Here is a 115,343-nt window from a genome sequence, read left to right as displayed (position 1 = left end):
TTTCTTTTAGAATGATTTTTATGCTTTTTCTTTTTTCTTTTTTTCTTGTTTTGACTAGCTATTTTTTGCTGCTTATCAAAACTAATTTTTTGAAGTAACAAGCTAATAAGGTGAACAATAAAAAAAGTCAGACAATAAGCACTTGCTAAAGATAAAAAAGGTTTTGGAAATAGAAAATAGGTAAACAAAAAACTTAAAATTAACACAATGCTACTACTTAATAGGTAATGAAAAAAAGAGAGTCTATTCTTTTTCTTCACATTTCCTCTTTTTTTAAGAAAGAATTTTTTTATTATTCGTAATACTCCTAAAGAAGCTAAAGCTGAAAAGAAATAGGTTAAACTAAAAAAAATTAAGTAATCTGTTGATTTTGCTGAACCTTTCATGGTTGCTAAAATAAACAACAGTATCCTATTGGTTGTAACTGTTAAAAAAATAATATTTTCTGCTACAATTGCAGAAGTCATTGTAAATAAAGTTAATATTTTTTTATTTTTCTTATCTCTTTTGTCTAACCAAAATATAATAACAGCCAAAACAACTATGAATTGAAGAACTCCTAAACCAAGTAATAAGTTCATTGTTTTCATCATACTTGTCATTATCGGCCTTGTAAGGACAGTTTCATTTAACAAATTATTCATCATTATTTCTTCTCTCAATTCTCTAAATATTTTCCTTTCTTAAGATTACCTTAATTAATAACTTGCTTCAATACAAATCTAGTATAAGAAAAAAGTTTGACTCAAAAAGTCAAACTTTCTCTATCTTTCTATACATGTTTCATTTGATTATTTTCTACATCAAATACTTTTTCAACTAAACCATCATAGAATTCTGGCTCATGGGATACTACTATTAAAGTACCTTCATAATCTTTCAAAGCACGTTTCAAGCCATCTTTTGTTCCCTGATCTAAATGGTTAGTCGGCTCATCTAAAATAAGGAAATTGCTTTTTTTGAGCGTTAAACCACAAAGTTTAACTTTAGTTTGCTCTCCCCCACTTAGTTGATCTAAAGCTTTAGTTACATTATCATCTACTATCCCACTTCTTGAAAGATAACGTCTGACTTCTTTATTGTTTAATTTAGGATACAGTTCTTTAATCCAATCAAATGCTGATTGATGTGGATTTGACCAATGTAAATCTTGAGAGAAATAGCTAATTTTAGCTTCTTTAGATAATTCAATCTCTCCATTTATCGCTGGTATTTCGTGGATTAATGTTTTTAGTAAAGTTGATTTACCGATTCCATTAAACCCATTAATAGCAATTTTTTCACCGTTTTGAACAAGTAAGTTAATCGGTGGTAATAAAGCTTTCTTGCCATAACCAATTTCTAATCGTTTTGTTTCTACTACTAAATTACCGTGAGAAGCTGTATACGGAAAATGAAAATGACCTGGTTTAGGTGAAACAAGAGGCGTTAAACGCTCCATTCTATTTAATTGTTTTTCACGACTTTTGGCCATCGTAGAACGACTTCCTGCTTTATATTTACGAATATAATTTTCTAGTTTATCAATTTCTTTTTGTTGCTTTTCGTACTCTCGATGTAAATGTTCTTGTTGAGCTTCTTTTTGTTTCATTGCTGCTTCAAAATTACCACTATATTTAGTTAATGTTTGAAATTCAATATCACAAATACAATTTGTTACTCGATTCAAAAAATCACGGTCATGGGAAATAACAATATAGCTGTCTTCTAGTTGATTTAAGTAATCAGATAACCATGTTATATGTTCAACATCCAAATAGTTAGTCGGCTCATCTAAAAGAAAAACATCTGCTTTTTCAAGTAATAGTTTAGCTAGTGAAACTTTAGAACGTTGACCACCACTTAAAGCTTCAACTTCTCTATCTAATCCTAAAGCACTAATGCCAAGTCCTGTTGCTACTCTTTCAATTTCAGTTTCAATGTTATAGAAATCATTATTTTCTAATGCTTCTTGATACTGTCCAATTTCTTCCAAAAGAGCATCATCATAGTTTTCTGCATAAGTGATGTAAAGTTCTTGGATTTTATCATTCATCTCATATAAATGACTAAAGGCTTTCTTTAGATAATCAAAGATAGTGTCTCCTTCATTATAAGTTAATTGCTGCTCTAGATAAGAGATTCTTAGGTTATTTTGCCAAACAATCTGACCTTCATCAGGGAGAATTTCACCTTGAATCATCTTAAGTAACGTTGATTTGCCGGCTCCATTTTTCCCAGTCAACCCAAGATGTTCTCCTTTGTTTAATCTTAAAGAACTATCCTTATATAGTACTTTATCTGGTAATTCATAATTTAAATCTGTAATTGTTAATATACTCATTCTTTTTTCCTTCTTTCTACAAATCAAAAGAGGTCAACCGTTATTGTGGCTAACCTCTCTACTTCTATCCTAGACAAAAATAGAGAAGACGACTGAAACATGTCCCTCAATCGTCCTCTCCACAATCACTACTAGAATAGAAGCATCACAAAATAAGACTAATCATTTAGTCTATTTTTCCACTGCTTATTCTAAAATAGTGATGAAGAAATTTCTCTTTAAGCTCTGAACGTATGCTTCACCTATTTCATATGTCCAGAGCAAATTCGTCTAATCAAGACCATTATACTCACCCTTAATATTGTTAAAAGAAATATAACATACTAGAAAAAAAACGTCAAACCATGTATATGCTACATTTCTTTACCATCGTTATCAGTTTGAATATATTCCTCTAAAATAATTGAACTTTTGATTTTCCCTATTTTTTTCCATTTTCCTAGAATTACTTTCATTTCATCTATATTAGGTGCAACAGCTTTAACAAAATATTCTACTGTTCCACTTAGAATATAAAATTCAAGTACACTTGGTTCACCTTTAAAATAATTCAATGCTTCTTCTGCAGAAAAACGACAATCACTTATTTCAGTGAAAAAACAAATTTTTTCTTCTCTAAATTTTTTCCCTAATTTAATTGTAAATTGATCAATCACACCGTTTTCAACTAAGCGCTCAATTCTTTCTTTCACACTAGGCCGACTCATATTAACTTCCTTTGAAATTGCAACAATTGACATTCTAGCATCCTTTTTCAAAAGACTTAAAATCTCATTATCCACTTCATCCATTTTAATCAATTGCTTTTGCCTCCTAAATCAACTTATATACATTTCATTTTATTTCTTCTCTTTATTCTAAAGTATTTTAGTTGCAAAATGAAGGTTTTTGCTTAAATATCTTTACTTTTGTTAATTATACGGATGAGATATCTTTTTTTAGTTCTTCTTTTTTCATTCATTTTTTCTTAAAATATATATATATACTTTTATTTTAATACTTTGCTCTTAAATGATTTTATGTTTGTCACTTTAGTCAACGTTGTCGTGATAGGGGGTTATTAAATTGAAAGCGGATTCAAACAAAAAATTTTTTTTACTTTATATTGGAGGTGTATTAGTTACTTTAAGTCAGTTGAAGGTTGTTCCGATAATGACTGATTTATCTGATTATCTATCTAAACCTATTTCAAGTTTATCCTGGATTATGTCTATTTTTACTATTTCAGGTATTTTCTTAGCTATTCCTGGTGGGATGATTATTAGTAAAATTGGATCAAAAAAACTCATTGTCTCATTAATGGGCTGCTTATTTTTAGGAAATATTCTAGGCTTTTTTACTTCAAGCTATTTTATTTTATTAATTACAAGAGCCATTGAAGGTATTTCATTTTCAATGATTGTTATGACAGGTATTGTTCTTATCAATCGATGGTACGATGAGGATAGTCGAGGTGTTCCAACCGGTCTTTGGGGAACTTTCTCAGCTTTCGGATCAATGGTTGCTATGAATGCTTTTGAACCATTAGTTAACAAATTTGGTATCAAATCCCCATGGCTTTTCTTAGCGATTCTCTCTTTAGTTATGATGCTTATTTATCAATTTGCTTTTGAAGATGATAGTAAGTTTATAGAGAATGAACCAACCATTCAAAAAACAGAAACAGATGTTACTTTAAAAGAAGTAACAAAAAACCCATTAATTTGGCCATTAGCAATCGCCCAAGGTTGTATGGCATTTGTTCTATTTACTCTCATTACCTTGTATCCTCTCATTTTTAAACAACATTATGAGTTAGGTACAGGTATTTCTAATTTCTATACTAGCTTATTCGGTATATTTGGTGTTCCATTTGGAGTTGTTGCAGGTTACTTAATTGATAAAACTAAAAAAGATAATTTAGTTCTAATTTGCTCATTTATTTTTATGACTATTTCTACAATTGGTCTAAATTTTATGGGTAATAATATCGCAAGTATCTTACAACTCTTCTTCATGTCAGCATCAGTAATGGTAGCTTCATCATCAGTTATGATTATTGCTCCAAAAATTGTTAAAAATAGTCGAATGATTGGTTTAAGTATATCTTTTATTAATCTTTTCTACTATCTTGGTGTTTTCTTTGGTACACCAATCATCACTAAAATTGTTGAAAAATTCAGTTGGCCAATGGCGTTTAACTTTTTAACTGTAGTATCAATCATTTCAATTGTATGTTCTTTTATATTTACAAAAAAATCGAAAGAGGGTAACTAAAATGGAAAGAAACTATGAATTAGGAATCGCATTTGCAAACAAAAAGGACCAACAAGATGAACTTTATTCTGTAAGAGAAAACTTCTATATTAAAGAAGATGAAATTTACATGGATGGAAATTCTCTAGGTTTAGCTTCTAAACCTGCAGAAAAAGAATTACTAAATATGATGGAAGAATGGAAAGAAAAAGCGATCGGACTTTGGGATGGCTATTTCCATTTTGGACTTGAGTTAGGTGCTTTAATGGCTCCACTTGTAAATGCAGGTGAAAATGAAATTGTCGTAACTGGAAGCACTACAAGTAATATTCATTCAGCTATTAGTACTTTTTATCATCCTACAAAAGAAAGATATAAAATTTTAGTAGATGATATTAACTTTCCAACAGACCGCTATGCAGTTGACAGTCAAGTAAGATTAAAAGGTTATGAACCTGAAGATGCTGTTAAAGTTGTTAAGAGTCGAGATGGTAGATACATTAATGAAGATGATGTCATCGAAGCAATGACTGATGATGTTTGTGTCATTCTTTTACCTACTGTTTTATACCGTAGCGCTCAAATTGTTGATATGAAAAAAATTACTAAAGCGGCTCACGAAAAAGGCATTTATATTGGATGGGATTTATGTCATGCAATTGGTGCAGTTCAATTCGATTTCCAAGATGTTGATCCAGATTTCGCTATTTGGTGTACTTATAAATATTTGAATGGTGGACCAGGTGCAGTTGCTGGACTTTATATTAATAAAAAACACTTTGACAAATTACCAGGTATTGCTGGTTGGTGGGGTAATAGAGATGACACTCAATTTGCTCTTAAACATGCTTTTGAACATCAAAAAGATGCTAGTGGATGGCAAGTAGGATCATTGAGTATGTTCTCTATGGCACCTTTAAAAGGCTCTCTTGAGTTATACCATCAAGTTGGTATGGAAAAAATAAGAGAAAAATCACTAGATTTAACAGCTTATCTAATGTTTTTAATAGATGAAAGATTAGCTAAATACGGCTTTAGTGTAGGAAATCCTAGAGAAGATGACAAGCGTGGTGGTCATGTTTGTTTAGAACATGATGAAGCCTACAGAATTTGTCAATCATTGAGACAAAATGGCGTTGTTCCTGACTTTAGAGAACCTAACGTTATTCGTTTAGCTCCTATTGCCTTCTATACTTCATTTGCAGAAGTTCATAAAGTTGTAGATATTATTGAAGATATCTACGTAACTAAAAAATATGAAGAATTTAGCAAAACAAGAGGTTTAGTTGTTTAATTAGATAATAAAAAGGATTCTCCCAAAAAGGAGAATCCTTTTCTTATTTCTTAATGTTTAAATTAAGTAAATAATGAAATACTCTCTTCAAACCATAAAATACAAATGGTGCTAAAATCATCATTGGCACATAATAAACCATTAAATGGAAACTAAAAACATTGACCAATGAAAAAATTGATTCAAAGAAAATAAAAATAAGTAAAAATACTGAAAGTAATACACCTATTAATAACCTAATCTGCCAAGTAATTGGTTTAGCTATGTAGTGTAGAGCAATGAAACAAATTAAACCTGTTAACCAAACTGTTACTGTTGATTTTTCATCATAACTCCAATGAAGCATATTACCAACTATTTCAGTCATAACAGTAAAGAATACAACACTAAACCCACTAGCAAGAGCCGGTTCAAATACATTTTTTAAAAACTTTCCCTTTATAGGAGCTGTATTAGGACGTAAAGCTAAAAAGAATGATGGGATACCAACAGTTAAAGAACTAATTGGACTTAATTGAATAGGTTGAAAGGGATAAGGGGATGATAAAAAGATAAACAGAGCTGCCAAAACCATTGAATAAACGGTTTTAGTCAGATATAAAGAAGCAACTCTCTGAATATTATTGATTACTTTTCTTCCTTCAAGAACCACTCCAACCATTGAATCAAAATTAGAATCAAGTAAAACAAAATCCGCAATTCCCTTGGCTGCATCACTACCATTTGACATTACAATACTACAATCTGATTTTTTCAAAGCCAGAATATCATTTACTCCATCGCCTGTCATTCCGACTACATGTCCATCTTTTTGAAGAGCTTCGACTAAACGTTTTTTTTGTTCAGGAGATACACGACCAAAAATTCGATATTCTTTAATTAATTCAGGAATATCTTCATCTGACACTTGGCTCATATCAATTTTTCTGTCTGGATGGGCTACTCCTGCTCTTTTAGCTATTTGGGCAACCGTTTCTGGGTGGTCTCCTGAGATAATACATATATCAACTTCTTGCTCCCTAAAATATTTCAATGTTTGAGGTGCCTCTGGTCTAATTTCATCTTCTAAATAGATAAAACCTAATAAATTTAAATCATTTGGTAAATCGTTACTTTCGATATCTGTCTGACTCTTCGCAACTGCAATAATTCTTAAGCCATGAGCCATTGCTTCTTTCATTTTAGCTATTTGTGCTTCGTTAAATGTTTCAAACAAATATTCTGGAGCTCCCATGTAGAAACTTCCCATTTCTTCAAAAGAGATAGCACTCCATTTTCTTGCTGAAGAAAACGGAATTTGCTTTAAGGGCTGTATTTTTTTTAAAGGACAATTAAAAGCACTCATCAACGCTTGACCTGTAGCATTATCTTCATCTAATCCATGAACAATAGCTCCTACAAGTTCTTCAAACTCTTCGAGACTTAGATTACCTTTTTCAAAAACTTCTTGTTCAACTACTTTTAATTGACCACTAGTTAATGTACCTGTTTTATCTAAACAAAGAACATCTACTCTTGCTAGGGTTTCAATCGAGCCCATCGTTTGAACAAGTACTTTCTTCTGACTAAGTTTAATAACCCCAACTGCTAAAGCGACAGAAGTTATTAAAACCAAGCCTTCTGGAATCATTCCTATCATGGCTGCTGTACTTCCCAAAATTGCTTTATCTAAATGAGCACCGCTTGCAATACTTGTTACCATCAAAAGAGCCCCTACTGGAATAATGATAAAGGTTAAAATTCGAATTAATTTCTTCATCATTAGGATTAATTCACTATAAATTCCTTTAGTTTCTTTTGCTTCTTGAGTTAATTTGTAGGTATAACTTTCACTACCAACTTTTGTTGCTTGCATAATGGCATTACCACTCACAACAAAACTACCTGAAAAAACTTCTGAACCTGGCATTTTTTCAACAGGATCGGATTCACCTGTTAATTGAGACTCATCACACTCAAGACCTTCTGTCTCAACAATAACACCATCTACAATAATTTGTTGACCTCGTCTAATCATAATTAAATCATCTTTAACCACTTCATCTTGAGGGATTTCTATTTTTTCGTAGTTTCTAATAACCCAAGCTTTCGCTTGATTCAAAATAGTCAATGAATCAATATTCCGTTTCGCTCTAATTTCTTGATAAACGCCAATAAAAGTGTTAGAAACTATGACACCTAAAAAAAGTAAATTTTTATAGCTGCCTGTATAAATGATAAAACCAGCAATTATTAAATTAATAAAGTTAAATAGCGTTAAACTATTTTCAGCAAAAATTTGTTTAAAATTTCTTGTTGTAGGAGGAGTTGTGATGTTAGTCTCCCCTCTTGCTTTTCTATTAGCAACTTCATTACTTGTCAGTCCAGGATATTTACTTTTATTATCCATTCACTTACCTCTATTCATTTTTATTAAGAAATGTTGTATGAATACAGATTAAAATCCGAATACAACTCTTTGAAATGACCTGTCTTTCTGACTGCTACAAAATCAAAGCCTGCACTTGGATAAAACTGATTTAAATAAGAAATATCTGCCTTACAATCTAAACGAATAGCTTTACCATTTTGAATTCTCACCCAATTGATAATTTCTTTTAAAAAAATATTTCCATATTTTTTCCCTTTAGCAGTATTTCCAATTGCTACTTTATGAAGATAATAAATGCCTTCTTGTTTATCATCATGCCACAATGATTTATCCCAAAAAATAGGTTCTTGATAAAGATATGCAAGTCCAACAACTTCACCGTTATCTTCCAGAATAATTACCTCATTTTGTTTTATACGTGACATCAACACTGGTTCTTCAACGCCTTCTAGAATATAATTCCATTGTTTTGAACCCTTCTCTTTTAATCTTTCAGCAACTTCTTTTTGAATATTATTTAATTTTTCAAAATCATTTATTTTACTTAATCGAACATTCATATCTATTCCTCGCTTCTTCTTTACTTTAATAAGGTTACCATTTTTACTCCAAATAAAACACGTACTTAAGACTGACTTAGTATAAATTTAATGAAAAAAAGGAAAGAAACCTAATCTGGTTCCTTCCCCTTTTTTATTTAATGAAATGAAATTAACTATTTTCCCATCACTAATTGAGTGATACGTTGAATACAAAAAGAAATATTATCGGTTGCTTCATCTTGTTTCTTCTCAGAAGCATCAAATTTCTCAGTATTAACAGTCAATTGATCTAATTCGATTGAATCGATCATTTCTTGACATCCTTCAACATAGACATCAAAAGCTTTTTCTAATCGTTTATGGATACCCATTACTTTAACAGGTGCTTTTAAAGCTTTAATTTCAGCTAATAAATTTTTATATTTATTAGTTCCATTCAAAAATAATTCATGTGTACTTTTTAACTGTTCTTCAGTTAATTCTGATACTTTTCCATTGTCGATTGCTTCTCTAACCACTTCATAAGATGGATTCATTTCTTCTCCGACTTCTTCAGAAGCTGTCACAATATCATTTATTTTTTGAATATAATAACCTAAATTTGGTTTCTTCAAACTTATCCCTCTTTCTAAAATTACTCTCTTATACATTTTAACTTGTTTTAGGGAAAAGGGAAAGCTTTCTTTAACAAAAAATAACTATTTCTAAAATCCTTCTTTTAGTTTATAGGCTTCATCTATGATAGAATACTCTTTTTCAATACTATTAATAACATTATATTTATCTTCTAACGGAACATTTTGCCCTTTAAAATAATTAAACATCGCTAAAAAGTAACGTCTCTCTAATGAATCAGAAAAGAAGGCTCTATCCAAATTCAAATGAACTGTTTGTCCATCCTTTAAAGTTAACCTTAACTCAAAGAGCTCTCGATTATAGAAATATTGTCTTGGACGATAAGAGACTGTTGTATTGAAACCTTGAAAACCATTATTTCCAAAATAAATTTGCATCTCTTCTATATCTTTATAAGAGACAAACTCCACTTGCCGTGAACCAAACACGCCTAAAATAATTTTAATTGGCTTAGGGATATAATATTTACTCGAATAGTAAAAGATACCTGTTTTAGTTACAGTAAAATAATTATAGTAACGTTTCAAATCAACCATCGCAGTTTCTTGAATCAAACCTCCCATAAGAAGCCCACCAATAACATAGTACCATCCTTCACCTGCATAACTTAATGCAAAGAGACCATTTACTATAAAAAATATTGGCATGAACATCCATCCAAAATAAACCCATTTTGATTTAAATGTTCCATAATCAAAAGGCAGAGGAAACTCTGATTGATTGAGCACTAAATCATCTAATGATAGATCTAGCAATTCACTTAGCCTAATTAAATTTTCAACACTAGGTAGTGCGTCTCCTCTTTCCCACTTTGAAATTGATTGCCTTGAAATATTCATCTGCTCAGCTAAATTTTCTTGAGTCATATCTTTTAGTTCACGGTATTTTTTTATGTTACTTGAAATAATCATGACTGCTCACTCCTTTATAACTAAATAGTAGCATTTACTAAAGAAAAAGTAACGAACTCTTTAGTTGCATTCCCTTTATATCAACGTTTCTATTAAAAAAATAGGATTGAACCTAAATGGTCCAATCCTACTAAATTGATTATTTATAAAGAGTTTTTCGTTGAACAAATTTAACTATTTCAACAATTGGAATAATAGAGAATGAAGCTCCAAAGACAAGTAACCATTGATAAATATCTAAGTTTTCTACTCTAAAGACATCATTGAATCCTGGAACAACAATTGTTGCAGCTAATAAAGCAAATGATAAAAGAACTGCATAGTTAAATGTTTTATTTCTAAAGGCTCCCACTTTAAATAAGGAATCATGAACTGACTTCACATTAAAGGCATGGAATAGCTGAATTAAACCAAGAGTAGCATAAGACATCGTTAACGCATCTGCATGAATCGCATCATAGCCAGAATGAACTGGATGAGAAATAGCGAATAGATAAACGCCTAACGTAATACCAGCTTCTAAAATACCTTGATAAACAATACTACTTAAAACACCACCTGAGAATAAATCAGAACTTCTTCCTCTTGGTTTTAAGTTCATAACGCCTTTTTCAGCTGGTTCTAGACCTAAAGCAATTGCTGGGAATGTATCTGTTACTACGTTAATCCATAGTAAATGAACTGGTAATAATGTATCCCATCCCATCATTGTTGCAATAAATAAAGTTAAGACTTCACCTAAATTGGCTGCAAGTAAATATTGAACTGTTTTTTGAATATTAGAGAATACCTTACGACCTTCTTCAACAGCAATAACAATCGTTGAGAAGTTATCATCTGCAAGAACCATATCACTGGCTCCTTTAGATACTTCTGTTCCTGTGATTCCCATTCCAATACCAATATCAGCTGTTTTAAGTGCTGGAGCGTCATTAACGCCATCTCCTGTCATCGCAACCACTTTACCATCTTGTTGCCAAGCTTTAACGATTCTAACTTTATGTTCTGGAGAAACACGAGCATAAACTGAATATTGTTCAATGCGATTAGCTAATTCTTCGTCACTCATCTCATTTAATTCACCACCAGTAATAACTGCATCATGTTGGCCTTCATTAATGATACCAAGACGAACCGCAATTGCTTCTGCTGTATCTCTATGGTCTCCTGTAATCATAACAGGACGAATTCCTGCACCTTTAGCAACTTTAACTGCGTCAGCTGCTTCTTTTCTTTCAGGGTCAATCATTCCGATTAAGCCAGAGAAGATTAATTCACGTTCTACTGATTCAGATTCTAACGTAACAGGCGCTGATTCTGCTACTTGATAAGCCATCGCCAATACACGTAACGCTTGTTTAGCCATGTTTGTATTATTTGATAAAATTAAATCTTGTTGTTTTTTTGTCATTGGTTTAATTTCACCATTTACATCATAGAATGAACAACGTTTTAATAACTCATCTGGAGCTCCTTTGACAGCAATTAAAAACTTACCATCCAGTTGTTTGTGGACAGTCGTCATTAATTTACGGTCAGAATCAAAAGGAATTTCAGCCACACGAGGCTCTTTTCCTAAAGCATCAGCGACGTTAAGACCATGGTCCATTCCATATTTAACTAAGGCAGTCTCTGTTGGATCCCCAATTAAAGTCCCATCATCAGAAATTTTAGTATCATTACAGAAAGTCATAATTTTTAATGTTTGATTGTCTAAAGCAATAGTCTCTTCTGCTTCAATTGTTTCATTGTTAGAGAAAACTTCCTCTACTGTCATTTGGTTTAATGTCAATGTACCAGTTTTATCAGAACAAATGATATCAGTACTACCTAACGTTTCAACAGCTGGCAACTTACGAACAAGGGCATTTCTTTTTGCCATTTTTTGAGTACCTAAAGCTAAAATAATCGTTACGATTGCTGGTAATCCTTCTGGAATAGCTGCTACTGCTAATGAGACTGATGTTAATAACATATCAATCCAACTTGTTCCACCACGTAACATACCAATACCAAACATGATGACACAGATTGCTAAAATAACAATTGATAAAACTTTACCAAGTTTATTTAAGTTTTCTTTTAGAGGCGTATTTGTTTCGTCAGCTTGAGCTAACATGTTAGCAATTTTACCAACCTCAGTGTGCATTCCTGTTCCGATAACGACACCAATACCACGACCATAAGTCACATTACTGTTCATATAGGCCATATTGATTCTGTCACCAATGCCGATATCTTCATTCGTTAAAACACTAATATCTTTTTCAACTGGTACGGATTCACCTGTTAAGGCTGCTTCTTCTATTTTTAGGGAAGCTGCTTCAATTAACCTCATATCGGCAGGGATAACGTCTCCTGCTTCAAGTAAAACAATATCACCAGGAACTAGTTCGTTACTTTTGATTACTTTAGTTGTCTTGTCCCGTTTAACATTTGCATTTGGTGTTGACATATCTTTTAATGCTTCAATTGCTTCTTCTGCTTTAGCTTCTTGAATCACACCAAAAATAGCCATAATCATGACTACGACAATAATCATAATTGCTTCCACTCTATCTCCCATAGCAAAAGATAAAACAGCAGCCACAAGTAAAATAATAATCATGAAATCTTTAAATTGATCTCCGAATTTACTTAGCCAACTTTTTTTCTTTCCTTCGTCAAGTTGATTATGTCCATAATCTTCTAAACGCTTGTTGACTTCACTTGTTGAAAGACCATCAAGTGTTGTCTCCATTTTGTCGAGTACGCTTGAAACTTCTTCTGTGTAAAAAGCGTCATTCAACTGTTGTTTCCTTTCATCTGCCATGTCGCATTCCTCCTTGATATTTGGCAATAAGGTCAATAAAAAAAGAGACCTATGCATGCCATTTCTAACATACATAAGTCTCACTATTTAAGACAATACCAGAAATATACATTTCATGATGGTGATATTGTCGCGGTTAAAAAAGTTACTTTTTACCGCAAGTTACTCCCTTATGACATGTTCCATTATAGCATTGTTTTTATACCCAAACAATTTATTTACAAATTTTTTTCAATTTTCCATTCATTTTCTTTTGTTTCTTGCTCCATCCCTTGAATAAAGCGTTGTTTAACTAGTGGATAATCAACAGATAGACCTTTAATAAGTCGCTTCATCTCTTCTCTTTTCGTTTTCTTATCAACAGGACAAGGATTAAATATAACTGGTAGTTCTTTTTTCTGACAAAAACGAATAATTGATTTTTCTTCTAAATAAATCATCGGGCGAATAATTGAAACCTCTGTTTGGGTTAAATATGTCATTGGTTCAAAACTTTCCATTCTACCGTGGAATAAAAAATTCATGAAGTATGTTTCAATTGCATCATCTAAATGATGTCCTAAAGCAACTTTTTGACAACCTAACTCTCTTGCTCTTGAGTACAAATACCCTCGTCTCATTTTGGCACATAAAGAACAAGGATTTTTCTCTTCACGAATATCAAAAACAACTTTTGCAATATCTGTTTGAACAATATCGAGTTCATATCCTTTTGATTCAACTAGTTCTTTCATTGGTGTAATATCCATATCAAATCCTAAATCGAGAGAAATTGGAACGACCTCAAACTCAAAACCAAGTCTCTTTTGCTTAGATAAAGTATCCAACATAACAAAAAGACTTGTACTGTCTTTACCACCGCTCATTCCAACAGCAACTTTCTCACCTGGTTCGATTAGATTGTAACGACCAATAGCTTTCATCATTGGATTATAATATGTTCGATTTTCTTTTTTACTAAATGACATAATGAACCTCTTATTTTTTAATTTTTAAACATTTTTTGACTGTAATTTTCTCCTGAAACAATATCATATTGAATTAATTGATACTCATCCCAAATTCTTTGTTCCTTTTTAGGTAGAGAAACATCTTTTTGCCACTTTTGATTATAATAATACATTTCTTGCTCAAAAGCTGGAAGAAATTCATGCATTTCTCTTAATAATTCAGAAAAAGCTGTCGTTTTAATTCCTTTTGTCTGAGTGACGACACTCGGAAAATAAAAAGGACTAATTATTTGATTCATTCCTGGAGTTTGATCTTGGCTATCATAAACAAAATACTCTGTTAAATGAGTCACTTCCTTCTGATTCTTCTTGATAATTGAATCTGGGTAAATAGATGGTAAGTGGTCTCCCCAAAAAACAAGTAAGACAGGTCGGTCATTTTTTTTTGTTTTTTCGATAAATTTTTCTAATGCCTTTGACGTATAGGCAATATCTTGTGCGTAATTAGAAAGATTAGTATCATCTTTAAAATCACTTATTTCATAATCTGATTTAGCATACTTGTTAGTATATGGCATATGTGTTTGCATCGTTACTAAATGAATAAACTGTGGTTTGTCCGATTCTTCTAACACATCAAGTACTTCATTAAAGGCAGATTCATCAGAGATAAATCCTTCTTTAGATAACTTATCCTGATGTTTCATTTTCTTCTCATCAATAAACGAATCAAAACCAAACGTTTTATAAACATCATTTCTTTTATACATTGATGTGTTATAAGGATGGATCGCAGTTGTTTCATAATTTTGATTTTTCAAAGTTGAAACAAGGGATGGGAAACTCTCTCTTTTTGGTAACATCATTGTGTAAGGAGTTGTCATTTGAGGATTCAAAAGAGCCATAGAAAAGCCAGTTAATGCTTCAAATTCAATGTTAGCTGTACCACCGCCGTAATTTTGTGATAACATTTGACCTCTTAATATTCCTTCACTTGCTACATGACGATATGTTTTAAGTGGATCAGGCGTTACTTCTATCCCATCTAATTTTGAAGGATCTGAAAAACTTTCTGACATCACATAAATCACATCTGGTTGCTTTTGCTCCTGCTTAACTTCATTACTTTTATCTGCTTTTATTTGATAATCATTGATAATTTTTTCAATTGTTTCTTTTGAATAGTTTTCAGGTTTTTCCATTCCATCTACCTTTAAATTAAATAGAAATCCTCCCATAAATCCAGTATTGTAATAATTCATTTTCTGACTATAGGGAATCCATAAAGCTGTTTTATCATAAGCCTTTTTCAATAAATTATTAGGTTGATTAAAATGACTAACATACACCAATAATAGAGATGTTACTAGTAACGTAAGCACTCTTAATTTTTGATGATTAACCGATAATTTAAGTGACTTGTAAAACGAATAAACTAGCCACAGAAAAAGAGAGATTAAGATAATTAAAAATAAAGCAAATAATGGTGTGCCTAAAATATCTTTCAACATTGTCCATTCCGCAACCATTTTTAAATCATCTGGATAAATAGGTTCCATTCGGTAACTCATCTTCATCGCATTTGCTATGCCAAGCATTAAGATGCCAATACCATAAAAAAGATTTCCTACAATAAAAGAACCTGATATCGACACGATGAATAGGTTCAGAACGTATAAAACAAGAGCACCTAATAAAAACTTTTCAGTATGCCATGAAAAAGCAAATTTTGTTGCTAAACGAAAAGACCATTCATTTTGTGCTAACTGTAAATAATAATTACTAACTAAAACAACGAGTAAACTAACTAAACTTCCAAACCAAGGTGTTCTTATGAATACTTTCCATTTATCTTTCATTTAAACAAACTACCTTACTTCCAAAACGTATCATCTTTAGTAATAGGTAAATGACGTTTATGTTGTGTTTTTAAATACCAACCTTCAATAGTTTTAGCTTGAGTTTCTGAAACTTCTTTTCCTTCTAGGTAATCATCAATCGCTTCATAAGTTACTCCCAGCGCCACTTCATCAGCCACCATTGGTTTATCTTCCTCTAAATCAGCAGTAGGAACTTTTAAGTAAAGTGACTCGTCCGCTCCTAAAACTTGAAGTAATTGTCTTCCTTGACGTTTGTTTAATCCAGATAAAGGAAGTATGTCAGCTGCTCCATCACCGAATTTGGTAAAGAAGCCTGTTACATTTTCAGCTGCATGATCAGTCCCTAAAACAGCTCCTTTAAATTCACCAGCAATTCCGTACTGAGTCACCATTCGTATTCTTGCTTTGATATTGCCTTTGTTGAAGTCATCAATTGTTAAATTCGAATTCTCTTTGAACTCATTTACCAAACTATCTACACTTGATTTGATGTTAACGACAAATGTTCTATCAGCTTGGATAAATTCTAATGCTTTTTTAGCATCCTCTTCATCATTTTGTTCTCCGTAAGGTAGTCGAACAGCAATGAATTGATAAGCTTCATTGCCTGTTTCTTCCCTCATCTCATTAATCGCTATTTGAGCAATTCTTCCAGCTAATGTAGAATCTTGTCCACCGCTAATTCCTAGAACGAGAGATTCAATAAAAGGATATTTTTTTAAATAGTCCTTAATAAAGTCAACTCGAGTTCTAAGCTCTTCTTTTGGCTGAATCATCGGTTGCACATTTAATTTACTTATTATTTCTTTTTGTAATTGACGCACACTATCACTCCTTAATAAAACACATTATAACATAGCTCTTTTCTTAGTCGATAACTTCACGAAAAAAAACAAACTCTATTTAATGACTAAAATTATAAATCAATTCACCCAAAATAGGAAAGACTGTGGTAAAGTATTTTATGAAGAACTTTACTCATTTAACGAAAGGCTGGTTGTATTGGAAAAAAGAAATATCAGTATCGATTTTATTAAAATAATTTCCATGTTTATGATTATTATTTTACATCTTTCTTATAAAGGTGGACTTATTAGCGGTGCAAAAATGAACAGTATTAATTACTACAGTTTTTATTTTATTCTTATTATTTGTTTCATTGCAGTTAACTTATTTGCTGCAGTCAGTGGCTATTTAATGATTCATTCTAAATGGAAACTAAAAAATTTAATTTCATTGTGGCTGACAGTTATTTTTTATTCATACCTTATACTTTTTATTGGAAAATTTATTTTAGGTTTCGATATAAATACAGCTCTGATCGTTGATTCTCTCTTCCCTATGTCACGTAATATTTATTGGTATTTCTCTGCTTACGTTGGCTTATATCTACTGATTCCTTTAATCAATTTAGGGATTAAAGGATTAACTAAACAGCAAATGAAAGTTGGACTCTTTATTATCTTTATTTTAGGGACTATTTCTACGATTTTCAAGTCAAATCCATTTGGCCTTGATCTTGGTTACAGTGCTCTTTGGTTAGCTTGTATGTATTTTGTTGGTGCTTATATTAGACTTCATATAGATACACATAACTTAAAAGTTTCATCGTTAATCATTAAGTATTTGTTTTCCATTTTTGCCCTATTTGGTGCTGTTCTTTTAACGTCTTATGCAAACGTTCATTTCTTTACACGAGCAAGAGATGTTACTTGGTTCATCAAATACGCTTCACCATTTGTCTATGTTAGCTCTATCTATTTCTTTTTATTAGCATTAAAAATTCCATTTAAAAATCCGAAAATAAATAAACTTATTTTATTTCTATCGCCCTTAACTTTTAGTGTTTATCTTTTGCATACACATCCGATTATTTTTGAAAATCTATTTGATCATATGGCTAGTAAATTTTCAAATTATCCTCTGTTCCTCGCTATTGGAATCGAACTAATGCTAGCTTTAGTTATTTACTTAAGTTGTTCCTTTATCGATTTTGGTCGAAGTAAACTTTTCAAGTTACTCAAAATAAATCTTTTATCAGAAAAAATAGCTACAGGTCTGACTAATTTAACTAAAGGTATCATCAAATAAAAAACTAGAAAGCACTTGTTGCTTTTCTAGTTTTTTTATTTAAGAAACTTTTTTATTGACTGTGTAGTAACTTCACCGTTTAAGATACCATTACAACAAAAAGAATAGAGGAAAAAAAATGAAAAAAGTATTAATTAGTATTGGAGCTACTCTAGTATTACTCGTTACAATATTTCTAATGGGAAACCATTACAATTTCAAAGAAGAACAACTAACTGTACAGACCTCTAAAAATGAATTGTCTGTATTTTTAGCAACACCAAAACAGAAAAAAATCAAAGGCACAGTCTTTTTTATTCACGGAGATGGGGGCCAAAATGCCACACAAGATGGGGGGTATAAGCCAATTATGGAAACTCTTGCAGAAAAAGGATACGCATCAGTTTCTTGGGACAAGCCTGGTGTCGGAGGTTCATCTGGTAATTGGTTAAAACAATCTATGGAAGAAAGAGCTGATGAAGCTAGCGAAGTCATTGACTGGATGAAAAAAAATAAACCCGAATTAATGAATAAGGTTGGGCTTTGGGGTGCTAGTCAAGCTGGTTGGGTAATTCCTAAAATTGATAACAATAGACAAGATATTTCTTTTTCTATGTTAGTGGCTCCAGGAGTCAACTGGCGTACTCAAAGTGAATATTTTACCGTCAATCAAGCAAAAAAAGAAGGTAAATCTAATGATGAAATAAAAAAAATCGTTAAAGATTTTAGAAAAGATAGTGATTTGATTGTCAAAAATAAAAACTATCAAACTTATCAAAAAGCTAGTGGTACATCTGAAATGACTGATGACCGTTTTGAATTCGTAAAGAAAAATATGGAGCTTGATTCATCTGATGACTTAAGAAAAATGAAAGGTCACGTTTATCTTATTTTAGGTGAAAAAGATGAAAATGTTGATTCTATTGCAACTAAAAAAGCCTATGAAGAAAATATTTCAAGTAATTTATTGCAAGTCAAAACAATAAAAAATGCAGAACATCGAATGATTAACCCAACTATTGCAAATTCAGAAGCTTTAACAACTCTAACAGCTATTATGATTCCAAAGTACTACCTTGTAAGCCCAGAATATCTAGACTATTCCGCTAACATTTTAAATGCCGAATAAATAAAAAAAGACTTCTTATCAAATTGATAAGAAGTCTTTAAAACTTTTGTTTTATCATGTTTTGAAACGCAAAAATTATTCTGCAGCGTTTGCGTCTTTGAGACCGTATTTTTTGTTGAAACGATCCACACGTCCGTCTGCTTGAGTGAATTTTTGACGTCCTGTATAGAATGGATGTGAATCTGATGTGATTTCCACACGGATTACTGGGTATGTATTACCATCTTCCCATTCAACAGTTTCTTCTGAATGTTTAGTTGATCCAGATAAGAATTTAAAGCCCGTTTGTGAGTCCATAAATACTACTGGATGATATTCTGGATGAATTCCTTGTTTCATATTCTTTTCTCTCCTTTGCCCTGAGTCATTTGCTGAAACAGAGTTATTATACAACATTGCTATTTTAACATGGTCAATTCAATTTAGCAATTACTTTTTTGTAAAAGAAACATCTTTAAATGTCTCATAAAACGATAAATTATTATCTGTTTTTTTCAATAACGTCAAGAATTGATTGGTTAATTCAATTGAATCACCTTTCATGTGACGGCGTAATTTCCAAACCTCTTCTAAATGACCTGGCGCCATAAGAAGTTCTTCTTTTCTTGTTCCTGAACGTTTAATATTAATTGCTGGGAAGACACGTCTTTCTGACAGTTCTCTCGATAAGTGTAACTCCATGTTACCTGTTCCTTTGAATTCTTCATAAATGACATCATCCATCCGACTACCTGTATCAACAAGAGCAGTCGCCAAAATAGTTAAACTTCCACCTTCTTCAATATTTCGAGCAGAACCAAAGAAACGTTTGGGTTTATAAAAAGCAGCTGGGTCAATCCCTCCACTAAGTGTTCTTCCACTTGGTGGAATCACTAAGTTATATGCTCTGGCTAATTTAGTGATACTATCCATTAAAATAACTACATCACGTTTATCTTCAACTAAACGTAAAGCTCTTTCTAAAACTAACTCTACTACTTTTGTATGGTTTTCTGGTTTTTGATCAAAGGTTGATGAAACTACTTCTCCCTTAACACTTCGTTCAATATCTGTTACCTCTTCAGGTCTTTCATCAATTAAAAGAACGATCAATTCAACATCTGGATAATTTTTGCTGATACCGTTAGCTATTTCTTTAATGACACTTGTTTTACCCGCTTTTGGTGGAGCAACAATTAATCCACGTTGGCCAAATCCAACTGGTGCAAAAATATCAATCATTCTTGTTGCTAATCGTGTTTTATGTGTTTCTAATTTAATTTGTTCATCTGGATAAAGTGCTGTCAAAGCAGGAAAATGTGGACGTTCTTTTGCTTCTTCTGGATTTTTCCCATTAACAGTCTCCACATGCATCAAACCATAATAGCGTTCTGATTCTTTTGGCGGACGTGCTTTACCAGCGACCTTATCTCCATTTCTTAAACCAAATCGTCTGATTTGTGATGTTGAAATATAAATATCTTCTTTACTAGATGTGTAATTAATCGGTCTTAAAAAACCGTATCCATCCTGAGAAACAATATCAAGAACTCCTTCCATCATGAAAAAGCCTTGTTTCTCTGCTTGCGCACGAATCACAGCTAAAGACAGTTCTTTTTTATTCATTTGGCTATAATAAGGAATTTTATATTCCTTAGCATAAGCATAAATATCTTTAAGCGTCTTATTTTCTAATTCGCCCATCGTTAAATAGTCGCGCATGTATTTACTCACTTTCTTCCATTCGGATATCTGCTCCTAGGTCAGTTAATTTACCAATTATATCATCATACCCACGAAGGATATTTTCTACGTTAGAAATTTTTGTTGTTCCTTCTGCCATAACGCCAGCAATAACTAGACAAGCCCCTGCTCTTAAATCACTTGCAGCTACTTCTGCTCCTGTTAATTTCAACTCTTGATCTCCGTTAATGACAATCATATTGCCTTCAACACTTGCTTCAGCACCCATTCTTACTAATTCAGGAATATGATTCACACGTTGTTCATAAATTGTATCTGTTACGATACTTGTTCCTTTTGTTAACATTAGTAAAGGCGTTATAGGTTGTTGTAAATCTGTCGCAAATCCTGGATAAGGTACTGTTGTTACATTAACTGCTTTTAAATTAGATGAAGGATGAACTGTAATAGAATCTTCTTCAATCGTCATCTTAACTCCCATCTCTTGTAGTTTCGCAATAAAACTATCTAAATGCTCATGAATGACATTTTGGACTTTCACACCTTCACCATATGCAGCTGCAAGAGAAAGATAAGTTCCTGCTTCAATACGGTCAGGAATGATTGAATGTCGACATCCGTGTAACTCTTCCACACCATCAATACGAATTTCATTTGTACCTGCTCCACGGATTTTAGCACCCATATTATTCAATAATGTCGCAACATCAATAATTTCAGGTTCTCTTGCTGCATTTTCAATAACTGTACGTCCTTTAGCTTTAACAGCTGCTAACATAATATTAATAGTTGCACCAATTGAAACCATATCAAGATAAATTCTAGCTCCAGTTAATCCGTCTTCAGCTTTTAAATAAGTCGCACCGTGTTCACTTGTCACTGTTGCTCCTAAAGATTCAAATCCTTTTTCATGTAAATCAATTGGACGAGGACCTAAATAACAGCCTCCTGGTAATCCAACAACGGCTTCATTAAACTTACCTAATAATGCTCCCATGAAATAATAAGAAGCTCTTAGACTTTGTATTTTACCACTTGGCATTGGAGTTGATTTCATATTAGTTGGATCAATTTTCATTCGATTATTTTCAAAACTTACAGTAACACCCATTAATTCTAAAATTTCTTTTAATGAATGGACATCTTTTATGTCAGGAACACCTTCTAAAATAACTGGTGAGTCTGCTAAAATTGCTGCTGGAATTAAAGCAACTGCACTATTTTTAGCTCCACTGATCTTGACTTCACCTTTTAGTTTTTTACCACCATTAATTATCATTTTTCTCATTATGTTTTAAATTCCTCACTTTATTCTTTAAAAAAGCTGCTTATGTCAAAGCAGCCGTCATACTATCTTTTTTTATTAACCAATTAGTATTCTACCACATAAATGAGTGTAAAAAAAGATTTACATGCACTCGTGTCAAGAAACAAAAAAAGCAACTGCCTCAGCAGTTGCTTTTTCACAAATTTAAATTTATGCTTTACCGTTTGAACCGAACCATTCAATACGTTGTTTAACTAATTCTGTTACAGCTGAGAATCCTGGAGCTAATAATTTACGAGGGTCAAATCCTTTTCCTTCAAGGTCTTTTCCTTCTTCAATATATTTACGTGTTGCAGCTGCAAACACTTCTTGACATTCTGTATTTACGTTGATTTTTGAAACACCTAAAGAAATAGCTTTTTGTACTTGTTCTAAAGGAATACCAGAACCACCATGTAATACTAATGGTTTACCATCAGTTACATCAGCAATAGCTGATAAAGTTTCAAAGCTTAATCCTGTCCAGTTTTCTGGGTAAGAACCGTGGATGTTACCGATACCTGCTGCTAAGAAATCAATACCTGTATCAGACATTGCTTTACATTCAGCTGGATCTGCTAATTCGCCAGAACCAATGATTCCGTCTTCTTCTCCACCGATGCTTCCAACTTCACATTCAACTGAAACGCCAGCTGCGTGAGCTTTAGCAACAACTTCTTTTGCTTTTTCTAAGTTTTCTTCAAATGGTAAGTGAGAACCATCAAACATTACTGAAGTATATCCAATTTCGATACATTTTAAAGCATCTTCGTATTCACCATGATCTAAATGTAAAGCTACTGGTACAGTAATTCCCATTGAATCGATTAAATCTTTTACGATATCGTAACACATTTGGTAGCCGCCCATATATTTAGCTGCTCCCATTGATGTTTGGATCATAACTGGAGAGTTAGACTCTTGTGCACCTTGTAAAATTGCTTTAGTCCACTCTAAATTGTTTGTATTAAAAGCGCCAACTGCATATTTACCTTCTCTAGCTTGTTTTAACATTTCTGCTGCTGATACTAATGCCATAATTAATTTCCTCCTAATTTTGGATAACAATTTTGTTAAGCATTACTTAACTAACAACGTTATTCTAACAGAGTTTTTGAAAATTGGCTAGCTAATTTGTACATTTTTACGCAATATTTTCTGAAAACTTTTAACAGATTCACAAAAAATAGTTATTAATACAAACCGACAGGATTTTCATTTGTGTCAATATAAATATTTTTTGATTGAGAATAGCTATCTAAGATTGCTTTATGAGTTTCGCGACCAATTCCTGATTTTTTATAGCCACCAAATGGACTACCTGCTGGAATTTGGTTATATGTGTTTACCCAAATACGACCTGTCTCAATTCCTCGACCTACTTTTAATGCTGTATTGATGTTAGATGTCCAAACACCACCACCTAAACCGTAATCAGAGTCATTTGCCATCTCAATAACCTCTTCCATTGTTTTAAACTTAATCACAACGGCAACAGGACCAAAGATCTCTTCTCTTGCTACTTCCATATCATTTGTCACATCAGTTAATAAAGTTGGGGCCATGTAGCAGCCTTTACCTAACGCACCACTTAGACGTTTACCACCTGTTAAAATAGTCGCGCCTTCTTTTTGACCATTTAAAACAGCTTCTTCAATTTTTCTAACTTGGCCTTCGTTAACTTGAGCTCCCATTTGAGTTTCTTCTTTCCACGGTTCACCTACAGTAACTGCTTCAAATTTCTCTTTCAAAGCTCCTACAAATTTATCGTAAATTCCTTCTTGAACAAAAATTCTTGAGCCAGCACAACATACTTGACCTTGATTAAATAGGATTCCTAATTGAGCTCCTTCAACTGCTTTTTCAAAAGGCATGTCATCAAAGAAGATATTAGCAGATTTTCCACCCAATTCGAGTGTTGCTGGAATTAATCTTTCTGCAGCAGCTTTTGCGACATTGTAACCAATCTCTGTTGAACCTGTGAAGGCTAATTTATTAAATCCTTCGTGATGTAGCATGTACTCACCAGATTTAGAACCTTTACCTGTAATTAAGTTTAAAACACCCTTTGGTAGCATAGGTCCAATAATTTTTACCATCTCTAATAAACTCAATGAAGTAGATGATGATGGATGAATGACAATTGTATTTCCGGCAGCTAAAGCCGGAGCGATTTTCCAAGCAGCCATTAAAATAGGGAAATTCCACGGAATAATTTGTCCGACAACACCAATTGGCTCACGAATCACAATACTTAGTGTATTTTCATCAAAAGCTGTTGCTGATCCTTCTTCACTACGAATCACACCTGCAAAGTATCTAAAATGATCTGCACACAAAGGGACATCGACTGTTGCTGTTTCTCTTATCGGTTTTCCATTATCCATCGATTCAACCAGTGCTAAATGTTCCATATTTTCATCAATAGCATCTGCTATTTTTAATAATAAATTACTTCGATCAACTAAAGACCATTTACGCCATTCAACAAGAGCTTTTTGAGAAGCTTCAACAGCATCATCCACATCAGCATCTACCGCATCAATAAAACTTGCTAATTTTTCTCCAGTTGCTGGGGAGTAACTATCCATAAGTTGACCTCCTTTACCATTGGTCCACTTACCATCAATATACAATTGATAGCTTTCATCTAGTTTTAAATCAACCATTCTATCTATCTCCTTCTATATTTTTAATTTTTGGTATAGTTGTAATTGTAAGCGTTTATATTGAAAAAGACAAGTGTTTTTTGTGAAATAAAAAAGAAGCTTAACATATTCGATATGCTAAAGCTTCTAAATACTATATTTCTGTACTCTCAATTTCTTTTCCTAAAAAGTAAGAAATTGCCGTTCTAATCACCACAATCCCAGCTAAAATCAAAATATCTTCAATAGATGGATTTAAAATAGTCTCAATAATATCAGAGGCAATCAAAACTTCTAAACTCAGTAAGATATATGACCCTAAATAAATTTTCACAGAGTTGTTCTTTTTAGATATAACTGACTGATCATCATTATTGAATTCATTTTTGAAAAAATCTATCATAGCTTTTCCAACACCAAATAATAAAATAATAACTGAAAATGTATTTAACGCTAAAATAATATAGTGAACAATCGTTTCCAACATTTTTTTAACTCCTTTTCAAGCTAGAACATTATACGAAAAAACTGAGATAAACCATCGTTCATCCCAGCTTCATTCTAATTATTTTTCTTCTTCTTCCTCTTCATCGTCATAAAGATCATCTTCATCTAGGTCATCTTCATCAACAATTGTTAAACCTTCGACTACACCGTCTTCAGACTCATCAACATCATTATCTGCTCCGATTTCTGATAAATCACTTGTGTATTCTTTGATTTCTTTTGTTTCATCTTCTTCATCATCTTCATACAATTCTTCATCATCTTCATCATGAATATCTGTATCTTCAGGATCATCATCGTTATAATCAATGGCATCTGCATCATTATCAATAAATGCATTAACTTTTTTACGTTTTTTACGTCTTACAGTCGTTTCTTCATCTTCATCAATTCCTGATACTTCTTCATCAATTGAATCGATTGGATACCAAGAACGTAATCCCCAACGATTGTCTCCAAGAGAAATGAAGCTGCCGTCAATGTTTAAATCTGTATAAAATTGAGGTAGTACATCTCTGATTTCACTATCAGCTTTTTCTAAATAATTTTGAATTTGATTTACTAAATCTGAAAAATCCATAATGTCGCCACGTTCAGCTAAAATAGCATGAGCCACTTCAATCATTGATATTTCATTTTTATTGATACCCTCGAAAGCTTTAAATTCCAACTGGCACACGTCCTTTCACAGTCTACTCTTTATAATACAATAAGTAGCAATTCAATGCAATTCAAATCTTCAATTTTCTTATTCTTATTAGGCTGTAAAACTTAGTTCTAAATGATAGACACCAATTTTTTCTTCTCCGCCATATAAATCATAATCAATCACAACATTGCCTGAAAAAGGTCTATCTTTTAGACTAACTCGGATATTATTCGTAAATGTTTTAATCCACATCACTCCAAATGGCGTTTGATAATTTGTTTCTAATGTTTTTTGATATTCAAATTTCAAACGCATGCGAACATCACCTGCTCGAATCAATTGAACACTACCATCAGGTAAAATTTTCATTGTTACTGGTACTTTTTCTTCGATGCCTTCCATCACTTCATTATATCTAATATAAAGAACTTCTCCGATTCTAACAACTTGTCCTTCTTCTTCTAAAAAATACTCTTTTAATTCTTGTTCCTGAAACACTTCTGTTTTAACTTTAATTGCTACTGGAACTGATTTTCTTTCTTCCATTTAAACACCTACATCCCAATTATTATCTCTTCCTATTTTCCTTGGTCTGAGCTGGTTTGTCAAATTTTGAACTCAACTCTTTTTATTTAGGTCTTTTACTTTTCTCATGTATAATGGTAACAAATACAGTTTTAGGAGTTTTTTTAATGATAAATAAAAATGCTATTTTAGTTGAGCAACAAAATCTTACTCATGTCTCTAGTTTGGAGCCATTTATTTATACCGATTTGTTAGCAGAATATGCTGGAAATGAACTTGTTTCTTTTTTTCATTTTTGGAATATGACCAACCAAGTTATCTTAGGTATGAAAGATACTCGAGTTACCTTTCTAGATAAAGGTATTGAATCTATTCAAGCTGAAAACTATAACGTAGTTGTCAGAAATTCAGGCGGCTTAGCTGTGGTTGCTGATGAAGGGATTCTCAATTTTTCAATTATTATTCCTCAACCAAAAGAAAAATATTCATTCACAATAGATGATGGTTATTCATTAATGAAGGTAATTATCGAGAAAGCACTCAGTGACTTTAATATTCAAATAGATGCTTTTGAAGTAACTGATTCTTATTGTCCAGGTGATTTTGATTTAAGTATTAACAGTAAAAAATTTGCAGGTATTTCTCAAAGACGTATCAAAAAAGGTATCGGCATTATGATTTACTTAAGTGTTGATGGTAATCAAGACAAACGTGGAAAGATGGTTCGAAACTTTTATAAAGAAGGCTTAGAAGGGCAATTTGGAAAAGACGGCTTCCCACCAGTTGATCCTAATTCTATGGCTAATTTATCTGATTTACTACAGACTAAGATGACAATTGATGAAATGAAAAATAGAATCGTTCATGTTTTAAATGATGATTATCTTTTTGATAAATCTATCAAAGAGAAATTCGATATTTATCAAAACTCAAATGAATTTAAAGAAAACTATGATAAACAAGAAATCCGAATGATTCAACGAAATGATATCATTCATTGGAGTGAGACAGTTTAATGACAGAAACAGGCCTATTACCTATCGAAAAAGTTTTTAGAGATCCCATTCATAACTATGTCCATGTGGAGCATCAAATTATTTTGGATTTGATTAACTCAAAAGAATTTCAACGACTTAGACGGATTAAACAACTGGGAACAACTTCTTTTACATTCCATGCAGCAGAACACTCTAGATTTGGACATTCTTTAGGTGTTTACGAGTTAGCTAGAAGAATTTGTAATTATTTTAAACGAAATTTTTCAATTGAAACGTATCAAGAGGACGGTTGGGATGATAGTGAAAGATTAGTTACCCTTTGTGCTGCCTTACTTCATGACGTTGGACATGGACCCTATTCTCACACGTTTGAAGGTATTTTTGATACCAATCACGAAGCTATTACAATTAGTATTATCACATCAGAAACAACTGAAATTAACGCTATTTTAAAGAAAGTTTCTCCTGATTTCCCTGAAAAAGTGGCTAGTGTTATCAGTAAGGAATACCCTAATCCGCAAGTTGTGCAATTGATTTCAAGTCAAATTGATGCGGATCGGATGGATTATCTTCTAAGAGATGCTTACTACACTGGAACAGAATACGGCACATTTGATTTAACTCGTATTTTAAGAGTCATCAGACCCTATGAAAATGGGATAGCTTTCCAAGCTAATGGCATGCATGCTGTAGAAGACTATATCGTTAGTCGTTATCAGATGTATATGCAAATTTATTTTCATCCAGTTTCTCGCGGAATGGAGGTCATTTTAGATCATTTACTTAAACGGGGTAAGATTCTTTACATAGAAGATCCTGAGTTTTTTGAAAGTCACTCACCTTTAATGATTCCTTTTTTAAAAAATGATTACACATTACAAGATTATTTAAAACTGGATGATGGCGTATTAAACACAGCCTTTCTTTCTTGGATGGATCATCCTGATACAACACTTAGTGATTTAGCAAAACGATTTTTACATCGTCATCCTTTTAAATCAGTTACATTCAATCAAAAAACAGAGCATCAATTACCTAAACTTAAAGAGTTGATTGAATCAGTTGGCTATGACGCTATTAATTATACTGCTATTAATTCAAGTTATGACTTACCATATGACTTTTATCATCCAGCTGAAAACAAACATCGAACACAAATTGAGTTGATGGAGGGTGACGGTACTCTTATCGAATTATCTCAAGCAAGTGATTTAGTAGCAGCTCTAGCTGGACAAACAAAAGGAGACCAACGTTTTTATTTTCCAAAAGAAATGCTTGCATCAAAAACAAACGAACCCTATACTTTATTTGAAGAACAAATACTTTCATTTAACCAATTAATTCATAATGGGGCTGTGAAAGAAGAAAATTAAGGAGTGTTACACAATTGGGAATTAAATTAGTAACAATTGATATTGATGGTACTTTACTCAATTCAGAGAGAAAATTAACAGATGAAGTCAAACAAGCTATCAAAAAAGCAACAGAGATGGATGTTAACATTGTTTTAGCAACAGGTCGACCAACAATTGGCGTTATGCCTTTAATTAAAGAACTAGGTTTAGACAACGAGCATGGTTTTATCATTACCTATAATGGTGGTATGATTCAAAATGCTGGTACTCAAGAAATATTAATTCAACATCCTCTTCCTTTTGAAGATTACTTAGATATTGAACTTTTATCTCGAAAACTTGGTGTTCATTTCCACGTACAAGATTGTGACAGAATGTATACAGCTAATCGCGATATCAGTGAATACACCATTAATGAAGCCTTTTTAACTGGAATTCCAGTTTCTTATCGAGCAGTTTCAGAGATGACTCCTGATATTAACATTATTAAATCAATGATGATTGATCACGAAGCTGTTTTAGATGAAGCTATTAGTAAAGTTCCAGATACATTTAAAGAAAAATTCGCTATGGTGAAGAGTGCTCCTTATTATTACGAAATTTTAAATAAGAATGCTACTAAAGGAGAAGCCGTCAAAGAATTGGCTGAACTGTTAAACATCAAACCTGAAGAAGTGATGTCTATTGGAGATAATGAAAATGATTTATCTATGATTGAAGTCGCTGGTATTGGGGTTGCTATGGGGAATGCTGTTCCTGCGGTAAAAGAAGTAGCCGATAGAATAACCAAAACAAATGATGAACATGGTGTTGCTCACGCCATCAATGAATGGGTTTTAAAATAAAAAGTAAAAGACTGGAAGCCTTTCTCAAGGTTTTCCAGTCTTTTTTAGTTTCTAAAAAATATCTCCATTAAAAATAGAATTCTTTACAATGACATAATCAACTTTACGAATGGCTTCAATGTCTTTTCCACCAGCATAAGAAATAGATGATTGTAAGTCTTGTTGCATTTCTGTTAAAGTATCTTCTAGATGACCACGGTGTTCAATCCAGATTTTTTTACCTTCAACATTTTTGTGCTCACCTTTTTGATGTTCTGAAGCACTACCAAAATACTCTTTATAAAGTTTACCGTCCTCTTCTTTAGTTAAGCCAGGTGATTCTTCGTGACCTGCAAATAAAGAACCAATCATCACCATTGTTGCACCAAATCGAATTGATTTCGCAATGTCTCCGTGAGTACGAATACCTCCGTCAGCAATTAAAGGTTTACGTGCAGCTTTACTACATCTTCTTAAAGCTGATAATTGCCATCCACCTGTTCCAAATCCTGTTTTAAGTTTTGTAATACAAACTTTACCAGGACCAATTCCAACTTTAGTTGCGTCAGCCCCTGCATTTTCTAATTCACGAACAGCTTCTGGTGTTCCGACGTTTCCTGCAATAACAAAAGTATCAGGTAAATATGTTTTTAAATGTTTAATCATGTTAATAACTGAATCTGAGTGACCATGAGCAATATCAATGGTTACATATTCTGGCACGACATTTTCTGCTGCCATCTGTTTAACAAATCCATATTCGTTAGCTTTTACTCCTACACTAATTGAAGCGAATAAGTTTTTGTCATGCATTTTTTTAATAAAAGGAATACGACCTTCTTCATCAAAACGATGCATAATATAAAAGTAATCTCTTGAAGCTAAAAATTCTGCAATATTCTCGTCGATAATCGTTTGCATATTGGCAGGAACGACTGGCATTTTAAACTCTCTTCCACCTAATGTCACAGTTGTTTCACACTCTGAGCGGCTTTCAACCACACACTTATTAGGTACTAATTGAATATCTTCATAATCAAAAATCTTCATTTGACTTCCTCCTAAACGATAAATACACTATTATGAGAGCAAAAACCGAATATTAAAAGGTTTATATCTTCGAATATTTTGCATCCTATGACAATCTACCGTATATACAAAAAAAAAGCAAGACATTTGATAATAATCTTACTTTTTCTTTTATTATTGTTCGTGTTTTACAAGTTTTGCCGCTTCATTATACTAAGAGATACCAAGGTCATAATGATAGACATTAACATTAATAGCAAATTACTGAAAACAGACATACTTGTTTGACTAAAATCTAAGGATATTGGTAACAGTTCAACCAATCCAATAACGACTGTTTGCATCATGCTAAGAGCAAAATAAACTAAGATAGTTAGGTTTCGCCCCTTCATCAAGATAGTAGCAGTTGAAATTAAAACTAATACATTTAAGTACGAATTAAAGAATGTTAAAGACATTTCAAAAATATTTAAGTGATTCATGTCAATCATTTTCAATAGATTATTAAATATATCCATCATTCCCATAGATTGTGAAGCCTTTAATAAAATGATAAAGCCTGGTATAAAAACCAAAACAAAAGTTACTGCTAAAGACCATAAAAGAGTTGCTCCAATTTTTGAGAAAAATAGTCGATTTCTATTCACTCCAGAAGCAACTAACATCGCCATAACATCATTTTTGTAATCCATTGACATTAAGTGGAACGGATATAAAAACATAAATGCAAAGTTAGCAAAAACTGTTAAAGTCGAAAATAAGACAAAAATACCAAGAAATCTTGTTTCATTATCTGAAAATCCTTGTATATGATCGATTAAATAAACTAAGTAAACTGTTGTACAAACATTTATAATAGCTAAAACTGCGGTTGCAATTAAATACTTCTTATCCCGCATGTATTTGAATAATTCCATTCTAAAAATTAATTGTGCACTCACTCGTTCCCCTCCTCTAGTTCAGACTACCATCAAGAACGTTGACTTTAGCTAATTCTGTGATATCAATATTTTGATCCATTAGAGTTGCCTTTACTTCTACCCAACGCTCATCTTGAATATTCAAGCGAACAATACCATTTTCTAACACTTGATAATAATAATTGGCATTTTCTAGAATAACAATCAAAGCTTCTTGGTTAGTTGTCTCCACATCACGAATCATTTTTGAAGATAGATCACTTAAATTAAGATGTTTAATAATCTGTCCTTGTTTTAAAATATAAACCTCTTCACAAAGAGATTCAATATCATTTTTAACATGACTAGAAATAATCAAACTCATCCCTCTTCTTGTCATTTGCTTTAAATAAAATTTAAACCAAGTAACAGTTTCTGAATCCAGTCCTCTAAAAGGTTCATCTAAAATTAAGATTTTAGGATCATGAAGAAGTGCTATTAATAAAATTAACTTTTTGACCATTCCATATGAATAAGTTTTGACTTTACTATGTAAGTATTCTGATATCTCTAATTCTACCGCTAATTTTTCTGCTTGTTGTGGATTATAGTTTCCTCTTAAACGAGAGAAATATTCAATATTAAACCATCCTGTTCGGTCTCTATAAACGGAAATACCATCTAAAACGATTCCGACATTACTTAAAATACTATTATGTTCTTTCACTGAAACATTATTTATAAAAATTTCACCTTGATAATCTCCAATGATATTAGTAATACATTTAAAAAGTGTTGTTTTGCCTGCCCCATTTGGCCCAATGATTCCATAAGCTTTTCCTGTCTCAAGAATCAATTCATCTATATTTAAAACTTCTCGAGCACCATATTTTTTGGTTACCTGATTTAGACGTACTTCCATCGTTTGCCTCCTTCACTTGTTAATTTACAGTAATTGATAGCCACTTGCTTGATACAGCCTGTACCAATCTTCTCTACTTAATTCAATCTCACTTGCTAAAGCGACTGCTTCAATTCGTTGAGGGTTCATTGTTCCGATAATCGTTTGAATGTTTGCTGGATGTCGATTAATCCAAGCTGTCGCAATGCCAGTGTCCGTTACACCATATTTTTGTGCGATTTCTTCAATGACATCATTTAACTCTTTAAAATCATTATTTCCTAAAAAGACACCATCAAAATAGCCATACTGATATGGAGACCAAGCTTGAATAGTCATTTCTTTTAGTCTTGAATACTCTAAAATACCGCCATCTCGATAGATGCCAGCTTCATTTTCCATATTTCCATTCATTCCATAAGCTACCATACCTGCATGTTTTAAACCAAATTGTAATTGGTTAACCACTAACTTCTGGTTAAGAGCTCTTTCAATTAGTTCTATTTGCATTGGCCCCTGATTACTAACACCAAAATGGCGGACTTTACCAGTTGACTGAAGTTTATCAAAAGCCTCTGCAATCTCTGATGGCTCCATCAATGTATCCGGGCGATGAAGAGCAAGTACATCAAGGTAATCAGTCTCTAATCTTTCTAAAATACCATCAACACTCTTTAAAATATGTTCTTTTGAAAAATCATAAAAGCCATCTCTAATACCACATTTAGATTGAATCATTATTTTTTCACGAGGAACAGCCATCTCTTTTATAGCTTGAGCAAATTTCTTTTCAGCTTCGCCTTTTCCATAAATATCAGCATGATCAAAAAAATTAATGCCATGATCTAAACTAGTTTCCAAAACTGCCACCGCATCTTTCAAAGCTAAATCGCTCATTCGCATACAGCCTAGTGCAACCTGTGGGACCTCTATAGAAGTGCTTCCTAATTCAATATTTCTCATTCATCTTTCACCCTTTCATTTTAAAACTGTTGATCTATTAATTCTAACACGACACGGTTAAAGAAAACCCTAATATCCTTTCTTGCTAGCTCAAACTCTTTTTCTCCAAGATGGAGGCATAAATTACTAAAACAATTAATAACCTCCTCATAAAAGAAATGAGGTGACTCATGCGGAAATTTAACGTAATGCAGTTGCTGAAAGTTTTTGGTTATAATCTGTTTCATTATGTGATTATCAAGGTTAACTAAAAAGGTTTCTAAAATCTCCATTAAAACCGTTTGCTTTTCCAATAAATCTGTTTCACTTTTCAAACTTTCTAATTTTTGTTTAGTATTATCCATATTAATAGATAGATTTTTTATTTGCAATTGAAACATATAATTGGATAAGAGTAATTCGAGTAGTTGAGCTCTTTCCACAAATTCTTCTTTTGAAATAATTTGTTTTTTGACAACAACTCCTCTGTTGACTACTTTTTCCAAATATCCTTCTAGTATCAACCATTTAATGGCTTCTCTAATTGGTGTGCGGCTAATGTTTAATTGATTAGAAATGTCTTGTTCGACAATTCTAACATCATTTTGCCATGTACCATCTTCTATTTTTCCTTTGATATAATCATATGCCTTCTGCTGCATTCTACTTTTCTTCACTGTCATTCCATCCTATTTCTCTAAACTAGTACTCAATTAAACCTGTATGTTTTATTTCTTGTATTGTTTCCTCCAAATTATCAGATAACACTGTTATATGCCCCAATTTAAAAGGAGCATCCATTTGCGGGTATTGATAAAAATGATAATGCCATTGTCTTTTTGTTTCTAATAATGACAAGGCTAATTCAATATTTTCTTTCGTTATATTAAACGTTACTGCTGGCATCAATTGTGTTACCTTAGGCAATGGCCAATTACAAATCCCTTTAATATGGGCATCATATTCAGAAAAATCGCATGCATCTAATGTATAACTACTTGATTCATGAGGTCTAGAAGAAATCTCATTCACATATAAGTTATCCTCTTCTGTTAAGAAAAATTCGATACCAACCACACCACTAACACCTAATTCAGATGCGATAACTTTTGCTATCAACTCCATTTGATTAACAACATCATCAGCCAAATCTAAAATTTCGATAGGTGCTTTTATTTTTTTCAATTGACCGTTCGCATAGTGGATGGTTTCAACAACTGGAAACAAGGTATACTCACCTTTTCTATTAACTGCTATCGTCACAAAGAGTTCTTTCTTTAAGGGGACAATAGCTTCAACCATACAAACACCTCTTTGAATTAAAGGAACTGCTAAATCTATATCCTTTGCAGACTCAATTCTGACAACTAACTCTTCTTCCTGAAATCTTCTTGTACTTTTAACTAAACAGGGATATCCAATAGAATTAATTGCCTCCCTTATATCTGAGACAACAACAGCTGTTTCATAAGGAGCAATATTGATTGAATGGTTATCCAAAAACTCTCTTTCTATTAAACGATCCTGAGTCACTGACAAACCAAATGTTCCTTGCGGCAATGAAACGAAATTCGCTAAATAATCTAACGCATTAACGTCAATATTCTCCGTTTCATATGTGATAACATCACATTTTTTAGCTAATTCTAATAATGCTCCTTCATTATCATAATCAGCTAAGATATGCCAATCAGCTACTTGAGATGCGGGACAATTTACAAGAGGATCTAAAACGCCGACTGAAAAACCCATTTTCTTTGCCGACATTACCAACATTTTGCTAATGTGTCTGCCCCCAATAATACCAATTGTACTACCAGGTAAAATCATTTTCGACAACTTCCCTCACTACTTTCTCTTGTTATAAATTAACTGATTATAATCCTGTATTAATAGTAACAATCTGTGTATAGACTGTAAAGATAAAAATACTGATATCATCATTCTTTTAAAGTCAAAAAAACAGCTGACCTGCTTGGTCAACTGTTATATTTTATCCTTTTGTCTAAAATCTATTAAACAACAAATTTTATTATTCACAATCTTCAGAAACAGCTTATTCTTACCTATACCTTTAAAAATTATTTATTCTTTTACTTTATAAAATATTTTTTTAATTTTTTTTAGTGTTGCTTCCCTAAAACAAAATCGTTTTCCTAATTCTCTTCTTCAACAAAATGAACTTTGTTATTTTTTAATGATTTAATGCGTGCAAGCGAGTCTACTTTATACCCTTTTTCTTCCAATAAACTACGTCCATTTTGGAATGATTTTTCAATAACAATATTGATAGCTTCAATGCTTGCACCCGCTTGTTGGCATAACTCAATTAAACCTAATGCAGCTTGTCCGTTAGCTAGAAAATCATCTACAACTAGAACTTTGTCATGTTCTGTTAAAAACTTAGTTGATATTGAAATGTTATTGGTAGTTTGTTTCGTAAAAGAATAAACACTAGCAGTTAATAATTCTGTTGTCATGGTTAAACTTTTTTGCTTTCTAGCAAAAATAACCGGCACTCCTAATTCAAGCCCAATAAAAACTGCTGGAGCAATTCCTGAGGATTCAATCGTTACGATTTTAGTAATTCCTTTATCTCGATATTTATCAGCAAACGTTTTTCCTACTAAACTCATTAATTCTGGATCAATTTGATGTGTTAAGAAACTATCTACCTTTAAAACATCCTCTTCTAGTACTGTACCTTCTTTTAAAATCTTTTCCAATAATTCTTTCATTATTATTCCCCCTTGTATTAAAAAAACCGTTTTTGCCTAAGCAAAAACGGGTATAATTCACCAATTTTTACTTATAGTCCAATGTTCACGGCATTGAGTAGAAACGATTATCCATATTATAATCATATATAAGTTATTTATTTTACTATATTAATCAACTAAAAAAAGGCAAAGATTGCCTTTTTAATTTTTAGTTACTTGATATTTTGTTGGTTTTTCAAGACTCTCAGAAAGTTTATCTGTCATATTTTGTCCTATTTTATTCAACATATCAATATTTTCAGATTTTTTCTTAAGGTCTTTTTTAGGTTTAGCTTTTTTTACAACTTTTTTCGGTTCAACTTCTTTATCAAATTCTGTTAAATCGTATGTTGCAATTAGCGAATTTAATTTTTTATGATATTTTCTATCTTGTTTATTTTGAGCTGTCATATAAGCAGTTACTTTTTTATAAGTATCTTTTTTAGTTGTTGTCATCTCTTGATAAACATCTTTATCTTCTTTAAGTTCTTTGACATGATCTGTCATTGCCTCTTCATAAGAAGGATATTCTTTGTAAGAAACTTTTTCAAGTTTTGGACCTTTTTTAGTTTGCTTAACTGTTTCTACTTCTACACTTTTATCTTGGTACTCTCCTTCAGCTAAGAATATATTATTCTTTTTAGCTAAAATGTTATTACCAGACGAACTTTGAATGATAGCATCTGCAATTAAAACAGAAGCATATAAATCATTCTTGCCTGCTATTTCTTTTGCATCAGTAGAAATTTCTTTTATAAAGGCTTCAGTTTCTTTTGATTTTTCCATCTTAGTTTCTACTGCTTTTTTCTGATCATATTGAGTTAACTCATACGTTTCAATTAAACCATCTAATTTATCATTGTAACGTGTATCAGTAGCATATCTACCAGTCAAATATTTAGTAGCTTCTTTATAAGATTTAGTGTTAGATTTCCAAGCACCTTGATAAAATGTTGATCTCCCAGAAGTACCACCTGTCATTAAAGTAGCATAATCTTCTAGAGATTCTTTATAGCTTGGATATTTTCTAAACTTGGCAGAAATAGTATACATACCACCTTTACCATTATCTTCTAAGGTTGGCATTTGAACTGCCTCTCCCTCATAAGAACCTTTAATTCCAAATAAATTATAATTAGGACTTCTTGATAAACCACTATTACCCGAACCACTTTCTAAAATAGCTTGAGCAATCATAACTGAAGCATATAAATCATTTTTTTGACCAATTTGTCTAGCAGATTCTCCAATTTCTTCAATAAATTCAGCTGTTGACTGATTTCTTGAATATTTAATTGGTGTTGAATCTTTTGGTTTATTAATATTTTTACCTAATAAATCATTTTCATCTTTAGAAGAGCTAGGTTTTGTAATCGGATCTTTTTCACCATCATTATTATTAGAAATACTTCCATTACTAGAAGAACTGCCTGTTGAAGGATTTGAGCTGTTTGACGAAATCCCTCCGTTAGAAGAAGAATTAGTTCCACTACTTGAGCCTTGATTATTACTACTAGAAGAACTACCAGTATTTTGATTACCACCATTAGAACTTGAATTACCATTAGATTGACTTGAAGATGAACCTGTTTCAGATCCATTGCTTCCTTCTTCAGGTTTAGTTCCAGTATCTTCTTGTGTAGGCTGGCTACTTATTTCACCAGTATTTGCCGCGTTAGTTGTACTCGAAAAGTCTGTCGAAAAATTAATAACAGATGTAGCGTCAGGTAAAGGGTGGATAACTTTATCGGTTGATACATTTGCTTCTTCTGCGTAAACCACAGATTGAAGAATAGGGCCACATACTGAAAAGAGCGTCGTACTTACACCAACAAACATTCCTATTTTACGATGCTTATTTTTTTTACTAGCAGTCATAAATCTTTACCTCCGTTTCAATCTAAATCATTTTACAGTCTATCGATATCTCCAATAGATTCTAATTTTCTCAATAACTCAGAGAACACTACCTCTGATTCTGATTTAATTTTTTCTAATTTACGATAGTAGTTTCTAGCTTCTTGACTTACTGCACTTAATTCCATTTCAGAGTCAGCTACACGACGTTTTGCTTCGTAGTTTGCAACGTCTACAATTTGACGAGCTTTAGCTTGAGCTTCTAACATAACATGAGCAATATCAGATTGATTCATAGATCCATTTTGATCTGCTCTTAAGTTAGCTAAACGTAACTCTTCTTTAACTCTTAATAATTCATTTTGAATATCACTTACATCTGGATTTTGGTTAGAACGTAACTCCATAACTTCTTGTTCTAAACGCGCTGCTCTTGTTTTTTCTGAAGTCAACTCAGTTAAGCTTGAAGTTACCTCTTGTTGTTGGTGACGCATATTAGATAACTCATTTTGTAATTCACTAATTACTTTTTGGTTGTCTCGTAATTCTGCAAGCTCTTTTTCTAATTGTTCTGTTTGGCTAAGTTTTTCATTCATCTCAGTTAACTCCTGTTCCTTTTTCTTCATCTCAAGATCCTTGTTTTGGTTTTTCTCAAGTTCTTCTTCATATCGTTTAGCTAATTGTGTTTCAAGTTGTTTAGAATGACTTAATTGTTCTTCTAATTCTTTAATAGTTCGCTTGATTTCTTCTGCTTCAACTGATTCCACACTAGGTTTAGCTCGTAATTCTTCAATAACCTGTTGTAATGATTCAATCTCTTTAATGTATGAGTCATTTTCTGCAACTAATTGAGTCACTTTACTTGATTCAACAGATAATTTCTCATCCATTTTTTTTGTTAACTCATTCATCTTTTCTTCTGCTTCACTTACTTGTTGCTTCAAGGCATCAACTTCTGATTGATGTTTTTCATTAAGTACTTTGATTGAATCTTCTAATGCTTCTTTTTCATTAGATAGTTTTGCTAAATTAGCTTCTAACTCTTTGAAATTTTCTTCTTGCATGCCAGATTCTTTATCGGCATTTTCTGTTAGTGATGTTAACTGTGTGTTTAATTTTTCGATAGTTTGATCTTTGTCAGAAATATTAGTATTTAATTGCTCTAGAGAGTCAACCATCATATCATGCGTTTCTTTTAATTTTTCAAAGTCCAATAATTTAATTTGTAAATTATTATTTTCTTCTAACAAACTACCGTATTCATCAATTTTAGAGGATAGTTTTTCGTTTGCCTCTTCAACTTTTTCTACTCTACTTGCTTGGTCTTGTAATTGATCATTTTCTGCTAATAACTGATCGATTTTTTCTCTTAATTGAGTATTTTCATTTTCAAGTAATGTTGATTGATCTGATAATAAACTTTCATTAGAGCTTGATGCTTGAACATAATCTTGTTCATAACTAAAATCATCTACTACTTGTTCTTGATTTAACTCTCTTTCATCTGAATTAATTGAATCAAATGGACTAACATAGGCTTCTTCTTTTGAATCATAGAAATCCAAAGTCTCTTCTTTTTTTTCCAAATCTAAATTAGGAATAGTTGGACCATTATTATCCCCTGCTTCATAATAATAATAGTAATAATAATCATCATCATTATTTTGGCTGCCGCTATCATAATCTAGATTACTTGAAGGGACGACATCTTCAGATGTTGGCGCTAATTCATTTTTTTCTAATTCATTTTCATTTTCTTTTGAATCGTCATCTCGACGTTTTAACCAATTATTAAACAATCAAATTCCACCTCACAAAAAAACTTATATTAAAAAACTTAACTAACACTCACGTACTCATAGAAAAACAGTCAATAAAAAAAAACTTTCACAGCTATTCTAATCATACTTATACAAGAAAATTGTATCATAACCCTATTATTATGCAACTTTTTTTTAATTTGATTCCTCTTAGAAAATCTAATTACTCCAAGTGATATTCTTTGTAGACATCTTGTTTTTTTATTCCTCTTATTTTAGCAACTTCTTTTATTGCTACTTTACTCGTTACTTTATTTTGTTCAATCACTTGAAGAACATGTTCACGAATACTAAGACCTTCTTCTACTTCACTTAGCATAACCTGACCATCAAAACCTTCAATGATTAGACAACATTCACCTTTTATAGGAGTATCTTCAAAAAAAGAAATTAACTCTTCAATAGTTCCTCTAGTGTATTCTTCAAATAATTTCGTTAACTCGCGACATAAAACCGCTTTTCGATTACCACCAAATACTTCTAACATAACTTTCAGTGTTTTAACAACCCTATGAGGAGATTCATAAAAAATTAAGGCCGATTCTAATTCTTTTATTTTCTCTAGACTTTGCTTTTGTTCATTCGTTTTTCTAGGTAGAAAACCATAAAAAAGAAAAGGTTGTGGGGCAATGCCTGTAGCAATCAAAGCTGTTATTCCAGCTGAAGCTCCTGGTAAAGAAATGACATCAACATCATTTTCTATTGCTTTTAAAACTAGTTCGTGGCCTGGATCACTAATAGACGGCATGCCGGCATCACTTACTTGTGCAATGACTTTACCTTCTAATAAATAAGTGATTAACTCAGGAACACGCTCTTTTACATTATGTTCATGTAAACTTATCTGTTTGGTTCCAATTTCAAAGTGGTTTAAAAGTTTTTGTGTATTTCTAGTATCCTCACTAGCAATTAAATCTGCTTCTTTTAACATTTTGATTGAACGAAACGTCATATCTTCCAGATTACCTATTGGTGTTGGAACCAAATATAGTTTTCCAACATCCATTTTTTTAAAACTTTTTTGTTGCTTCATTATTTTTCTCCTTTAAAAAAACGAAGGTGAGTCAAAAGATTTTTTCTTCTAACTTCCTTCGTTTTATTTTCCATAAATCATATGAGAACAAAAAACACATTCTTCATGATTTTCTCTTCTTGAACCATAAAAGTCTTTACAGACGTGAAATCCTTGCTCATAAAGTTTTTCTAAATTTAAACGAGATTTTGATAATTCTTGTTTACTATCTTCTGGCAAATCTTCTCGTTCTAACTTTTCCAAACGATCTCTTAGATGTTGGTTTTCAAGTTCTAAATTAAGATTTTGTTCTAGAACACTATCTACAACATCTTTCATCTCTCCAACTTGAGTTAACATGGTTTGTAGATTTTTTTCAATAGCCACTAATTCATCATATAATTTCGTTTTTTCCATGTTAATCTTCCTTTATCTCTTGTTGCTCGCTCTCAAGTAATTCATCTAATCCATATTCTACTGGTGTTTCTCGTCCTAAAGGTTTTACTTTAACGACTTCAGAAAGAATATTAAGTCCAATAACTTTTCCTTGCCCATCTGGTGTTTCAATAATTTGTCCAAAATCAGGCATCATCTTTCTAATTCTTTCATATTCTGCATTTTCATAATTCAAACAACACATCAACCTTCCACAAACACCTGAAATTTTGCTAGGATTTAATGATAGGTTTTGCTCTTTAGCCATTTTGATTGAAACAGCAGCAAAATCACCTAAAAAAGTACTACAACATAGCGGTCTACCACATGGCCCAATTCCACCAAGTAATTTTGCTTCATCTCTAACTCCAATTTGACGCAATTCGATGCGTGTTTTGAAAATAGCTGCTAAATCTTTGACTAAATTTCTAAAATCAATTCGACCATCTGCCGTAAAACTAAACACAATTTTACTTCTATCAAAAGTATATTCTGCATCCACTAGTTTCATTTCAAGCTCATGTTCTGAAATTTTTTCTTTAGCAATAACAAAAGCTTTTTTAGCATCTTCACAATTTTCTTCATACTTCACCAATTGTTTTTCTGTTGCTATTTGGATGATAGGCTTAATTTCTTCTGGTAAATCTTCTTCAGCTAATTCTTTTTTAGGAATGGCTACTTGAGCTAATTCTTTTGCTTTTTGAGATTCTACCACGACTTTTTGATTATATAAATACTCAACATTTTTCGCGCCTGAGTAATAATAAATTCTTCCTGTTGGTTTAAAACGGACACCGACTACTTCTACCATATGGTCGTCCTCCTATATTAAAATAGCAATTGCCACACAAGTTGCTCACAGACATTTTGAAAACTAACGTTAGCTTCCAGTTTTCGTCTTGCAAATAATATTTTTTCAATTGCTTCGTTTGAATCACGTTGACTAAATTGTTCAGACGCAATTTCTTCTTTTAGTTTCAACCGATAAAAACTCAGCAAAAGATCCAAAATTAAAAACTGCTGCTCTTTTTCTTTTGCCATCTTCACAAGATACTGTTGAACAAATACAAAAGCTAAAGCGTTTTTTTTCTCTAAATATTGAAACCATTTAGACACCGTTTCTCTAGCACTATTAAACCACTCATCAGACGATAATTCAACTGCCTTTTGTTTTGAATCAACTAACTCAGCTATTAATTCTGTTTGCTTTTTGGATAAGGAAGAGTCTTCCTCTAAAGTTGAAGCAATGACTTGTTTAGAGACTGGTTTTAAAAAAATATGCTGACACCTTGATTGAATAGTTGGTAAAATTTTATTGATGTTATTCGTTAAGAAGAAGATATACATCATACCGTCTGGCTCTTCAATAAATTTTAACAAGCTATTAGCGGCACTTGTTGTCATTTTCTCAGCGTTTTTTACAATTAAGACTTTTGTTCGTGATTCCATCCCACTTCTAATAAAGGTTTGTTTAATATCACGGATTTGATCTACTTTAATCGTTTGACCTTCTGGGATAATCGTTGTAACATCGGGAAAATCAGATGTTTCAATTCTACGACAAATACTACACTCTCCACATGAACCTTCTAATACCTCCTGACAATAAATGCCTTGAGCTACCCATAGAGAAAAATCATAGGCTGAATCTATATCTTGACCTTCAAATAGATAAGCATGAGTTAATTGATTTTTTCCAATAACTCTTTTAAATATTTTCATCCATTGAGGTTGTTCTTCTTCTACTCTATTTTTTATTAATTTTTCCATTAAAAATGATGAAATCCTTCTACTGGCATCACAAAGACAGTTGCTCCACCAACTTGTACTGGAATTGGATAGCTTGAATGAGCATCCATTGAAATGTCAAACGTTACTGGAGATGTCACATATTGTTCTCTTGCTTGGCAATTTTCTTTAATGATTTCTAATACTTCATCAACACGCTCATCTTCAATACCGATGATAAAGGTTGTATTACCAGCTCTAAGGAAACCTCCTGTTGTCGAAAGTTTTGTCGCGCGAACGTTGGCTTGAACAAATTCGCTAGACAATCGGTTACTATCTTTATCTTGAACAATTGCTAATAATAATTTCATCTTAATAACCACCTTTTTTTCTTAATTAAAAAATAAAGGATATCTTTCCTTGATTAAATCATAACAATTTTTTACAACTTTTTCTATATTATCTTGCGCATCTATTAAAACAATTCGATCTGGATTAGCTTTAACTAGTCTCAAATAAGATTCGCGAACTTTTTCATGAAAAGCTAAAGATTCTCTGTCTAATCGGTCCAATTCGTCTCCTTTTCGACTTTTATTAATTCTATCAATTCCCACTTCTGAAGGGACATCTAAATAAATAGTTAAATCTGGATAATTTCCTTCAATAGCAAATTCATTTATTTTTAGAACTTCATCTTCACCGATTTCTCGCCCTGCTCCTTGATAAGCTATAGAGCTATCAATAAAACGATCACACAAAATTAAGTTTCCAGCTTCTTTAGCTGGCAAAACTTTTTCAATTAAATGTTGTCTTCTAGCTGCTGCATACAAAAGTGCTTCGGTTCTTTCATCCATTTCAGTGTTTTTAGGGTCCAATATCACTTGACGGATTTCCTCTGAAATAGGGATACCTCCTGGTTCTCTTGTTACAGTTAATGACTGATTACTATTTTTTTTAATTAATTCACTTAGTTCTTTAATAACTGTAGTTTTACCTGCACCATCTGGTCCTTCTACGGTAATAAAAACGCCCTTCATTTCCTTACTCCTCACATAACTTAAATTTCTGTTCGACCTTCAACAGCTTTTAGCAAGGTCACCTCATCGGCATATTCTATATCACTACCTACTGATAAACCATGAGCCAATCTTGTTACTTTGATTCCTGCAGGCTTAATCAAGCGAGATAAGTACATTGCTGTTGCTTCTCCATCGGTTGTCGCATTAGTTGCAATAATAATTTCTTTGACTTCATCATCATGTAGTCTCTTGATTAATGATGCAATATTTAAGTCATCTGGCCCTGTTCCATCCATTGGGGATAAAACACCATTTAACACATGATACAAACCCTTGTATTCGCGCATTTTTTCCATTGACATCACATCTTTAGTTTCCTCCACAACAAGAATAGTTGACTTATCACGATGAGGATCACGGCAAATGTCACAAGTTGCTTCATCTGTAATATTGCCGCAAATAGAACAGTAATGTAAATCTCTCTTAACGCTAATTAAAGATTTAGCAAATTCAGTTACATCTTCTTCTTTCATATTGATTGTATAAAAAGCTAATCTTGTTGCTGTTTTAGCACCTATTCCTGGGAGTTTCATATAACTTTCAATCAATTTAGCAATTGGAGTTGGGTAATGCATACAAAAGACCTTCTTTCTCTTAAAAAAACAGGAAGTCTCCTCCCTGTTTTTCATCTTTTTAAATTAGAATCCTGGGATATTTTTTGTATATTTACCCATCATTTTTTCAGTTTCAACTTCAATTTTTTCTAAACAATCGTTCGTTGCTGCTAAAACTAAATCTTGTGTCATATCAGCATCTTCTGGGTCTAATACATCAGGATTAATAACAACGTTAATTACTTTTCTTTCACCTGTCATGACAACTTTCACTAAACCATTACCAGCTTCACCTGTAAATTCTTTTTGGTCTAATTGAGCTTTTGTTTCGCCCATTTCTTTTTGCATTTTTTGCATTTGTTTCATCATGCCTTGCATATTTCCCATTCCACGCATCATAATCAATCTCTCCTATTAATCTTCTATTATATTAACTAAAGAACCAAATAATTCTTTAGCTTCTTCTACGACAGGGTCTTTTTTTACTTCAGTCTTCATTTCACCACTTGATGTATCTTGATCCATCTGAGAAATAAAAGACTGTCTTAATTCAGACCATTGTTCTTTTGGTACACTAATTAAATTGGGTGAATACTGAAGTAATCTTTCAAACCCATTTTTCATTGCTAACAATAAATCATTATCTTGACTTGCTTTATGACAAAGGATTTCGTAGTCAAACGCAATAATCAAGCTGTCTTGGCTGGCAGCAACTGGTTCACTTGCTTTAATCATAGCACGCTGTGTTACTGATAAAAATTGTAACAACTCTTGCCAAGCTCCCCTAACAGCTAGAAGCTGATCTTTAGTTGCTTTTTCAAGCACTTGGTAAACTTGTTCTGTTGGAATTCGGTAGGTTGAAGGCTTAGGTTTTTTAGCATTTTGGCTATTTCCACGGCTTTCAGCTGACTGATTAACAGAAACGCCAGTTGTTTTTAATTGTTGTAATTCTTTTTCAAGTTGACTAACTTTATCAACTAAAAATTGAACATCTGCGGATTCAGTAACACTACCTTGTTCTAAATTAGCAACAGGTCTAATTTTAGGTGTCGCTAACTTAACTGTCATCACTTCTAAATAAACAGTGGGTTGGTGACTAAATCTAATCTCTTTTTGTGTGTCGTTTAATTCATTAATTAAACTATATAATGTTGCTTCATCAACTTCTTGGCTTAACGCTTTAAAACCATCTGTAATTAATCCAACCTGTTGTTCCAAAATAGCTGGTGCTTTTTGATAAACAAGCAAATCTCGGCAATAAAGAAGTAAATTTTCAACAATTCGATTACTTTCTTTTCCTTCATTTAAAAGCTTATTTAACACAGACAAAGCTGCTTCTGTTTCACCTTTTACACAATGAGCTAAATAAAGATCCATAATCTCACTTGTTAAACTGCCTGTGACTTCCAACGCATCATCAACGCTTAATTTTTCTTCACTAAAAGATAAGGCTTGATCCAAAATACTAAGAGCATCTCGCATCCCACCTTCTGCTGACCTAGCTATGATTTTAACTGCTGCTTCTTCAAAAGGCAACTCTTTATTTTCCATAATCATTTTAAGGTGATTTTCAATGTCTTCTAAGCCAATTCGTTTAAAATCAAAACGTTGAGTTCTAGAAATAATTGTTGCTGGGATTTTATGAGGTTCTGTTGTAGCTAAAATAAATACAACATGTTTTGGTGGCTCTTCTAATGTTTTTAATAAAGCATTAAACGCACCTGTTGAGAGCATGTGCACCTCATCAATTATATAAACTTTATACGTCACTTGAGTAGGAGCATACTTTACTTTATCTCTAATATCTCTGATCTCTTCCACACCGTTATTACTTGCCGCGTCAATTTCAATAACATCATTCACACGACCTTCAGTAATACCAATACAGTCCTCACACTGGTTACACGGTTCGCCATTGACAGAATGTTTGCAGTTAATTGCCTTAGCAAAAACTTTAGCTGCACTCGTTTTTCCAGTCCCTCTTGGACCAGTAAAGAGATAAGCATGTGACACTTTTTCTTGAACGATTGCGTTTTTCAATGTTTTGGTAATCATTTTTTGCCCAACCATATCATCAAAGGTTTGGGAACGCCATTCTCGATATAAAGCTTGATAAGCCACTTTCATTCTCCTCTCTTTTAAAAAACTCACCCTTCATTATAATAGAAAAACACAAAAATTACCATTCAGACTAAGGAGAAATTTTGTTTTCAATTTGAAAGAATCAGTTTATTTTACTTCTCTAAGTAACTTCCTTAAAATAAGTAGTAAGGAAGTGAAAATAATGACACTAATAATTAGAAAAAGAACAATTCAACATATTCCCATACTAGAAGTTGTTTCAAAAGAGTTAATGAATGAGCCATTACCTCTAGTCATCTATTATCATGGTTGGCAAACAAAAAAAGAACTTGCTTTAACAGCTGGTAAAAAAATCGCTAATCACAATATTCGAGTTATTCTACCAGATTCGATGTACCATGGTGTAAGAAAAGTAGAACAGCCTTCTTTAATTCCATCTTTCACATTTTGGTCAACGATTCAGTATAACTTAAGTGAATTTCCATTAATCAAAGATTTTTATTTTAAAAGAAATCTAGTAAAGGATGATTTATTTGGTGTAGCAGGTTTTTCAATGGGTGGTATGACTACTTCTGCTATCTTAACTCATTATCCTGAAGTAAAAGCTGCCTCTATTTTGATGGGGGCGACTGATTTTAATCATTTTATTTCAAGAACGGAAAGCTACTTAAAACAAGAAAACAAAAACTCTTCTTTTGAAATTCGAGATTTACTTTCTTGGACACAGAAATATGATTTAAATCAAATGCCTGAAAAAATAGCTGGTCGTCCTCTTTATTTTTGGCACGGAACAGAAGATCAAAAATTACCCTATCAAAACATTCATCAGTTTTATCTTGATCATAAAGAAACTGATTATGGAGAAAACATGAGCTTTGATACAGGAATTAATGAACCTCACATTCTCCAAATCAATACAATGGAAAAAACAGGCACCTTTTTTGCCGAATCATTTGACCTCTAAAATTTACTAATAATTTGTTCTACATTTTTAATCATAACTGAAATTGTTCCATCTGGATTATTGATAAATTCAACTAAATCCGGATCTTTAAAAACATCTGCTGGGATACTCAATTCGATTCCATTTGTTAGTTTAAATTTTTGCTTACTGTATTTTTTTTCATATTTTGGTACATTGCTAGGAATTTCTTCTGAAAACTTAGTTTGTTCGATAATATCAAAATACTCTTGTTTCGCAGATTCGTTTGTTTCAAAAACGGCTTCTGCGATTTTTTCTTTACTAATAATACCATCTTCTTCAATCGACTCAAAAATGGCTTGTTGTGTTTGACTCATACTCACATATTCTTCTTCATTATATTTATTAGCAACTTCTTTTACTGCTTTTTTTATAATTTTTAAATTCTCAGTGACCGTTGGTTTAGGGTCAATTTGTAAAAAACGCTCCGTAAAAAACAAACGATTCTGTCCTTCAAAACTATACTTTTTCTCAACAATATCAAGCTCTAAAGTTTCTAAATTAATTAAACAGCATTCATCAATTCTTTGAGTAGTTGAAGGAAAAATAGTCTTATTCAAGATAATATTATTTTGCATTAAATCGTCTAAATAAGTGACATGGTGAGTAAAACTTGGTTTGTAATTAAATTTTATCAAGCCAAATTTTGGGACACCATTTAATTCTTCTAATTCAACTACTAATAAATCACCACTTGGTGCGTCCTCACTTATTGAAAGACTATCAAAAACCATTTGAGCCATCTCTGCTGATTTTTCTACAAACTCTAACTCATCGTTTTTCAAAACAAGTGCAAATTCAGAGGTTTCTTGTAAAATACCTGTCTTGAACTCTGCTTTTTCTAGTCGTTTCAGAACAGAGTCTAAATATTGTTTAACGGCGTATTCTTTTAAATCAAGTTCTCTTTGGGAGCATATTAAACTTCCTGCTTCTCGATCAATAATATGTAAAATTGCTTTTTTTATTTCCATCTAATCACCTTACTTTATCAATTAAAAAAGAAGGAATATTATTCCTTCTCTTTTTTCTTCTTATCTGTTTTACGAATGTCATCACTTAAATCTAAAATCAATTGTTTTAAATCATCTTTAATTTGTGGATGTTTTAGGCCATATTCAATACTTGTTTTCATAAAGCCGTATTTATCCCCCACATCATAACGTGTACCGGTAAAGCGATGAGCAAATACGCGTTGTGTTTTATTTAATGTATCAATTGCATCAGTTAATTGAATTTCGTTTCCCGCACCAGGTTTTTGATTATCTAAAATATCAAAAATCTCAGGTGTTAAAAGGTAACGGCCAATAATTGCCATGTTGCTTGGTGCGTCTTCAACAGCTGGCTTTTCAACAAAGTTAACAACATTAAATAAATCTTTTTCGACTTCTTGTCCTGGATTGATAATACCATATTTAGATACATCTTCACGAGGAACATCCATCACAGCAATCGTTGAAGCATGAGTTTTATCATAGTTATCCATCAATTGTTTTGTTAATGGCACTTTATCTTCCATTAGATCATCTCCAAGCATTACAACAAATGGCTCATTGCCAACAAAAGATTTTGCTTGAAGTACGGCATGTCCTAAACCTAACGGATGAGATTGACGAATAAAATGTAAATTAAGACCTGTTGTCTCTGTTACTAGTTGCAGTAAATCATCTTTTCCTTTTTCTTTTAAGTTCATTTCAAGCTCTAAATTTGAATCAAAATGATCCTCAATAGGACGTTTTGCTTTTCCTGTTACAATTAGAATATCTTCAATTCCAGCTTCTCTTGCTTCTTCTACAATAAATTGAATTGTTGGCTTATCTACAATTGGTAGCATTTCTTTAGCCATTGCTTTAGTTGCTGGTAAAAATCTTGTTCCTAAACCAGCCGCTGGAATTATCGCTTTTCTAACTTTTGACATGTCTACATTCTCCTCAATTAAAATTCTTGTTCTGATTTATGTTCACGTAACATAATATCTTTAACAACTTTTTCCACTTTTTCATTTTCATATAACACACTGTAAATAGTTTCAGTAATTGGCATTTCAATTTTTAAATCTCTTGATAATTCATAAGCAGCTTTAGTCGTTGACACACCTTCTACAATCATTCCCATATTATCAAGAACATTATCTAAACTGTGGCCTTTCCCAAGTAAATCACCAGCACGCCAGTTTCTTGAATGAACACTTGTACAAGTTACGGCTAAATCACCGACACCACTTAATCCGATAAATGTTAATGGATCAGCTCCCATAGCAACACCTAACCGGCTGATTTCAGCTAGTCCACGAGTCATAATAGCTGCACGAGCATTATCTCCATATCCTAAACCATGTAGAGCACCTGAGCCTAATGCAATAATATTTTTTAAGGCTGCTCCTAATTCAACACCAATCACATCTTGATTAGTATAAACTCTAAAGTATTCATTAGAAAATAGTCTTTGAACATATTCTGCATATTCTATTTTCTCTGCTGCAGCAGTAATAGTTGTCACATCTTTAACGGCAACTTCTTCTGCGTGACTTGGACCTGATAAGACAACAACATCTTTTCGTTTATTTTCAGGAATTTCATCCATTAAAACTTCTGAAATTCGTTTGTGGGTTTTCTGTTCTAAACCTTTACTTGCATGAATAATAACTGGTTGATTGTTACATACAGATACAAATTTTTGAGCAACTTCCCTCATTGCTTTAGTTGGAACAACAAAAAGCACTGCTTCTGCATCTTTTACACACTCTTCTAAGTCGCCTGTCGCTTTTAATTCCATTGGTAATTGAATATCTGGTAAATAATGGGAATTAGTATGGTTTTTATTCATTTCTTCCATTTGTTCTTTATGATGGCCCCAAATTGTGACATCATGTCCATTTTCTACTAGAACCATTGCTAGCGCTGTTCCCCAAGAACCTGCACCTAGCACTGCTATCTTTTGCTTCATGTTTAAAAGCTCCTTTAACGTTTGTCTACTACCCCTCCTAGTTTATCATACAAAGAGACAAATTATAAGTTTAAAAAACAATGGGGATAAAAGTAGATTGTGTTTTTTTACAACTCTTTTAATTGATTAACTATGATCATTATTCAAAAAAAGAGCAATCTAAAATTTTAGACTACTCTCTTAGTTATCATGCTTTTTTAGGATTTCCTTTAGTTCGATCATAAAAAGGAATACTAGCTTGTTTTCGACGGAAAATCATTAGGCCGATTGCTCCAATAAATAATAATGCTGATAACAGTTGAGATACTCTTAAAACATCTCCAATCATCAAACTATCTGTTCTCATTCCTTCAATGAAGAAACGACCAAATGAATACCAAGCAACATAAATTAAAGCTAGTTCTCCTTCTTTTAAGAAATTTGGACGACGTCTTAAAATAATTAGTAGGATAAATCCTAGTACATTCCAAACACTCTCATAAAGAAAAGTTGGTTGACGGTATTTACCATTAATATACATATTCTCAATAATAAAATTAGGTAAATGAAGGCTCTCTAAAAAATCAAGACTCACAACTTTTCCAAAAGCTTCATGATTCATAAAATTTCCCCATCTACCAATTCCTTGAGCTAAAATAACGCTTGGAGCTGCTACATCTAAAAATTTCCATGTTGAAATAAAACGATGTCTTGTAAAGAAGTAAACGACTATACCACCTGCAATTAAGCCACCATAGATAGCTAAACCACCATTTCTTATGGCTAAAATCTCGCCTGGATTTTGCATGTAATATTCCCACTCGAAAATAACGTAGTAAAGACGTGCACCGACAATGGCAATTGGTAATGCCCAAAGCATCAAATCAACAACGTCATCTTCTCTTAATCCAACCCTCACTGCTTCTCTTGAAGCTAGCCAAGAAACAAGTATAATCGCCGAAACGATAATAATTGCATACCACTGAATTTCGATGCCAAATAGTTTAAACGCTGTCGGATTAACTGTTAATAAATTCATCTATTTATTCTCCTTCTTGTGAAGAATTAGTTTCTATTAATTGAGCTAAGTTTTCTTCGAACTTTTTAGTTGCGTCGTATCCCATTGTTTTTGCTCTAAAATTCATAGCAGCTACTTCAATAATTGTAGCAACATTACGACCTGTTGATACAGGAATTGTGATTCGTGGTACTGGAACATTCGCTAAAGAAATTGTTTCAGTAGCGCTTCCCAATCGATCAAACTGATTGTCATTACTCCAATCTTGTAAGTTAACTACAAGAGAAATTTGAGATTTTCTTCTAACGGAGCTTGCCCCGAATAAATTCATAATGTCGATAATCCCAACTCCTCTAATCTCCATTAAATGCTCTAAAATAGCTGGAGCTTCACCAATAACAGTTCGTTCATCTTGCTTATAAATATCTACTCGGTCATCAGCGATTAAGCGGTGTCCTTTTTTAATTAATTCAAGACCTGTTTCACTCTTACCTATACCGCTGTTACCTTGAATTAAAACACCTAAACCGTAAACCTCTACAAGAACACCGTGAATTGAGACTCTTTCTGCTAATTGGCTTTCAAGAAAATTAGAGATTATACCCGATAATCTTGATGTGTGAATTGTTGAAGAAATAATTGGAATTCCTTTTTGTCGTGTAATTTCTACCAGTTCTGTAGGAACTTCCAATCCACGTGCTACAACAAAACATGGTGTTTTAGATGTACATAACTTTTTAAAAATAATATCCTTTTCTAAAGAGGTCATTTTTTCAGTAAATGTAATTTCTTTTTTTCCAAAAACTTGGATGCGGTCATCTGGATAGTAGTTAAAATAACCCGTTAATTCTAAACCTGGCCTTGAGATTTCACTAGAGACTACATCACGCTCTAAAAATTCTTCACCAGAATAAACATCTAGCTGTAATTGATTGACTATATCTTTTATTTGAACCATCTTTTCACTTCCTCATCATTTTAGATTCAACCTTAACTGTTACATTTTATCATTTTATTCTGTTATATTCTAGATTATCGCTTGATTAAACTAACAAAAAAACTTCTCCACATCTTTTAGAGATGTAGAGAAGTTAATAAACGATTTTTTTATACTCTTTAATACCGTTTCCTCGAGAAATGATCAACTACTATCGCATTTATGATCGACATAATGATAGCGATTAAAAGCGCTGATCCAAAACTCGAAAAAGCAAAATTGTGTTCGCCGATGACTGCCGAGGTCATTTTTAACATAGCAGCGTTGATAACAAAACTAAAGAATCCAAGAGTAAGAATCGTAATTGGTAATGACAATATATTTAAAATCGGTTTAACTAACATATTAAGAACCGATAGAATCACGCTTGCCCCTATAGCAATCAAGAAACTGCCCACATAAAACTTAGATGGAAACATAACTGAGAGTGAAATAAATGCCAGTGTGTTAACAATTAATCCTTGAAGGTATGACATTAAAAGTCGCTCCAATCATCGCCCTCAACTTTTTCAGCTTCTTTTCTTGGTCTTTTTGCATTATTTGGTCTACTTCCCATGTAAGGATGCTCGTAAGGCTCACTATATGTACCTCTTTGCTGTCTAGTTGCTCCAGATGGCATTAATACCATTAAAGCAATATATAATAGGAATCCTGGAAAAGCTGCTGTAAATAGGGACAATAACACATAAATAACTCGGACAATTGTAGGATCAATACCAATAAACTCAGCTACTCCAGCTAAAGAGCCAGAAATAACCACGTTAGAATTTGATTTTGTTAACTTTTTATTCATTTTAAATCACTCCATTTTCTTCATTCTTAATTATCCGTATCTTTTAATAAGATACTACCTGTTGTTGTTGACAGATTAACAAATGTTAATGTGTCATCAACATTTCTTCTGAATTCAACACTTTGATTAGTTCGATCTTTTTTCTCACGAACTACTTCAATTTGGCTCAAACGATTTTTAATATTACCAAAATTTGTTTTAGCTGCTCCGTCAATTCCCACCGTTCCTGGTAGAGCTAGCTTAATTGTACCGTTCACTGCACTTGCTTCAATTTTTTTAGGTTGAGAATCTTTTGGTGTTGTAATTCGAATTTCACCATTTATTAGAGAAATATTGTTACTTCTAATATCAGCTTTCGTACGAATATTACCATTAACTGTTTCACCTAAAAAATCAATAATTTGACTATCAGATACTTCGATTTCTCCATTAACACCTTCTACTTCTAACATACTAGCAGAAACATTTAAGATTTCCATTTCGCCATTTGTTGATTTTAAGAAAATATCTCCTAAATCTAAATCTTTTAGTTTGATATCACCATTCAACATTTTAACTGACATATGATCGTAGTTTCGTTTTGGTAAGTAGAAATCCAAATCTACCTTCATACGTTTATTTGGTATTTGGAAAGAAATCTTTTCTTCATTTACTTCGATTTCACTTCTTTCTAAGAAAGCTTCAAATAACGTATCTGCATTATTTTTACCATAAAATTTAATGTCAGCGACAACTTTAACATCTGGAGAATCCCATGTTTTAAATTTAACTTTACCATTTGCCACCTTAACATCAATAATTGTTGCTTCGTTTTCAGGATAAACAAATTCATGAGAGAAATTTTGGCTAGCAACACCTGGAACCTTAATATTAATATCTTTCCAATCAACATTATCATTGACTGAACTTGTTACACTTTCAATTGTTTTTTTGATGAAAGAACCAAATTGAGAGCCAGCTTCTCCAACTTTTTCGCCTACTTGAGTGAATGTTTCATTTGCCTGTTCTCTCCAATCCTCTGGAAGGTCAAATTTTGATTTCCACTCGTCTTTCATCGTTTCTTTTTGCTCTTTTTTAAAACTCTTTAATTGTTCTTTTAGCTCTTCTTTTTCTTCAACTAATTGAACTTTGGTTTCTTTTAAATAAGCTAAATCTTTTTCTAATTGTTCTCTTTCAGCTTTTTTATCGTCTGTCAGACCATCAAGATCTTCCATAGTATTTAAAACTGTAATTTCTTCTTCTTTTTCTTTAATATCTTTATCAAGGCCTTCAATTTCAACTGACACATCATCGATACTTGCAGAAACTTCATTAATACCTTCTGTTAATTCAGCTAAAATTTCTTCAAGTTTTTCTTGATCTCTACGTTCATTTTCTTTTAATTTTTCAAAAAAATCTTCTGTTGAATCTGAGTCAAAAGATTTATTGATTTCATCTTCTACATCTTCTAAAGAACTAGTTCCTTCAGTTTGAGTTGCCTGACTTCTTTTAACTTGTGACGCTTCTCTATTCACTAATTTTTCATCTTTTTCCGTTGCGATATTTTCCAATAAAACCAAAGCTTCCTCAGTAGATAATATTCCTTTTTTAACTAATTCTAAAATTCTATCTCTTTCTTGCATCTTGTATAGCCTCCCTGTAGGTTTTATATTTCTTATAATGCTATTATGCCTTGTAAAACATTTTTTGTCATAGGACCTGAGTTGGATTTATTTATCTATCTTAGGAACCTAAGTCTTCTAAACACTAAAAAGAGGTCATCCCAAATGGATAACCTCTCATTAATTTTATTTTATAAACCAATAAATGGTGCTGGATTCATGAATCCACTCCAAATACCTGTTGCTACACCAAAGTGTAGATGATCTCCAGTTGAATTACCAGTTGTTCCAACTAATCCAATTACTTCACCTGCAGAAACTGATTTTCCTGAAGCTACTCCAGGTTCTCTCATATGCATGTAATAAGTATAATAACCATTATCATGTTGAATGATCACATGGTTACCTGCACTTGGATGGAAACTTGATTCAACAACAGTACCTGCTCTAGAAGCCATAATAGGTGTCCCACCAGGTGCTGCCATATCTAATCCATCATGGAATGTTCCAGCACTACCTGTTGGGTCTGCTCTTCCACCAAATGGGCTAGTAATAGTAAATGAAGATAACGGTCTTTGGAAGCCACTTGCATAACTTGTCTCACTTGATGTTTGACTATTATCAGATGCTCCCTTATCTCCAGTTTCTTTCGATAATGAAACTGGTTTTTCTGATTCTAATTTTTCTTCTGCTACTTTTTGTGCTTTTTCTGCAGCTTTTTTAGCGGCTTTTTCTTTTTCAGCTACTTCTTTAGCTATACGTGCTTGTTCTGCAGCAATACGTTTTGCTTCTTCTTTTTGAGCAACGTATTCAGATTTTTTATTTTTAGCATCATCTAAATTTTTCAAAATTTCATTAGCTAATTTAACTTGTTCAGCTTTTGAATTTTCTAATTCAGTTTGTTTAACTTTTAAATCAGCGGCTTTTTGAGTCACTTCTTTTACTTTTGTTTCCACATCAGTTTTTTTCTTTGTTAATTTTTCTTGATCTTCTTTTTGAGCTTCCATGATATCATTGTTAGCTGATACTAGTTTAGTATAGGCAACAGTTCTACCAATAGCATCAGAGAAAGATTCAGAATCTAATAAAACATTAACAATGTCTTGTTTTTCTTGATTAATTTGAGTAGATCTTGCTTGTTCTTCAATTTTTTTATTTCTTTTTTCAATTGTTTTTTCTAACTCATTGATATCTTTAGTTAGTTGGTTAACTTCTTTTTCTAAAGATAACTTTTCATTTAACAAGCTATCTGTTTCTGCTGTTAAATCGCTAATTTTAGCTTCTAAATCTGCTAAGCTACTATCAGTCGAAGCTTTCTTATCACTTAAATCTTTTATTTTTTGTTCTTCATTTGCAATTTTGCTATCGATATTTTCAGCTTGTACCAATGCTGGTGTGCTAAATCCTACCAGACACGTGGCTGCAGCAGTCAATACCAACGATTTTTTTATTTTCATTTAGATTACCTCGGCTTTTTTTCTTTACTTATAAACTATATCACAAAAGCAATCGTAAATAAATTACAACTACATTACAAATTGTAACGAAATATGAGATACGATATTCTTTTATGTAAACAAATAAAGAGACCGATTTTACTCGGCCTCTACCTTCATTTTTTAAAAAATTTCTTAGAACTCACCATCTTCAAAATTCTTTAAATCTAGTTCTGAAATTTTTCCAGTTGTTAAATAAACAATCCACTCACAAATATTAGTGACATAATCACCAATACGTTCTAAAAATCCAGCTACTTGTAGATAATCTGCTCCTACAACAACTGTTTCTGGATTTTCTTGCATCGCACGAATTGAGTGACGATAAATTGATTTAAAGTATTTATTGGTCACTTTATCGCTTGCTGCAATTTCAATTGCTTTTTCACTATTAGTCGTTACGTAAGCAACAAGAACTTCACTTACCATGTTCATTACATGGTTTGCCATATCAGAAATCTCTTCTTCAATTTCTAAGACACGTTTATTTCCTTTAACACGAATTGTTGACTTAGCTATTGAAACAGCATGATCTCCCATACGCTCTAAATCTGAACTTGCTTTCATAATTGTAACAATATTCCTTAAATCTAATGTTACTGGTTGTTGCAAAGCAATCATCTCAAAACATTTCTTTTCTAACTCTTGTTCTTGTGTATTGATTTTTTCATCTGCTTCAATGACTTCTTTTGCTAGACTTTTATCATGTTCAATAAAACCCTTCACTGATTTACTAATAGCGACATTAACATCTTGTCCCATTTGATCAAACTTACCGTGCAAGTTTTTTAAATCTTCCTCGAATTGACTTCTTAACATACTCACTTCTCCCTTTAATTTTTTTATCCAAATTTTCCCGTAATATAATCTTCTGTTTGTTGCTGTTTTGGATTTAAGAAAATATTTTTTGTTTTATCATATTCAATTAAATCACCACTCAAGAAAAAGGCTGTTTTATCAGAAATTCTTGAGGCTTGTTGCATATTATGCGTTACCATTATCATTGTATATTGCTCTTTTAATCCAAGCAACATATTTTCTATTTTTCCACTTGATACAGGATCAAGGGCACTCGTTGGTTCATCTAATAAAATGACATCTGGTTTAACTGCTAAAACTCTAGCAATACAAACCCGTTGCTGTTGTCCACCCGAAAGAGATAAGGCACTTTTATGTAATTTATCTTTTACGTCATCCCAAACAGCAGCTGCAATTAAGCTTTCTTCTACAATCTGATCTAATTCATTTTTAGAGTGTTTACCTTCTAGTCTCAACCCATAAATGACATTATCATAAATTGAAAAAGGAAACGGATTAGGCTGTTGAAAAACCATTCCAATTTGCTTTCTTAGCATAACTGTATCTGTTCTAGGGCTATAGATATCTTTTCCTTTATAAGAAACATTTCCCGTAATAGTCACAGAAGGAATCAAATCATTCATTCGATTCAGTGTTCTGAGATAAGTTGATTTACCACAACCAGAAGGACCGATTAGCGCTGTAATTCCACCTTCATCAAATCCCATTGTAATTCCTTTTAAGGCTTCATTTTTGCCATAATATAAATGTAAGTCATTAGATTCTATAATCGCCATATCATTACTCCTTACCCGAAATGTCCCGATACATAATCGTCTGTTGCTTGAATTTTTGGTCGCGTGAATATTTTTCTTGTTTTATCATACTCTAACACTTTACCCATATAGAAAAAGGCAGTGTAGTCACTAATACGTGATGCTTGTTGCATATTATGTGTCACAATAACAATCGTATAATCTTCTTTTAGATTAATTAATGTTTCCTCAACTTTACTTGTTGAAATAGGATCTAATGCACTAGCAGGTTCATCTAATAATAAAATATCTGGCTTCATGGCAATCGCTCTAGCGATACAAAGCCTTTGTTGTTGACCACCAGATAAAGCAAGGGCACTTTTATTTAAATTATCCTTAACTTGATCCCAAAGAGCTGCTTGTTTTAAACTTGTTTCTACAATTTCATCTAGCTCTTTCTTATCCTTTTTACCGTGGCGTTTTAAAGCAAATGTGATATTTTCATAGATTGATTTACTAAACGGATTCGGTCTTTGAAAAACCATTCCTACATGTTTACGCATCTCAAAAACATCAACAGCTTTTGAATTAAGATCTGTATTTTTATAAAGAATTTTACCTGTTATATTAGTTCCATCAATTTCATCATTCATTCGATTTAAGGAACGTAAATAAGTTGATTTACCACAACCAGAAGGACCAATTAATGAAGTAATTTTATTCTTTTCAAACTGCAACGAAACTCCTTTGATAGCTTCATTTGGACCATACCATACATGAAGATCGTCAGTTGCTAATGCTATGTTTTGTTCAGTCTCATTCAACTGAACAATATGTGTATCATCTAAATTATACTCTTTCATAGTTAATCCCTTTCTATGCTGATGTAATCTTCTTATGTAATCTCTTACCGATAAAACGAGCTAAGAAGTTAAATATTAATACAGCAAGTATCAAAACTGCTGATGCTCCTGCTGAAACTTGAGCACCATCTGGCATGTTTCCTTCACTATTTACTTTCCAAATATGAACAGCTAATGTTTCAGCCTGTCTAAAGATATTCAGAGGACTAGTAATACTCATCGGGTTCCAGTTAGTAAAATCTAGAGCAGGAGCACTTTGTCCAGCTGTATATATTAAAGCAGCTGCTTCACCAAAAATACGACCAGCTCCTAAAATGATTCCTGTCAAAATACCAGGTAACGCTTCAGGAATAATGACACGAGTTACTGTTTCCCATCTTGATAAGCCAAGAGCAAGACCTGCTTCTCTTTGAGTATAGTGAACTGCTTTAAGTGATTCTTCAACGTTTCTTGTTAACAAAGGTAAGTTAAAGAATGTTAACGCTAAAGCTCCAGAAATAATAGAGAAACCTAATCCTGCTTGGATAACAAACACTAAAAAGCCAAATAAACCGACTACAACTGAAGGTAGTGAACTAAGAACTTCAATTGACGTTCTAATAATATTAGTTAACATATTTTTCTTGGCATATTCAGATAAATAAATACCTGCTCCAAGAGAAATAGGAATACTAATTAACATTGTAATAATTAATAAGTAAAACGAGTTAAACAATTGAATACCAATTCCCCCACCAGCTTGGAAGCTTTTAGAAGGCTTAGTTAAAAAATCCCAGCTAATATGAGGAATACCTCTCCCTAAAATATAAAGAAGTAAACTAGCCAGTATAGCTGTAATAATAATAGCAATAGCGTAAAGAATGCCTGTTGCTATTTTATCTGCTCTTTTTGCACTCATTATTTCATTGCCCCCTTCTTACCAATCATTCGAGTGATAATATTAAAGAATAAGGACATTAGTAGTAATAATAATGCTAGCGACCAAAGAACATTGTTTTGAAGAGTTCCCATAATCGTATTACCAATTCCCATTGTTAGTACACTTGTTAAAGTAGAAGCTGGTGTAATTAAATTATGTGGCATTAATGACGCATTACCAATCACCATTTGAATAGCTAGTGCTTCACCAAATGCTCTTGCCATTCCAAAGACAACAGCTGTTAAAATACCTGGTACAGCTGACCTTAAAACAACTTTATAAATGGTTTGCCATCTTGTTGCTCCTAAAGCTAAAGAAGCTTCACGATAATGTCTAGGAACTGCTTTTAAAGCATCAACTGTCATTGAAGTAACAGTTGGTAAAATCATAACAAAAAGGACAAATGTTCCGGCTAAAATACCAAATCCAGATCCACCAAAAACACTTCTTACAGCTGGAACGATAACAGATAACCCAATAAATCCATAAACAACTGAAGGAATCCCTACTAGTAATTCAATAACTGGTTGTAACACTTTAGTTCCTAATTTTGGTGAAATCTCTGTCATAAAGACAGCTGCTCCTATAGCAAAAGGAGTGGCTATTAAAGCAGATAAGAAAGTTACGATAAAGGAACCTAAAATCATCGGCATTGCTCCAACTAAAGGTTGTCCTTGCTCATTGACTGAACTAGGATTCCATTCAGTTCCAAATAAAAATTCTGATAATTTCACTTTATCAACAAAGAATGTTGCCAGCCCTTTACTTGCTACAAAATAAAAAATAGCTATTACGACGGCTACAATTAATGAAATCGCCAAAAAACTGATTGTTTTACCAAACTGTTCAAGTTTTCTTTTTGGAGATTTTTTTAAAAGCTTGCTTTGAATCTCTTCCAACGTCTTTCCTCCTATTTAGAGCCTTATTTAGGCTTTACATTTCCTTTTACATCACGATCAATAGTCATTTCAGAAACCGGAATATAACCTAATTGAGGAACGATTTCTTTTTGTACATCTTCAGAGACCATATAATCTAAAAATTCTTTTGCTAAACCTTTTGGTTCACCTTTTGTATACATATGTTCATATGACCAGATGAACCAATCATTTTTCATCACATTTTCTTCTGTTGGTTTTACACCATCAACCGATAAAGTCGCTACTTCATCTGTGACATATGAAAAAGCAACATAACTAATAGCTCCTGGTGTCGTACTTACAATTTGTCTTACCATACCGGTCGACTCTTGTTCTTGGGCATTTTTGGATTCTTCACCATCTAATACCCACTGCTCAAATGTATGACGACTCCCACTTCCTGATGCTCGGTTTAAGAGGACAATTTCTTGGTCTTTACCACCAACCTCTTTCCAATTTTTTATTTTTCCAGTAAATATTTTTTTCAAATCTTCTTTTGAAATATCTTTTATTCCAACTTTTTTGTTTACAATAGGAGTTAATCCAACCACTGCCACTTGATGATCCACGAGCTCTTCACTCTTAATACCATCTTTTTCTTCAGCAAATAGGTCTGAATTACCAATCTCAACAGCTCCAGCTTGAACCTGGCTTAAACCTGTTCCACTTCCGCCACCTTGAACATTGATAAATTTACCTAAATTAGTACTACTATATTGCTCACTGGCAGCCTCAACTAATGGTTGCATGGCAGATGAACCAACTGCATTTATTGATTCGCCATTATCTACTTTACCACAACTAGCAATTACAAAAGTTAGGGCAAATAGGCAAGCACTTCTATAAACTTTTCTCACACGTTATCCTCCTAAATTTTACCTTTAATTTACAATTAAAATAAATCTGCAAATAGTCCAAACTAAACATATAATTTGAAGCAGAAAATTGCAAGTCTTTTTACATTGTTTTTACAATAAAAAAGATAATTTTCAAAAAATTTCTTTTTTATTTTAACATCACTATACCATTACAACACATTTATGTTATAATGTGTACGAAACCCAGTTTTTTTTATTTGTTATTAGCAATCAAGTCCCCCAACTTGTTCGCTAAGAATACTTTGTTATTCAACAAATAAATAACGGTTTCTAGTCACTAATAAAATATTCCCCATTGTATTAGTGACGAATATCATCCCTTATAGGAAAAAAGATGACGAATGTCATCTTTTTTTCTTTTTCCGTTATTTTAATAACTAAAAAAAAGCACCGATTAATCGATACTTTTCAATAAAACGTATTATATTTTAAGGAACCTTCTCATTGAAAGGACGGAACCAACAGAACCAATTACAACTCCAATAACAACTAAAAGGAGATTTAATTGTAACACTAAAGTTGCAGGTCTGACTAATTCATAGGCTGCAGAAGCCATCATACTTGTTGTAAATAAGTAATAAACTTGAGAATAACCAAAAGATATTAGCAGAATTGGGACAACAGAACCCAGTATTCCGATAAAGGCACCTTCTAAGAAGAAAGGCCAACGAATGAAGCCATTTTTAGCTCCTACCAGTCTCATAATTTGGATTTCTCGTTTTCTTGAAATGATGGTAATTCTAATCGTGTTAGAAATTAAGAATATTGCTACAGCAATCAAGAAACCTGCTGCAACAGTTCCCCATAATTTAACATTTTTAGAAATTGCAAAAATCTTATCAGAGTTTTGACCACCATAATCAGCCTTATGAACATTTGTTACTTTGGATGCAGCTTTTTGAATCCCTTTAATAGATTCTGAATCCTTAGCTGTTAAAATGTACACATCATATAAAGGATTGTCATCACCATCAAATAATTTCCAAGTATCACCTAGTTTATCAGTTAACTTTTTATACTCATTTTGTTTACTTGAAAAAACAACTTTTTTTACATCAGGTATTTTCTTTAACTCTTCACCCAATTTTTCTGTATCTTTTTTCGATGTTCCTATTTCAACAAAGACTGAAACATCAACGTTGTTATTAATATCTTCTGCTATTTTAGTTACGTTCAAAATAACACCTAAGAAGATACCTACTAAAGTTAGCGTAACTGTTACCGCACTGGCTGAAGCTAACGTCATCCAACCGTTACGTTTTAAGTTTTTTAACGCACTCCCTATATGTCTGAAAAAATTTCTAATCATCGTACCCGTAATCCCCCTCGTCTTGATCTCTTGTGATTCTACCATTTTCAATTGCTAAGACACGGTGACGAATTTCATTTACGATCATACTATTATGAGTCGCCATAACCACAGTAGTTCCTTGTTGGTTAATGCGATCTAACAATTCCATAATTTCCCAAGAATTTTCAGGGTCTAAGTTTCCTGTTGGTTCATCAGCGATTAATACTTTTGGTGTATTTACAATTGCTCTAGCAATCGCAACACGTTGCTGTTCCCCACCTGAAAGCTCTGTTGGAAAAACTCGAACCTTATGTTTTAAACCAACTAAATCTAAAACTTCTAGAACACGTTTTTTTACTTCTCTTGGTTTTTTTCCAATAACTTGCATCGCATAAGCTACATTTTCATAAACTGTTTTTTGAGTTAATAGTTTATAATCTTGGAATACAATTCCAATTTCACGTCTTAAGTACGGAATATTTCTATTTTTAATATTTAATAAGTCGTAACCACAAACATTCAATGTTCCTTTAGTTGCTTTTTCTTCACGATACATCAACTTAATAAATGTCGATTTACCAGCACCACTAGGACCTACAACATAGACAAATTCACCTTGGTTAATGTTAACAGATAGGTTTCTGACTGCAGTTGTACCATTTGAATATTTTTTTGTTACTTTTTTCATCTCAATCATTAGCATTCTCCCTAGCATTTTTTTACAGTGATTGCTTTTAATATTTCAGAATCAGTATAACATGACTTTGAATAGATGTTAATTTCAATTCATTACATTTTCATTTCAAAAATCATTTCAATTCTGTTTTTGTTATACATTTGACATTTTCCATCTTAAATAAGCATCGATAAATCCATCAATTTCTCCGTCCATAACAGATTGGGTGTTACCAACTTCAAAATTAGTTCGATGATCTTTTACCATTGAATATGGATGGAAAACATAAGATCTGATTTGCGAACCCCAGCCTATTTCTTTTTGTTCTCCTCGAATAGCTGCTGCTTCTTGTTCTTTTTTCTCTTCTTCCATTTGATAAAGTTTTGCTTTTAACATACTCATAGCTTGTTCTCTATTTTTAATTTGAGAACGTTGTGCTTGGCTAGAAACAACAACTCCAGTTGGTAAGTGAGTGATTCGAACCGCTGAGTCTGTCTTATTAATATGCTGTCCACCAGCTCCACTTGCTCTGTATGTATCAACTTTTAAATCATCTGACTTAATATCAATTGAAATATCATCTGATAACTCTGGCATAACATCAACGGAACAAAAAGAAGTATGTCTTCTACTATTTGAATCAAAAGGTGAAATTCGAACTAAACGATGGACACCTCTTTCTGATTTCAGATAACCAAAAGCATTAAATCCCTTAACTAAAAATGTTACACTTTTAATTCCTGCTTCATCTCCAGATTGATAATCTAAGGTTTCTATTTGATAGCCTCTAGACTCTGCCCAACGTGTGTACATTCTTAGAAGCATACTCCCCCAGTCTTGCGATTCGGTTCCGCCTGCTCCAGGATGCAGCTCTACAATAGCATTATTCTGATCATATTCTTCACTTAAAAGTTGAGCCAATTCATATTCTTCAATTTTCTTTTTAAATATTAGAAAATTTTCCTCTAACTCTTCTTTCATGTCTGATTCTTCTTCTTCTGAAACCATTTCATACAATAGAGTCAACTCTTCTGAATCGTTAACCAACTCATTAAACTGTTCATACTGCGCTTTTAATTGATTAGATTGATCAATAACTGCCTGAGCCGCCGTTGAATCATCCCAAAAGCTAGGATTAGACATTTTAGATTCAGATTCAGCAATTTGCTCTTCTAAATCTTCTAAGTCAAAGTGACCCCCTAAAATTTTCGATTTTACTAATCACATCATCTAATTCATTTTTAAGTTCACTTAATTCCATCAATGATACCTCCTAAAAAAATAAGCAAAGCGACTCAGAATATCTAAGTCGCATTCGCTCTAAACTGGTTTACCGTGACAGTTTTTATATTTTTTACCACTGCCACAAGGACATGGATCGTTTCTTCCAACTTTGTTTTCTACTTTAACAGGTCTCTTCTTATCATCTGAAGAAACTTTTCTTTGTTCTTCTGTTGGTTTTACTGCTTCGCCTTGAGCAACTTGTTCTCTTTGAACATTTTGGCGAATTTCAGCTTTCATGAATAATCTTGTTGCTTCATATTCAATCGCTCCAACCATATCTAAGAACATTTGATATCCTTCTGTTTGGTAGTCTACTAATGGATTATTTTGACCATAGGCACGTAAACCAATTGATTCTCTTAATTGATCCATTGCATCAATATGATCTGTCCATTTTGTATCTACTACACGTAGGATAACAACTTTTTGGAATTCTAGCAATTGTTCTGAACTATCTAAGATGTCTGCTTTTTCTTGATATAACGTTTTAGCTGTATCAAAGATAAATGTTTTCATCTCTTCAGGTGTTTTCCCTTCAAAGTCTGCTAATGAAATAGCATCTTCGTGAGTGATTGTTGAACCAACAAAGTCAACTAAACCTTGTAAGTTCCAATCTGTTTTTTCACCTTGTGTATGGCTTTCAACGTAACGCTCAATCGTTCTTTCTACCATACCTAATAATACAGGTTTTAAATCTTCATCTGACGTAATAACTTGATTACGTTGACGATAGATAACTTCACGTTGTTCTCTCATAACATCATCATATTGAAGAACGTTTTTACGTGTATCATAGTTATTACCTTCTACACGCTTTTGAGCCGATTCAACTTGTTTAGTAAACATTTTACTTTGAATCACTGCATCTTCTTCTTCTAAATTCATTCTTTCTAAGAAAGTCTTAATTCGTTCTGAACCAAAACGTTTCATTAAATCATCTTCTAGAGATAAGTAGAACTGAGTAGCACCTGGATCTCCTTGACGACCAGAACGTCCACGTAACTGATTATCAATACGTCTTGATTCATGACGTTCAGTACCAATTACAGCTAAACCGCCTGCTTCTTTAACGCCTAAACCTAAACGAATATCCGTACCACGACCAGCCATATTGGTTGCAATTGTAACAGAACCTTTTTGACCAGCGTTCATAATAATCTCAGCTTCTTTAAAGTGGTTCTTAGCATTTAAGACTTCATGAGGAACTTTTGCTTTTGTTAACATATCAGAAATCAATTCTGATGTTTCAACAGCTACAGTACCAACTAGTACTGGTTGTCCATTTTCATGACGTTCTTTAATATCAGCTACTACAGCTTTAAATTTACTGTTTAAAGTTGGATATAATAAATCTGCTTTATCATCACGAATGATTGGTCTATTAGTCGGAATTTGAATAACTTGCATGTTATAAATTTCTCTAAACTCTTCTTCTTCTGTTTTAGCAGTACCAGTCATACCTGATAATTTTTTATACATACGGAAATAATTTTGGAAAGTAATATTTGCCATTGTTTTTGTTTCGTCTTCAATTTCAACGCCTTCTTTAGCTTCAATTGCTTGGTGAAGACCATCAGAATAACGACGACCATCCATAATACGACCAGTAAATTGGTCAACAATCATTACTTTTCCTTCTTGAACCACATAATCAATATCTAGAAGCATAATATAGTTAGCTCTTAATGATTGATCTAAGTAGTGAGTTAATGATGTATTAGAAATATCATACAAGTTTTCTACATCAAAATGTTTTTCTGCTTTTGAAATACCTTGCTCTGTTAAAGCAATTGTTTTTGATTGAACATCAATTTTATAGTCTTCTTCATTTATTAAAGTTTTAATGAAGTTGTCTGTTCTATTGTACATTGCTGTTGATTTTTCTGCTTGTCCAGAAATAATCAATGGTGTTCTTGCCTCATCAATTAAAATTGAGTCAACCTCATCCACTACAGCAAAGTTCAATGGACGTTGTACCATTTGTTCACGGTAAACTACCATGTTATCTCTTAAGTAGTCAAAACCTAATTCATTATTTGTTGAATAAGTAATATCACAAGCATAAGCTAATCGTTTTTCTTCTGATGATTTAGAGTTAATATTTAAACCAACTGTTAATCCTAAGAAGTTATACAACTCACCCATTTCACTTGCATCACGTGTTGCTAAGTACTCATTTACCGTAACAACATGAACACCTTCACCAGAAAGTGCGTTTAAATAAACAGGCATTGTCGCTGTTAAGGTTTTACCTTCACCTGTTTTCATTTCAGGAATACTACCTTCGTGTAAGACAATCCCACCAATAATTTGGACTTTGTATGGGAATAAGCCTAAGACACGTTTTGCTGCTTCACGAACAACTGCAAACGCTTCTGGCATTAAATCATCTAATGTTTCACCTTTTTGGTAGCGTGCTTTAAATTCTTCTGTTTTACCTTGTAATTCCTCATCACTTAATTTTTCAATTTGGTCTTTTAGTGCATCCACTTTGTCTGCTAAGTGACCCAAACGTTTTAAATCTTTTTTATCATTCTCAATTAATTGTTTCAAAAAGTTAGCCATGAATCAAATCTACCTCTCGTTCATATTCATTTGACATTATTTATTTAAAAATAAAATGAGTTCATCTTAAACATTTTAGCATTACTTATACAAAATTAAAACTCTTTATTGAAAAAAATAACGATTTAAACAGGCTTTTTTCAATAAAAAAAACAAATTATCACAGTATTTTCCAAAATAAGTGTCGAATCCTTTTATTAACCTTGTTCCATTATCTGTTAAATAAAAAAAGTATTCAATAGAAAAACTGAATACTTTTTTAATTCTTATTTAATTTAGTTTAATTTTGCTACACGCATAACGTCTCGTGCAATTATAACTTCTTCATCTGTCGGAATAACTAGAACTTTAACTCTACTATTAGTTGATTCAATTGATAACTCATCTTGTTGATTTTTAGTTTCATCAATCTCAACACCTAAATAAGATAAATAGTTAGTAATTTCTGTTCTTACTCTTGCTGAATGTTCTCCAACACCTGCCGTAAAGACTAATGTATCTAGACCATTTAAATCAGCTGCGTAAGCACCAATGTAATGAACCACTTGATGTGCAAAAACATCTAGAGCAAGTTGAGCTCTTTCATTTCCTTCATCTGCTGCTTTTTCAACGTCACGATAATCACTTGATACACCCGAAAGACCTAATAAACCTGATTTAGTATTCATTAAATCTTTTACTTCTTGAGGAGATAAGCCTTCTTTATCTTGAATAAAAGGAATAATTTGTGGATCAATATCTCCTGTTCTAGTTCCCATTACTAAACCAGCTAAAGGAGTGAATCCCATAGATGAGTTAATGGATTTACCATCTAATACAGCTGAAACACTAGCTCCACTACCAATATGACAAGTAATTGTTTTACTTCCTGTTGGGTTTAATTTAGCTGATTCTTCTGCTACATATTGATGACTTGGTCCATGGAACCCATAACGTCTGATATCATATTTTTCATAATATTCATAAGGTAGAGCGTACATGTAATTCTTTTTAGGAATTGTATGATGGTATGATGTATCAAAAATAGCTACCTGTTTTGTATTAGGCAATACTTTTTTAAATGAACGAATTCCGATTAAATTAACTGGATTATGTAGAGGAGACAGAACACTAAGTTCCCCTATTCTTTCTTCTACGACTTCATCAATAAGAGTGGCATCAGAATAATAAGTTCCTCCGTGAGAAATACGATGACCCACGCCACCAATTTCATCATAAGAAGCAATCATTTTTTCATCAATTAAGACTTCTAACAGCTGATTAACGGCTTCTTCATGATTTAAAATTTCTAATTCTTTCGATACTTTTTTCCCGTCATGTTTATAAGAAAAACTTGCATCTTTAAAACCAATTCTTTCAACAGAACCTTCTACTAACACTTCTTCATTTGGCATTTCAAATAACTTGAATTTTAAAGAAGAGCTTCCTGAATTGATTGCCATAATTTTTGTCATAGTTTTCACCCTTTCTTTTTTATAAAATAATGGTATAGAGTAGACTCGCTAATAGAGCTCCTAAGATTGGACCAACAATTGGCACCCAAGCGTACTCCATATGAGCGTCACCCTTGTTTGGGATTGGTAAAATTTTATAGGCTAGTCTAGGACTAAAATCACGACATGGATTTAAGGCATAACCTGTTGTTGAACCTAAGGCAAGTCCGACTGACGTAATTGTCAAGCCGACGATTAAAGGTTTCAATCCTTCTGTAAAATCACCTAAATTTAAAAGAATAAAAACAAAAAAGAAAGTCGCAATTGTTTCACTTAAACAGTTAAATAACTTATTAGAAATTGCTGCGCCAGAACCAAAAATTCCCACGTGATTCCCTTCTTCTTCTGTAGTTGTTTCTTTAAAATGAGGGTAAAAATGAAGTGCTACAATAGCAGCTGCAACAAATGCACCTAAAAATTGTGCAACAATATAACCGATTACTTTATCTTTTGGGAATAAATCAAAAGCTGCAAAAGCTAATGTAATTGCTGGGTTTAAATGTGCTTGTGAGCCAATAAATCCTGCGACATAAACACCAAAAGCTACTGCTAATCCCCAACCAAAACAAATATATAACCAATTTGAGCCCTTAGCGTACGCTTTTTTTAGGTTCACACTTGCACCTAAACCGACTCCTAACACGATTAAAACCATTGTACCTATAAATTCAGCAACATATTCTTGCATGGATAAACTCCTTATTATTTAATAATTTTTAACACAATTTCTTTTAATTCTTGATCATTTGGAACTATTGGATTTCCTGGGAAGGTTCCATCTTCTTTAGCATGGCTAACAATCCAATCCATACTTTCCATGACATCTGATTCTGAAATACCAAACTCTTTTAAAGTTTTAGGGCAATTCATCGCTTTCATCATTTTGAAAATATGTTTTTCCATTCGTTTCACTTGCATACTATCACTCAAACTTGGTGAACCTACATTAGCTTTTTTAATAGCTTCTGCATATTTTTTAGCTGACTCTTTATCTTGAGCGTTAAACGCAATAACATGAGGAAGTAGCATAGCATTAGCTAAACCATGAGGTACATGGAATTTGGCTCCTAATTGATGAGCAAGTGAATGACAAATGCCCAGTCCTGCCATATTAAAAGCAATTCCTGCTTCACAAGACGCTTCGTGAACAATTTGTCTTGCCTCTAAGTCAGAACCATTTTCATAAGCTTTGATTAATTCATTAGAAATAACATCAATTGCTTTTTCTGCTAAAGCATCTGTAAATAGGTCTGAGTCTTTTGCTACTAAGGCTTCTAAAGCATGAGTTAATACATCTAAACCTGAGAATGCTGTCACACTTTTTGGTGCACTAACAACCAAACTAGGATCTAAAAGAGCAATATCTGGTGTTAAATGGTCTTTGATAATTGGAAACTTCACACCATTTTTAGTATCAGAAACAACTGCTGTATTAGTTACTTCAGAGCCAGTTCCACTTGTTGTTGGAATAGCAATAAAACAAGCAATATTTTCTTGATTAATTTTTTCACCAAAATAACGAATTGCCTTTGCAGTATCGATTGCTGATCCACCACCAATACCAATCATCACTGTTGGTTTAAATCTTTTAAAAACCTCAACCCCCGCCATGATATTATCAAGCGGTGGGTCAGGTAAAACATCAAAAAAAATGGTTACTTCATTACAAGATGGTAATTGATTCTCAATTTGTTTTAAACTATCTGTTCCAGGTAAAAATGAATCACATACCATCATTACTTTTTGGTTCTTTATTGTTTGTAACACGCTTAAACTATCCGCACCGGAATAGATTTTTGTTGGTATGATAAATCGATTCATTTTAGTCCCTCCACACTCTCATTGAAAATCCTTCTGGTGAATTCAAACGACGACGACGTGTAAATGTTTTAGCAGTTGTTGTTCCTTCTCCAGTTGGAGTTGAAATAGTTAAAGCAGAAGCTCCAGTAAAGCCAACACCAGTACCTGAGTAAGTTGGTCCATTAACAACAAAAATTGATGTATTCATTCTATGAGCTGCTTTATTAATATTTACTAAATTACCTGAATGAATAGAAGCTGTATGATGATTGTTATCTTCAACTTCCACTGCTGTTTTTAACATGTCATCAAAGTCACGTGCACAAACAACAGGTACAATCGGCATTAACATTTCTTTCACAACTAATGGATGATTTTTATCTGCTTCTAAAATAATTAATTTAGGTTGACCAGAGTAGTTAATACCAGCACTATCTAAAATAAAGGTAGCATCTTTACCAATGTAATCACGACTAGGTGTTCCTTTTTCAGTAATTGTCATAGAAGTTAGTGTTTCAATGTCTTTTGGATTTGTTACTAAAAAGGCACCTTCTTGTTGCATTAAACGGATTAATTCATCTTTAATAGCACTTTCTGCTACAACTTCTTTTTCAGCGGTACAAAGAATATTGTTATCAAATGCAGCTGAATCAACAATGTTTCTTGCTGCAAGAGAAAGGTTAGCTGTTGCATCAACCATTGCTGGAGGGTTACCTGCACCGGCACCAATTGCTTTTTTACCACTAATCATTGCTTGATGAACCACACCAGGGCCACCAGTTACAACAAGTGCTGCGATATCTTTATGTCCCATCATTTCTTGCGCTGCTTCAATGGATGGTTTTTCAATTGTTACAACAAGGTTTTTTAAACCTGTAGCTGCTTCAATAAATTCATTACATTTTTCAACTGCCCAACGAGAAATAGCTTTTGCACCAGGGTGAACACTAAAGTAAACAGTGTTTCCACCAGCAAGCATCATAATAGCGTTAGCAATAACTGTTTCAACTGGGTTAGTACTTGGAGTAACAGCACCAATGACACCAAATGGTGCGTATTCATACATGATTAATCCGCCATCACCTGTTTGAATTTCAGATGTTAAATCTTCTGTTCCTGGTGTATTGTATAAAGCATTTTCTAATTTTTTAATTTTTGCTTCTTTAGTTCCCATGCCTGTTTCATTCACAATTTCAGTTGCAATGTAATCTAGTAAATGAGTAAAACCTTCTTTTAGACTGTCAATTACTTTATTTCTTGTTTCAATTGAACAATCAACGAAAATTTCTTGAGCTGCTTTTGCTGCTTGAACAGCTTCATCAACATTTCCATAAACACCTTTATTGTTACCTGTAGATACTGTATTATTTGTTGAACTTGTTGTACTTCCTAATTCTTCTGCTAATATTTTTCTAATTTGTTCTTCTAAACTTGACATGTCTATTCTCCTTTTAAAAATGCATTAACTGTTGTTTTACAAATCAATTGATCTTCTGATACGGCTCCGCCACTTACTCCAATGGCTCCAATTATTTTTTCATGATAGAAAATAGGAATTCCACCAGCAAACGTTACTAGTTTTCCTTCCATCATTGTTTCAATTTGATACAGCTCACCATTTGGTTGTGTGTCTTTATTTAAATCTTTTGTTTCAGCTTGCATTAACAGTGCAGAGGCTGCCTTTTTTGGTGCTAGTGTTAAACTAACTAATTTGGCATCTTCCATGCGGTAAAGCATTCTTGGATTACCAGAAATATCACTAATACAAATAGTGACAGGTACTTGAATTTCACGGGCTTTTTCTTCGCCTTTATTAATTGCTTGTTGCAGATTATCTTTACTAAATAAAGCTTCTGCTTGAATATTGATTAAAGCTTTTTCCACAAGTTGATCTATATTATTCACTTTTTTCACTCTCTTCCTGATAATAACGACGTATTATTTCCTGAACTCTTTGTTCTTGTCTATCAAAATAATCTTCATCTCTTGCAATAATATAAAGACAATCTGAAAGACGGTTAACAAATTTTAATAGCTCTGGCCGAATGTTTTCTTGTTCTTCTTCTGATAACAAGACCAACATTCTTTCACCTCTTCGACAAACCGCTCTTGCCATGTGAAGATGAGCTCCAGCTGTGCTTGTTCCTGGTAAAATAAAAGTCGTAATTTTAGGTAATTTGGAAGTGTAATCATCAATTTTTGCTTCTAATACCTCGATATCCTTCGTTGAAATTTGCTCACTTTTAGCATAAAACTTATCAGAATCAAGCGTGGCAATTTCTCCAGCAAGTAGAAACATTTTATATTGTAAATGGACTAAAAAATCCTTATTTTCTTGTTTTTGACAAAACTTTTCGGCAACACTAATCACGGTATTACATTCATCAAAGGTTCCGTAAGTTTCGACTCGGTTGGAATATTTTTTAACACGTTGACCATCAAAAAGACTAGTCGTTCCTTTATCTCCTGTTTTAGTGTAAATCGCCATTTGTTTGACACATCCTATCCTTACTTATTAAATCGATCGATAATGCCAACAATGGCACAATCAACAACATCTCGTGTCTGTGATGACTCTTTATTAGTCTTTCTTGCACCCGCGCCTTTAACTAAAAGAACATACTCTCCAATACCTGCACCAACTGTATCTGATGCTACCTCTTCATATCGAATCATTTCTTTGTCGCTATTAATTTGTTGAACAATCATTAACTTTCTTCCAATCAAAGAATCATCTTTTTGACTAGCTTCAATTGATCCTACGACTCTTCCCATATACATGTTTCATTGACCCTTTCTATCACAGTGATATTATTCTTTTTAATCAATTCAATTGCTTCTTGTGTTAACTTTTGCTGTTTTAAAATCACCAGAAATGAATTATTCGGCAATCCAATGATTAATTGACGGGTTAACATGTTGGTTTGAAAAGCGTGGACTCTTTGATTCGACATCTTAAATACAACTGGCCATTCTGTTAACATTTTCCACGGAACAAAGGGCAAGATAAATTCATTTAGTTCTATAGAAAACGAAATTTGATAAGAAATTCCTGTTAATAACCATTCAACCCAAGGCGTTTCTTTCATTTGATAAAGGTCTTTTATCAGACGAATAGAAACTTGATGCAAGTTAATATTTCGATATTCATAAAAAACTGTGACACTTGGTGGTAAGGCGATTTGACAATTATGTTGATAAGCAATTGCTACTTGTTTTTTCTCTCTTTCAACTAATTTTTCTTTAATCATTGAAATGAGTTTATCCTCATTCATTGCCTGCCTCCTTGTCTTAAAAAGAACTTTTAATTGATCTAAAATAAATGGGACAATGGCATCTAGGGATGTTTTATTTTAGATCAACTTTTGGTTCTTTAATCTTTAATTAATTTTGCAACTGTTCCTTTTCCAACGTTAGCGGCATTAGCTTCGTCGGTATCAATATGCATTTCTAATACAAATTTTGGATCAGGTCGAACAACAACATCATCAAAAATAGTTTTTCTTTCTTCTGTTTCAATCGATACTTTAACAATGTCACCTTTTTGAACGCCAAACATTTCCGCATCTTTGTCGCTCATATGAATGTGACGCTTAGCAGCGATTGCTCCTTGAATTTCTACTTGACCATCTTTTGTTTTAACTGTCACAGTTGGTGTTCCTTGTAAATCACCTGACATACGAATTGGAACATTGACGCCAATTTGTCTTGCTTCCGTTTTAGCTAACTCAACTTGTGAGTGAGCACGACATGGGCCTAAAATTCTAACATTATTTACTTCTCCACGAGGACCAACAATTGTAACTGTTTGATTTGAAGCAAATTCACCAGGTTGTTTTAATGGAACTCTTACTGTCATTTCTTGACCTGGAAATAAGATATCAAAATCAGATTGAGTTAAATGAATATGGTGATTAGATACACCAATTGGAATCGTTGGTTCCGTTTCCTCTGCAATAATTTTTAAGATTAGCTCTCTTAATTCAGCTTCGTTCATTTCTTTCATCCTGACTTTCTTAAACTAGTTTTTTTCTGGTAAAATTCCTTCAACATCTGTATGAGGACGAGGGATTACGTATGAAGCAAATACTTCACCTACAGATTCAGCAGCACTTGTTCCAGCATCTACAGCAGCTTTTACAGCACCTACATCACCACGAACCATAACTGTTACTAAACCTGAACCAATTTTTTCTGTTCCTACTAGAGTTACGTTAGCTGCTTTAACCATTGCGTCAGCTGCTTCAATTGCTCCTACTAAACCTTTTGTTTCGATCATTCCTAATGCGTTATTCATGATAATTTCCTCCGATATATAATTATTTTTTTTCTTCTTTTAATTCTTCATAGTGTGAACATTCTTTTCGAGGTTCACCTTTTTTTCTATTACATGATGGGTCTTTACATAAATTACATGTATAATTCTCTGAATCGATAGTAACTTCACCATCATCTATTTGAGCTGTTTCGATTTTTTGCTCTTCTTCAAAGACAGATTCTAGTTCTTTATTTTCTTCAACCGTTGAAGTTTCTTCTTCGAGTTCATCAACAACTAACTTTTCAGTACTAGCATCCAGTCCAGCTTTTAACCATATGTCAAGACCTTCACCTAGACGTGGGATAATCTTTGATGCAATAAATTTCTGATCTTTTTTAGCTATTTGCTCTCCAGATTCTATTGCAGCATTGACGGCACCAACATCACCTAACACTTTAATCGTTAGCCAACCCGAGCCTTTTGCTCTTTCAATGCCAGCTATTCTGACATCGGCTGTTTTCACCATGACATCTGAAACATTCACAGCACATCCAAACCCGATGACTTCTACCATTCCTAATGCTTGATTCACTTTTTTCACATCCTAAACATCTAGTTTAAAAGGAATTCCTTTTACTAAACGTGCGGCATTTTTACCAAGCGTCATCATTGACTCTTCGTTATTGTCTACTACAAAAAGAGGTTCTTTTTCAGGTAAACTTTTAAAATGAAGCACCGCTTGTTTTTCATTCACTGCAATTCCTACTTCTAAAGGAGATTTAAGTGCTTGTTCATAAGCTGCAGCAATTAAATCTAATTGTTGATTCTCCTTTAATTCACCAGGAATTTCTTCTTCTTCCATTCCGTATAACAAATGACTTAATTCAGTTTGAGGTGTCATTTTCGTGATATAAATAGTTGGTCTACTCACCATGATCCTCTCCCTTTAATTCATCTGAATATGCTAATATAAGTCCAGTTGCTACGGCGTTTCTAGGTCCTTCTGTTTTACGAATATTTCCTCTTCCTGCAACAAGAGAATAATGAGATAAAGCATCAGTTACTAATTGAGGTACTTCAAAATCAAGTGCTGAACCACCAACTATAACAACAAATGGTATATCTCTAATATTTCCAGTAGGACTCACATGAGCTAATGCTCGTAAAGCATTCGTTACAAAGACTCTTTCTTTAGCTGTTTGACGAACAATTTTAACTTTTTCAATACTTAAATCTCCAGGAATTGGGACAAAACCTTCAGGAGTAATCACCACAACTTTAGCAAAAATATTCGCTGGTAAAGCTTTATCAAAGAACTCCACTGTTCCATCTTCATGTCTGATGTAGAATAAGCTTTCCACTTTTGCTAATGGGTATTTTTTGATTGACTCAGCTAAATATCTATCGTCTAAACCAAGTTCAGAGTCGATAATCATTGTTACCATGTCACCTGCTCCAGCTAAATGAATAGCTGTTGTTTTACCATTTTTATCAATAATTGAAGCATCTGTCGAACCTGCTCCAAGATCTAAAATGGCTAATGGTTTGTTAGTTCCTGCTGTCGTTAAGGCTCCTAAAATAGCTGCGCCTGCTTCTGAACCACCAATTTCAACTGGTATACCGATTTCTCTTTCAACTTCTTCTGCAATAAGAGACATTTGTAAATGATCTGACTTCACCATTGAAGCAATCCCTACTGCTTGTTCTAAAGAAAACTCACCAGCTAAACCACCTTTAACATCTAATGGAACAAATGTATCAATGGCTAATAAATCTTGAATAAAAATATCTTTTAAGGCTTTATTTGTTAAATCCGCCATAGTTTGACGAACTCTTTCTAACATGCCTCCGATATTTGTTCCAGGTTCACCAGTGACATTTTCAATTGTTTGAAAACCAGAAACAGCCTTCATTATTTTTTCAGCACCATCAGAGATTCCAACTTTTTCAGTCCGATTATCACCTTTGATAATTAAATGACCTGCCGGTATAGTTCTTGCTTTTACATCTCCTGCTGGTGTTTTAATGACAACAGCTGAACGATTACCAATCAAAGCCCTTGAAACAGGAACAATGTTTTTAGTTTCTTCAGGACTTAAGTCAAAAACTGTGGCTATACCATAAGGATTTGCTAACTCTGAAATAACTTGCCCTTTACCTGCTACTTCAACAGCGGCTAACATGTTAAGAGGTACTTTATTAATAAAAGCTACTTCATCCACGATTGGGATAACATGAGTCAACCGGTTGTTAATTAAGACACCATCGTCTCGTTGTAAAATAGCAGCAGTAATATTAAAACCATACTCAACATATAAATTAATTAATTTAGAAGCATCATCAAAATCGATTTCTTTTGGTATAACAACAATATAAGGAACTGTTTTATCCGTTTTTTCAAAAAGCTCTGGCAGAAGAACCGTGTAACCAATGCCTAACCCCTCACCACCTGGTGTTTTAGGATCATGGCCAATCATCGTTGATTCAGTAATAATGGTTTCAGTAATAGTCTCCATTGCCACATCTCCAATAACAGGAGTTGCTTCGTTAATTCGAATTAAATCAATCTCTTTTGTTGTCATCTGCGTCTTAGCAAGCATTAAATTAATCGCATTTTTAATACCAATTAAGTTGTGACGTGTTCCTTTAATTCCCGTTGTTTCAGATAAAGCAGAGGCAATAAATTCAACACTACCATTGGGCATGACTGTTGCTAACGTCACCTCTGTAGATGAATTTCCAATATCAACACCAATGACTTTTTTCATAGTTGCCTCCTAATTAATTATCACCTTTTAATTTTTTACGTACTTCGTAATAATTAGCTGCTTCCTTGAAAAAGTTCGCTGTAATAGTTGCTTGATATTTATCTTCTAATTCCTGAGCCATATCAAGTAATTCTTGTTTAGATGAACGATACGGTCTTAAAGCACCATACATTTCTAGTAAACGGTCATCTGGAATAACTGTTAATTCCGCTGCTCTAGCAAAGTTTTGTTGAATAGCTCCACGTCCAGCATCAGCTGCAATTTCACCTTGATATTTAAGTGTTTCTTTAGTCACACGTAAATCTTGAGTGTTTACTTCATTGGCTAATACACTATCTAAAGTGATATCTGCTAATTTTTTTCCACTTGGTGCACGAACTAAATCAGGATGTTTTTCATATAATGGGTAGTCATTTCGATCCATTGTCTTTTCAAAACTTGGTTGAGTAGCAACGCTACCTTGTCCTTCTTCTGAAAGCTCCATTTGTTCTTTGATTTTTTTAATCAAGTTATCCATCTCTGTCATTTTTTACCCTCCCTTTTATTTCGAAAAATCAACTTTAATTTCTTCAGCTGGTTTACCTATAACAACATATTTAGTTTCTTTAATATGCATCATGGCTGATTTTGCTTGATAGGCCACACGTGACATTTGATCACTAACTGTTGGAACTGGATCAGGTGATTCACCTTTTGCATATTTAGCTGCATTTTTACCAATCGCTCTATAAGTATCTAACGAAATAGTTGGTGCTTGAGGGAACAATTCAAGATTTGATAAAGGTTCTAAATCTTTTTGATGGATAATAGTTGTTCCTTTTGACTGAATACCAATAGCAACACCTGAACCTGATAACTTATCTGCTTCAGCACCGATAAATGATACATCAGCCGTACGGAATACTTTAATAACTCTAGCTTGTAAACCTTCTTCTTCAATCCCTGCAACAACTTGGCGAAGAATTTCTTTATGGCTAATACCTAATAGGTTTTCTGACATAGCTTCTGCAAAGCCAGGTGCTACAGCTACAATAACTTCATCTTGTGAAGCTCCAGCTTTAGCAACTCCCATTGATTTAAACCAGTCTAATTGTTTTAAAGGAGCTACCACTTTTTCATCTGTCGTTTGAACTGTTTTTGTTTCTTGGAATGTCACTGGTTTATCGTCTAGTGGCATTTCTTTTAACACATCACGAATAATCGCTCTTAACAATTTTTCATTAATTGCTGTTTCTGACATCTTTTTCATCCTCTCCATTCATCACTAGACAGAACGTGGGTCAATCGCCATTGGAATATCTTTTACTTTTTCCCACTCTTCGCCTTCTAATCGATAACCAGTTCCTGGTCCTTGATAATCATTGCAATCATTAACGGCTGAAATAACATTAAATTGATCATCAAAAATAGCTGATGTTTGTAAAAAGTCACCTGAGACACGTTGTTTTAATAAGCTTAAAAGATCATCTGCAACATCTCTAAATCCACCATTAGCTAATGCTTTAACTAAGTCGACTCCTGTTAACCCTCTAGTCAACACCTCTTGAGCTGCTTTCATATCTTCAACTAAGTTACGATCTGGCATATCTTTTGAACCATGAGCGTAAGTTGCTGCTTCTACTTCTTCGTCAGTTATTTTTGGTAAACCTAGTTCTTCAAAAATAACTTGAATAGCTTTAGCTGCTTTATTTCTAACTTTAATTGTTTCTTCTTCTGTTACTGGTCGAAGTCCACCGTCTACTTTTAAGTCACGTTGGAAAACTAAATAATCATCCACATCTTCAATATCTGTATTTGAGCCTGCAAACATGTTATCGTAGTTTGGTACAGCTGAATAACCACATGAAATGATGTCAGTTCCTGGTAAAAATTGACCCATTAATTTTTCAGTACGTCGCATATCTGAATGTGAGAATGCTTGGTCATTACCTGAAGCTACTTCAAGATCCAACATACAACAAATTAAGTTTTCGGCTAATACTTCTCTGATACCAGATGGAACTGATCCAGGAATACCAATACAACTAACCGCTCCATTTTGTAAACCTTGAACACCACTAGCTTTAGTAATAAAAATACATCTTGCTTCTAAATAAAGCATTGAGTTACCTTCTGCATAACCCATCATTACCTCAGAACCTGAACCAGATGTAAAACGCATTTTTAAACCACGAGAAGCATAACAAGATGCTAAGAATCCTTTAGACCAAGGTGTATCATCACCATCAGTAAAAACTGGTTCTGTTCCATAAACTGAAATAGTTTCAGCATATGAAGTAAATCCACGCATTCCTAAGTCAAGTTCAGCTGATTCTTCCACTGAACATTGAGTTAATACGCCGGGACGACCTACTTGAGAACCAACTAAAATAGCAATCGCATTAAATGGTGCGTATCTTCCGACTGCAACTGTTGTTTCTTGTTCCGCAAATCCTCTAAATGCACCTTCAGCAGCATCTGCTGCAATTTGAACTGGATTATCACGCAAGTTTGTAACGTGAGATTGAGTAGCAGGTCTTCTTCTAGCATGCATTTTTTGCATAGCCATCATTAGTTCTACCATGTTCATTTGACTTACCACATCTACAATTTTGGCTGGTGTCATTGATGTAGTTAAGCTGATAATCTCATCTCTTGCCACATTAGGGTCAACCATCATAGTCGCTAACTTAACAGAATCCATTGCTAACACTTTTTCAGCATTATCTTTATCAATTCCATAATCAGCAATATAGTAATCAATTAAATCAAAATCGGCTCTTTTTTTACCGTCAAGCTCAGTAATAACATCATTTTCAATTTTTATACTTGGTTTAGGGTCATTTGGGCTTTCCATAGCGATAAAGCCTTCATCGATCCATTCTTTTACAAATCCATCTTTATGGACCGCACGCTGTTCAAGTACTTCAAATCTTTTCGAACGTCTCATTTATTATTTCCTCCCAACAACTAAATGTATGATGGAAAATCATTTACTGGTTCGCTACCTAAAGTATGTAGTAAATCTTTCCCAACTTCTCTTGCCGCAATAACTGCTTGTCTCACAGCACCTGAATCACCTTTAATATGAATCGTTACTTCGTTTGAATATTTTTGTCCATTGTTTGGTGAAGCATAAGAAATAACTTCTACATTAGCTGCTTTAACTGCTGTATCAGCCATTACAACACCGATTGCTGCTGGTGCAGCTGCGATAAGTCCGTATGCTTTACCAAGTTCTGCTCCAAATGCTTCTTGAAGAGCGTAACTTGCACGAGCTGAATATTGTAACTCAATATGTCCTGCTTCATTATTGTAAACATCACCAAAAGTGCGTTCAGTATCTTTAAGTGTCACTTCAACAGCACGTCTAACGTCTGATACGTCTTCACCACCAAAAATAATTAACACACCGTGACCACCGCCACCTTTAGTATCTCTTGGTAATTCAACACTAACGATTTCTGTATTAGTTGCTTTAACAGCTTCGTCTGCTGCAGTAATTTGTGGACCAGCACCAGATCTTGCTCCTACAATTCCAAGGGAACGATAGTTTTTCTTTAATTTCATTACTTTGGCTAAGTCAGCATCAACGTTTGCAATAACAAGACCGATTGTATCTCCAACATTTGCTGTTCCAACAAATTCTGTTAGTGAGCTTTGTTTTTTATCCACTGTTTTTTCCTCCTTGGGATTAATACCTTCTTCTGCTAAATCTGAAGAGGACATTAATTTTTCCATTACTCTATTTAAAATTTCTTCCTCATTAGTCGCCATCATTATTCACTGATACTTTCCATCTTAATCATCGGTAAAACTGACTCAACATCTGTATGTGGACGTGGAATAACATAATTAGAAATAACTTCTCCAATTGATTCTGCTGCGACAACACCTGCGTCGACCGCTGCTTTTACTGCTCCAACATCTCCACGTATCATAGTAGTAATTAATCCTTGACCGATTTTTTCTTGGCCAACAAGTTTAACATTAGCAGCCTTCACCATTGCGTCTGCTGCATTGATAGATGCAATTAATCCTTTTGTTTCAATTAAGCCCAGTGCTTCTTGTTGCATGATAGATCCTCCTAATTAATTTCGTTTTGTTTTTCTTACACGTTGAGTATAAAAAAAAAAGCTATGACATTTTAGCCATAGCTTTTTTGTGATAATTATCACGTTAATTTTAATTAACAACATCTTGTGTTGCAATTTTGTCTTAAATAATAAAAAATCCTAATGGTTCGCTCCTTCACAATATTAATTTTTGAGGTATAATAAATAAGTATTAGCAATATTTTGCTAATAAAAGGACAAATTATTCATATTTTCATTCTAAAAAGGAGGAGATTATTTAATGGATGACCATTCACAATATATCGAATCACATCAAAAAATTCTTGATACGATCCTTAGTGAATTCACTGAAGCAACAGGGTTAGCCACTATTTTAGTTGACACACAGGGCAACGAATTAACAGCTGGTTATGGTTTTTCACCCTTTTGCCAATTAATGAGAAATAATGAGGATACTAGACAGCTATGTCAAAATTGTGACATGTTTGGGGGGAGAAGCTCTTTAAAAAACAATGTGACTACTCCATATATTTGCCACGCTGGTTTAGTTGACTTTTCATATCCTGTTACCATTGATAATCAAGTAATTGGCTACATTCTTTGTGGCCAAACAAAAATTGAAGATAAATCTGATTTCCAACCTATTATTACCGAAAAAACATTTTGGCAAGATGATCCTATTTTTGTTGAAGCCTACAACAATATGCCATCTACTACACCAGAAAAAATCCGAGCAGGTAGCCAACTACTCACTATTATTATTAATTATTACTTATCAGATATTATGAGTAGCCACTTAGCTGTTCAGGAACCAACAAACATTCCTAGTCAGTTTTTAAAACAACGTCATCCCGTTAAAACGGAAGAAAAAATTCCGCTTAAACACGTGGAAACTATTTCAAACGACACTCAGAAAATCACGTCTGATAGACAAGAAATTATTGACGCACTGGACTACATCAATCGTCACTTAAACGAAGTTATTACTCTTGACGAAGTTTCTGATCATGTTTACCTATCTGGCTACTACTTTAGTAAACTATTCAAAAAAGAAGTTGGACAAAATTTTGTTGACTATGTTAACGAGAAAAAAATAAATCGTTCTAAAATATTACTTCAAGACTCTACATGGTCAATTGATAGTATCGCTCATAGCCTTGGATTCTCTCAACCAAGTTATTTTAGTAAATTATTTAAGAAAGTTACTCAAATGTCGCCTAGAGAATATCGACAAATGATTCAAGAAGAAACAAAACGTAAATAATTTCTTATTTTAAATAAAGAAAAAGAGCATCTCGAAAAACGAAATGCTCTTTTTTTCATCACAAAAAATATTAGCATATCGATTTTCTTCCTCCCGAAAAAATCAAACTAAGAAGTATCCTGGCTTTGCTTCGTCCTCAATAAACCCTTCCAACAAAAATGTCGTGGTTGTTTATATCGTCCACAATACAGTTACGGGGATAGCATCAGATTCTCACTGATTTCCTTCTTGTACCTATTTAATTTATATTTAATTATATCTTTTTAGTTCTTTCATTACAATAGAACTATTTTGTTCTTTATCTAAAATAAAAAATTTTTAAAATGGACTGAATTTGCCTCATCAACAAATCCACATTTCCGCCAGTAATTTTAGGAACTGGAATCTCAACTTCATTTAGGTAAACGATATTACCTTCTCCCTCTTGTAAAACAAAGGCTTTTTTTCCTAAATCATCCAACAACTCTCTAAATGATAAATAATAATTAGGAATGATAAAATAATCTGATTTTTCGATATCTTTTCCAAAATCAGTCCAATCGATAAATGCTTGTACTTGATTTTGAACAGTAACGTGTCTGAAAAAAGATAAACATCCAAAAGCAAAACCATTCCCCACGCTTGCTTCTGGCTTATACATAATTCTCTTATCCAGTATTTTTTCAAAAGTATTAACAGCTTTTAACGTTTCTCGATCTAAAAGTTTTACAATTTCTGGACTAGCACCTGTTAATTTTTGGTTTCGATAAGATATGCTATCTTCTCCTACTAAGGGCCCAACATCATCTTCTCCACCTAAAATTAAGTACTCATAATTCAACCATTTTTTTGCCATTTTTTCATAAGAAAACGAATAAATTTGGCCAATTTTTCCACTAGTAATTTTTATTTTCTTTCCATTTTGTCCAAAAAATTCAATTCCTAATTCCTCTAAAAAACCCAACCCCAAATCTGGTGCTATATTTGAGATATTTGTAAAAATAATTTTCTTTGTTTCTGGTCTAACTTTCTTTTTTAAAACCCTTCCAATTTCATGCGTGCTTGCCATTAAAGGTGCTTTGGCCAATTGAGGAACAATATCTTCTCCTAAAATTGAGCCAACATCTAGAAAAAGAGTTTTTTTAGAATCAGCGTAGCCATAATGTGCTTCTGATGTGAAGCCAAAATAACCTTCTGTTTGTAGGGTACTGATTGGTTCTTGATAATAATCTAATACTGTTCTCAGTGGATCGTTATGATCAACATAAGGAAAAGAAATTAGCTTTGCTGTAATTTTCTCTTTTGTTAACCATTGATTCATTTTACTAATAAACGCTTGGTCTAAGTCAACATCATTAAATAATGGACTTATTGCAAATATATCTGACATATTCATCTCCCCATTTTTATCATAGCAAATATTATTAGTACAAAATTGTCCAAAATCTGCACAATCTTGTTATTTTCAATTATTAAAAAAAACGTCAAGAAATATTTCATTCTTGACGTTTTTTAATTCATTTAATCCTAATTAGTTAGTTTCAATTAAACCGTATTTGCCATCTTTACGACGGTAAACAATACTAGTTCCGTTAGTTTCTGCATCTTCGAAGATGAAGAAATTATGACCTAACATGTTCATTTGTAATACAGCTTCTTCACTATCCATTGGTTTCAATGATAGACGTTTAGTTCTAACAATTTCTAAATCAGGTTCTTCATGTACATCAGCAGCTTCTGTTTCAATAATAGCTGTTGCTGCAGCTGTATCCAAAGCTGTTTCTCTTGATTTACGGTTAATTTTAGTTTTGTATTTTCTAATTTGGCGTTCTAATTTATCAACGACTAAGTCGATACTTGCGTATAGATCTGGTGATGTTTCTTCAGCTCTTAAAACTAAGTATGGTAATGGTATAGTAACCTCAACTTTTGCAGTTTTATCTGAATAAACTTTTAGATTAACATGTGCTGTTGATTCTGGAACATTAGTAAAGTATCTTTCTAATTTTCCAATTTTTTTCTCAACATACTCTCTGATTGCTTGAGTAACCTCAATGTTCTCTCCGCGGACATTATATCTAAACATACTAATTACCCCTTTCGTCTATCACTCAAAGAGAAAGATTCTAAGGACCACTCTCTTATCCTTCTCTTCTTACCTCTATTATAACTAACTAGGAGTTAAATGACAATTAAGTTTGATAAAAAAACGCTTTATATTTTATCTTGTTATAGAAAACGAACAGATTTCACGTGGTTTGTATGGTTTAAGACATTCATAAGCATGAAGAATGGTTCTTCCTGTTGTATAAACATCATCAACCAGTAAAACTTGTTGTTGGTATATCTTTTTTCCTGACCTTTTTGTTATAAAAAAAGGCTGTTCTGTAGCTAATCTTTCTTTTCGATTTAATTCAGACTGTCTTTTGGTTTGTTTCTTTTTATGTAACAACCGCTCATAAGATATGTTGCTACTGTCTAAAAAGCTTTCAACTTGATTAAACTCTCTATCTAACATTCTTTTTTTAGCTATTGGGATAGGGATGATAATATACTTCTCTTCCTGAAAAGATTTCAACTGTAAATGAATGTCTAAAGCAAAAGCATCTTTCATCCCAATATTTCCCAAGAACTTTAATTGTTTAAAATACTCTTTCATTTTTTCATTATGTTCATATAAATAAGAATGTTTCAATTCAAACTGAGCTAATTCTTTTTTCCATCTACTACAATCGCCACAAGTATTTCTTTTCTGGTTAATTAATTGCTTCTTACAATACTGACAATGATTGCCTTGAGTCATGTCTAGTCGATTAATTTCTAAAAAACAGGTTGGGCAACAGCTATTTTCTATTCCTTGATTCAAAGAAAATATTTCACCTAATTGTAAATGCTTAGAAAATGAACTTTGACAAAACACACATTTCACTTAAATCCAGCCCTTTCATTCATCATTTTTATTTGCTGAATTGCTTGATTGATCTCTTTTGTTTTTCCTGAATGTAGAAAATAAATGTCTCCTGTTGGAAATTCTTTCTTTCTTCCAACCCTTCCTGATATTTGAACTAAACTCGCCTGAGTGAAAACACGGTGATGAGCCTCATAAATAATAACGTCTACATTTGGAAACGTAACACCTCTCTCCAGAATAGTAGTTGTTAGAAGCCAATCAATTTCTTTTCGTCTCATCTTTTTTATTTTTTCCTCTCGCAAATCTTCATTAGCATAAACATAGGCTATTCTTTTATCAGGAAACAACCTCTCCAATAATTGAAAACACTGCTTCATTCGTTCTATATTCGGAAAAAAAAGTAAACATTGCCTATGTTGATTTTTTAAAATATTAATCAAAAAGACAGGGAGTTTTCCTTTCTTTAATCGGCTTGCTAAAAAATAATCAAAATGGCAGGTTGGGACTGGTAGCTGATAACCATGATACCTTTTAGCAAGTTGGCTATATTTTAATTCTTTTTTAGCTATTTTCTCCATTAGTTTCTCACTCGGTGTAGCTGTTAAATAAACTAATTTTCCTGTCGTTTTTAAAGCTTGTTGTGTGCCAAATTCAAGTACTGGGTTACCTGCATAAGGAAAAGCGTCTACTTCATCTACAACAATTAAATCAAAAGCTTCACGGAATCTAAGTAATTGATGCGTTGTTGTCACCACAAAATGAGTGTAGCGATACTTTTCTTTTGATTTACCATACAGTAAAGCGATTGATTCTTCAGGAAATACAGCTTGAAATCTTGGATGAAGTTCCAAGCACACATCAACTCTTGGAGAAGCAACAGCTACTCGATGTCCTTTTTTTAAAGCGACTTTTAAAAGTTCAAAAAGCATTTCAGTCTTACCAGCACCTGTAACAGCATGAATTAAATGATTTTCTTCCTGCTTATAATAATTAACTAAGTTTTTCGATATCTTCTTTTGGTCCTTCGTCAACTCGCCATTCCATTTAAAAGCAATTTTTCTTTTTTCAGTATGATTATCTGGTACTGAATAAAAATAATTTTTACTTTCAACTCTTCCTAAACCTATACATTCTGGACAATAATAAAAAGTCTCATACTTATTTGAGATGAGACAGTCCTTCTTTAAATGAGTCGTATTGCAACGTAGGCAACAGACTTTTTCTTTTTCAATAATCATTGTTTTTTCTTTCAGAATGGTCTTATTTTTCTTTAAACTACTATGATATTTACTAGGAATTTCTTTTTTTAAAAGCTTTCTTCCTTTTAAAAAGTCCTCAATTGACAAAAAAATCACCTCTTTTAATAAAAAGTACGCGGAATACTAGTTGATTTTTTATAAATAGACTATAATAGCAAGTAAGTAATTAGATGTGAAAGGATGTACGGGATGAAAAAATACTTTGTGATCGAGTCAACTGACGAAAAAACTGATTTAAACGGCGTTATTTGGCAACCAGATCTAAATAAAGCTCCTAAAGCGATTCTGCAAATTGTACATGGAATGGCTGAATATATTGAGCGTTACAATGAATTCGCAGAATTTTTAAATGAAAATAATATTTTAGTCGTAGGTCATGATCATCTTGGCCACGGAGAATCTGTTGCTATCGAAAATCCTACTTATGGGTATTTCTCAAAAGGTGATAGCCCTAAAATTTTAGTAGAAGATACCTATCAAATAACTAACTACATCAAAAAAAGATATCCAAATATTCCTCTATTTATTATGGGACATAGTATGGGCTCTTTTGTTGTAAGAAACTACTTAAAAGAGTATTCAGATAAAGTAGATGGTGCTGTTTTAATGGGCACTGGAGGTAAAAAAGAAGAAATTAAAGTAATGAAACGCCTTGTAAAAGGTTTAAATACTCTTAGCCCTAAAGCTGTCAACCACGGACTAAATCACTTATCATTTGGCGGATTCAATCGAAAAATCAAACAAGCTTCTTCTCCTTATTCTTGGTTGTCCAAAAATGAAGAGAACGTAAAACAATACGAAGCAGATGATAAATGTGGTTTTATTTTTACTAATAATGGCTTTTATACTTTGATCCATTTAGTCGATGGTGCTACGCAAAAAAATTGGTTTAAAACAATTCGCAATGAATTACCTATCTTAATTGTTAGTGGGGAAAAAGATCCAGTTGGTAATTACGGGAAAGGACCACGAAAAGTTGCTGTTGAATTAACTGATCATTATTTCTCTGACGTTACATTGAGACTTTATCATGATTTAAGACATGAAATTTTAAACGAAACTGAAAAAGAAGATGTGATGAATGACATTTATGATTGGTTAACAAATCATTTATAAAAACAAAAACAATTGAGACAGTTACACAAAACTAGTAACTGTTTCAATTGTTTTATTTTAATTGTTCAAAAGTCGATAACATTTTATCTAAATCTTCTAAAACTTTTTCAGATGGCTTTTCATCACTTGTCCAAGCAGCTAAGTTGATAAAATAGTCTTTTGTTTCGACTAAATACGTTTTATATGTTAGGTTTCTGTCTTTGTTGTCCTTTAAATTAAAATTTAAATAATAGCTATCCAAACCATTTAACTCTTTTTTGACCGGTTCTTTTGTTATCTTTCCAGAAGCCTCTTCAACTTTTTTAGTAAAAGAAGTCGAGTAATTCTTTAAATCAGTTTCTTTTGGTTCAAAACCAGCAGACATAAAAGACTTTGTGTCTTTATTAGCTACTAAAAACACAATAGTTTTATCTTTATTTGGAAATTTAATCCATCCATCAAGTAGTTTAAATCGATAATCATGCTCGTCTAACGTAAATGTATAAGTTAGAGCATCTTTAGGATCTGTTTCTTTTACTTGATTCACTTCTTTTTTATCTTTCGTTTGACCACAGCCCACTAAAAAGCTTAAACTAAGAATTGGTAGTAAAAATAAAATTATTTTTTTCACGTTTTACACCTCTCATTTTTCATTATAGCAACACTAAACTAACTTGGAGGTTACTCATGCTATCACATTACTATACCATAAAAGAGAATGGACAGTTTGAAATTGTCATAAAAAAATCCCGTTTTATTTGCACTCTTAAGCGAATTGATTCAGAAGATGAAGCGAAAGAAATCATTCAACATATCAAAAAAGAACACTGGAAGGCAAACCATAATTGTATGGCTTATGTTTTTGGTGAAAACCAACAAATTCAGCGTTCAAGTGATGATGGTGAACCTAGCGGAACAGCTGGTGTTCCTATGTTGGAAGTTCTTAAAGTAAAAAAATTACATAATGTTTTAGCCGTTGTAACTCGTTATTTTGGTGGTACAGAGTTAGGTGCTGGAGGACTAATCCGTGCTTATAGTAACTCTGTTTCAGAAACTTTAGAACATGTAGGATTAGTTGAAGGAAAACTACAACAAGAAGTCCTTGTTACTCTAGATTATTCGCTTCATGGAAAAGTCCAACATTTTCTAGAAAATAAACCTGAATACACACTAAAAGACACCTTATTTACCGACAAAGTAACTATGATTATTATGGCTGATGAAGCAGACGTCACAACTTGTCAAGAAGACATCGTTGATTTATTAAGCAATAACTGTGACATAACTCTTGGTGAAACAGATTATGTCGAAATTCCTCTCTAATCAAAAAAAGGAAGAAAGTTTACTGTTCTTATCACTAAGAACAAGTGAAACTTTTCTTCCTTTTTATTTCTCTAAGAAAAACTCAAATCTTTCTCCAACGTACTGACTTCTAACATACTCAAAAGGAACGCCATCTTCAAAATAAGAAATTTGGCTGACTTTTAAAATAGCTTCTCCACGTTTAATATCCATAAAATGAGCAATTTTTTCAGAAGCAATAACTGCTGAAATACGTTGAGAAGATTTACCAATCGTATTTTTACCTTCTTCTGCTATTGCCTTATAAAGCGAAGTAGTGATTTGCTCTTTATCAAAATTAGAAACTAAATGATAAGGAATACTTGCCACTTCAAAACAAATCGGTACGTCATCAGCGTAACGAATTCTCTCCATCTTTAAAATATCTTCTTTTTCAGTTAAGTTCAAACGTTCCATTTCACTTGAACTTGGTTTCGTAACAAAATAAGAAATAGTTTTACTCGAAGGAATCTGCCCTTGCGACTTTATAATATCTGAAAAACTAGTTGTACCAAGCATTGTTTCTTGGACTTTTTTTCTTGCAACATATGTCCCGGAACCAATTTTACGCTCTAAAATCCCCTCATCTGCTAATGTTTGAATAGCCTGACGTAAAGTCATTCGACTAACATTAAAGGTTTCCGATAATTCTCTTTCAGATGGCAAACGATCTCCAACATGCCACTTACCTTCTTCAATCTCTGATTTAATTTGATCATGAATTTTTAAATATACGGGTAATTTAGACGCCATTTTCCAGCACATCCTTCTTTTTTTCTTTAACATATTATAACTGGTATAGACAAAGGATACAACTAGATTCTTTTATTCAAGAACTATTTTCTAAATTTGTACAGTTTCACTCATGTTTTTTTCTGCAGTAGCTAATAGGAGCCTAATACGATTTAATTGGTTTACGACTGAAACACCCGGGTCATAATCAATCGCTGAAATATTAGCCATTGGGTATTGATGACGTAATTCTTTCATAACTCCTTTTCCAACCACATGGTTTGGTAAACAGCCAAACGGTTGCATACAAATTATATTTAAGACATCATTATTCAATAGATCAATCATTTCACCTGTTAAGAACCAGCCTTCACCTGTATGATTCCCAATCGATAAAATCTTGCTCGCGTCATCGGCTAATTTATCAATAGGTGTGATACCAGAAAATCGTTCGGAAGCTATTAATGCTTGATTCATTGGTTTTTCACAGTACTCTATCAATTTAATCGCAAATTCAGCTAACCATTTAGATTTTTTACTAAAACCTAAATTTTCGTATTTCCAAATGTTATTGTAAAGTGAATAATTCATAAATCCTATAATACCCGGAACAACAGCCTCTGCTCCTTCACTTTCTAAAATACCTACCACATCATTATTTGCTGTTGGAGAATACTTAACAAGAATCTCACCAACAACTCCTACTTTAGGTTTTTGAATATCTTTTAGAGGTATTCTATCAAAATCAGCAACAATCTGTTTCATGTTTTTTTTGAATAATCTAAAAGAGCCAATTTCAACGCTATGGGTTACCTTTTTAATCCATTCATCATGAAGTTCATTTACAGAGCCTATCACATCTTCATAAGGACGAGTTCGATAAACAACTTTTTCAAATAAATCTCCATATAAAAAGGCAATAGCTACTTTTTTCATTAATGGAATACTCATCTTAAAGCCAGGATTTGATTCAACTCCTTGATTACCTAAAGAAATTGAAACAACTGGTACTTGATCAAATCCAGCATCAACTAACGCTTTTCTAAGTAATGGAATATAATTGGTTGCTCGACACCCACCACCTGTTTGAGTCAACATGACACTAGTATTATTAACATCGTATTCACCAGACTGAAGTGCTTCAATTAATTGGCCAATTGATATAATTGCAGGATAACAGGCATCGTTATTCACGTATTTCAAACCTATATCAATTGCTTTTTTATCTTCACTAGGTAAACAGACTACATTGTATCCTGATGCTTTTAGAGCTACATCAACTAACCCTTCTTGATGAATAGGGCTAAGCATCGGAAGAAGCAGTGTATGTTTTTTTCTCATATCTTTTGTGAAAACTACTTTTTCTGTTTCTTCTATTTTTTTCATTGGAACAACATGATTTTTTTCTCGTTCTTTAATCGCTGCTTTCAACGAACGAAGTCTAATCCTAACAGCTCCTAAATTTGACCCTTCATCAATTTTTAAAACAGTATAAATTCGACCATATTGAGCCATAATTTCTTCGACTTGATCCGTTGTAACTGCATCTAATCCACACCCGAATGAATTTAGTTGAACTAACTCCAAATTAGGCATTTTAGCGACAACTCTAGCTGCTCCGTATAATCTTGAATGATAAACCCATTGATTCACAACTCGTAAATTTTTAACATCTCCTAAATGACAAATACTATCTTCTGTTAAGACATGGAATCCTTCTTGAGTGATAATATTAGCAATTCCATGGTTTACTTCTGGATCAATGTGATAAGGTCGTCCGGATAAAACAATTCCCTTTTGATTATTTTTTTGCATTTTCTCAAGAACTTTTTCACCGCGTTTTTGAATATCTTTTTTAAAAGAATCTAGTTCATCATAACCATGTAAGACTGCTTTTTTTATCTCTTCTTGAGAAAAATTAAAGTCACTAAAACAGTCTTGAAGTTGAGACACGACAGAATCACTATCTGCTAAATTCAAATATGGATTACGGTAATCAACTTTACCTTCTCTGATAATATCCATATTATTTTTTATAACATCTGAATAACTTTGAACAATCGGACAATTAAAATGATTATCTGCCGAAGCATCTTCAATTCTTTCAAAAACGACACCAGGATAAAAAATAATACCTACTTTTTCTTCAATTAAAGCTTCTATGTGTCCATGAGTTAACTTAGCTGGATAACAAACCGTATCACTTGGTATGGTCTCAATTCCTTTTTCATAAAGTTCTTTATCTGATTTAGGAGATAGAACCACTTTAAATCCTAAATCAGTAAAAATGGTATGCCATAAAGGATAATTTTCATACATATTTAAAACTCTTGGAATGCCAATTGTTCCATTTTTAGCCTCTTCTTCTTTCAATGGACGATATTTAAACAAACGACGGTATTTATACTCAACTAAATTTTCACGACGCTCTGCTTTCGTAATTTTTTGCTGAGCTCCTCTTTCACATCTATTTCCTGTAATAAATTTCCGACCATCAGAAAAAAGAGTTACTGTTAATAAACAATTATTTTCGCATAATCCGCAATGACTAAACTCTTTTTTTGATTCTAAAGCTTTCATCTCAGACGCACTTAATAACTCACTTTCTTTTTCATCTAAAGAATATTCATCTAAAGCAATCAAAGCAGCCCCGTACGCTCCCATTAAACCTGCAATATTAGGTCTAATAACTTCTCTACCACTAATCAATTCAAATGCTCTTAAAACAGATTCATTATAAAAAGTTCCACCTTGGCAGACAATAATTTCGCCTAAATCATCCGACTGTTTCATTTTTATCACTTTATATAAAGCATTTTTAATCACTGAATAAGCTAATCCCGCAGAAATATCTCCAGGAGTCGCTCCTTCTTTTTGAACTTGTCTTACTTTTGAATTCATAAAAACAGTACAACGAGAACCTAAATCAACAGGAGTTCCAGATTCCAACGCCGCTTGGGCAAAATCTTCCACATTATAGTTTAAACTTTTAGCAAATGTTTCGATAAAAGAACCACAACCAGATGAACAGGCTTCATTTAATTGGATAGAAGATAAAGCACCATCTTTAACTGTCATGGCTTTCATATCTTGTCCGCCAATATCTAAAATGAAATCAACGCCTGGTGCAAAATAATCTGCCGCTTTATAATGGGCCATTGTTTCAACTTCACCAATATCAACCTTTAAGCCATGCTTAATTAAATGTTCACCGTATCCTGTAACAGCTGATTTAGCAACATAACAATCCTTTTGCATCATTTCATAAACCTTCATTAAAACATTAACAGTTGTCTCAAGAGGTTGTCCTTCATTATTCCCGTAAAAACTATATAATAATTGAGACTCATCTCCTATAACAACTACTTTCGTTGTTGTAGAACCTGCATCAATCCCGATAAATACGGGGCCATGATAGTCAGCTAAATTAAATTCTTTTAAAGTTGCTTTTTCGTGCCTTTTTCTAAAAGCTTGTAACTCTTCTTCATCTTTAAATAACTCAGGTAACGCATCAGCCATACCTAAAGATTGTTTCTTAGAGTGTTTCAAACTATCGATTAACTCATCAATTGTAATAGTTGCTTCATTTTTTATTGATAGTGCTGCTCCTAAAGCAACAAATAACTGTGAATTATCTGGAAAAATAACTTGCTCTTCTTTTAATTCAAGTGTTTCAACAAATCGATTTCTAAGTTCACTCATGAAAAATAAAGGACCACCCAGTAAAGCGACATTTCCTTTTATTTTTCGACCAGAAGCTAGCCCTGCTATTGTTTGATTCACAACAGCTTGATAAACACTAGCGGCAATATCTTCTTTTCTTGCCCCTTCATTAATTAACGGTTGAATATCTGTCTTAGCAAAAACACCACATCTTGAAGCAATTGGATAAATCGTATGATGATTTTTAGCTAGTTCATTCAAACCATTAGCATCTGTCTTTAGTAAACTTGCCATTTGGTCAATAAAAGCACCTGTTCCTCCAGCACAACTTCCGTTCATTCGTTGTTCCAATGATCCTTCAAAAAAAGTGATTTTAGCATCTTCTCCGCCTAATTCAATGGCAACATCAGTTTCTGGTATTATCTCCTCTACTGCTTTAGTTCCTGCAATAACTTCTTGGATAAACGGAATTTCAAGTAAGTCTGATAATCCCATCCCACCAGATCCTGTAATCATGAACTGCATTGAATGATCTGTACCTACTCTATCCTTCATTTCAAAAAGGACATCTAAAGTTGCTTGTTTCACATCAGAAAAATGCCTTTGATAAGTTGAATAAATCAATTCATTCTGATGATTTAACACCACACATTTGACAGTTGTTGAACCTACATCGATTCCTACACGTAATATCATTTGTTACTCAGTCCTTTTTTTAATCCAACACCTTGTTGATTATCTTACAAAGTGTTTGATATACTATATAGTATATTTTATGCTTAATAAGAATTATTTCAATCATCAATCTTGAGTTATTTGTGATTTAAGCAACAAATGAATCCATTTTGTTGTTTTGGATAGGAGGTTTTTGGATGAAAAAACAAGATTTACGTGTTATTAGAACAAAAAAAATGATAGTAGATGCCTTTTTAACTTTAGTTGACCAAAAAGGATATGAGGCTATCACCATTCAAGATATTGCTGATAAGGCAATGATCAATCGAGCAACATTTTATGCTCATTTTAAAGATAAGCCTGATTTGTATGATTTTGTAATGGAGTTTGCCATTTCAAATTTGAGTGTTATTTTAGATGCTGATAAATTTAACAAGTCTCAATTCATTCATATCAAATCAATCGAAAAAACATTAACCGAAGTTTTTGTTTTAATTAAAGAAAAGCAGAATTTCTTTAAAATCCTTACAGAAGGCAGTTCCAGTGAATTATTCAGAAAAAAAATTGCAGAAGTATTATCAACCATGTATGAAGAAACTTTCTCAAAATTAAGAATTACTGAAAATGAAATCGAAGTTCCTATTAGTTTTATCATTGAATATATGACCTCTATTTTTATTGGTACTGTTCATTGGTGGGTAACTACTGATTCCGATTTTGAACCAAGTCATATGGCACGTCTTGTGATTAAATTGGTTGGAAATGGACATCTAACAGTTTTAGGAATTGATGTCATGGAATAAAAAAATACCTAAAATCATTTTAGTTATGATTTTAGGTGTTTTTTTTATTGTCCATAGTAAGCATTCTTACCATGCTTTCTTAAATAGTGCTTATCTAACAAGTAACTTGGAATAGAAGAAATTCTTTGATTAATTAGCTCAGTTTCCTTAGCCATCAAACAAACTTCATCCAATATCAAACTATTTTCTACTGCTTTTAATGGTGTCTCCCCCCATGTAAAGGGACCATGACCACTCACTAAAACTCCTGGTACCTCCTCAGGCTTTATCTTTCTATCAAGAAAAGTTTCAATAATCACATTTCCAGTATTTTCTTCATAGTCATTTCGTACTTCATTTTCTGTTAATTGTCTAGTACATGGAACAGAACCGTAAAAAGTATCAGCATGTGTCGTACCATATGCTTTTAAATCAAAACCTGATTGTGCCCACATGACTGCATTCGTCGAGTGAGTATGAACTACCGCATTAACTGTTTCAAAATTTTTATACAATACGACATGCGTTGCTAAATCTGAAGAAGCTTTTAAACTGTCTTTTTCAACTAAATTTCCTTTCAAATCTGTCACTACCATTTGATCTTTTGTCATATCTTTATAAGGAACTCCACTCGGTTTAATAACAATAACACCTAATTCTCTATTAATTTCGCTAACATTTCCCCAAGTTAATTTTACTAAATCTAAGTTAGGTAACTCCATATTAGCTTCATAAACTCTTTGTTTCATCTCTTCTATAACATCAGCTCTAGACATGATAACCCACCTTTCTCAATTTAGGAATCAAATAATCTTTAGCTTTTTTTATTTCAAGTTCAAAGTCTTCTGCCTTTTCACTCCACATTTCAATTAAAAATGTACCATCATAACCTAGTCGATAGAGTGTACGTAACGTTCCTTCAAAATCAACACACCCTTCTCCAAAAGGAACATCTCTAAATTGACCTTCACTTGTTTTAGTTACAGGTAATGTGTCCTTTAAATGGATAGAAGTTATAGCATCAATCCCAAGTTCAATCTCTTGAGAAGGATTATTTTCAGACCATGCGGATAAATTTCCCAAGTCTGGATATACTTGTAAGAAAGGCGAAGGTATTTGTTTTTTTATCTCTAAAAATTTCTGTATAGAATTCATAAATGGGTCATCCATTATTTCAATCGATAAAATAATGCCGTATTCAGATGCCTTTTTGACACCTTTTATTAATCCATCGATAAACCTTTCCCTCGAAAGCATACTTTTTTCTTCATAATAAACATCATATCCAGCAATTTGAATGATTGTTATCCCTAATTGATGAGCTAATTCTATTGCTTTATTTAATATAATTTCGGCTTGCTTTCTTTTCTCTAGATTATTTGAGCCAAAAGGAAATCTTCTATGCCCACTCAGACAAATTGAGTTAATTCGAACTCCTTCTACCTGACAACAAGTTCTGATTTTTTTTATTTCATCCTGTGACATATCAAGTCTAGCTAGACGTTCATCTGTCTCATCAATAGACATCTCAATAAAATCAAATCCCATCTTTTTAGTTAATCGAAGTCTTTCCTCCCAACTTATTTCTTTCGGCAATGCTTTTTCGTAAATACCAATTTGTGGCATTATCACTCACCCCAAATTCGAACTATTTCATTTTTGAAATCATTAGCTGCCTGTACAGGATCCTTTGCAGCTGTTATACCTCTTCCAGTAATAAACGTATAAACATCAATTCCTTCAAACAATTTTAGCGTCTCAACATTTAATCCACCTGTCACAGAAACATTAAACCCTAATTCAATTAATTTTTTTACTTTTGTTAAATCTTTTTCTCCCCAAGTTTCACCTGATAATAAAGCATCTCTACTTTGATGGTAAATGGCCTGTTTAATTCCGATCGCTCTCCATGACTCTGCTTGTTCAAATGTCCAATCACCATATAATTCAACTTGCAGCTCTTCTACTTCTTTTTTTGCAGCTTCCATTGTTGGAAGTGTCGCACAACAAATAACTGTCATCCAGTCTGCTCCAGCATCTGCTACATTTTTAGCAACTGTTCCCCCTGCATCTGCACATTTAGTATCTGCAACTATTTTTTTTTCAGGAAATATTTCTTTAATACATCGAATTGCTTGATTACCTTCTTGTAAACATAATATAGTTCCTACTTCTAAAATATCAACAATGTCACCTACTTTAGTAACATTCGCTAGAGCAGATTCCAACGTATTGTGATCAAGAGCAATTTGTAAATTCGGACGTGTCATATTTATTCTCCTTACTTATTTAGTTTTTATGCGTTCATATAAGTTTGTTTCTGTAAATTTTTCTCCAATTTCTTTATGAGACATAACATTTTTTATACCAACAACAGTTACACCTTTTTTAATAGCTTGATCAAACATACCTAAAAAATTAACTGGAGTGAAAACAACATCGTATTGTGTTGCTGAGCTTTTTCCTTCTGAAATTGAACAATGATGTATTTTAGTAATTGGAATATTCAATTCCTTCATCGCTTTTTCTGTACTTCTCATCATCATCAAACTTGTTCCTGATCCATTCGCACATGATATTAATATTCTCATTATAAAATCCTCCTAAAATTATTTTTATTTACTAAATTTTTCTTGATAAGCTTCATAATCATCTACAATTAAAAAATATCCATCCGGATTTTTTCGATATTGCAATTGGGGAATAACCAATAACACAACGACGACGACAGCTATTCCAACGACACCTAAAATTTTCATTATAATAGCAAATCCTGGCCAAACTGTTGCCCAGTCAAACATACCTAGGTATCCTCCGTATTTGGACAAACCTATCCAAGAAGCAAACAAAGCTGAACCTCCTACTTGAATAATTCCAGATAAGAAAGGGAATAGGCAAGCGGCTTTAACTCCACCTCTATTATTTGCGAAAACCGCAATAACAGCATTATCAAAGAATAATGGAATAAATCCAGCAATTACGATAGTTGGTGATTTCATAAGTATCAATAAACCAATCATCAAGAATTGACCTAATGAACCAAAAAGAAAACCAATTGTTACTGCATTTGGCGAACCAAATCCAAATGTTGCTGCAACATCAATTCCTGGTACTGCTCCAGGAAGAATTGTATTTGAAATTCCTTGGAAAGATTGTGTTAACTCATCTACGAATGTTCTAACTCCCAATTGTAGAATTGCTAAGTAAACTGCAAAATTTAAAGAAGTCGTCATTATATAAAATAAGAAACTTTGACCTTCTTGCATAAATTCAGCCTGAATTAAATAATCTTGACCTAAGACAAGTAAAATTATTCCAAAGAAGAATAACATTAGTAATGAAGTCGCTACCATATTTTCATTAAACATAGATAAAAAGCCAGGTAATTCAATATCTTCTAGTTTTTTAGACTCATTCTTTGCTTTTCCTTTTTTCTCATCTCTTTTTTTCATCCATTCTGATAATTTTGCAAATAGATAAACACCAAACATTTGTTGATGTGCTATAGCAAAACCAGCACCTTCAGTTAAGTCTTGAGTAATATCTACTGTTAAATTAGAACCGACTGCCCAGTAACAACCTAATACTAATCCCATTGCAATTAAAACTTCTATTCTTCCAAACTCTGGAAAACAGAAAAGAAAAATCCAAAAAGCTGTTGCTGCTTGCTGTACTTGAACATTACCTGTTGTAAAAACAGCTCTCAACTTGGTATATTTTTGAAATCTTACTAATAGAATATTCATAATAAAGGCTATCAATAAAAGGATCATAACATCCCCAAACGTTCTTCCAAACGTTTCCATTAATCCAGCATCTACCGCATTTTGTCCGAAGTAAGGATCTGTCACCATTGCATCTAAGTTAAATCTTTCCTTTAGTCCAACTAATATAGGTCGAAAATTATTAACTAATCCACCTGATCCAACAGTTAAGATAAAATAGCCAACTGTTGCTTTTAAAAATCCAGCAATACATTCATGAATTGGCCTTTTTAGTAAAACATATCCAAGTAATACAATAAATCCAATTAAATAAGCAGGTTGAGTTAGAATATTACTTGCAAAATAAGACCAAATTCCCATTAAAAAATCACCCATCATTTTTTCTCCTTTTTAATTAGTATATTTTTCCATGACTTCAATATATTCTTCCAGTGAATTAGTTCTAACAAGATCTTCTATCAACCCTTCTGTCATTAAGAGCTCTGATAAATTTTGAATGTTCTCCATATGTTCTTCTGAATTTTTTGCGGCCAAAGTAAAAAATAAAACAGCTTTTTTTTCCTCAGTTGGATCATCAAATACAATCTCACTCTTCATTTTAGTAAATGAAATAGCTGTCCCGAAAACGCCTTCACTTTTTTCCGAAGAATGAGGCATAGCGACTTCTGGAACGATAACGATATATGGTCCATGTTCCTTAACACAAGCAATAATCTCATCGATATAACTTTGATTGATTATTTCTTTTTTTAGTAATACTTGACAACTCTCACTGATGGCTTCTTGCCAATCAGTGATGTCCTTATCTAAATAATTTATTAGATCATTTTCAAAAAAATATTTAAGCATATTGATTTCTCCTTTTTTATAAGAATGATGGGAATGGAGTGTCGTTTTCTATTGAAAAAGCATCATCAAATCCTCTATAAAAATTGAATTCCATATCATCTTTATTTGTAGGATAAGTAAACTTACCTCCTACTTGCCAAATATAAGGTTTAAAGCTATATTTCAAACGATCTTTTTTCATTTTCCAAAGTTCTGTAATTTCTTTAGGATCTGCCATAAAGTTAGACCAAATATCATAATGTACTGGAATAACTACATTTGTATTCAGCGCTTCAGCCATTCTTAACATATCTATAGAAGTTACTTTATCCGTAATTCCTCTTGGGTTTTCACCATAAGCTCCTAAACAAACATCTACTTGATATTTATTACCATGTTCTGCAAACTTATTACAATAATGTGAATCCCCTGCATGGTAAATATTTCCACCAGATGTACAGAATAAGTAATTAACAGCTATTAAATCCATATCTTGTGGTAATTTATCTTTTAAGCTTTCTTCTGGATTATCCCAAGTAACTAAAGCTGTTCTATCAAATGCTTCTAAAGCAACAATTTCAACATCTTTTATTTTTACTTTGTCTCCTGGTTTAACGACAATTGTTTTTTCCTCTGGAACTCCCCAAGATAACCAAGTTTTAACGACTTCTTTTGGACCAACAAATTTAGCTTCCGGACAGTTTCTATTAACAGCTGCTGCAGTATTAATATCCAAATGGTCTGAATGTATATGAGTTACCACTAGAGCATCCACATGTTTAATTTCAAACGGATCAATCACGAATGGCTGTGTTCTTAAATTAGGTTGCATTTTTTGTACACCACTCATTCTCATCATCTGGTGACCTTTTTTCATTAAGCCTGTTCCATGAGTTCTTTTACCAGAACCACACCATAAATCACAAAGTATATTAGTATTTTCATGAGATTTGATCCATATGCCTGTACAACCTAACCACCACATTGAAACAGTTCCTTCTGAGACTTGTTCACTTTCTATTTCTTCATTTAGCCAAGTTCCCCACTCTGGAAATACCGATTGAACCCATTTCTCTTTCGTAATATCATTAATATGGTTTGACATGTTTCATTCCTCCGTGTTATTTATTTTCTATAGTTCACATTCTAAACGTAAAAAAATCATTTGAAAACCCTTTTTTACGATCGTTTGAACTTTATATGAGTGTTTTAGTTTTTATTTAGTCATTTATGCTATTATTAGTTCATAAAAGAATAAAGGAGAAGACTTATGAAAAATTCTATTGATGTGATCAATCAAAGAATGACAAATATATTATCACTTTTACAAGAAAAGGGGCAACTAACTACTGATGAATTATCATCCTTATTAAATGTCTCAATAAGCACAATCAGACGAGATCTTATCGTTCTTGAAGAAAAAAACAGTATTATCAGAAAACACGGCTACTGTTTATATAATTTTAAAAATACTGAAGACTTTGATGCTTCTGGTCCTGAAAGAATCAAAGAAATGATTGGAGCAGAAGCCTCTAAGCTCATTAAAAATAGCGATTCAGTTTTCGTCAACACAAGCTCAACTGCTTTATGTGCTATAAAACACACATCTGCAACTAATTTAACTATTATTTCCAACAACTTAAAACTTTCAACTTTAAAAATGAATCCTCAATCTTCTTATATTTTAACTGGAGGAGAATTGCGTTTCCCAAAAGAAGCTTTGGTTGGAGATATTGCCTTTAATACAATCAATGAAACTAACGCTGATATTTGTATTATTGGCTGTTCTGGTGTCGATATTAATAACGGTGTCACAACAAAAATTTTAAATGAAGCTAAATTAAATAAAGCAATGATTGAGCAAACAACATCAACAAGAGTTTTAGTCGCTGATCATCGTAAAATAGGTTTAACTTCTAAATTTAAAATTTCTGATGTTAATATGTTTGATTATCTTATTACCGATGAATATTGTTCAAAAAAATTACTAAATGAATATAAAAAATTAGGTATCAAGGTTATTCAAGTTAACAGTATCTAAAAAGAGGTTAGGAAAAAATTTCCTAACCTCTTTTTATCTAGTTTTTAATATAACTTAGAATGCCATTTGCGTGTATTTTCTTTATTAGTTCCTACTTGGGTTGTTTCTTTTGTTAGACCTGTTGTTGATTTTATATCTTCTACAATATCAGTTTGTTTTAAAACTTCTCTGTAGTTGAATAATTGGTCTTTAATTTTTTCTTTTAAATCTGCCATTTTACATTCCTCCTTATTTCTCATTACTAAGGATAACATAATAAAAAAAAGCTAACAAATAATTGTTAGCTTTAAAACTGGGCTAGCTGGATTCGAACCAACGAGTGACGGAGTCAAAGTCCGTTGCCTTACCGCTTGGCTATAGCCCAAAAATAAAAAATGGAGGGGGGCAGATTCGAACTGCCGAACCCTAAGGAGCGGATTTACAGTCCGCCGCGTTTAGCCACTTCGCTACCCCTCCAGCTTGTCGTGTTAAAAACCCGACTTCATAATAATACATAACTTTTCAACATAATGCAAGCTTTTTTTTTTAATTATGTAAATTCCAGTTTCTCAAAACTTCTTCATAGCCTTGATCCATTGTTTTAGCAATACCTACAAAGCTTTCTTCACTTTTGATTTCGTATTTTGAACTGTCTACTTCCAAGACTTCACCAATCATTTTTTTACCAATAAATAACTGATGACATACGATTGTTTTACCGTCTTTAATAGTTTCTGTTTCTTTAATTTCTACTTCAACAGGTTTATTTTTTCGCATCATATTTCACCTCTCAATATCTTAACTTATTGAGAATATCATATTTTATCTATTTTGTTAAGTCGAAGATAAAAATATTTCAAAACTAAATAAAGAGATTAACCTATTTGCCAACCTCTTTACTTCATTATCTTTGAACTGTTTGAATAGAAGACAAGACATCATAGTTATTTTCTTGAAGAATTTTCTTAATAAACTCACTGTCTTCAGATGTTGTTTGAACAACTATTACTGGTATTTCTTTATTTCGATACACCACAATTTGAACAATGTTTAAGTGGTTATCACTAAAAAGTTGTGTTAAACGAGCTAGTACCCCTTCATGATCTTCTTCTATTCTGATTGAAACTCTAGTACCTGGTTCTTTATAACCTGTAATATTTAAGAAAGCATCAAATATATCGTTATTCGTTATAATACCTACAATTTCATCAGTATCATTTAAAACAGGTAAAACATTCACTTTTTTGGTTCTCATTGTAAAAATTGCATCTTCTAAAAGGCAATCTTCTTTAATCGTTTCGATTTTTTTTATCATAACATCGTCAACAATTGTTTTATTCAGTAAATAATTAGCTTCATAAACACTTAAACTTGTTGCTTTTGAAGGCATTGCTTCTTGAATTGTTCCTTCTGTAATCAGTCCAACTAACCGTTTGTTTTCAACAACTGGTAATCGATGAATATCATATTCTTTCATCAATTCAACAACATCAAATATTTTAGTTTTTTTATCAATTGTAATCAAGTCCTGAGACATATAATCTTTTACTAACATACCTTATCCTCCTAAATACGCTTTTTGAATTTCTGAGCTACCTAACAATTCCTCTCCTGTACCTTCTAATACAACTTTTCCAGTTTCTAATACATATCCTCTATCAGCAATACTTAAAGCCATTTTAGCATTTTGTTCAATGAGTAAAACCGTTGTTCCTTGTTTATTAATCTCTTCAATAATAGAGAAAATTTCTCTAATAAAAATAGGTGCAAGCCCCATTGAAGGTTCATCTAACAATAATAGTTTTGGTCGAGACATTAATGCTCTTCCCATTGCTAACATTTGCTGTTCACCGCCTGAAAGAGTAGAGGCATCTTGATGTTTTCTTTCCGCTAAAATTGGAAATCGTTCAAAAATAGTTGCTAGAATAGTTTCACTTTCTTTTTTGTCCGTATATAAAAAAGCACCTAATTCAAGATTTTCCATAACTGTCATTCCTGTAAAAACATGACGTCCTTCTGGTACTTGAACCAATCCACTACTCACAATCTTAGGAGATGTTTCTTTTTCAATTGATTTTCCTTGGAAACTAATGATTCCTTTACTTGGTCTAATAAGTCCTGAAATAGTTCTTAGTATAGTTGTTTTTCCAGCTCCATTGGCACCAATTAAACTGACTATCTCTCCTTCATTCACTTCAAAATTAATGTCCTTTACAGCTTGAATCATGCCATAAGAGACAGACAAATTCTCAACTTTCAGCATTATAATTCACCACCTAAATACGCTTTTATTACTCGTTCATTGGTTTTGATTTCTTCTGGTTTTCCTTCAGCAATCAATTGACCATACTCTAGTACATAAATCCTTTCACACACATCCATTACAAGAGACATGTCATGTTCAATTAATAAAATAGTAAGATCAAACTCTTTTTGAATTCGTTTGATTAATTCCGTTAATTCTGCCGTTTCTTGAGGATTCATCCCAGCGGCTGGTTCATCTAGAAATAATATTTTAGGTTCTGTCGCTAACGCCCTAACTATCTCTAATCTCCTTTGTTCACCGTAAGAAAGATTTTTAGCTTTGCTATCTTTTTTTTCCGACAAATCAAAAATAGCTAGCAATTCATAAGCTTTTTCTTTTATTTTTTTCTCTGATGTATAAAAACTTGGCAATCTTAGAAGGCTCGTTAAAACACCAACTTGTTGTTTTCCTGTCATTGCTATTAGCACATTGTCTAAGACTGATAGTTCTTTGAATAAGCGAATATTCTGGAACGTTCGACTTAATCCTTTATTAGCAATTTTAAATGGTTTAATGCCATTTAAGCGCTCCTCTTCTTTTTCAGTAGTTAGAAGAACATCTCCTTCACTAGGTTCATAAACACCTGTCAACAGATTAAATAAAGTTGTTTTTCCTGCCCCGTTTGGTCCAATCAAACCAACTAATTCATTCGTTTCTAACGTAAGGTTAACATTTGAAACAGCTGCTAACCCACCAAAATTTTTCGTTAAATTATTTACTTTTAGAAGTGACATTCATTCGTCCTCCTTTATCGAATAATTTTTTAAATGACCACTCTTTTGTTCCGAGTAAGCCAGTTGGTTTAAAAATCATAACTACTACTAAAGCTAGAGCATAAATGATCATTCTTAATGCTCCTGCATCTTGTAAGAACATATTTAAAAATCCTAACGCAATAGCAGCAATAAAAGTTCCTGTAATACTTCCAACACCACCAAATACGACAATAATTAAAATATCAATTGATTTCATAAAATCAAAATTTTGAGGAACAATTGTTTGAATATAACTTGTATATAAACCACCTGCAACAGCAGCTGTCATAGCTCCTATAACAAAGGCAATCACTTTATACTTGGTTGTATTAACTCCCATCGATTCTGCCGCAATTTCATTTTCTCTAACTGCTAGAGTTGCTCTACCAGCTGGACTATTAATAAAATTGGTTGTAATCAATGTTGTTACACAGACAGTAAAATAGACCATTCCCCAGTTAACAAAGGGTGTAATGCCAAATAAGCCTGCTGGACCATTAGTAACACTATCAAAATTCATAATAACAGTTCGAATAATCTCAGATACCCCTAATGTCGCAATTGCTAAATAATCTCCCGATAAACGCAACGTTGGAATACCAACTAAAAGAGCTACTAATCCTGAAATAATAGCACCTACTACAACACCAGTTAAAAAGCCTGTGAACGTCGGATTTTTTAAAGATAGAATGGCTGTAGCGTAGGCTCCTATTGCCATAAAACCAGCATGACCCAAAGAAAATTGTCCCGAAACTCCAATGACCAAATTTAAGCCTACTGCTAAAATAATATTAATTCCAATCATTACTAATGTGGTTTCAATGACAGGTGACATGAGACCAACAAAATACATAATAGCTAAGAAAATAAATGTAACACTCATCAGTAGAAGCCAAGATACATTGCTTTTTAAGTTCTCCTTCATCTCTTTCACCTACACTTTCTCTTTCACATTTTTACCAAGTAAACCAGCAGGGCGGACAAGTAATACGATTATAAGAATACCGTATACAACGGCATCTCTATAAGCAGTAAAACCTAGAGCACTAACAAAAGTTTCGATAATGCCGATGACAAACCCACCTAGAGCTGCTCCTGGAATAATACCAATACCACCAAACACTGCTGCAATAAATGCTTTAAGTCCTGGGGCAACCCCCATCATTGGATCAATGCTGTTGTAGTAAAGACCGATTAAAATACCACCAGCAGCAGCTAAGGAAGATCCAATTGCAAAAGTAAAGGAAATAGTATGATTTACATTAATGCCCATTAATTGAGCTGCATCAGCATCGACACTAACAGCTCTCATAGCTTTTCCCATTTTTGTATATTTTACAATAAACTGTAGCAGAATCATCAAGACAACAGAAGTTGTTAAAATCATCAATTGAATATTACTAATTGTAAAAAGACCCACATCATAGTTTTTATTTTGAATCATTTGTGGAAAAGGTCTTGTGTCTGCACCAATAAAATAAATCATTAAAGACTGAATTAAAAAAGAGACACCAATTGCTGTAATTAAGGCTGCAATTCTAGTGGAGTTTCTTAATGGCCTATAAGCCAAGTACTCAATTAAAACACCTAAAACAGAGCAAACAGCCATTGCAATTAATAAAGTTGGTATCAAACCAAGTTTAAATTGATTTGTTACAAAATAACCAACAAATGCTCCCATCATATAAACTTCGCCATGAGCGAAATTAATTAATTTAATAATTCCGTAAACCATCGTATAACCCAAAGCTAGTAAAGCATAGATACTACCTAAGGATAAACCGTTAACCAACTGTTGAAATACATCCATCTCAACATCCCTCCTTTATCTTTCTATGGATTAACCACATCAGCAGATGCTTCTTTTCCATCTTTAACCCCAATAACAACTGCAGGTTTTTTAGGATTATGATTTTTATCCATACTCATTTTTCCTGTTACTCCGTCAAAATCTTTTAATTCCGCAAGTTCTTTTGCTAGTTTTTCACTATCAATTTCTCCTGCTTTTTCCATTGATTCAGCAATCATGTACATTGAATCATAGGCTAAAGCATTAAAAGAACTTGGCGTCTTTTTATATTTCTTTTTGAACGCTTGAATAAAGTGTTCCACCCGTTCAGAACTTGGTGCATTCTCTGAAAAGTGGGCTGTATAATAAATTTCGTTCATATTTTCTTTACCAGCAATTCCGATTAATTTTTCATCTGAGAACCCATCTGCACCTAAGATGGGTTGTTCAATTCCCATTTCTCTTGCCTGTTTAATAATCAATCCTGCCTCTTCGTAATATCCTGGTAAATAAATAAAATCAAAATCTTTATCTTTAATCTTAGTTAAGATTGCTTTGTAATCTTTATCCTTTTGATTAAATTTTTCATCAGCAACGATATCTCCCTTAAAAGTATTTTTAAAGGAAGAAGTTAATCCTTTTGCATAGTCACTGGAAACATCACCAATGATAACTGCCTTGTTAGCTCCTAAATTTTGAGTGGCATAATTAGCTAAGATAACTCCTTGAAAAGAATCTTGAAAACAAGCTCTAAACATAAATTCTTGAATACGATCATTTAAAACGGTAATCGTATCATCTGTTCCAGAAGGTGTAATAGCAGGAACTTTAGACTTAGTAATATTAGGAATTTCAGCTTTACTAGCACCTGACGTCGCTGGACCAATAATTGCGACTACTTCCTCTTTCGTTGTTAAATTAGCTGCTACTGCTGCTGATTCTGCCGTATCTGATTTATTATCTTTAATAACTAGCTCGACTTTTTTACCGTTGATTCCACCTTTTTGATTAATCTCTTCAACGGCTAACTCTATACCATCTTTTTCCTGATTACCATAAGCAGCTACTGCGCCTGATAATTCTAAATTTAAACCAATTTTGATTGTCTCCGCATTTTTTTTATTTTTCTTAAGCTGGTCTGGATTTCCTCCACCAGGAATACCACAACTAGTTAACAAGAATAAACTAGCAATAAACATGAAACTTCTTTTTTTCATAACAACTCTCCTCTGCTATTTTGAATAATTAACATTTGTTAATAAGATGTTTTCAATTATAATCATTCTCTAATCTTATGTCAACAGAATTTTCTGACAATTCAAACAAATAAAAAAACAGCTATTAGCTGTTTTCTTTTTCAGATTTTGTATATGGCCCTCTGTAGGTTTCATCAGGATTTTTTCGTAACGTAAATTTAGGTGGTACATAGTCGACGCCACCTTTTACAAATGGATGACACCTTAGAATCCTTCCTGTTCCCATAATAAAGCCCTTAATAGCTCCGTGATAGTTTATTGCATCTATCATATACTGAGAACAAGTTGGATGATAACGACAACTTCTTGGAAACAAAGGAGAAATAAATCGTTGATAAAAACGAACAGGTGCAATAAATATTTTTTTTAACATAAAATGGTTTTCCACCTTTTTCTTTATCTAAAAAAGATTGACTTAAAATAGCCAATCTTAACATTTTATTCATTTTATTTTAGAAAATCTAAGATATGATTCCATGTGTCAGGATTAAAAGCATCAGAACTTTGCCCCTTACCTAAAAACACGTAACCTATAAAAATACCAGTAAAAAACAGAACGGCTAAGAGTACAATTGCCAATAATACAAGAACTACTTGCGATATAACTCGTTTTGTTATTGAACTCATTTAACTGCTCCTAACTTGATTACTTATTTAACTGCTTGTTTATCAGCAGTTGCTTTTGTATTTTCGTTAGTATTAATTCGTTCCACGTTAGCTCCTAATGCTTGAAGTTTCTTATGGAATTTATAATACCCACGATCTAAATATTCTAAATGATGTACTCTTGTTATTCCTTCTGCTACTAATCCTGCAATAATTAGCGCAGCCGCCGCACGAAGGTCAGTTGCTGACACTTCAGCTCCTTGTAATCCTAAAACACCATCAATATAGGCAACATTACCTGATACTCTAAACTTAGCACCCATACGTTTCATTTCTTCTAAGTGTTGGAATCTATTTTCAAAAACAGTCTCTGAAAGGACACTTGAACCACTTGCTAATGTCATTAAAACACTCATTTGAGCTTGCATATCAGTTGGGAACCCTGGATGAGGTAATGTTGTTACGTCTGTTGGTAAAAGCACATCCGGACCAATGACGCGAATTCCTTCCGCTTCTTCTGTTACTGATACACCCATTTCTAATAATTTAGAAATTAATGGACGGTTATGCTCCATCAGTCCTTCTTTAATAAGAACATTACCACCAGTAACAGCAGCAGCTACCATAAATGTACCAGCTTCAATTCTATCTTGTACGACAGCATGTTCTGTTCCTGTTAAAGAAGTAACGCCCTCAATTCGAATCATTTCAGTTCCGGCACCTGTAATTTTAGCTCCCATTTTATTAAGGTAAATAGCTAAATCAACAATTTCAGGTTCTCTAGCCACATTTTCAATGACTGTTGTTCCTTTTGCTTTAACTGCTGCCATCATGATATTTTGAGTTGCTCCAACACTTGGAAAATCCAAATAAATTCTAGCACCTTTTAATTCATCAGCTTTTGCTTCAATATAACCATTTGTTTGCGTAATCGTTGCACCTAATGCTTGGAATCCTTTTAAATGTAAGTCAATTGGACGTTTACCAATAGCACAACCTCCTGGCATAGCTACTTTAGCATGTCCAGTTCTTGCTAAAAGTGGTCCCATAACCACGATTGAGGCTCTCATTTGACTAACATATTCAAATGGTGCTTCTACTTCTAATTCTCTTGTTGCGTTAATTTTAATAGTATTATTTTCTTGATTAAAGTCAATATCTGTATTTAAATATTTAATAACATTATTCATCATAAATACATCTGATAAGATAGGGGCATTTGTAATAGTTGTTTCACCTTTATCTGCAAGTAAAGCACCTGCTAAAATTGGTAAGACAGCATTTTTAGCTCCCTCTATTTTTACTTGTCCTGACAGCTTATTGCCGTTTTGAACTTCAATATACTCCATAATTTCTCCCTCCAAAATTTCTGGAATTAATTTCAAATCTCAATTATTATACCATGACACTATACAAAATGGTATTTTTTATTCTCGGTTTCATAAAATAGAGGTTTTAAGAAAAGATTCCTTGAAGTAAATCACGAGTTAAAAACATCACTTCCATAAAGAAATTACTAGCATTATAGCCAATTAAAATAGCTAATAAAACATACGTTAATCTAATTTGTTTATAGTATTGTTGTCCTTTTTTGAAAACGTTATCTAACCTTAGAGACTGCAATCCCCAGAAAGCTAGATAGATAAAAGCAAAATGACTAAAAATTCTTACTAGTGTATCAACTCCGTACAAAAAAAAACCACCTTTCATTCGTTTCTCATTCATCATTTTAACGAGAAATAAACAAAAGGTAAAGTTTTTTTTAAGATTATCTATTTAAGCTTAAAATATGATTTATAACCCACATTTTAATTGAATTTTACAATGAGTACATGTACTGCATCCACCTATCTCTTCAATTGTTCCTTCATGACAAAACGGACAAAGATTGGATTCAGTATCAGAACTTTTAATGTCTATAATTGTTTGTTTCTTTTCATTAACCGTTGCTATCTCGGTATCATTGTTAACAAGTTTATTAGAGTCATTTTCCTCTGCTGTTAAAGTTAATACTTGCGAATCTCTGCTACCATCAACATAGACTGTACCACCTTTAGCCCCTCCTTTATAAAGAGATTCATAAATATCAGCAACTTGTCTGACACTATAACCACTAGGGGCATTTACAGTTTTTGAAATAGAGCTATCCACCCATTTTTGAATGGTACATTGTACATCCACATGCTCTTGTGGTGATAAATCCATTGCTGAAACAAAATGGTCTGGTAATGTATCTTCATTCATAGATCCATGATATTTCTGATATTCTTTAACAATATCTGCTTTTACTTCAATAAATTTACCTAAACGTCCACTTCTAAAGTATGAGAATGAAAAATACGGTTCTAATCCTGTGGACACGCCAACCATTGTTCCAGTTGAGCCAGTTGGAGCAACTGTTAACAAATGAGAGTTACGAATACCGTGAGATAAAATTCCTTGTTTTATATGTTCAGGCATTTTTTTCATATAGCCTGTCGCAATAAATTGTTCCCTTAATTCTCTTGTTTCTTCTTCTGTTTTGCCAATTAAAAATGGAAAACTTCCTTTTTCTTTTGCCAACTCAATTGATGTTTCATAAGCAGCTACAGCCATTGTTTCAAAAACTTCCTCAACTAGTTGATTTCCAGTTTTTGAACCATATGATTTATCACAATAAATTAACATGTCTGCTAGTCCCATAACACCAAGCCCAATTCTTCTTTCCCCTTTGGCTTGTTTTTTATTAGGTTCCAAGAAGTATGGAGTAGCATCAATTACATTATCTTGAAAACGAACACTTGTCTTAACTGCTTCAATTAAACGATCTTTTTTAATTGTTTTCGTCTCTTTGTCAACCATCTTAGCTAAGTTGATTGCAGCTAAGTTACAAACTGCATATGGAGTTAAAGGTTGTTCTCCACAAGGATTAGTTGCTACAACTGTCTGATTATATGCTGTTGCATTAGTCATTTCATTTGCGTTATCAATAAAGAATATACCTGGTTCTGCAGAATATGTTGCACAAAAAGTAATTAATTCCCATAATTCACGAGCTTTAATGGTTCGATAAACTTTTACTTTCCGACCTGATTCTTCCCATTTTCGAACATCTCCAATAGTTGACCAATTCTCATCATAATCAGCCATTTCTTCTGCATTATAGTTTTCGACATCTGGAAATTTCAAATCATAAAGAGCATCTCTTTCTACTGCACTCATAAATTCACGAGTTAAACAAATAGAAATATTCGCACCTGTTAAAAATTCTTTTTCTTTAATATCATAAGTTCCATTATCTTTTAATTTTTGCTTTGCTTCAGTCACAAAATTATTTTGACTTAATTTTAATAATTCTTCAGATTCAACTAATTTCTCTAAAGCTAGTCTTTCATCTTCCACTAGTGGTTTAAAATCAAGTTTTTCTTCTGCTAGTGATTTAATATACTGACTTGAAGAAGTTGCAATCAAATGACGTAAAACATTTTGATTTTGAATTTTTGATATAACAAACTCAAAAACATCAGGATGCCAATCAGCTAACATAATCATTTGAGCACCACGACGACTACCACCTTGTTCAACCAAATGAGTCAAGTTAGCTAAATCATTTAACCAAGATACTGCACCTGATGACTTACCATTAACGCCATGAACAATTGCTGATCTAGGTCTTAGAGTAGATCCATTGGTTCCCACTCCTCCACCGCGACTCATAATTTCCATAACTTCTTGTCTATGTTTAGCTAGCCCATCTCTTGAATCATGAATAAATGGCATAACAAAACAATTGAAGTAGGTGACATTCGAATTAGTTCCTGCACCGTATAAAACACGTCCAGCAGGTATTAATTGTTGACTTAATAACTGATGATAAAAACGTTCAAAATAAATCACTCGTTTTTCTTCTTTTTCTTGATCAGCCATTCCCTTTGCCACACGTTTTGCTATTTGCTCATAAAATAACTCAAGTGGTTTCTCAATTTCTTCTTTTCTCTTTGAAATCAAGCCAGTTTCTTTTGCCTGTTCTCCTGGCAACTGTTCTTTATATTGATCTTCTACTTTGATTAAGACTTCATTATCTGTCATCGATTGAACAATTCCTAAACCTCTAACAGGATAATTTGGGTCTTCTTTTACTGTTAAAACGACTAAATCATTTTTTGAGAGCGTTTCATTATAAATATCTTTAAAAGAATAACGGTCTAACATGACTAATCTTGAAATGCCTTCAAATTCGATATGCATTTCCTCTGTTACAGGAAACACCTCTTTAAATTGTTTTATATCTTGATTTATTTTTTGAATATATTTTAAATTTAACATTCTTATTCCCCCATCAACAAAATCATAAGAACACCATATATAGTATTCTTTAATTATTTTAACACTATATATAGTTAAATCAAGGGTTGAATTTTCTTTATTTTTATGCACAACAAAAAAAGATCTAGAAAACAATTTGTCCTCTAGATCTTTTAATAGAATCATATTAACGAATAAAAAATTTGAAAGATTAGTTTCTTCCTCTTTTATTAGCTACGTTTAATCGGTTAACGGCACGCACTAAAGCAATTTCAGCACGACCTAAATCGATATCATGATCTTTTGTTTCTTTAGCTTTTTGAATTTTAGCCTCGGCTCTTTCTTTAGCTTCTTCAGCACGAGAGACATCAATGTTATGCTCAGTTTCTGCACTATTGGCAAGAACTGATACAACGTTATCTCGAATCTCGATAATTCCTCCATTAACGGCAACCCAATCTGAACTACCACCATCTTCTTCAGTTAAATCAATGCGGACTGCATCGATATTTAAAGGAGATATAAGTGGTGAGTGATTTGGTAAAACCCCTAGGGAACCTGCTTGAGTACTCGCTACTAAAAATTTAGCTTGATGATGATAAATGACACCATCTGGCGTTACGATATCAACTGTGAAGGAACTCATTTTTAATTACCTCCTTCTTAATATCCTAATTTCTCAGCTTTTTCAATTGCTTCTTCGATACGGCCAACACTTCTGAAAGCTTCTTCGGGTAAGTTATCGTGTTTACCATCTAATATTTCTCTAAAGCCTTTAATCGTTTCGTGAAGTGGCACATAACTACCTGGTTGACCAGTAAACTGTTCTGCCACGTGGAAGTTTTGTGATAAGAAGAATTGAATTCTTCTTGCACGACCAACGACAACTTTTTCGTCATCAGATAATTCATCCATACCTAAGATAGCAATAATATCTTGTAATTCTTTATAACGTTGTAATAGACGTTGAACCTCTGTTGCCACTTTATAATGCTCTTCGCCTACGATACCAGGCTCTAGGGCACTAGAAGATGACGCTAAAGGATCTACCGCAGGATAAATACCTTGTTCTGCTAAACGTCTTTCTAAGTTAGTTGTTGCATCTAAATGGGCAAATGCTGTTGCCGGAGCCGGATCCGTATAGTCATCGGCTGGAACATAAATTGCTTGAATAGATGTAATCGAACCATCCTTAGTTGATGTAATACGCTCTTGTAATTGTCCCATTTCAGTAGCAAGCGTTGGTTGGTAACCAACGGCAGAAGGCATACGTCCTAAAAGGGCAGAAACTTCTGAACCTGCTTGTGTGAAGCGGAAAATATTATCAATAAATAGTAACACATCTTGTTTTTCTTGGTCACGGAAATACTCAGCCATTGTTAAACCAGTTAACGCAACACGCATTCTGGCACCAGGTGGCTCATTCATCTGACCAAACACCATGGCAGTTTTCTTAATAACGCCAGAGTCTTTCATCTCATAGTAAAGGTCATTACCTTCACGCGTTCTTTCACCTACACCAGCAAATACAGAAATACCACCCAATTCTTGAGCAATATTATTAATCAACTCTTGGATTAATACTGTTTTACCAACTCCGGCACCACCAAACAGACCAACTTTACCACCTTTTAAATAAGGAGCTAAAAGGTCAATAACTTTGATACCTGTTTGAAGAACTTCTGAGTCTGTACTTAAATTTTCATATGACGGTGCTTCTGTATGGATTGCTTTTTTCTCCATTGTCTCAGGAAGAGGTCCATCTAAGTCGATAGGTTCTCCTAATACGTTAAACACACGTCCTAAAGTTTCTCTACCTACTGGAACACTAATAGCAGAACCAGTATGTAGAACTTCCATTCCACGTTGTAATCCATCAGTGGATTCCATAGCGATGGTTCTAACAACGCCATCACCCATTTCAATTGTTACCTCAAGGACTACTTTTTGTTTGTTTTCTGATTTATAAACAACTAAAGCATCATTGATATCTGGTAATGATTGATCTAACGGAAAAGCCACATCAACAACGGGACCAATTACTTGGACTATTTTTCCGATTTTCATTTTCCAAATTCCTCCCCGTTAATCTTCTAAAGCTGCTGCTCCACCGACAATTTCGGTAATTTCTTCTGTGATTGCTGCTTGTCTAGCTCTGTTAAATGAGATTGTCAAATCATCAATAATATTACTTGCG

Annotated in this window: 117 protein-coding genes, 2 tRNA genes and 2 riboswitches (2 of these 121 cut by a window edge); of the genes, 13 read left to right on the top strand and 106 right to left on the bottom strand. The window is 32.9% G+C overall.

Annotated elements, in window-relative coordinates; genetic code table 11:
• The 3 genes from H9L18_RS05770 to H9L18_RS05760 form a co-directional block, all read right to left on the bottom strand.
• Window positions 1–647, bottom strand: partial view of a hypothetical protein gene (locus H9L18_RS05770; protein WP_126793875.1) — the 5' portion only. It extends 4 nt beyond the left edge of the window; only the first 647 of its 651 coding nucleotides appear in the window; its start codon is at window positions 645–647; its stop codon lies off the left edge, out of view.
• A 125-nt stretch (window positions 648–772) separates the two neighbouring features.
• Window positions 773–2,323, bottom strand: coding sequence for an ABC-F family ATP-binding cassette domain-containing protein (locus H9L18_RS05765; RefSeq protein ID WP_126793877.1), 1,551 nt, complete (start codon window positions 2,321–2,323; stop codon window positions 773–775).
• A gap of 353 nt (window positions 2,324–2,676) precedes the next feature.
• Window positions 2,677–3,114 (bottom strand): Lrp/AsnC family transcriptional regulator, encoded by a 438-nt coding sequence (locus H9L18_RS05760; protein ID WP_246433331.1) that lies wholly within the window; start codon window positions 3,112–3,114, stop codon window positions 2,677–2,679.
• 274 nt (window positions 3,115–3,388) lie between these two features.
• On the opposite strand from H9L18_RS05760, the gene H9L18_RS05755 reads away from it, so the two are divergent.
• The gene (locus H9L18_RS05755; RefSeq protein ID WP_185847481.1) at window positions 3,389–4,579 is read left to right on the top strand and encodes an MFS transporter; all 1,191 of its coding nucleotides are present in this window, start codon (window positions 3,389–3,391) and stop codon (window positions 4,577–4,579) included.
• A gap of 1 nt (window position 4,580) precedes the next feature.
• Window positions 4,581–5,852 (top strand): kynureninase, encoded by a 1,272-nt coding sequence (gene kynU, locus H9L18_RS05750; protein WP_126793884.1) that lies wholly within the window; start codon window positions 4,581–4,583, stop codon window positions 5,850–5,852.
• Between the two features lie 43 nt (window positions 5,853–5,895).
• On the opposite strand, the gene H9L18_RS05745 is transcribed toward kynU, so the two are convergent.
• From H9L18_RS05745 to nadE, 8 genes are all read right to left on the bottom strand, one after another.
• Window positions 5,896–8,241, bottom strand: a complete 2,346-nt coding sequence (locus H9L18_RS05745) for an HAD-IC family P-type ATPase (RefSeq protein WP_126793887.1) — start codon at window positions 8,239–8,241, stop codon at window positions 5,896–5,898.
• Between the two features lie 23 nt (window positions 8,242–8,264).
• Window positions 8,265–8,783, bottom strand: a complete 519-nt coding sequence (locus tag H9L18_RS05740; RefSeq protein WP_126793889.1) for a GNAT family N-acetyltransferase — start codon at window positions 8,781–8,783, stop codon at window positions 8,265–8,267.
• A gap of 155 nt (window positions 8,784–8,938) precedes the next feature.
• Entirely contained in the window at window positions 8,939–9,379 is a 441-nt protein-coding gene (locus H9L18_RS05735) for a hypothetical protein (protein ID WP_376765017.1), read from the bottom strand.
• 90 nt (window positions 9,380–9,469) lie between these two features.
• Entirely contained in the window at window positions 9,470–10,312 is an 843-nt protein-coding gene (locus H9L18_RS05730; protein ID WP_126793893.1) for a helix-turn-helix transcriptional regulator, read from the bottom strand.
• Window positions 10,313–10,451: 139 nt separating this feature from the next.
• On the bottom strand, window positions 10,452–13,124 hold the full coding sequence (locus H9L18_RS05725; RefSeq protein WP_126793895.1) for a cation-translocating P-type ATPase: 2,673 nt from the start codon (window positions 13,122–13,124) through the stop codon (window positions 10,452–10,454).
• Window positions 13,125–13,342: 218 nt separating this feature from the next.
• Window positions 13,343–14,092, bottom strand: a complete 750-nt coding sequence (locus H9L18_RS05720) for a tRNA 2-thiocytidine biosynthesis TtcA family protein (protein ID WP_126793897.1) — start codon at window positions 14,090–14,092, stop codon at window positions 13,343–13,345.
• Between the two features lie 17 nt (window positions 14,093–14,109).
• Window positions 14,110–15,933, bottom strand: a complete 1,824-nt coding sequence (locus H9L18_RS05715; protein ID WP_126793899.1) for an LTA synthase family protein — start codon at window positions 15,931–15,933, stop codon at window positions 14,110–14,112.
• A 14-nt stretch (window positions 15,934–15,947) separates the two neighbouring features.
• Complete coding sequence (nadE, locus tag H9L18_RS05710) at window positions 15,948–16,778, bottom strand: ammonia-dependent NAD(+) synthetase (protein WP_126793901.1); 831 nt, start codon at window positions 16,776–16,778, stop codon at window positions 15,948–15,950.
• 178 nt (window positions 16,779–16,956) lie between these two features.
• On the opposite strand from nadE, the gene H9L18_RS05705 reads away from it, so the two are divergent.
• The gene (locus H9L18_RS05705) at window positions 16,957–18,045 is read left to right on the top strand and encodes an acyltransferase (RefSeq protein WP_185847482.1); all 1,089 of its coding nucleotides are present in this window, start codon (window positions 16,957–16,959) and stop codon (window positions 18,043–18,045) included.
• A gap of 118 nt (window positions 18,046–18,163) precedes the next feature.
• Window positions 18,164–19,153: an alpha/beta hydrolase family protein gene (locus H9L18_RS05700; RefSeq protein ID WP_126793905.1), complete on the top strand. Its 990-nt coding sequence runs from the start codon at window positions 18,164–18,166 to the stop codon at window positions 19,151–19,153.
• Between the two features lie 75 nt (window positions 19,154–19,228).
• Here the strand turns inward: H9L18_RS05700 and H9L18_RS05695 are convergent, their stop codons facing one another.
• The 8 genes from H9L18_RS05695 to H9L18_RS05660 form a co-directional block, all read right to left on the bottom strand.
• The gene (locus H9L18_RS05695) at window positions 19,229–19,492 is read right to left on the bottom strand and encodes a type B 50S ribosomal protein L31 (RefSeq protein ID WP_126793907.1); all 264 of its coding nucleotides are present in this window, start codon (window positions 19,490–19,492) and stop codon (window positions 19,229–19,231) included.
• Window positions 19,493–19,582: 90 nt separating this feature from the next.
• Window positions 19,583–20,854, bottom strand: a complete 1,272-nt coding sequence (rho, locus tag H9L18_RS05690; RefSeq protein WP_126793909.1) for a transcription termination factor Rho — start codon at window positions 20,852–20,854, stop codon at window positions 19,583–19,585.
• A 4-nt stretch (window positions 20,855–20,858) separates the two neighbouring features.
• Window positions 20,859–22,124, bottom strand: coding sequence for a UDP-N-acetylglucosamine 1-carboxyvinyltransferase (locus tag H9L18_RS05685; RefSeq protein ID WP_126793912.1), 1,266 nt, complete (start codon window positions 22,122–22,124; stop codon window positions 20,859–20,861).
• 189 nt (window positions 22,125–22,313) lie between these two features.
• The gene (locus H9L18_RS05680) at window positions 22,314–23,180 is read right to left on the bottom strand and encodes a class II fructose-bisphosphate aldolase (protein WP_126793914.1); all 867 of its coding nucleotides are present in this window, start codon (window positions 23,178–23,180) and stop codon (window positions 22,314–22,316) included.
• A gap of 155 nt (window positions 23,181–23,335) precedes the next feature.
• On the bottom strand, window positions 23,336–24,811 hold the full coding sequence (locus H9L18_RS05675) for an aldehyde dehydrogenase family protein (protein WP_126793916.1): 1,476 nt from the start codon (window positions 24,809–24,811) through the stop codon (window positions 23,336–23,338).
• A gap of 133 nt (window positions 24,812–24,944) precedes the next feature.
• A complete protein-coding gene (locus H9L18_RS05670; protein ID WP_126793918.1) occupies window positions 24,945–25,277 on the bottom strand; it encodes a DUF1622 domain-containing protein in 333 nt (110 codons plus the stop codon).
• A 78-nt stretch (window positions 25,278–25,355) separates the two neighbouring features.
• Window positions 25,356–25,967: a DNA-directed RNA polymerase subunit delta gene (gene rpoE, locus H9L18_RS05665; protein WP_126793920.1), complete on the bottom strand. Its 612-nt coding sequence runs from the start codon at window positions 25,965–25,967 to the stop codon at window positions 25,356–25,358.
• 87 nt (window positions 25,968–26,054) lie between these two features.
• Window positions 26,055–26,492, bottom strand: coding sequence for a YwiB family protein (locus H9L18_RS05660; RefSeq protein WP_126793923.1), 438 nt, complete (start codon window positions 26,490–26,492; stop codon window positions 26,055–26,057).
• A 146-nt stretch (window positions 26,493–26,638) separates the two neighbouring features.
• Here H9L18_RS05660 and H9L18_RS05655 point away from each other — a divergent pair, with 146 nt between their 5' ends.
• From H9L18_RS05655 to yidA, 3 genes are read left to right on the top strand one after another with little or no spacing between them, the layout of a single operon-like run.
• Window positions 26,639–27,487: a lipoate--protein ligase family protein gene (locus tag H9L18_RS05655; protein WP_126793928.1), complete on the top strand. Its 849-nt coding sequence runs from the start codon at window positions 26,639–26,641 to the stop codon at window positions 27,485–27,487.
• Window positions 27,487–28,842, top strand: coding sequence for an HD domain-containing protein (locus tag H9L18_RS05650; RefSeq protein WP_126793931.1), 1,356 nt, complete (start codon window positions 27,487–27,489; stop codon window positions 28,840–28,842). Before H9L18_RS05655 ends, H9L18_RS05650 begins: the two co-directional genes overlap by 1 nt.
• A gap of 14 nt (window positions 28,843–28,856) precedes the next feature.
• On the top strand, window positions 28,857–29,669 hold the full coding sequence (gene yidA / locus H9L18_RS05645; protein WP_126793934.1) for a sugar-phosphatase: 813 nt from the start codon (window positions 28,857–28,859) through the stop codon (window positions 29,667–29,669).
• Window positions 29,670–29,720: 51 nt separating this feature from the next.
• Here the strand turns inward: yidA and guaC are convergent, their stop codons facing one another.
• The 18 genes from guaC to dnaX all read right to left on the bottom strand — a co-directional run bounded on the left by guaC (window position 29,721) and on the right by dnaX (window position 46,784).
• A complete protein-coding gene (gene guaC / locus H9L18_RS05640) occupies window positions 29,721–30,698 on the bottom strand; it encodes a GMP reductase (protein WP_126793937.1) in 978 nt (325 codons plus the stop codon).
• A gap of 167 nt (window positions 30,699–30,865) precedes the next feature.
• The gene (locus H9L18_RS05635) at window positions 30,866–31,618 is read right to left on the bottom strand and encodes an ABC transporter permease (protein ID WP_126793940.1); all 753 of its coding nucleotides are present in this window, start codon (window positions 31,616–31,618) and stop codon (window positions 30,866–30,868) included.
• Between the two features lie 13 nt (window positions 31,619–31,631).
• The gene (locus H9L18_RS05630; protein ID WP_126793944.1) at window positions 31,632–32,498 is read right to left on the bottom strand and encodes an ABC transporter ATP-binding protein; all 867 of its coding nucleotides are present in this window, start codon (window positions 32,496–32,498) and stop codon (window positions 31,632–31,634) included.
• A gap of 24 nt (window positions 32,499–32,522) precedes the next feature.
• On the bottom strand, window positions 32,523–33,440 hold the full coding sequence (locus H9L18_RS05625) for an aldo/keto reductase (RefSeq protein ID WP_126793947.1): 918 nt from the start codon (window positions 33,438–33,440) through the stop codon (window positions 32,523–32,525).
• A gap of 20 nt (window positions 33,441–33,460) precedes the next feature.
• Window positions 33,461–34,096 (bottom strand): GntR family transcriptional regulator, encoded by a 636-nt coding sequence (locus H9L18_RS05620; protein WP_185847483.1) that lies wholly within the window; start codon window positions 34,094–34,096, stop codon window positions 33,461–33,463.
• 25 nt (window positions 34,097–34,121) lie between these two features.
• Window positions 34,122–35,249 (bottom strand): 5-(carboxyamino)imidazole ribonucleotide synthase, encoded by a 1,128-nt coding sequence (locus tag H9L18_RS05615; RefSeq protein WP_126793953.1) that lies wholly within the window; start codon window positions 35,247–35,249, stop codon window positions 34,122–34,124.
• A 326-nt stretch (window positions 35,250–35,575) separates the two neighbouring features.
• Window positions 35,576–36,157, bottom strand: coding sequence for a xanthine phosphoribosyltransferase (locus tag H9L18_RS05610; RefSeq protein WP_126793957.1), 582 nt, complete (start codon window positions 36,155–36,157; stop codon window positions 35,576–35,578).
• Window positions 36,158–36,211: 54 nt separating this feature from the next.
• Window positions 36,212–36,309: riboswitch (purine riboswitch) on the bottom strand.
• A gap of 31 nt (window positions 36,310–36,340) precedes the next feature.
• Window positions 36,341–38,056: a glucosaminidase domain-containing protein gene (locus tag H9L18_RS05605; RefSeq protein ID WP_126793960.1), complete on the bottom strand. Its 1,716-nt coding sequence runs from the start codon at window positions 38,054–38,056 to the stop codon at window positions 36,341–36,343.
• 32 nt (window positions 38,057–38,088) lie between these two features.
• On the bottom strand, window positions 38,089–39,834 hold the full coding sequence (locus H9L18_RS05600; RefSeq protein WP_126793963.1) for a coiled-coil domain-containing protein: 1,746 nt from the start codon (window positions 39,832–39,834) through the stop codon (window positions 38,089–38,091).
• Between the two features lie 184 nt (window positions 39,835–40,018).
• Window positions 40,019–40,888, bottom strand: a complete 870-nt coding sequence (gene rsmI, locus H9L18_RS05595; RefSeq protein ID WP_126793966.1) for a 16S rRNA (cytidine(1402)-2'-O)-methyltransferase — start codon at window positions 40,886–40,888, stop codon at window positions 40,019–40,021.
• Between the two features lie 63 nt (window positions 40,889–40,951).
• Window positions 40,952–41,284, bottom strand: a complete 333-nt coding sequence (locus H9L18_RS05590; protein ID WP_126793969.1) for a DNA replication initiation control protein YabA — start codon at window positions 41,282–41,284, stop codon at window positions 40,952–40,954.
• A gap of 1 nt (window position 41,285) precedes the next feature.
• Entirely contained in the window at window positions 41,286–42,113 is an 828-nt protein-coding gene (locus H9L18_RS05585) for a PSP1 domain-containing protein (RefSeq protein WP_126793972.1), read from the bottom strand.
• A 17-nt stretch (window positions 42,114–42,130) separates the two neighbouring features.
• On the bottom strand, window positions 42,131–43,072 hold the full coding sequence (locus H9L18_RS05580) for a DNA polymerase III subunit delta' (protein WP_126793975.1): 942 nt from the start codon (window positions 43,070–43,072) through the stop codon (window positions 42,131–42,133).
• Window positions 43,072–43,401, bottom strand: coding sequence for a cyclic-di-AMP receptor (locus H9L18_RS05575; protein ID WP_126793978.1), 330 nt, complete (start codon window positions 43,399–43,401; stop codon window positions 43,072–43,074). The genes H9L18_RS05580 and H9L18_RS05575 overlap by 1 nt, the downstream gene beginning before the upstream one ends.
• Window positions 43,402–43,422: 21 nt before the next feature.
• The gene (tmk, locus tag H9L18_RS05570) at window positions 43,423–44,067 is read right to left on the bottom strand and encodes a dTMP kinase (protein ID WP_126793981.1); all 645 of its coding nucleotides are present in this window, start codon (window positions 44,065–44,067) and stop codon (window positions 43,423–43,425) included.
• 20 nt (window positions 44,068–44,087) lie between these two features.
• On the bottom strand, window positions 44,088–44,684 hold the full coding sequence (recR, locus tag H9L18_RS05565) for a recombination mediator RecR (RefSeq protein ID WP_126793984.1): 597 nt from the start codon (window positions 44,682–44,684) through the stop codon (window positions 44,088–44,090).
• A 63-nt stretch (window positions 44,685–44,747) separates the two neighbouring features.
• Window positions 44,748–45,062 (bottom strand): YbaB/EbfC family nucleoid-associated protein, encoded by a 315-nt coding sequence (locus tag H9L18_RS05560; RefSeq protein WP_185847484.1) that lies wholly within the window; start codon window positions 45,060–45,062, stop codon window positions 44,748–44,750.
• A gap of 15 nt (window positions 45,063–45,077) precedes the next feature.
• Complete coding sequence (gene dnaX, locus H9L18_RS05555; RefSeq protein WP_126793986.1) at window positions 45,078–46,784, bottom strand: DNA polymerase III subunit gamma/tau; 1,707 nt, start codon at window positions 46,782–46,784, stop codon at window positions 45,078–45,080.
• A gap of 163 nt (window positions 46,785–46,947) precedes the next feature.
• Here dnaX and H9L18_RS05550 point away from each other — a divergent pair, with 163 nt between their 5' ends.
• Complete coding sequence (locus tag H9L18_RS05550) at window positions 46,948–47,709, top strand: prolyl oligopeptidase family serine peptidase (protein ID WP_126793989.1); 762 nt, start codon at window positions 46,948–46,950, stop codon at window positions 47,707–47,709.
• On the opposite strand, the gene H9L18_RS05545 is transcribed toward H9L18_RS05550, so the two are convergent.
• The 37 genes from H9L18_RS05545 to H9L18_RS05365 all read right to left on the bottom strand — a co-directional run bounded on the left by H9L18_RS05545 (window position 47,706) and on the right by H9L18_RS05365 (window position 81,877).
• Entirely contained in the window at window positions 47,706–48,698 is a 993-nt protein-coding gene (locus H9L18_RS05545; RefSeq protein WP_126793992.1) for a nucleoid-associated protein, read from the bottom strand. The two genes, H9L18_RS05550 and H9L18_RS05545, sit on opposite strands and share 4 nt — an antisense overlap.
• Before the next feature lie 38 nt (window positions 48,699–48,736).
• Complete coding sequence (galU, locus tag H9L18_RS05540) at window positions 48,737–49,642, bottom strand: UTP--glucose-1-phosphate uridylyltransferase GalU (RefSeq protein WP_126793995.1); 906 nt, start codon at window positions 49,640–49,642, stop codon at window positions 48,737–48,739.
• 17 nt (window positions 49,643–49,659) lie between these two features.
• Window positions 49,660–50,670, bottom strand: coding sequence for an NAD(P)H-dependent glycerol-3-phosphate dehydrogenase (locus H9L18_RS05535; protein ID WP_126793998.1), 1,011 nt, complete (start codon window positions 50,668–50,670; stop codon window positions 49,660–49,662).
• A gap of 187 nt (window positions 50,671–50,857) precedes the next feature.
• A complete protein-coding gene (lgt, locus tag H9L18_RS05530) occupies window positions 50,858–51,688 on the bottom strand; it encodes a prolipoprotein diacylglyceryl transferase (protein ID WP_126794001.1) in 831 nt (276 codons plus the stop codon).
• Between the two features lie 4 nt (window positions 51,689–51,692).
• Window positions 51,693–52,625 carry an HPr(Ser) kinase/phosphatase gene (gene hprK / locus H9L18_RS05525; protein ID WP_126794004.1) on the bottom strand — a complete coding sequence of 311 codons (933 nt, stop codon included), beginning with the start codon at window positions 52,623–52,625 and terminating at the stop codon, window positions 51,693–51,695.
• A gap of 158 nt (window positions 52,626–52,783) precedes the next feature.
• Window positions 52,784–53,140: a phage holin family protein gene (locus tag H9L18_RS05520; protein ID WP_126794007.1), complete on the bottom strand. Its 357-nt coding sequence runs from the start codon at window positions 53,138–53,140 to the stop codon at window positions 52,784–52,786.
• Window positions 53,140–53,457 carry a PspC domain-containing protein gene (locus tag H9L18_RS05515; protein WP_126794010.1) on the bottom strand — a complete coding sequence of 106 codons (318 nt, stop codon included), beginning with the start codon at window positions 53,455–53,457 and terminating at the stop codon, window positions 53,140–53,142. The genes H9L18_RS05520 and H9L18_RS05515 overlap by 1 nt, the downstream gene beginning before the upstream one ends.
• A gap of 26 nt (window positions 53,458–53,483) precedes the next feature.
• Window positions 53,484–55,079, bottom strand: coding sequence for a daptomycin-sensing surface protein LiaX (liaX, locus tag H9L18_RS05510; protein ID WP_126794013.1), 1,596 nt, complete (start codon window positions 55,077–55,079; stop codon window positions 53,484–53,486).
• A gap of 170 nt (window positions 55,080–55,249) precedes the next feature.
• The gene (locus H9L18_RS05505) at window positions 55,250–56,515 is read right to left on the bottom strand and encodes a murein hydrolase activator EnvC family protein (RefSeq protein ID WP_126794017.1); all 1,266 of its coding nucleotides are present in this window, start codon (window positions 56,513–56,515) and stop codon (window positions 55,250–55,252) included.
• 174 nt (window positions 56,516–56,689) lie between these two features.
• A complete protein-coding gene (gene phoU, locus H9L18_RS05500) occupies window positions 56,690–57,373 on the bottom strand; it encodes a phosphate signaling complex protein PhoU (RefSeq protein ID WP_126794020.1) in 684 nt (227 codons plus the stop codon).
• Between the two features lie 23 nt (window positions 57,374–57,396).
• Window positions 57,397–58,149 (bottom strand): phosphate ABC transporter ATP-binding protein PstB, encoded by a 753-nt coding sequence (gene pstB, locus H9L18_RS05495; RefSeq protein WP_126794023.1) that lies wholly within the window; start codon window positions 58,147–58,149, stop codon window positions 57,397–57,399.
• 11 nt (window positions 58,150–58,160) lie between these two features.
• A complete protein-coding gene (gene pstB / locus H9L18_RS05490; RefSeq protein ID WP_126794026.1) occupies window positions 58,161–58,970 on the bottom strand; it encodes a phosphate ABC transporter ATP-binding protein PstB in 810 nt (269 codons plus the stop codon).
• Between the two features lie 13 nt (window positions 58,971–58,983).
• On the bottom strand, window positions 58,984–59,868 hold the full coding sequence (pstA, locus tag H9L18_RS05485) for a phosphate ABC transporter permease PstA (protein WP_126794029.1): 885 nt from the start codon (window positions 59,866–59,868) through the stop codon (window positions 58,984–58,986).
• Entirely contained in the window at window positions 59,868–60,788 is a 921-nt protein-coding gene (gene pstC / locus H9L18_RS05480) for a phosphate ABC transporter permease subunit PstC (protein ID WP_126794032.1), read from the bottom strand. The genes pstA and pstC overlap by 1 nt, the downstream gene beginning before the upstream one ends.
• A gap of 23 nt (window positions 60,789–60,811) precedes the next feature.
• Window positions 60,812–61,666 carry a phosphate ABC transporter substrate-binding protein PstS family protein gene (locus tag H9L18_RS05475; RefSeq protein ID WP_246433314.1) on the bottom strand — a complete coding sequence of 285 codons (855 nt, stop codon included), beginning with the start codon at window positions 61,664–61,666 and terminating at the stop codon, window positions 60,812–60,814.
• A 442-nt stretch (window positions 61,667–62,108) separates the two neighbouring features.
• Window positions 62,109–62,996, bottom strand: coding sequence for a permease-like cell division protein FtsX (gene ftsX / locus H9L18_RS05470; protein WP_126794035.1), 888 nt, complete (start codon window positions 62,994–62,996; stop codon window positions 62,109–62,111).
• Window positions 62,989–63,675: a cell division ATP-binding protein FtsE gene (ftsE, locus tag H9L18_RS05465; RefSeq protein ID WP_126794038.1), complete on the bottom strand. Its 687-nt coding sequence runs from the start codon at window positions 63,673–63,675 to the stop codon at window positions 62,989–62,991. The genes ftsX and ftsE overlap by 8 nt, the downstream gene beginning before the upstream one ends.
• Before the next feature lie 132 nt (window positions 63,676–63,807).
• A protein-coding gene (gene prfB / locus H9L18_RS05460; protein ID WP_126794041.1) for a peptide chain release factor 2 occupies window positions 63,808–64,915 on the bottom strand; the annotation gives its coding sequence in 2 pieces (ribosomal slippage) (window positions 63,808–64,842 and window positions 64,844–64,915; 1,107 coding nt in all).
• Window positions 64,916–64,974: 59 nt separating this feature from the next.
• Window positions 64,975–67,503, bottom strand: coding sequence for a preprotein translocase subunit SecA (gene secA, locus H9L18_RS05455; RefSeq protein WP_126794045.1), 2,529 nt, complete (start codon window positions 67,501–67,503; stop codon window positions 64,975–64,977).
• A gap of 275 nt (window positions 67,504–67,778) precedes the next feature.
• Window positions 67,779–68,957 (bottom strand): acetate/propionate family kinase, encoded by a 1,179-nt coding sequence (locus H9L18_RS05450; RefSeq protein ID WP_126794048.1) that lies wholly within the window; start codon window positions 68,955–68,957, stop codon window positions 67,779–67,781.
• 19 nt (window positions 68,958–68,976) lie between these two features.
• The gene (locus H9L18_RS05445; RefSeq protein ID WP_126794051.1) at window positions 68,977–69,684 is read right to left on the bottom strand and encodes an MIP/aquaporin family protein; all 708 of its coding nucleotides are present in this window, start codon (window positions 69,682–69,684) and stop codon (window positions 68,977–68,979) included.
• Window positions 69,685–69,698: 14 nt separating this feature from the next.
• A complete protein-coding gene (locus H9L18_RS05440) occupies window positions 69,699–70,817 on the bottom strand; it encodes a 1-propanol dehydrogenase PduQ (protein ID WP_126794054.1) in 1,119 nt (372 codons plus the stop codon).
• A gap of 1 nt (window position 70,818) precedes the next feature.
• Window positions 70,819–72,234 (bottom strand): aldehyde dehydrogenase family protein, encoded by a 1,416-nt coding sequence (locus tag H9L18_RS05435; RefSeq protein ID WP_126794057.1) that lies wholly within the window; start codon window positions 72,232–72,234, stop codon window positions 70,819–70,821.
• A gap of 2 nt (window positions 72,235–72,236) precedes the next feature.
• Window positions 72,237–72,701 carry a GlcG/HbpS family heme-binding protein gene (locus H9L18_RS05430; RefSeq protein ID WP_126794061.1) on the bottom strand — a complete coding sequence of 155 codons (465 nt, stop codon included), beginning with the start codon at window positions 72,699–72,701 and terminating at the stop codon, window positions 72,237–72,239.
• The gene (locus H9L18_RS05425; RefSeq protein WP_126794064.1) at window positions 72,694–73,284 is read right to left on the bottom strand and encodes a cob(I)yrinic acid a,c-diamide adenosyltransferase; all 591 of its coding nucleotides are present in this window, start codon (window positions 73,282–73,284) and stop codon (window positions 72,694–72,696) included. The genes H9L18_RS05430 and H9L18_RS05425 overlap by 8 nt, the downstream gene beginning before the upstream one ends.
• 20 nt (window positions 73,285–73,304) lie before the next feature.
• Window positions 73,305–73,577 carry a EutN/CcmL family microcompartment protein gene (locus H9L18_RS05420; protein WP_126794068.1) on the bottom strand — a complete coding sequence of 91 codons (273 nt, stop codon included), beginning with the start codon at window positions 73,575–73,577 and terminating at the stop codon, window positions 73,305–73,307.
• Window positions 73,556–74,071, bottom strand: a complete 516-nt coding sequence (gene pduM / locus H9L18_RS05415) for a PduM family microcompartment protein (protein ID WP_126794071.1) — start codon at window positions 74,069–74,071, stop codon at window positions 73,556–73,558. Before pduM ends, H9L18_RS05420 begins: the two co-directional genes overlap by 22 nt.
• A gap of 98 nt (window positions 74,072–74,169) precedes the next feature.
• The gene (pduL, locus tag H9L18_RS05410; protein ID WP_126794074.1) at window positions 74,170–74,793 is read right to left on the bottom strand and encodes a phosphate propanoyltransferase; all 624 of its coding nucleotides are present in this window, start codon (window positions 74,791–74,793) and stop codon (window positions 74,170–74,172) included.
• Window positions 74,794–74,817: 24 nt separating this feature from the next.
• Window positions 74,818–75,096, bottom strand: coding sequence for a BMC domain-containing protein (locus H9L18_RS05405; RefSeq protein ID WP_281391407.1), 279 nt, complete (start codon window positions 75,094–75,096; stop codon window positions 74,818–74,820).
• 19 nt (window positions 75,097–75,115) lie between these two features.
• The gene (locus H9L18_RS05400; protein ID WP_126794080.1) at window positions 75,116–75,646 is read right to left on the bottom strand and encodes a BMC domain-containing protein; all 531 of its coding nucleotides are present in this window, start codon (window positions 75,644–75,646) and stop codon (window positions 75,116–75,118) included.
• A 12-nt stretch (window positions 75,647–75,658) separates the two neighbouring features.
• Window positions 75,659–75,985, bottom strand: coding sequence for a glycerol dehydratase reactivase beta/small subunit family protein (locus H9L18_RS05395; protein ID WP_246433313.1), 327 nt, complete (start codon window positions 75,983–75,985; stop codon window positions 75,659–75,661).
• Window positions 75,978–77,822 (bottom strand): diol dehydratase reactivase subunit alpha, encoded by a 1,845-nt coding sequence (locus H9L18_RS05390; RefSeq protein WP_126794085.1) that lies wholly within the window; start codon window positions 77,820–77,822, stop codon window positions 75,978–75,980. The genes H9L18_RS05395 and H9L18_RS05390 overlap by 8 nt, the downstream gene beginning before the upstream one ends.
• A 13-nt stretch (window positions 77,823–77,835) precedes the next feature.
• Entirely contained in the window at window positions 77,836–78,348 is a 513-nt protein-coding gene (locus tag H9L18_RS05385; protein ID WP_126794090.1) for a diol dehydratase small subunit, read from the bottom strand.
• Window positions 78,349–78,363: 15 nt separating this feature from the next.
• Entirely contained in the window at window positions 78,364–79,062 is a 699-nt protein-coding gene (locus H9L18_RS05380; protein WP_126794093.1) for a propanediol/glycerol family dehydratase medium subunit, read from the bottom strand.
• Window positions 79,063–79,086: 24 nt separating this feature from the next.
• Complete coding sequence (locus tag H9L18_RS05375) at window positions 79,087–80,751, bottom strand: propanediol/glycerol family dehydratase large subunit (RefSeq protein ID WP_126794096.1); 1,665 nt, start codon at window positions 80,749–80,751, stop codon at window positions 79,087–79,089.
• Between the two features lie 20 nt (window positions 80,752–80,771).
• On the bottom strand, window positions 80,772–81,578 hold the full coding sequence (pduB, locus tag H9L18_RS05370) for a propanediol utilization microcompartment protein PduB (protein ID WP_185847490.1): 807 nt from the start codon (window positions 81,576–81,578) through the stop codon (window positions 80,772–80,774).
• Between the two features lie 2 nt (window positions 81,579–81,580).
• The gene (locus H9L18_RS05365; RefSeq protein WP_126794102.1) at window positions 81,581–81,877 is read right to left on the bottom strand and encodes a BMC domain-containing protein; all 297 of its coding nucleotides are present in this window, start codon (window positions 81,875–81,877) and stop codon (window positions 81,581–81,583) included.
• 280 nt (window positions 81,878–82,157) lie between these two features.
• On the opposite strand from H9L18_RS05365, the gene H9L18_RS05360 reads away from it, so the two are divergent.
• Window positions 82,158–83,141, top strand: a complete 984-nt coding sequence (locus tag H9L18_RS05360; protein WP_126794105.1) for a PocR ligand-binding domain-containing protein — start codon at window positions 82,158–82,160, stop codon at window positions 83,139–83,141.
• Between the two features lie 92 nt (window positions 83,142–83,233).
• Window positions 83,234–83,410, bottom strand: a riboswitch (cobalamin riboswitch).
• Between the two features lie 29 nt (window positions 83,411–83,439).
• Here the strand turns inward: H9L18_RS05360 and H9L18_RS05355 are convergent.
• From H9L18_RS05355 to H9L18_RS05340, 4 genes are all read right to left on the bottom strand, one after another.
• Window positions 83,440–84,510 (bottom strand): glycerate kinase, encoded by a 1,071-nt coding sequence (locus tag H9L18_RS05355; protein WP_185847485.1) that lies wholly within the window; start codon window positions 84,508–84,510, stop codon window positions 83,440–83,442.
• A 141-nt stretch (window positions 84,511–84,651) separates the two neighbouring features.
• Window positions 84,652–85,206 carry a ribosome hibernation-promoting factor, HPF/YfiA family gene (gene hpf / locus H9L18_RS05350; RefSeq protein WP_126794112.1) on the bottom strand — a complete coding sequence of 185 codons (555 nt, stop codon included), beginning with the start codon at window positions 85,204–85,206 and terminating at the stop codon, window positions 84,652–84,654.
• A 135-nt stretch (window positions 85,207–85,341) separates the two neighbouring features.
• Complete coding sequence (locus H9L18_RS05345; RefSeq protein ID WP_126794115.1) at window positions 85,342–85,986, bottom strand: ComF family protein; 645 nt, start codon at window positions 85,984–85,986, stop codon at window positions 85,342–85,344.
• A gap of 59 nt (window positions 85,987–86,045) precedes the next feature.
• Window positions 86,046–87,377 (bottom strand): ATP-dependent helicase ComFA, encoded by a 1,332-nt coding sequence (locus tag H9L18_RS05340; RefSeq protein ID WP_126794118.1) that lies wholly within the window; start codon window positions 87,375–87,377, stop codon window positions 86,046–86,048.
• 102 nt (window positions 87,378–87,479) lie between these two features.
• Between H9L18_RS05340 and H9L18_RS05335 the strand changes: the two genes are divergently transcribed.
• Window positions 87,480–88,406, top strand: a complete 927-nt coding sequence (locus H9L18_RS05335; protein WP_126794121.1) for an alpha/beta fold hydrolase — start codon at window positions 87,480–87,482, stop codon at window positions 88,404–88,406.
• 52 nt (window positions 88,407–88,458) lie between these two features.
• On the opposite strand, the gene H9L18_RS05330 is transcribed toward H9L18_RS05335, so the two are convergent.
• The gene (locus H9L18_RS05330; RefSeq protein WP_126794124.1) at window positions 88,459–89,016 is read right to left on the bottom strand and encodes an LptM family lipoprotein; all 558 of its coding nucleotides are present in this window, start codon (window positions 89,014–89,016) and stop codon (window positions 88,459–88,461) included.
• Between the two features lie 56 nt (window positions 89,017–89,072).
• On the opposite strand from H9L18_RS05330, the gene H9L18_RS05325 reads away from it, so the two are divergent.
• A complete protein-coding gene (locus H9L18_RS05325; protein WP_126794127.1) occupies window positions 89,073–89,708 on the top strand; it encodes a YigZ family protein in 636 nt (211 codons plus the stop codon).
• A 63-nt stretch (window positions 89,709–89,771) separates the two neighbouring features.
• On the opposite strand, the gene H9L18_RS05320 is transcribed toward H9L18_RS05325, so the two are convergent.
• Both H9L18_RS05320 and H9L18_RS05315 read right to left on the bottom strand, forming a co-directional pair.
• A complete protein-coding gene (locus H9L18_RS05320; RefSeq protein ID WP_126794131.1) occupies window positions 89,772–90,479 on the bottom strand; it encodes a GntR family transcriptional regulator in 708 nt (235 codons plus the stop codon).
• Between the two features lie 90 nt (window positions 90,480–90,569).
• Window positions 90,570–94,817 carry a 2-hydroxyacyl-CoA dehydratase gene (locus H9L18_RS05315; protein WP_126794134.1) on the bottom strand — a complete coding sequence of 1,416 codons (4,248 nt, stop codon included), beginning with the start codon at window positions 94,815–94,817 and terminating at the stop codon, window positions 90,570–90,572.
• Window positions 94,818–94,993: 176 nt separating this feature from the next.
• Here H9L18_RS05315 and H9L18_RS05310 point away from each other — a divergent pair, with 176 nt between their 5' ends.
• A complete protein-coding gene (locus tag H9L18_RS05310) occupies window positions 94,994–95,599 on the top strand; it encodes a TetR/AcrR family transcriptional regulator (protein WP_126794137.1) in 606 nt (201 codons plus the stop codon).
• Between the two features lie 44 nt (window positions 95,600–95,643).
• Here H9L18_RS05310 and araD read toward each other — a convergent pair whose 3' ends face one another.
• The 7 genes from araD to ulaG are packed head-to-tail and all read right to left on the bottom strand — an operon-like array spanning window position 95,644 to window position 101,236.
• Entirely contained in the window at window positions 95,644–96,354 is a 711-nt protein-coding gene (gene araD / locus H9L18_RS05305; protein WP_126794140.1) for an L-ribulose-5-phosphate 4-epimerase AraD, read from the bottom strand.
• A complete protein-coding gene (locus H9L18_RS05300) occupies window positions 96,347–97,204 on the bottom strand; it encodes an L-ribulose-5-phosphate 3-epimerase (protein ID WP_126794143.1) in 858 nt (285 codons plus the stop codon). The genes araD and H9L18_RS05300 overlap by 8 nt, the downstream gene beginning before the upstream one ends.
• A 2-nt stretch (window positions 97,205–97,206) precedes the next feature.
• Complete coding sequence (locus H9L18_RS05295; protein WP_126794146.1) at window positions 97,207–97,848, bottom strand: 3-keto-L-gulonate-6-phosphate decarboxylase UlaD; 642 nt, start codon at window positions 97,846–97,848, stop codon at window positions 97,207–97,209.
• A gap of 15 nt (window positions 97,849–97,863) precedes the next feature.
• Window positions 97,864–98,169, bottom strand: a complete 306-nt coding sequence (locus H9L18_RS05290; protein WP_126794149.1) for a PTS sugar transporter subunit IIB — start codon at window positions 98,167–98,169, stop codon at window positions 97,864–97,866.
• A gap of 24 nt (window positions 98,170–98,193) precedes the next feature.
• Window positions 98,194–99,678, bottom strand: a complete 1,485-nt coding sequence (gene ulaA, locus H9L18_RS05285) for a PTS ascorbate transporter subunit IIC (RefSeq protein WP_126794152.1) — start codon at window positions 99,676–99,678, stop codon at window positions 98,194–98,196.
• A 15-nt stretch (window positions 99,679–99,693) separates the two neighbouring features.
• Window positions 99,694–100,152 carry a PTS sugar transporter subunit IIA gene (locus H9L18_RS05280; protein WP_126794155.1) on the bottom strand — a complete coding sequence of 153 codons (459 nt, stop codon included), beginning with the start codon at window positions 100,150–100,152 and terminating at the stop codon, window positions 99,694–99,696.
• Between the two features lie 16 nt (window positions 100,153–100,168).
• The gene (ulaG, locus tag H9L18_RS05275; RefSeq protein WP_126794158.1) at window positions 100,169–101,236 is read right to left on the bottom strand and encodes an L-ascorbate 6-phosphate lactonase; all 1,068 of its coding nucleotides are present in this window, start codon (window positions 101,234–101,236) and stop codon (window positions 100,169–100,171) included.
• Window positions 101,237–101,401: 165 nt separating this feature from the next.
• Between ulaG and H9L18_RS05270 the strand changes: the two genes are divergently transcribed.
• Window positions 101,402–102,172 (top strand): DeoR/GlpR family DNA-binding transcription regulator, encoded by a 771-nt coding sequence (locus H9L18_RS05270; RefSeq protein WP_126794160.1) that lies wholly within the window; start codon window positions 101,402–101,404, stop codon window positions 102,170–102,172.
• A gap of 44 nt (window positions 102,173–102,216) precedes the next feature.
• Here H9L18_RS05270 and H9L18_RS05265 read toward each other — a convergent pair whose 3' ends face one another.
• The 18 genes from H9L18_RS05265 to H9L18_RS05180 form a co-directional block, all read right to left on the bottom strand.
• The gene (locus H9L18_RS05265; protein ID WP_185847486.1) at window positions 102,217–102,387 is read right to left on the bottom strand and encodes a hypothetical protein; all 171 of its coding nucleotides are present in this window, start codon (window positions 102,385–102,387) and stop codon (window positions 102,217–102,219) included.
• 77 nt (window positions 102,388–102,464) lie between these two features.
• Window positions 102,465–102,536, bottom strand: a tRNA-Gln gene (locus H9L18_RS05260).
• A gap of 11 nt (window positions 102,537–102,547) precedes the next feature.
• Window positions 102,548–102,628 (bottom strand) — tRNA-Tyr (locus H9L18_RS05255).
• A 69-nt stretch (window positions 102,629–102,697) separates the two neighbouring features.
• Complete coding sequence (locus tag H9L18_RS05250) at window positions 102,698–102,931, bottom strand: DUF2969 domain-containing protein (RefSeq protein WP_126794163.1); 234 nt, start codon at window positions 102,929–102,931, stop codon at window positions 102,698–102,700.
• Window positions 102,932–103,055: 124 nt separating this feature from the next.
• Window positions 103,056–103,706: a CBS and ACT domain-containing protein gene (locus H9L18_RS05245; protein ID WP_126794166.1), complete on the bottom strand. Its 651-nt coding sequence runs from the start codon at window positions 103,704–103,706 to the stop codon at window positions 103,056–103,058.
• A gap of 3 nt (window positions 103,707–103,709) precedes the next feature.
• The gene (locus H9L18_RS05240; protein WP_126794169.1) at window positions 103,710–104,420 is read right to left on the bottom strand and encodes an ABC transporter ATP-binding protein; all 711 of its coding nucleotides are present in this window, start codon (window positions 104,418–104,420) and stop codon (window positions 103,710–103,712) included.
• Window positions 104,414–105,190 carry an ABC transporter ATP-binding protein gene (locus H9L18_RS05235; protein WP_126794172.1) on the bottom strand — a complete coding sequence of 259 codons (777 nt, stop codon included), beginning with the start codon at window positions 105,188–105,190 and terminating at the stop codon, window positions 104,414–104,416. The genes H9L18_RS05240 and H9L18_RS05235 overlap by 7 nt, the downstream gene beginning before the upstream one ends.
• On the bottom strand, window positions 105,168–106,136 hold the full coding sequence (locus H9L18_RS05230) for a branched-chain amino acid ABC transporter permease (protein ID WP_126794263.1): 969 nt from the start codon (window positions 106,134–106,136) through the stop codon (window positions 105,168–105,170). The genes H9L18_RS05235 and H9L18_RS05230 overlap by 23 nt, the downstream gene beginning before the upstream one ends.
• Window positions 106,137–106,145: 9 nt before the next feature.
• Window positions 106,146–107,021 (bottom strand): branched-chain amino acid ABC transporter permease, encoded by an 876-nt coding sequence (locus H9L18_RS05225; protein WP_126794175.1) that lies wholly within the window; start codon window positions 107,019–107,021, stop codon window positions 106,146–106,148.
• 23 nt (window positions 107,022–107,044) lie between these two features.
• Window positions 107,045–108,217: an ABC transporter substrate-binding protein gene (locus H9L18_RS05220; protein WP_126794178.1), complete on the bottom strand. Its 1,173-nt coding sequence runs from the start codon at window positions 108,215–108,217 to the stop codon at window positions 107,045–107,047.
• A 124-nt stretch (window positions 108,218–108,341) separates the two neighbouring features.
• The gene (gene yidD, locus H9L18_RS05215) at window positions 108,342–108,629 is read right to left on the bottom strand and encodes a membrane protein insertion efficiency factor YidD (protein ID WP_126794181.1); all 288 of its coding nucleotides are present in this window, start codon (window positions 108,627–108,629) and stop codon (window positions 108,342–108,344) included.
• A gap of 74 nt (window positions 108,630–108,703) precedes the next feature.
• Window positions 108,704–108,883, bottom strand: a complete 180-nt coding sequence (locus tag H9L18_RS05210) for a DNA-directed RNA polymerase subunit beta (protein WP_126794185.1) — start codon at window positions 108,881–108,883, stop codon at window positions 108,704–108,706.
• A 23-nt stretch (window positions 108,884–108,906) separates the two neighbouring features.
• Window positions 108,907–110,211 (bottom strand): UDP-N-acetylglucosamine 1-carboxyvinyltransferase, encoded by a 1,305-nt coding sequence (gene murA, locus H9L18_RS05205; RefSeq protein WP_126794188.1) that lies wholly within the window; start codon window positions 110,209–110,211, stop codon window positions 108,907–108,909.
• 106 nt (window positions 110,212–110,317) lie between these two features.
• Window positions 110,318–110,554 (bottom strand): DUF1146 family protein, encoded by a 237-nt coding sequence (locus tag H9L18_RS05200; protein WP_246433312.1) that lies wholly within the window; start codon window positions 110,552–110,554, stop codon window positions 110,318–110,320.
• Window positions 110,555–110,656: 102 nt separating this feature from the next.
• The gene (locus H9L18_RS05195; RefSeq protein ID WP_126794194.1) at window positions 110,657–113,167 is read right to left on the bottom strand and encodes a vitamin B12-dependent ribonucleotide reductase; all 2,511 of its coding nucleotides are present in this window, start codon (window positions 113,165–113,167) and stop codon (window positions 110,657–110,659) included.
• A gap of 190 nt (window positions 113,168–113,357) precedes the next feature.
• Window positions 113,358–113,792 carry a F0F1 ATP synthase subunit epsilon gene (locus H9L18_RS05190; protein ID WP_126794197.1) on the bottom strand — a complete coding sequence of 145 codons (435 nt, stop codon included), beginning with the start codon at window positions 113,790–113,792 and terminating at the stop codon, window positions 113,358–113,360.
• 17 nt (window positions 113,793–113,809) lie between these two features.
• Window positions 113,810–115,213 carry a F0F1 ATP synthase subunit beta gene (atpD, locus tag H9L18_RS05185; protein WP_126794200.1) on the bottom strand — a complete coding sequence of 468 codons (1,404 nt, stop codon included), beginning with the start codon at window positions 115,211–115,213 and terminating at the stop codon, window positions 113,810–113,812.
• Window positions 115,214–115,231: 18 nt separating this feature from the next.
• Window positions 115,232–115,343, bottom strand: partial view of a F0F1 ATP synthase subunit gamma gene (locus H9L18_RS05180; RefSeq protein ID WP_126794203.1) — the 3' end only. Its footprint extends 806 nt past the window's final position; only the last 112 of its 918 coding nucleotides appear in the window; its start codon lies beyond the right edge, outside the window; the stop codon is at window positions 115,232–115,234.

The sequence above is a fragment of the Vagococcus carniphilus genome (assembly GCF_014397115.1).
GTDB classification, from domain to species: Bacteria; Bacillota; Bacilli; order Lactobacillales; family Vagococcaceae; genus Vagococcus; species Vagococcus carniphilus.
This window is presented reverse-complemented; position numbering and strand designations above follow the sequence as displayed.

Excerpts from the sequence above, each read along its gene's own strand:
- H9L18_RS05560 (WP_185847484.1), bottom strand. The coding sequence starts at position 45,062 with ATGATGCGTGGAATGGGAAATATGCAAGGCATGATGAAACAAATGCAA.
- H9L18_RS05700 (WP_126793905.1), top strand. The coding sequence starts at position 18,164 with ATGAAAAAAGTATTAATTAGTATTGGAGCTACTCTAGTATTACTCGTT.
- H9L18_RS05505 (WP_126794017.1), bottom strand. The coding sequence starts at position 56,515 with ATGAAAATAAAAAAATCGTTGGTATTGACTGCTGCAGCCACGTGTCTG.
- pduL (WP_126794074.1), bottom strand. The coding sequence starts at position 74,793 with ATGAACGAAGCTGAATTAAGAGAGCTAATCTTAAAAATTATTGCAGAG.
- recR (WP_126793984.1), bottom strand. The coding sequence starts at position 44,684 with ATGCATTACCCAACTCCAATTGCTAAATTGATTGAAAGTTATATGAAA.
- kynU (WP_126793884.1), top strand. The coding sequence starts at position 4,581 with ATGGAAAGAAACTATGAATTAGGAATCGCATTTGCAAACAAAAAGGAC.
- H9L18_RS05210 (WP_126794185.1), bottom strand. The coding sequence starts at position 108,883 with ATGAGTTCAATAACAAAACGAGTTATATCGCAAGTAGTTCTTGTATTA.
- ulaA (WP_126794152.1), bottom strand. The coding sequence starts at position 99,678 with ATGGGTGATTTTTTAATGGGAATTTGGTCTTATTTTGCAAGTAATATT.
- secA (WP_126794045.1), bottom strand. The coding sequence starts at position 67,503 with ATGGCTAACTTTTTGAAACAATTAATTGAGAATGATAAAAAAGATTTA.
- liaX (WP_126794013.1), bottom strand. The coding sequence starts at position 55,079 with ATGCAAGAAAGAGATAGAATTTTAGAATTAGTTAAAAAAGGAATATTA.
- H9L18_RS05265 (WP_185847486.1), bottom strand. The coding sequence starts at position 102,387 with ATGGCAGATTTAAAAGAAAAAATTAAAGACCAATTATTCAACTACAGA.
- H9L18_RS05590 (WP_126793969.1), bottom strand. The coding sequence starts at position 41,284 with ATGGAAAAAACGAAATTATATGATGAATTAGTGGCTATTGAAAAAAAT.
- H9L18_RS05680 (WP_126793914.1), bottom strand. The coding sequence starts at position 23,180 with ATGGCATTAGTATCAGCAGCAGAAATGTTAAAACAAGCTAGAGAAGGT.
- pduM (WP_126794071.1), bottom strand. The coding sequence starts at position 74,071 with ATGAATGAGGATAAACTCATTTCAATGATTAAAGAAAAATTAGTTGAA.
- H9L18_RS05310 (WP_126794137.1), top strand. The coding sequence starts at position 94,994 with ATGAAAAAACAAGATTTACGTGTTATTAGAACAAAAAAAATGATAGTA.
- H9L18_RS05740 (WP_126793889.1), bottom strand. The coding sequence starts at position 8,783 with ATGAATGTTCGATTAAGTAAAATAAATGATTTTGAAAAATTAAATAAT.
- H9L18_RS05545 (WP_126793992.1), bottom strand. The coding sequence starts at position 48,698 with ATGGAAATAAAAAAAGCAATTTTACATATTATTGATCGAGAAGCAGGA.
- H9L18_RS05320 (WP_126794131.1), bottom strand. The coding sequence starts at position 90,479 with ATGGCGTCTAAATTACCCGTATATTTAAAAATTCATGATCAAATTAAA.
- ftsE (WP_126794038.1), bottom strand. The coding sequence starts at position 63,675 with ATGATTGAGATGAAAAAAGTAACAAAAAAATATTCAAATGGTACAACT.
- hprK (WP_126794004.1), bottom strand. The coding sequence starts at position 52,625 with ATGGTTCAAATAAAAGATATAGTCAATCAATTACAGCTAGATGTTTAT.
- H9L18_RS05515 (WP_126794010.1), bottom strand. The coding sequence starts at position 53,457 with ATGAATAAAAAGTTAACAAAATCAAATTCTAACGTGGTTATTTCTGGC.
- H9L18_RS05290 (WP_126794149.1), bottom strand. The coding sequence starts at position 98,169 with ATGAGAATATTAATATCATGTGCGAATGGATCAGGAACAAGTTTGATG.
- guaC (WP_126793937.1), bottom strand. The coding sequence starts at position 30,698 with ATGAAGATTTTTGATTATGAAGATATTCAATTAGTACCTAATAAGTGT.
- H9L18_RS05360 (WP_126794105.1), top strand. The coding sequence starts at position 82,158 with ATGGATGACCATTCACAATATATCGAATCACATCAAAAAATTCTTGAT.
- H9L18_RS05655 (WP_126793928.1), top strand. The coding sequence starts at position 26,639 with ATGATAAATAAAAATGCTATTTTAGTTGAGCAACAAAATCTTACTCAT.
- H9L18_RS05425 (WP_126794064.1), bottom strand. The coding sequence starts at position 73,284 with ATGGCGATTTACACTAAAACAGGAGATAAAGGAACGACTAGTCTTTTT.
- H9L18_RS05715 (WP_126793899.1), bottom strand. The coding sequence starts at position 15,933 with ATGAAAGATAAATGGAAAGTATTCATAAGAACACCTTGGTTTGGAAGT.
- H9L18_RS05195 (WP_126794194.1), bottom strand. The coding sequence starts at position 113,167 with ATGTTAAATTTAAAATATATTCAAAAAATAAATCAAGATATAAAACAA.
- H9L18_RS05375 (WP_126794096.1), bottom strand. The coding sequence starts at position 80,751 with ATGAGACGTTCGAAAAGATTTGAAGTACTTGAACAGCGTGCGGTCCAT.
- H9L18_RS05190 (WP_126794197.1), bottom strand. The coding sequence starts at position 113,792 with ATGAGTTCCTTCACAGTTGATATCGTAACGCCAGATGGTGTCATTTAT.
- H9L18_RS05670 (WP_126793918.1), bottom strand. The coding sequence starts at position 25,277 with ATGTTGGAAACGATTGTTCACTATATTATTTTAGCGTTAAATACATTT.
- tmk (WP_126793981.1), bottom strand. The coding sequence starts at position 44,067 with ATGAAGGGCGTTTTTATTACCGTAGAAGGACCAGATGGTGCAGGTAAA.
- H9L18_RS05355 (WP_185847485.1), bottom strand. The coding sequence starts at position 84,510 with ATGTCAGATATATTTGCAATAAGTCCATTATTTAATGATGTTGACTTA.
- H9L18_RS05535 (WP_126793998.1), bottom strand. The coding sequence starts at position 50,670 with ATGAAGCAAAAGATAGCAGTGCTAGGTGCAGGTTCTTGGGGAACAGCG.
- H9L18_RS05520 (WP_126794007.1), bottom strand. The coding sequence starts at position 53,140 with ATGTCATACCTTCAAGGATTAATTGTTAACACACTGGCATTTATTTCA.
- H9L18_RS05440 (WP_126794054.1), bottom strand. The coding sequence starts at position 70,817 with ATGAATCGATTTATCATACCAACAAAAATCTATTCCGGTGCGGATAGT.
- H9L18_RS05625 (WP_126793947.1), bottom strand. The coding sequence starts at position 33,440 with ATGAGAAATATTGAATTAGGAAGCACTTCTATAGAGGTCCCACAGGTT.
- H9L18_RS05220 (WP_126794178.1), bottom strand. The coding sequence starts at position 108,217 with ATGAAAAAAAGAAGTTTCATGTTTATTGCTAGTTTATTCTTGTTAACT.
- ftsX (WP_126794035.1), bottom strand. The coding sequence starts at position 62,996 with ATGATTAGAAATTTTTTCAGACATATAGGGAGTGCGTTAAAAAACTTA.
- H9L18_RS05235 (WP_126794172.1), bottom strand. The coding sequence starts at position 105,190 with ATGTCACTTCTAAAAGTAAATAATTTAACGAAAAATTTTGGTGGGTTA.
- ulaG (WP_126794158.1), bottom strand. The coding sequence starts at position 101,236 with ATGTCAAACCATATTAATGATATTACGAAAGAGAAATGGGTTCAATCG.
- phoU (WP_126794020.1), bottom strand. The coding sequence starts at position 57,373 with ATGTTAAGAAGTCAATTCGAGGAAGATTTAAAAAACTTGCACGGTAAG.
- H9L18_RS05390 (WP_126794085.1), bottom strand. The coding sequence starts at position 77,822 with ATGAAAAAAGTCATTGGTGTTGATATTGGAAATTCATCTACAGAGGTG.
- H9L18_RS05225 (WP_126794175.1), bottom strand. The coding sequence starts at position 107,021 with ATGGATGTATTTCAACAGTTGGTTAACGGTTTATCCTTAGGTAGTATC.
- pstB (WP_126794023.1), bottom strand. The coding sequence starts at position 58,149 with ATGGCGATTATAGAATCTAATGACTTACATTTATATTATGGCAAAAAT.
- H9L18_RS05245 (WP_126794166.1), bottom strand. The coding sequence starts at position 103,706 with ATGTTAGTAAAAGATTATATGTCTCAGGACTTGATTACAATTGATAAA.
- H9L18_RS05335 (WP_126794121.1), top strand. The coding sequence starts at position 87,480 with ATGAAAAAATACTTTGTGATCGAGTCAACTGACGAAAAAACTGATTTA.
- H9L18_RS05695 (WP_126793907.1), bottom strand. The coding sequence starts at position 19,492 with ATGAAACAAGGAATTCATCCAGAATATCATCCAGTAGTATTTATGGAC.
- H9L18_RS05280 (WP_126794155.1), bottom strand. The coding sequence starts at position 100,152 with ATGCTTAAATATTTTTTTGAAAATGATCTAATAAATTATTTAGATAAG.
- lgt (WP_126794001.1), bottom strand. The coding sequence starts at position 51,688 with ATGAATTTATTAACAGTTAATCCGACAGCGTTTAAACTATTTGGCATC.
- araD (WP_126794140.1), bottom strand. The coding sequence starts at position 96,354 with ATGTCTAGAGCTGATGTTATAGAAGAGATGAAACAAAGAGTTTATGAA.
- H9L18_RS05650 (WP_126793931.1), top strand. The coding sequence starts at position 27,487 with ATGACAGAAACAGGCCTATTACCTATCGAAAAAGTTTTTAGAGATCCC.
- galU (WP_126793995.1), bottom strand. The coding sequence starts at position 49,642 with ATGTCAAAAGTTAGAAAAGCGATAATTCCAGCGGCTGGTTTAGGAACA.
- atpD (WP_126794200.1), bottom strand. The coding sequence starts at position 115,213 with ATGAAAATCGGAAAAATAGTCCAAGTAATTGGTCCCGTTGTTGATGTG.
- H9L18_RS05385 (WP_126794090.1), bottom strand. The coding sequence starts at position 78,348 with ATGACAGAGATGGATAACTTGATTAAAAAAATCAAAGAACAAATGGAG.
- yidD (WP_126794181.1), bottom strand. The coding sequence starts at position 108,629 with ATGTTAAAAAAAATATTTATTGCACCTGTTCGTTTTTATCAACGATTT.
- pduB (WP_185847490.1), bottom strand. The coding sequence starts at position 81,578 with ATGGCGACTAATGAGGAAGAAATTTTAAATAGAGTAATGGAAAAATTA.
- H9L18_RS05295 (WP_126794146.1), bottom strand. The coding sequence starts at position 97,848 with ATGACACGTCCGAATTTACAAATTGCTCTTGATCACAATACGTTGGAA.
- H9L18_RS05630 (WP_126793944.1), bottom strand. The coding sequence starts at position 32,498 with ATGGAAGTACGTCTAAATCAGGTAACCAAAAAATATGGTGCTCGAGAA.
- H9L18_RS05615 (WP_126793953.1), bottom strand. The coding sequence starts at position 35,249 with ATGATTTTACCTGGTAGTACAATTGGTATTATTGGGGGCAGACACATT.
- H9L18_RS05300 (WP_126794143.1), bottom strand. The coding sequence starts at position 97,204 with ATGCCACAAATTGGTATTTACGAAAAAGCATTGCCGAAAGAAATAAGT.
- H9L18_RS05585 (WP_126793972.1), bottom strand. The coding sequence starts at position 42,113 with ATGGTAGAAGTAGTCGGTGTCCGTTTTAAACCAACAGGAAGAATTTAT.
- H9L18_RS05725 (WP_126793895.1), bottom strand. The coding sequence starts at position 13,124 with ATGGCAGATGAAAGGAAACAACAGTTGAATGACGCTTTTTACACAGAA.
- H9L18_RS05685 (WP_126793912.1), bottom strand. The coding sequence starts at position 22,124 with ATGAGAAAAATGATAATTAATGGTGGTAAAAAACTAAAAGGTGAAGTC.
- H9L18_RS05420 (WP_126794068.1), bottom strand. The coding sequence starts at position 73,577 with ATGTATATGGGAAGAGTCGTAGGATCAATTGAAGCTAGTCAAAAAGAT.
- rsmI (WP_126793966.1), bottom strand. The coding sequence starts at position 40,888 with ATGAAGCAACAAAAAAGTTTTAAAAAAATGGATGTTGGAAAACTATAT.
- H9L18_RS05745 (WP_126793887.1), bottom strand. The coding sequence starts at position 8,241 with ATGGATAATAAAAGTAAATATCCTGGACTGACAAGTAATGAAGTTGCT.
- H9L18_RS05315 (WP_126794134.1), bottom strand. The coding sequence starts at position 94,817 with ATGATATTACGTGTAGGAATCGATGTAGGTTCAACAACTGTCAAATGT.
- murA (WP_126794188.1), bottom strand. The coding sequence starts at position 110,211 with ATGGAGTATATTGAAGTTCAAAACGGCAATAAGCTGTCAGGACAAGTA.
- H9L18_RS05765 (WP_126793877.1), bottom strand. The coding sequence starts at position 2,323 with ATGAGTATATTAACAATTACAGATTTAAATTATGAATTACCAGATAAA.
- rho (WP_126793909.1), bottom strand. The coding sequence starts at position 20,854 with ATGCGCGACTATTTAACGATGGGCGAATTAGAAAATAAGACGCTTAAA.
- H9L18_RS05550 (WP_126793989.1), top strand. The coding sequence starts at position 46,948 with ATGACACTAATAATTAGAAAAAGAACAATTCAACATATTCCCATACTA.
- pstA (WP_126794029.1), bottom strand. The coding sequence starts at position 59,868 with ATGAGTGCAAAAAGAGCAGATAAAATAGCAACAGGCATTCTTTACGCT.
- pstB (WP_126794026.1), bottom strand. The coding sequence starts at position 58,970 with ATGAAAGAGTATAATTTAGATGATACACATATTGTTCAGTTGAATGAG.
- H9L18_RS05250 (WP_126794163.1), bottom strand. The coding sequence starts at position 102,931 with ATGATGCGAAAAAATAAACCTGTTGAAGTAGAAATTAAAGAAACAGAA.
- H9L18_RS05270 (WP_126794160.1), top strand. The coding sequence starts at position 101,402 with ATGAAAAATTCTATTGATGTGATCAATCAAAGAATGACAAATATATTA.
- H9L18_RS05730 (WP_126793893.1), bottom strand. The coding sequence starts at position 10,312 with ATGATTATTTCAAGTAACATAAAAAAATACCGTGAACTAAAAGATATG.
- H9L18_RS05445 (WP_126794051.1), bottom strand. The coding sequence starts at position 69,684 with ATGCAAGAATATGTTGCTGAATTTATAGGTACAATGGTTTTAATCGTG.
- H9L18_RS05660 (WP_126793923.1), bottom strand. The coding sequence starts at position 26,492 with ATGGAAGAAAGAAAATCAGTTCCAGTAGCAATTAAAGTTAAAACAGAA.
- H9L18_RS05450 (WP_126794048.1), bottom strand. The coding sequence starts at position 68,957 with ATGACAAAAATTATGGCAATCAATTCAGGAAGCTCTTCTTTAAAATTC.
- H9L18_RS05610 (WP_126793957.1), bottom strand. The coding sequence starts at position 36,157 with ATGAAAGAATTATTGGAAAAGATTTTAAAAGAAGGTACAGTACTAGAA.
- H9L18_RS05675 (WP_126793916.1), bottom strand. The coding sequence starts at position 24,811 with ATGGTTGATTTAAAACTAGATGAAAGCTATCAATTGTATATTGATGGT.
- hpf (WP_126794112.1), bottom strand. The coding sequence starts at position 85,206 with ATGTTTAGATATAATGTCCGCGGAGAGAACATTGAGGTTACTCAAGCA.
- H9L18_RS05380 (WP_126794093.1), bottom strand. The coding sequence starts at position 79,062 with ATGTCAGAAACAGCAATTAATGAAAAATTGTTAAGAGCGATTATTCGT.
- H9L18_RS05580 (WP_126793975.1), bottom strand. The coding sequence starts at position 43,072 with ATGGAAAAATTAATAAAAAATAGAGTAGAAGAAGAACAACCTCAATGG.
- H9L18_RS05575 (WP_126793978.1), bottom strand. The coding sequence starts at position 43,401 with ATGAAATTATTATTAGCAATTGTTCAAGATAAAGATAGTAACCGATTG.
- H9L18_RS05325 (WP_126794127.1), top strand. The coding sequence starts at position 89,073 with ATGCTATCACATTACTATACCATAAAAGAGAATGGACAGTTTGAAATT.
- H9L18_RS05435 (WP_126794057.1), bottom strand. The coding sequence starts at position 72,234 with ATGTCAAGTTTAGAAGAACAAATTAGAAAAATATTAGCAGAAGAATTA.
- H9L18_RS05605 (WP_126793960.1), bottom strand. The coding sequence starts at position 38,056 with ATGACTGCTAGTAAAAAAAATAAGCATCGTAAAATAGGAATGTTTGTT.
- H9L18_RS05720 (WP_126793897.1), bottom strand. The coding sequence starts at position 14,092 with ATGTCATTTAGTAAAAAAGAAAATCGAACATATTATAATCCAATGATG.
- H9L18_RS05365 (WP_126794102.1), bottom strand. The coding sequence starts at position 81,877 with ATGCAACAAGAAGCACTGGGCTTAATTGAAACAAAAGGATTAATTGCA.
- H9L18_RS05760 (WP_246433331.1), bottom strand. The coding sequence starts at position 3,114 with ATGGATGAAGTGGATAATGAGATTTTAAGTCTTTTGAAAAAGGATGCT.
- H9L18_RS05230 (WP_126794263.1), bottom strand. The coding sequence starts at position 106,136 with ATGAAGGAGAACTTAAAAAGCAATGTATCTTGGCTTCTACTGATGAGT.